The sequence below is a fragment of the Roseateles sp. AC306 genome (assembly GCF_979253795.1).
This window is the reverse complement of sequence record NZ_CEEDEB010000005.1, coordinates 230,687-341,431: the sequence shown is the minus strand read 5'-3', so window position 1 is coordinate 341,431 and position 110,745 is coordinate 230,687. Positions and strand designations below refer to the sequence as shown.

At 70.7% G+C, this 110,745-nt stretch carries 99 protein-coding genes (2 of these 99 only partly in view); 56 read left to right on the top strand and 43 right to left on the bottom strand.

All coding sequences use genetic code 11. The features are described from left to right. Nucleotides 1–913, top strand: partial view of a primosomal protein N' gene (locus tag AC0IZJ_RS13650; protein ID WP_471850558.1) — the 3' end only. 1,172 nt of this gene lie to the left of the window's left edge; only the last 913 of its 2,085 coding nucleotides appear in the window; the start codon falls outside the window, past its left edge; it ends in the stop codon at nt 911–913. Between the two features lie 55 nt (nt 914–968). On the opposite strand, the gene AC0IZJ_RS13645 is transcribed toward AC0IZJ_RS13650, so the two are convergent. From AC0IZJ_RS13645 to AC0IZJ_RS13625, 5 genes are all read right to left on the bottom strand, one after another. Beyond that, nucleotides 969–1,340: a hypothetical protein gene (locus AC0IZJ_RS13645; RefSeq protein WP_471850556.1), complete on the bottom strand. Its 372-nt coding sequence runs from the start codon at nt 1,338–1,340 to the stop codon at nt 969–971. Between the two features lie 110 nt (nt 1,341–1,450). Further along, a complete protein-coding gene (locus AC0IZJ_RS13640) occupies nt 1,451–3,523 on the bottom strand; it encodes an ATP-dependent helicase (protein WP_471850554.1) in 2,073 nt (690 codons plus the stop codon). A gap of 10 nt (nt 3,524–3,533) precedes the next feature. Beyond that, nucleotides 3,534–6,131: a hypothetical protein gene (locus AC0IZJ_RS13635; protein ID WP_471850552.1), complete on the bottom strand. Its 2,598-nt coding sequence runs from the start codon at nt 6,129–6,131 to the stop codon at nt 3,534–3,536. Then, entirely contained in the window at nt 6,131–6,757 is a 627-nt protein-coding gene (locus AC0IZJ_RS13630) for a PEP-CTERM sorting domain-containing protein (RefSeq protein ID WP_471850550.1), read from the bottom strand. Before AC0IZJ_RS13630 ends, AC0IZJ_RS13635 begins: the two co-directional genes overlap by 1 nt. A gap of 80 nt (nt 6,758–6,837) precedes the next feature. Then, nucleotides 6,838–7,785, bottom strand: a complete 948-nt coding sequence (locus AC0IZJ_RS13625; protein WP_471850548.1) for a protein kinase family protein — start codon at nt 7,783–7,785, stop codon at nt 6,838–6,840. A 124-nt stretch (nt 7,786–7,909) separates the two neighbouring features. Here AC0IZJ_RS13625 and AC0IZJ_RS13620 point away from each other — a divergent pair, with 124 nt between their 5' ends. Next, nucleotides 7,910–8,878 carry an AEC family transporter gene (locus AC0IZJ_RS13620; RefSeq protein ID WP_471850546.1) on the top strand — a complete coding sequence of 323 codons (969 nt, stop codon included), beginning with the start codon at nt 7,910–7,912 and terminating at the stop codon, nt 8,876–8,878. On the opposite strand, the gene AC0IZJ_RS13615 is transcribed toward AC0IZJ_RS13620, so the two are convergent. The 3 genes from AC0IZJ_RS13615 to AC0IZJ_RS13605 all read right to left on the bottom strand — a co-directional run bounded on the left by AC0IZJ_RS13615 (nt 8,841) and on the right by AC0IZJ_RS13605 (nt 12,209). Further along, on the bottom strand, nt 8,841–10,184 hold the full coding sequence (locus tag AC0IZJ_RS13615) for a sensor histidine kinase (protein WP_471850544.1): 1,344 nt from the start codon (nt 10,182–10,184) through the stop codon (nt 8,841–8,843). The genes AC0IZJ_RS13620 and AC0IZJ_RS13615 overlap by 38 nt on opposite strands. Nucleotides 10,185–10,257: 73 nt before the next feature. Beyond that, nucleotides 10,258–11,598 carry a sigma-54-dependent transcriptional regulator gene (locus AC0IZJ_RS13610; protein ID WP_471850542.1) on the bottom strand — a complete coding sequence of 447 codons (1,341 nt, stop codon included), beginning with the start codon at nt 11,596–11,598 and terminating at the stop codon, nt 10,258–10,260. Nucleotides 11,599–11,765: 167 nt separating this feature from the next. Further along, complete coding sequence (locus tag AC0IZJ_RS13605) at nt 11,766–12,209, bottom strand: DUF3072 domain-containing protein (RefSeq protein ID WP_471850540.1); 444 nt, start codon at nt 12,207–12,209, stop codon at nt 11,766–11,768. 48 nt (nt 12,210–12,257) lie between these two features. Here AC0IZJ_RS13605 and AC0IZJ_RS13600 point away from each other — a divergent pair, with 48 nt between their 5' ends. The 4 genes from AC0IZJ_RS13600 to AC0IZJ_RS13585 all read left to right on the top strand — a co-directional run bounded on the left by AC0IZJ_RS13600 (nt 12,258) and on the right by AC0IZJ_RS13585 (nt 16,594). Beyond that, nucleotides 12,258–14,540 (top strand): FdhF/YdeP family oxidoreductase, encoded by a 2,283-nt coding sequence (locus AC0IZJ_RS13600; protein ID WP_471850538.1) that lies wholly within the window; start codon nt 12,258–12,260, stop codon nt 14,538–14,540. Then, a complete protein-coding gene (locus AC0IZJ_RS13595; RefSeq protein WP_471850536.1) occupies nt 14,524–14,772 on the top strand; it encodes a hypothetical protein in 249 nt (82 codons plus the stop codon). Before AC0IZJ_RS13600 ends, AC0IZJ_RS13595 begins: the two co-directional genes overlap by 17 nt. 10 nt (nt 14,773–14,782) lie before the next feature. Next, nucleotides 14,783–15,763 carry a Cj0069 family protein gene (locus AC0IZJ_RS13590; RefSeq protein ID WP_471850534.1) on the top strand — a complete coding sequence of 327 codons (981 nt, stop codon included), beginning with the start codon at nt 14,783–14,785 and terminating at the stop codon, nt 15,761–15,763. A gap of 216 nt (nt 15,764–15,979) precedes the next feature. Then, nucleotides 15,980–16,594 carry a glutathione S-transferase family protein gene (locus AC0IZJ_RS13585; RefSeq protein WP_471850533.1) on the top strand — a complete coding sequence of 205 codons (615 nt, stop codon included), beginning with the start codon at nt 15,980–15,982 and terminating at the stop codon, nt 16,592–16,594. Nucleotides 16,595–16,601: 7 nt separating this feature from the next. Here the strand turns inward: AC0IZJ_RS13585 and AC0IZJ_RS13580 are convergent, their stop codons facing one another. The 4 genes from AC0IZJ_RS13580 to AC0IZJ_RS13565 form a co-directional block, all read right to left on the bottom strand. After that, nucleotides 16,602–17,471: a hypothetical protein gene (locus tag AC0IZJ_RS13580; protein ID WP_471850531.1), complete on the bottom strand. Its 870-nt coding sequence runs from the start codon at nt 17,469–17,471 to the stop codon at nt 16,602–16,604. A gap of 92 nt (nt 17,472–17,563) precedes the next feature. Further along, entirely contained in the window at nt 17,564–18,655 is a 1,092-nt protein-coding gene (locus AC0IZJ_RS13575; RefSeq protein ID WP_471850529.1) for a helix-turn-helix domain-containing protein, read from the bottom strand. Next, the gene (locus tag AC0IZJ_RS13570) at nt 18,652–19,476 is read right to left on the bottom strand and encodes a hypothetical protein (RefSeq protein ID WP_471850527.1); all 825 of its coding nucleotides are present in this window, start codon (nt 19,474–19,476) and stop codon (nt 18,652–18,654) included. The genes AC0IZJ_RS13575 and AC0IZJ_RS13570 overlap by 4 nt, the downstream gene beginning before the upstream one ends. Nucleotides 19,477–19,671: 195 nt before the next feature. Then, nucleotides 19,672–21,222, bottom strand: coding sequence for a Do family serine endopeptidase (locus tag AC0IZJ_RS13565; RefSeq protein WP_471850525.1), 1,551 nt, complete (start codon nt 21,220–21,222; stop codon nt 19,672–19,674). Between the two features lie 193 nt (nt 21,223–21,415). On the opposite strand from AC0IZJ_RS13565, the gene AC0IZJ_RS13560 reads away from it, so the two are divergent. The 5 genes from AC0IZJ_RS13560 (at nt 21,416) to AC0IZJ_RS13540 (ending at nt 25,750) form a co-directional block, all read left to right on the top strand. Further along, nucleotides 21,416–22,180, top strand: a complete 765-nt coding sequence (locus AC0IZJ_RS13560) for an endonuclease/exonuclease/phosphatase family protein (protein ID WP_471850613.1) — start codon at nt 21,416–21,418, stop codon at nt 22,178–22,180. Then, nucleotides 22,177–23,583, top strand: a complete 1,407-nt coding sequence (gene clsB, locus AC0IZJ_RS13555; protein ID WP_471850523.1) for a cardiolipin synthase ClsB — start codon at nt 22,177–22,179, stop codon at nt 23,581–23,583. The genes AC0IZJ_RS13560 and clsB overlap by 4 nt, the downstream gene beginning before the upstream one ends. Then, nucleotides 23,580–24,626: a lysylphosphatidylglycerol synthase domain-containing protein gene (locus AC0IZJ_RS13550; RefSeq protein ID WP_471850521.1), complete on the top strand. Its 1,047-nt coding sequence runs from the start codon at nt 23,580–23,582 to the stop codon at nt 24,624–24,626. The genes clsB and AC0IZJ_RS13550 overlap by 4 nt, the downstream gene beginning before the upstream one ends. Before the next feature lie 116 nt (nt 24,627–24,742). After that, the gene (locus AC0IZJ_RS13545; protein WP_471850519.1) at nt 24,743–25,252 is read left to right on the top strand and encodes an MOSC domain-containing protein; all 510 of its coding nucleotides are present in this window, start codon (nt 24,743–24,745) and stop codon (nt 25,250–25,252) included. A 111-nt stretch (nt 25,253–25,363) separates the two neighbouring features. Next, on the top strand, nt 25,364–25,750 hold the full coding sequence (locus AC0IZJ_RS13540; protein ID WP_471850517.1) for a hypothetical protein: 387 nt from the start codon (nt 25,364–25,366) through the stop codon (nt 25,748–25,750). On the opposite strand, the gene AC0IZJ_RS13535 is transcribed toward AC0IZJ_RS13540, so the two are convergent. The 5 genes from AC0IZJ_RS13535 to AC0IZJ_RS13515 all read right to left on the bottom strand — a co-directional run bounded on the left by AC0IZJ_RS13535 (nt 25,698) and on the right by AC0IZJ_RS13515 (nt 30,297). Continuing rightward, on the bottom strand, nt 25,698–27,209 hold the full coding sequence (locus AC0IZJ_RS13535) for an aminotransferase-like domain-containing protein (RefSeq protein ID WP_471850515.1): 1,512 nt from the start codon (nt 27,207–27,209) through the stop codon (nt 25,698–25,700). The two genes, AC0IZJ_RS13540 and AC0IZJ_RS13535, sit on opposite strands and share 53 nt — an antisense overlap. Then, nucleotides 27,209–27,793, bottom strand: a complete 585-nt coding sequence (locus AC0IZJ_RS13530; RefSeq protein ID WP_471850513.1) for a LysE family translocator — start codon at nt 27,791–27,793, stop codon at nt 27,209–27,211. Before AC0IZJ_RS13530 ends, AC0IZJ_RS13535 begins: the two co-directional genes overlap by 1 nt. A 106-nt stretch (nt 27,794–27,899) precedes the next feature. Then, nucleotides 27,900–28,268: a TraR/DksA family transcriptional regulator gene (locus AC0IZJ_RS13525; RefSeq protein WP_471850511.1), complete on the bottom strand. Its 369-nt coding sequence runs from the start codon at nt 28,266–28,268 to the stop codon at nt 27,900–27,902. 47 nt (nt 28,269–28,315) lie between these two features. Continuing rightward, on the bottom strand, nt 28,316–29,623 hold the full coding sequence (locus AC0IZJ_RS13520; protein ID WP_471850509.1) for an ATP-binding protein: 1,308 nt from the start codon (nt 29,621–29,623) through the stop codon (nt 28,316–28,318). Further along, nucleotides 29,620–30,297, bottom strand: coding sequence for a response regulator (locus tag AC0IZJ_RS13515; RefSeq protein ID WP_471850507.1), 678 nt, complete (start codon nt 30,295–30,297; stop codon nt 29,620–29,622). The genes AC0IZJ_RS13520 and AC0IZJ_RS13515 overlap by 4 nt, the downstream gene beginning before the upstream one ends. A 147-nt stretch (nt 30,298–30,444) precedes the next feature. Here AC0IZJ_RS13515 and AC0IZJ_RS13510 point away from each other — a divergent pair, with 147 nt between their 5' ends. Further along, nucleotides 30,445–31,065: a type 1 glutamine amidotransferase family protein gene (locus tag AC0IZJ_RS13510; RefSeq protein ID WP_471850505.1), complete on the top strand. Its 621-nt coding sequence runs from the start codon at nt 30,445–30,447 to the stop codon at nt 31,063–31,065. A 49-nt stretch (nt 31,066–31,114) separates the two neighbouring features. Then, entirely contained in the window at nt 31,115–31,594 is a 480-nt protein-coding gene (locus tag AC0IZJ_RS13505; RefSeq protein WP_471850503.1) for a VOC family protein, read from the top strand. Here AC0IZJ_RS13505 and AC0IZJ_RS13500 read toward each other — a convergent pair. From AC0IZJ_RS13500 to AC0IZJ_RS13490, 3 genes are all read right to left on the bottom strand, one after another. Next, nucleotides 31,591–32,484: an NAD(P)/FAD-dependent oxidoreductase gene (locus tag AC0IZJ_RS13500; protein ID WP_471850501.1), complete on the bottom strand. Its 894-nt coding sequence runs from the start codon at nt 32,482–32,484 to the stop codon at nt 31,591–31,593. The two genes, AC0IZJ_RS13505 and AC0IZJ_RS13500, sit on opposite strands and share 4 nt — an antisense overlap. Beyond that, complete coding sequence (locus tag AC0IZJ_RS13495; protein ID WP_471850499.1) at nt 32,474–32,947, bottom strand: Rrf2 family transcriptional regulator; 474 nt, start codon at nt 32,945–32,947, stop codon at nt 32,474–32,476. The genes AC0IZJ_RS13500 and AC0IZJ_RS13495 overlap by 11 nt, the downstream gene beginning before the upstream one ends. Before the next feature lie 61 nt (nt 32,948–33,008). Next, on the bottom strand, nt 33,009–33,590 hold the full coding sequence (locus AC0IZJ_RS13490) for an HD domain-containing protein (protein ID WP_471850497.1): 582 nt from the start codon (nt 33,588–33,590) through the stop codon (nt 33,009–33,011). Between the two features lie 162 nt (nt 33,591–33,752). Between AC0IZJ_RS13490 and AC0IZJ_RS13485 the strand changes: the two genes are divergently transcribed. The 6 genes from AC0IZJ_RS13485 to AC0IZJ_RS13460 all read left to right on the top strand — a co-directional run bounded on the left by AC0IZJ_RS13485 (nt 33,753) and on the right by AC0IZJ_RS13460 (nt 37,662). Next, nucleotides 33,753–34,550, top strand: coding sequence for a transporter substrate-binding domain-containing protein (locus tag AC0IZJ_RS13485; RefSeq protein ID WP_471850495.1), 798 nt, complete (start codon nt 33,753–33,755; stop codon nt 34,548–34,550). A gap of 6 nt (nt 34,551–34,556) precedes the next feature. Next, entirely contained in the window at nt 34,557–35,225 is a 669-nt protein-coding gene (locus AC0IZJ_RS13480) for an amino acid ABC transporter permease (RefSeq protein ID WP_471850493.1), read from the top strand. Then, on the top strand, nt 35,222–35,869 hold the full coding sequence (locus tag AC0IZJ_RS13475; RefSeq protein ID WP_471850491.1) for an amino acid ABC transporter permease: 648 nt from the start codon (nt 35,222–35,224) through the stop codon (nt 35,867–35,869). The genes AC0IZJ_RS13480 and AC0IZJ_RS13475 overlap by 4 nt, the downstream gene beginning before the upstream one ends. Next, nucleotides 35,859–36,614 carry an amino acid ABC transporter ATP-binding protein gene (locus AC0IZJ_RS13470; protein ID WP_471850489.1) on the top strand — a complete coding sequence of 252 codons (756 nt, stop codon included), beginning with the start codon at nt 35,859–35,861 and terminating at the stop codon, nt 36,612–36,614. Before AC0IZJ_RS13475 ends, AC0IZJ_RS13470 begins: the two co-directional genes overlap by 11 nt. Before the next feature lie 212 nt (nt 36,615–36,826). Beyond that, nucleotides 36,827–37,282, top strand: coding sequence for a host attachment protein (locus tag AC0IZJ_RS13465; RefSeq protein WP_471850487.1), 456 nt, complete (start codon nt 36,827–36,829; stop codon nt 37,280–37,282). After that, nucleotides 37,279–37,662 (top strand): DUF427 domain-containing protein, encoded by a 384-nt coding sequence (locus tag AC0IZJ_RS13460; protein WP_471850485.1) that lies wholly within the window; start codon nt 37,279–37,281, stop codon nt 37,660–37,662. Before AC0IZJ_RS13465 ends, AC0IZJ_RS13460 begins: the two co-directional genes overlap by 4 nt. Before the next feature lie 22 nt (nt 37,663–37,684). Here the strand turns inward: AC0IZJ_RS13460 and AC0IZJ_RS13455 are convergent, their stop codons facing one another. Continuing rightward, the gene (locus AC0IZJ_RS13455; RefSeq protein WP_471850483.1) at nt 37,685–38,476 is read right to left on the bottom strand and encodes an SDR family NAD(P)-dependent oxidoreductase; all 792 of its coding nucleotides are present in this window, start codon (nt 38,474–38,476) and stop codon (nt 37,685–37,687) included. 80 nt (nt 38,477–38,556) lie between these two features. Here AC0IZJ_RS13455 and AC0IZJ_RS13450 point away from each other — a divergent pair, with 80 nt between their 5' ends. From AC0IZJ_RS13450 to AC0IZJ_RS13440, 3 genes are all read left to right on the top strand, one after another. Next, nucleotides 38,557–39,069, top strand: a complete 513-nt coding sequence (locus tag AC0IZJ_RS13450) for a helix-turn-helix domain-containing protein (RefSeq protein WP_471850481.1) — start codon at nt 38,557–38,559, stop codon at nt 39,067–39,069. Further along, on the top strand, nt 39,066–39,473 hold the full coding sequence (locus AC0IZJ_RS13445; protein ID WP_471850479.1) for a VOC family protein: 408 nt from the start codon (nt 39,066–39,068) through the stop codon (nt 39,471–39,473). The genes AC0IZJ_RS13450 and AC0IZJ_RS13445 overlap by 4 nt, the downstream gene beginning before the upstream one ends. A 167-nt stretch (nt 39,474–39,640) precedes the next feature. Beyond that, the gene (locus tag AC0IZJ_RS13440) at nt 39,641–40,342 is read left to right on the top strand and encodes an ATP-binding cassette domain-containing protein (RefSeq protein ID WP_471850477.1); all 702 of its coding nucleotides are present in this window, start codon (nt 39,641–39,643) and stop codon (nt 40,340–40,342) included. 33 nt (nt 40,343–40,375) lie between these two features. Here AC0IZJ_RS13440 and AC0IZJ_RS13435 read toward each other — a convergent pair whose 3' ends face one another. The 4 genes from AC0IZJ_RS13435 to AC0IZJ_RS13420 form a co-directional block, all read right to left on the bottom strand. Further along, nucleotides 40,376–43,654, bottom strand: coding sequence for a hypothetical protein (locus AC0IZJ_RS13435; RefSeq protein WP_471850475.1), 3,279 nt, complete (start codon nt 43,652–43,654; stop codon nt 40,376–40,378). Between the two features lie 80 nt (nt 43,655–43,734). Then, on the bottom strand, nt 43,735–46,251 hold the full coding sequence (locus AC0IZJ_RS13430) for an ATP-binding protein (RefSeq protein WP_471850473.1): 2,517 nt from the start codon (nt 46,249–46,251) through the stop codon (nt 43,735–43,737). Between the two features lie 162 nt (nt 46,252–46,413). Beyond that, the gene (locus tag AC0IZJ_RS13425) at nt 46,414–47,205 is read right to left on the bottom strand and encodes an ABC transporter substrate-binding protein (protein ID WP_471850471.1); all 792 of its coding nucleotides are present in this window, start codon (nt 47,203–47,205) and stop codon (nt 46,414–46,416) included. Next, complete coding sequence (locus AC0IZJ_RS13420; protein ID WP_471850469.1) at nt 47,202–47,879, bottom strand: HD-GYP domain-containing protein; 678 nt, start codon at nt 47,877–47,879, stop codon at nt 47,202–47,204. Before AC0IZJ_RS13420 ends, AC0IZJ_RS13425 begins: the two co-directional genes overlap by 4 nt. 109 nt (nt 47,880–47,988) lie before the next feature. Between AC0IZJ_RS13420 and AC0IZJ_RS13415 the strand changes: the two genes are divergently transcribed. The 5 genes from AC0IZJ_RS13415 to AC0IZJ_RS13395 all read left to right on the top strand — a co-directional run bounded on the left by AC0IZJ_RS13415 (nt 47,989) and on the right by AC0IZJ_RS13395 (nt 52,926). Next, complete coding sequence (locus tag AC0IZJ_RS13415; RefSeq protein WP_471850467.1) at nt 47,989–48,597, top strand: helix-turn-helix domain-containing protein; 609 nt, start codon at nt 47,989–47,991, stop codon at nt 48,595–48,597. A 7-nt stretch (nt 48,598–48,604) separates the two neighbouring features. Next, on the top strand, nt 48,605–49,336 hold the full coding sequence (locus AC0IZJ_RS13410) for a response regulator (protein WP_471850465.1): 732 nt from the start codon (nt 48,605–48,607) through the stop codon (nt 49,334–49,336). Nucleotides 49,337–49,518: 182 nt separating this feature from the next. Continuing rightward, nucleotides 49,519–49,905, top strand: a complete 387-nt coding sequence (locus AC0IZJ_RS13405) for a response regulator (protein WP_471850463.1) — start codon at nt 49,519–49,521, stop codon at nt 49,903–49,905. 235 nt (nt 49,906–50,140) lie between these two features. Then, complete coding sequence (locus AC0IZJ_RS13400; RefSeq protein WP_471850461.1) at nt 50,141–51,667, top strand: DUF1800 domain-containing protein; 1,527 nt, start codon at nt 50,141–50,143, stop codon at nt 51,665–51,667. Nucleotides 51,668–51,672: 5 nt separating this feature from the next. Next, complete coding sequence (locus AC0IZJ_RS13395) at nt 51,673–52,926, top strand: DUF1501 domain-containing protein (protein ID WP_471850459.1); 1,254 nt, start codon at nt 51,673–51,675, stop codon at nt 52,924–52,926. A gap of 128 nt (nt 52,927–53,054) precedes the next feature. On the opposite strand, the gene selD is transcribed toward AC0IZJ_RS13395, so the two are convergent. Further along, a complete protein-coding gene (gene selD, locus AC0IZJ_RS13390; RefSeq protein ID WP_471850457.1) occupies nt 53,055–54,110 on the bottom strand; it encodes a selenide, water dikinase SelD in 1,056 nt (351 codons plus the stop codon). 122 nt (nt 54,111–54,232) lie between these two features. On the opposite strand from selD, the gene AC0IZJ_RS13385 reads away from it, so the two are divergent. From AC0IZJ_RS13385 to phnE, 4 genes are read left to right on the top strand one after another with little or no spacing between them, the layout of a single operon-like run. Then, entirely contained in the window at nt 54,233–55,042 is an 810-nt protein-coding gene (locus AC0IZJ_RS13385) for a putative selenate ABC transporter substrate-binding protein (RefSeq protein WP_471850611.1), read from the top strand. Between the two features lie 11 nt (nt 55,043–55,053). Continuing rightward, nucleotides 55,054–55,887 (top strand): phosphonate ABC transporter ATP-binding protein, encoded by an 834-nt coding sequence (locus tag AC0IZJ_RS13380; RefSeq protein ID WP_471850455.1) that lies wholly within the window; start codon nt 55,054–55,056, stop codon nt 55,885–55,887. A gap of 5 nt (nt 55,888–55,892) precedes the next feature. Next, entirely contained in the window at nt 55,893–56,714 is an 822-nt protein-coding gene (locus AC0IZJ_RS13375; protein ID WP_471850609.1) for a PhnE/PtxC family ABC transporter permease, read from the top strand. Next, nucleotides 56,711–57,538 (top strand): phosphonate ABC transporter, permease protein PhnE, encoded by an 828-nt coding sequence (gene phnE, locus AC0IZJ_RS13370; protein ID WP_471850453.1) that lies wholly within the window; start codon nt 56,711–56,713, stop codon nt 57,536–57,538. The genes AC0IZJ_RS13375 and phnE overlap by 4 nt, the downstream gene beginning before the upstream one ends. A gap of 265 nt (nt 57,539–57,803) precedes the next feature. Here phnE and mnmH read toward each other — a convergent pair whose 3' ends face one another. Both mnmH and AC0IZJ_RS13360 read right to left on the bottom strand, forming a co-directional pair. Further along, entirely contained in the window at nt 57,804–58,847 is a 1,044-nt protein-coding gene (mnmH, locus tag AC0IZJ_RS13365) for a tRNA 2-selenouridine(34) synthase MnmH (protein ID WP_471850451.1), read from the bottom strand. A gap of 7 nt (nt 58,848–58,854) precedes the next feature. Then, nucleotides 58,855–59,529, bottom strand: a complete 675-nt coding sequence (locus AC0IZJ_RS13360; RefSeq protein ID WP_471850449.1) for an ion channel — start codon at nt 59,527–59,529, stop codon at nt 58,855–58,857. Between the two features lie 143 nt (nt 59,530–59,672). Here AC0IZJ_RS13360 and AC0IZJ_RS13355 point away from each other — a divergent pair, with 143 nt between their 5' ends. The 6 genes from AC0IZJ_RS13355 to AC0IZJ_RS13330 all read left to right on the top strand — a co-directional run bounded on the left by AC0IZJ_RS13355 (nt 59,673) and on the right by AC0IZJ_RS13330 (nt 67,142). Next, nucleotides 59,673–60,950 carry an efflux RND transporter periplasmic adaptor subunit gene (locus AC0IZJ_RS13355; protein WP_471850447.1) on the top strand — a complete coding sequence of 426 codons (1,278 nt, stop codon included), beginning with the start codon at nt 59,673–59,675 and terminating at the stop codon, nt 60,948–60,950. 703 nt (nt 60,951–61,653) lie between these two features. After that, on the top strand, nt 61,654–62,337 hold the full coding sequence (locus AC0IZJ_RS13350; RefSeq protein ID WP_471850445.1) for an ABC transporter ATP-binding protein: 684 nt from the start codon (nt 61,654–61,656) through the stop codon (nt 62,335–62,337). Further along, nucleotides 62,334–63,611 carry a TolC family outer membrane protein gene (locus tag AC0IZJ_RS13345; RefSeq protein WP_471850443.1) on the top strand — a complete coding sequence of 426 codons (1,278 nt, stop codon included), beginning with the start codon at nt 62,334–62,336 and terminating at the stop codon, nt 63,609–63,611. Before AC0IZJ_RS13350 ends, AC0IZJ_RS13345 begins: the two co-directional genes overlap by 4 nt. Then, nucleotides 63,611–64,918 (top strand): ABC transporter permease, encoded by a 1,308-nt coding sequence (locus AC0IZJ_RS13340; protein ID WP_471850441.1) that lies wholly within the window; start codon nt 63,611–63,613, stop codon nt 64,916–64,918. Before AC0IZJ_RS13345 ends, AC0IZJ_RS13340 begins: the two co-directional genes overlap by 1 nt. Further along, nucleotides 64,918–66,219 carry an ABC transporter permease gene (locus tag AC0IZJ_RS13335; protein ID WP_471850439.1) on the top strand — a complete coding sequence of 434 codons (1,302 nt, stop codon included), beginning with the start codon at nt 64,918–64,920 and terminating at the stop codon, nt 66,217–66,219. Before AC0IZJ_RS13340 ends, AC0IZJ_RS13335 begins: the two co-directional genes overlap by 1 nt. A gap of 44 nt (nt 66,220–66,263) precedes the next feature. Beyond that, on the top strand, nt 66,264–67,142 hold the full coding sequence (locus AC0IZJ_RS13330; RefSeq protein ID WP_471850437.1) for an alpha/beta hydrolase: 879 nt from the start codon (nt 66,264–66,266) through the stop codon (nt 67,140–67,142). A 6-nt stretch (nt 67,143–67,148) separates the two neighbouring features. Here AC0IZJ_RS13330 and AC0IZJ_RS13325 read toward each other — a convergent pair whose 3' ends face one another. Next, a complete protein-coding gene (locus tag AC0IZJ_RS13325) occupies nt 67,149–68,129 on the bottom strand; it encodes a LysR family transcriptional regulator (RefSeq protein WP_471850436.1) in 981 nt (326 codons plus the stop codon). A gap of 105 nt (nt 68,130–68,234) precedes the next feature. Here AC0IZJ_RS13325 and AC0IZJ_RS13320 point away from each other — a divergent pair, with 105 nt between their 5' ends. Further along, nucleotides 68,235–69,257, top strand: a complete 1,023-nt coding sequence (locus tag AC0IZJ_RS13320; protein WP_471850434.1) for an alpha/beta hydrolase family protein — start codon at nt 68,235–68,237, stop codon at nt 69,255–69,257. 50 nt (nt 69,258–69,307) lie between these two features. After that, entirely contained in the window at nt 69,308–70,156 is an 849-nt protein-coding gene (locus AC0IZJ_RS13315; protein ID WP_471850433.1) for a UDP-2,3-diacylglucosamine diphosphatase, read from the top strand. Here the strand turns inward: AC0IZJ_RS13315 and asd are convergent. The 3 genes from asd to AC0IZJ_RS13300 are packed head-to-tail and all read right to left on the bottom strand — an operon-like array spanning nt 70,149 to nt 73,335. After that, nucleotides 70,149–71,066 (bottom strand): archaetidylserine decarboxylase, encoded by a 918-nt coding sequence (asd, locus tag AC0IZJ_RS13310; protein ID WP_471850431.1) that lies wholly within the window; start codon nt 71,064–71,066, stop codon nt 70,149–70,151. The genes AC0IZJ_RS13315 and asd overlap by 8 nt on opposite strands. A 3-nt stretch (nt 71,067–71,069) precedes the next feature. Beyond that, entirely contained in the window at nt 71,070–72,716 is a 1,647-nt protein-coding gene (locus AC0IZJ_RS13305; RefSeq protein WP_471850429.1) for an aminotransferase class III-fold pyridoxal phosphate-dependent enzyme, read from the bottom strand. A gap of 4 nt (nt 72,717–72,720) precedes the next feature. Then, on the bottom strand, nt 72,721–73,335 hold the full coding sequence (locus AC0IZJ_RS13300) for an Mpo1-like protein (protein WP_471850427.1): 615 nt from the start codon (nt 73,333–73,335) through the stop codon (nt 72,721–72,723). 117 nt (nt 73,336–73,452) lie between these two features. Between AC0IZJ_RS13300 and AC0IZJ_RS13295 the strand changes: the two genes are divergently transcribed. Continuing rightward, the gene (locus AC0IZJ_RS13295) at nt 73,453–74,691 is read left to right on the top strand and encodes a glycosyltransferase family 4 protein (protein ID WP_471850425.1); all 1,239 of its coding nucleotides are present in this window, start codon (nt 73,453–73,455) and stop codon (nt 74,689–74,691) included. Nucleotides 74,692–74,704: 13 nt separating this feature from the next. Here AC0IZJ_RS13295 and AC0IZJ_RS13290 read toward each other — a convergent pair whose 3' ends face one another. Both AC0IZJ_RS13290 and AC0IZJ_RS13285 read right to left on the bottom strand, forming a co-directional pair. After that, entirely contained in the window at nt 74,705–75,529 is an 825-nt protein-coding gene (locus AC0IZJ_RS13290) for a DUF6279 family lipoprotein (protein ID WP_471850423.1), read from the bottom strand. A 64-nt stretch (nt 75,530–75,593) separates the two neighbouring features. Then, the gene (locus AC0IZJ_RS13285; protein WP_471850421.1) at nt 75,594–76,073 is read right to left on the bottom strand and encodes a DUF6265 family protein; all 480 of its coding nucleotides are present in this window, start codon (nt 76,071–76,073) and stop codon (nt 75,594–75,596) included. Between the two features lie 57 nt (nt 76,074–76,130). Between AC0IZJ_RS13285 and AC0IZJ_RS13280 the strand changes: the two genes are divergently transcribed. From AC0IZJ_RS13280 to glcF, 7 genes are read left to right on the top strand one after another with little or no spacing between them, the layout of a single operon-like run. Next, complete coding sequence (locus AC0IZJ_RS13280; RefSeq protein WP_471850419.1) at nt 76,131–76,616, top strand: retropepsin-like aspartic protease family protein; 486 nt, start codon at nt 76,131–76,133, stop codon at nt 76,614–76,616. After that, nucleotides 76,613–77,533 (top strand): TraB/GumN family protein, encoded by a 921-nt coding sequence (locus AC0IZJ_RS13275; RefSeq protein WP_471850418.1) that lies wholly within the window; start codon nt 76,613–76,615, stop codon nt 77,531–77,533. The genes AC0IZJ_RS13280 and AC0IZJ_RS13275 overlap by 4 nt, the downstream gene beginning before the upstream one ends. 42 nt (nt 77,534–77,575) lie before the next feature. Then, a complete protein-coding gene (locus tag AC0IZJ_RS13270) occupies nt 77,576–78,301 on the top strand; it encodes a PhaM family polyhydroxyalkanoate granule multifunctional regulatory protein (protein WP_471850416.1) in 726 nt (241 codons plus the stop codon). Further along, nucleotides 78,298–79,776, top strand: coding sequence for an FAD-linked oxidase C-terminal domain-containing protein (locus AC0IZJ_RS13265; protein WP_471850414.1), 1,479 nt, complete (start codon nt 78,298–78,300; stop codon nt 79,774–79,776). The genes AC0IZJ_RS13270 and AC0IZJ_RS13265 overlap by 4 nt, the downstream gene beginning before the upstream one ends. Next, nucleotides 79,773–80,843, top strand: a complete 1,071-nt coding sequence (glcE, locus tag AC0IZJ_RS13260) for a glycolate oxidase subunit GlcE (RefSeq protein WP_471850412.1) — start codon at nt 79,773–79,775, stop codon at nt 80,841–80,843. The genes AC0IZJ_RS13265 and glcE overlap by 4 nt, the downstream gene beginning before the upstream one ends. A gap of 15 nt (nt 80,844–80,858) precedes the next feature. Beyond that, nucleotides 80,859–82,511 (top strand): phosphoglucomutase (alpha-D-glucose-1,6-bisphosphate-dependent), encoded by a 1,653-nt coding sequence (pgm, locus tag AC0IZJ_RS13255; RefSeq protein WP_471850410.1) that lies wholly within the window; start codon nt 80,859–80,861, stop codon nt 82,509–82,511. Beyond that, nucleotides 82,511–83,752 (top strand): glycolate oxidase subunit GlcF, encoded by a 1,242-nt coding sequence (glcF, locus tag AC0IZJ_RS13250; RefSeq protein ID WP_471850408.1) that lies wholly within the window; start codon nt 82,511–82,513, stop codon nt 83,750–83,752. Before pgm ends, glcF begins: the two co-directional genes overlap by 1 nt. Before the next feature lie 209 nt (nt 83,753–83,961). Here the strand turns inward: glcF and AC0IZJ_RS13245 are convergent, their stop codons facing one another. Continuing rightward, entirely contained in the window at nt 83,962–85,503 is a 1,542-nt protein-coding gene (locus AC0IZJ_RS13245; protein WP_471850406.1) for a methyl-accepting chemotaxis protein, read from the bottom strand. A 143-nt stretch (nt 85,504–85,646) separates the two neighbouring features. Beyond that, complete coding sequence (gene metK / locus AC0IZJ_RS13240) at nt 85,647–86,828, bottom strand: methionine adenosyltransferase (protein ID WP_471850404.1); 1,182 nt, start codon at nt 86,826–86,828, stop codon at nt 85,647–85,649. A 129-nt stretch (nt 86,829–86,957) separates the two neighbouring features. Between metK and AC0IZJ_RS13235 the strand changes: the two genes are divergently transcribed. Further along, on the top strand, nt 86,958–87,833 hold the full coding sequence (locus AC0IZJ_RS13235) for a lysophospholipid acyltransferase family protein (RefSeq protein ID WP_471850402.1): 876 nt from the start codon (nt 86,958–86,960) through the stop codon (nt 87,831–87,833). Here the strand turns inward: AC0IZJ_RS13235 and AC0IZJ_RS13230 are convergent. Beyond that, nucleotides 87,817–89,070, bottom strand: a complete 1,254-nt coding sequence (locus tag AC0IZJ_RS13230) for an ATP-binding protein (RefSeq protein ID WP_471850400.1) — start codon at nt 89,068–89,070, stop codon at nt 87,817–87,819. The two genes, AC0IZJ_RS13235 and AC0IZJ_RS13230, sit on opposite strands and share 17 nt — an antisense overlap. A gap of 14 nt (nt 89,071–89,084) precedes the next feature. Then, nucleotides 89,085–89,819: a response regulator gene (locus AC0IZJ_RS13225; protein ID WP_471850398.1), complete on the bottom strand. Its 735-nt coding sequence runs from the start codon at nt 89,817–89,819 to the stop codon at nt 89,085–89,087. Nucleotides 89,820–89,964: 145 nt separating this feature from the next. On the opposite strand from AC0IZJ_RS13225, the gene AC0IZJ_RS13220 reads away from it, so the two are divergent. The 7 genes from AC0IZJ_RS13220 to AC0IZJ_RS13190 are packed head-to-tail and all read left to right on the top strand — an operon-like array spanning nt 89,965 to nt 96,719. Next, entirely contained in the window at nt 89,965–90,405 is a 441-nt protein-coding gene (locus AC0IZJ_RS13220; protein ID WP_471850396.1) for a DUF2147 domain-containing protein, read from the top strand. Continuing rightward, complete coding sequence (locus AC0IZJ_RS13215) at nt 90,402–91,538, top strand: cytochrome c biogenesis protein/redoxin (protein WP_471850394.1); 1,137 nt, start codon at nt 90,402–90,404, stop codon at nt 91,536–91,538. The genes AC0IZJ_RS13220 and AC0IZJ_RS13215 overlap by 4 nt, the downstream gene beginning before the upstream one ends. A 7-nt stretch (nt 91,539–91,545) precedes the next feature. After that, nucleotides 91,546–92,397 carry a diaminopimelate epimerase gene (gene dapF, locus AC0IZJ_RS13210; RefSeq protein ID WP_471850392.1) on the top strand — a complete coding sequence of 284 codons (852 nt, stop codon included), beginning with the start codon at nt 91,546–91,548 and terminating at the stop codon, nt 92,395–92,397. Beyond that, the gene (locus AC0IZJ_RS13205) at nt 92,394–93,104 is read left to right on the top strand and encodes a DUF484 family protein (RefSeq protein WP_471850390.1); all 711 of its coding nucleotides are present in this window, start codon (nt 92,394–92,396) and stop codon (nt 93,102–93,104) included. The genes dapF and AC0IZJ_RS13205 overlap by 4 nt, the downstream gene beginning before the upstream one ends. After that, nucleotides 93,104–94,024 carry a tyrosine recombinase XerC gene (locus AC0IZJ_RS13200; RefSeq protein WP_471850388.1) on the top strand — a complete coding sequence of 307 codons (921 nt, stop codon included), beginning with the start codon at nt 93,104–93,106 and terminating at the stop codon, nt 94,022–94,024. The genes AC0IZJ_RS13205 and AC0IZJ_RS13200 overlap by 1 nt, the downstream gene beginning before the upstream one ends. Beyond that, nucleotides 94,021–95,541, top strand: coding sequence for a hypothetical protein (locus AC0IZJ_RS13195; RefSeq protein WP_471850386.1), 1,521 nt, complete (start codon nt 94,021–94,023; stop codon nt 95,539–95,541). The genes AC0IZJ_RS13200 and AC0IZJ_RS13195 overlap by 4 nt, the downstream gene beginning before the upstream one ends. Then, a complete protein-coding gene (locus AC0IZJ_RS13190; protein ID WP_471850384.1) occupies nt 95,538–96,719 on the top strand; it encodes a class I SAM-dependent rRNA methyltransferase in 1,182 nt (393 codons plus the stop codon). Before AC0IZJ_RS13195 ends, AC0IZJ_RS13190 begins: the two co-directional genes overlap by 4 nt. Before the next feature lie 12 nt (nt 96,720–96,731). Here the strand turns inward: AC0IZJ_RS13190 and AC0IZJ_RS13185 are convergent, their stop codons facing one another. Continuing rightward, complete coding sequence (locus AC0IZJ_RS13185) at nt 96,732–97,802, bottom strand: NF038122 family metalloprotease (RefSeq protein ID WP_471850382.1); 1,071 nt, start codon at nt 97,800–97,802, stop codon at nt 96,732–96,734. A gap of 88 nt (nt 97,803–97,890) precedes the next feature. Then, complete coding sequence (locus AC0IZJ_RS13180) at nt 97,891–98,361, bottom strand: Lrp/AsnC family transcriptional regulator (protein WP_471850380.1); 471 nt, start codon at nt 98,359–98,361, stop codon at nt 97,891–97,893. A 137-nt stretch (nt 98,362–98,498) separates the two neighbouring features. Between AC0IZJ_RS13180 and glmS the strand changes: the two genes are divergently transcribed. Further along, entirely contained in the window at nt 98,499–100,358 is a 1,860-nt protein-coding gene (gene glmS, locus AC0IZJ_RS13175) for a glutamine--fructose-6-phosphate transaminase (isomerizing) (protein WP_471850378.1), read from the top strand. A 3-nt stretch (nt 100,359–100,361) separates the two neighbouring features. Here glmS and AC0IZJ_RS13170 read toward each other — a convergent pair whose 3' ends face one another. The 3 genes in view from AC0IZJ_RS13170 to AC0IZJ_RS13160 are tightly spaced (at most 15 nt apart) and all read right to left on the bottom strand, a layout consistent with a single transcriptional unit that may run on beyond the window. Continuing rightward, entirely contained in the window at nt 100,362–108,803 is an 8,442-nt protein-coding gene (locus AC0IZJ_RS13170; RefSeq protein WP_471850376.1) for a WD40/YVTN/BNR-like repeat-containing protein, read from the bottom strand. Nucleotides 108,804–108,818: 15 nt separating this feature from the next. Next, on the bottom strand, nt 108,819–109,058 hold the full coding sequence (locus AC0IZJ_RS13165) for a hypothetical protein (RefSeq protein ID WP_471850374.1): 240 nt from the start codon (nt 109,056–109,058) through the stop codon (nt 108,819–108,821). 11 nt (nt 109,059–109,069) lie between these two features. After that, a protein-coding gene (locus AC0IZJ_RS13160; RefSeq protein ID WP_471850372.1) for a collagen-like domain-containing protein crosses the window boundary here: on the bottom strand, nt 109,070–110,745 show its 3' portion. The gene runs 211 nt beyond the window's last position; 1,676 of the gene's 1,887 nt are visible here — the last part of the coding sequence; its start codon lies beyond the right edge, outside the window; the stop codon is at nt 109,070–109,072.

The following is a 110,745-nucleotide window of genomic DNA, read 5'->3' as shown; positions in this document are numbered from 1 at the left end:
CTATGCGCCGGTGCTGCATTGCGGCGAATGCCAGTGGAAGAGCGACTGCCCGCACTGCAGCGCCTGGCGCGTCTTCCACAAGCGCGACCGCACGCTGCGCTGCCACCACTGCGGCTTCACCGAGCGCGTGCCCAGCGCCTGCCCCAACTGCGGCAACCACGACATTGCGCCCCTGGGCCGCGGCACCGAGCGGCTGGAGGAGCAACTGGCCGAGGCCTTGCCCGGCGCCCGCGTGCTGCGCATCGACGCCGACTCCACCCGCCGCAAGGGCGAGCTGGAGGCACAGCTCAAGGCCGTGCACGACGGCGACGTGGACATCCTCGTCGGCACGCAGATGATCACCAAGGGCCACGACTTCCGTCGCATCCGCTTCGTCGCGGCAGTGAACCCGGACGGGGCCCTGTTCAGCAGCGACTTTCGCGCGCCCGAGCGCCTGTTCGCGCTGCTGATGCAGGCGGGTGGCCGCGCGGGTCGGGATGCGTCGGGCGAATCACCTGCGGAGATGTGGGTGCAGACCTGGCACCGCGATCACGCCCTCTACCAGGCGCTGGCGCGGCACGACTATGTGCGCTTCGCCAGGACGCAGCTCGACGAACGCCGCTCGGCCAGCCTGCCGCCGTTCTCCCACCTGGCCCTGCTGCGGGCCGAGGCGCGCACGGTGGACGCGGCCAAGGCTTTCCTCGCGGCGGCGGCGGAGCTGATGCAGGACGAGGGCGTGCTGGTCTACCCGCCGGTGCCGCACGCGGTGGCGCGGGTGGCCGACGTGGAGCGCATGCAGATGCTGGTGGAAGCCGGCCAGCGTGCGCGCCTGCAGGCCGCCCTGCGTGCCTGGGTGCCGGCGCTCATCGCACTGAAGCGCGAGCACAAGGCCGTGCTGCGCTGGGCGGTGGACGTGGACCCGCTGGCGATCTGAGCCCAGAAACGCCGAACGGCCCCGAAGGGCCGTTCGAAAGGAAGCAGCGGGAGCCTCAGCCGCGCGGTGCGTGGTCCAGCGTGCTGGCCAGCGCGGCGGCGCGCCGTTGCTGTTCCTGGCGGCGCAGCGCACGGCCCAGCGGGCGGTAAAGCGCAATGATCAGGCCGCCCAGAGCGCCGAGCAGCATGCCGGTGTCGACCTGGGGCACTGCGGCGCCGAATTCGCTGTCGGTCTGCGCCTGGGCTGGTGCCCAATGGCTGCCGCCGTTCAGTGCGGTGAGGCTGGCCGAGCCGATGCGGCCGGCGTCGGCAATGACGGTGGTCGCGGCCTGGCCCGACGTGCTTTGCAGACGTGGGTCATGCGGAGCGCCGGCAGGAGAAGCGGAGCTCAGGGCAACGAGGACAGCAGCAATGATCAGGACTTTCATGATGCGGGGCTCACCGTGAGAGGAAGTGCTGGAGCGCATTGTTCGCAGCCTAGCGTGGCGAGGGTGTGAACACTTCACGAGCTTGAGGGGACCCCCCGCGAATGGACGATTCAGTCCGTTGCCGTGTCGAGACGCGCTGCCGCCTTGGCGGCTAATTCGGCGCGCATCCGTTTTAGCTTCTCGCGCGGGTCCTCGCGCGTGCTGCCCTCGTGCAGCTTCATCTCGGCCAGGAAGCGGCTCGGAATGCCCACAACGGTATCGCGGCCTTTCTTGCGGCGGCGCAGCGTGGAGACGGCCAGCGTCGTCCGCGCGCGGGTGATGCCCACGTACATCAGCCGCCGTTCCTCCTGCAGCGCCTCCGCCGTCAGCTCCGCCTCCTCGCGCTTGAACGGCAGCAGCCCCTCGTTGACGCCGGCCAGCACGACATGCGGCCACTCCAGCCCCTTGGAGGCATGCAGCGTCGTCAGCGTGACCTGGTCCTGTTCGTCGCCACGCTCGGCCAGGGACAGGATGACGGAGATGGTCTGGGCCACGTCCAGCACGCTCTGCTTGGGCTCGGTGAAGCTGACGCCGCCTTCCTCGCTCTGCTGGCCGCCGCAGCGCTTGGCGACCCAGTCGACGAAGTCCAGCACATTGCCCCAGCGCGCCTGGGCGACCTTCTCGTTCTCCTCGTTGTCGAGCAGGTGGGCCTCGTAGCCGATGTCCTTCAGCCATTCGGTCAGCATGGCGTGCGCGGCGGTGTGGCCTTCGGTGTGCCTGGCCTTGTACTGCAGCTCGTTCACGCTGCGGCCGAACTCGTGCAGGCCGTCCAACGCGCGCTTGGTCAGCGCGGTGGCCAGGCTTTCGGAAAAGAGCGCCTCGAACATGCTGCACTTCCACTGCGCCGAGAAGGTGCTCAGGGCACCCAGTGTCTGGTGGCCGATGCCGCGCTTGGGCGTCGTCACGGCGCGCAGGAAGGCCGGGTCGTCGTCCTGGTTCACCAGCAGCCGCAGCCAGGCGCACAGGTCCTTGATCTCGGCCTTGTCGAAGAAGCTCTGGCCGCCCGAGACCTTGTAGGGGATCTGCGCGCGGCGCAGCGCCTGCTCGAAGATGCGTGCCTGGTGATTGGCGCGGTACAGGATCGCGAAGTCGCGGAACTGCGGGCCCTTGCCGTCCGCCCGCAGCTGCTGGATGCGAGCCACCGCACGCTCGGCCTCGTGCTCCTCGCCATCGGCCTCCAGCAGCACCACCGGCTCGCCGTCGCCGAACTCGCTCCACAGCTTCTTTTCGAAGATCTTGGGGTTGCCGGCAATGACGTTGTTGGCCGCGCGCAGGATGGAACCTGTCGAGCGGTAGTTCTGCTCCAGCGGAATGACCTTGAGGTTGGGGTAGTCGAGCGGCAGGCGCTTGAGGTTCTCGATGGTGGCGCCGCGCCAGCCGTAGATGGACTGGTCGTCGTCGCCCACGGCGGTGAACATGCCGCGCTCGCCCACCAGCGCCTTCAGCAGCTCGTACTGCACGGCATTGGTGTCCTGGTACTCGTCCACCAGCACGTAGCGCAACTTGTCCTGCCACTTTGCGCGCGCCTCGGCGTGGGTCGTCAGCAGCTTCAGGGGCAGGGTGATGAGGTCGTCGAAGTCCACGGCCTGGTAGGCCGACAGGCGCTCCTGGTAGCGCACCATGACGGCGGCGGCAGCGCGCTCGTCGTCGTCCTTGGCGACCTGGGCGGCTTCGGCCGGGCCGAGCCCCTGGTTCTTCCACAGCGAGATCGTCCACTGCCAGCGCCGCGCCTGGTTGATGTCGGTGGTGCCGCCGGCGTCCTTCAGCACGTTCAGCACGTCGTCGCTGTCGAGGATGGAAAACTGCTCTTTCAGGCCGACGCGCGAGCCTTCCTCACGCAGCAGGCGCACGCCCAGGCTGTGGAAGGTCGAGATTGCCAGGTCCTTGGCCGCCTTGTTCCCCACCAGTGCCTTGGCGCGCTCGCGCATTTCCTGCGCGGCCTTGTTCGTGAAGGTGATGGCCGCGATCTGGCTGGCCCGGTAGCCCGACACCAGCAGCTGCGCGATCTTGGTGGTGATGACGCGCGTCTTGCCCGAGCCCGCGCCGGCAATGACGAGGCAAGGGCCGCTCAGGTGATAGACGGCCTCGAGCTGCGCCGGGTTGAGGCCGGCCGATGCTTGGCCTGGGGGCGGGGCGGCGGACATGGGGCGCGCATCATGCCACTCGCGCGACACCCTCTCCTGGCAGGGCGCGCAAGCCCAGCCCGAGCAACAGCAGCGTGAAGAAGATGAAGCCGATGCGCGGCGCGTCCAACAGGCTGTCGAAGGCACCCACGGCGCCGAAGCCGATCAGCGCGGCGACGATGGCCGGCGCCAGCGGATGGTCGCGGCCGCGGCCGAAGCTGAGGCGCACAAGCGCCAGCACATAGGCCGAGCCCACCAGCGCCAGGCCCAGCAGGCCCTGCTCGAACAGCACATGCAGGGCCGCGTTCTTGATGTGCCACGGCAGGTGGTAGCGGTCGCTGGAGGAGAACCAGTGCGCCATCTCGCGGTTGAAGTCGCCGTTGACGAGGAGCTGCCGGCCTTGCGAGTCCTGCATGGCGATGCGCCCGATGTCGACGCGCGCGCCCTGCGTGTTGAGCGCCATCGAGAAGGTCACGAAGCGCGGCGCCCACCAGTCGCCGCCGAGCGCCGGCAGGCCGCCGAGCTTGACCTGGCTGGTCTGCCAGGCGAGGGTGCCTTCCGGCGCCCCCTCGGCCTGCACCGGCATGAGCGCCGGCTCGACGCTGGTGCAGTTGTCCGGGTAGATGAGGTTCTTCTCGCAGATCTGCAGCACGAGATGGGCTTCGCCGACGGTGCGGCTGACCAGCGTGATGGCCACCGGCCCGGGTGCTGGCGTGACGATGCGCTGGCTGAGGCGGAACTGCTCGCCGCGCCCCAGCAAGTGCTTGCCGCCGGTCAGCGCAAGGAAGGCCTCGGCCTCGTCGGTGCGCAGCCGGTAGTCACCGATCTGGGACTCGGGCGGCCCTTCGTAGAGATTGCTGCTGACGAAGCGGCCGGCGCCCTTGCCCAGCAGCCATTGCTGGCCACCGTGCAGCAGGCGCAGACCGTCGCGCCAGTGGCTCAGGCGCGTGTGGCCGTCTTCCTTCCAGGTGGCAACGCGGTCGCGCAGGTAGGCGCCCCCGCCCAGGGCCGCGACGATGGACATGACCAGCAGCAGCCCGGCCACCAGCAGCGCGCGCTTGCGCCAGCCGGCCGCGCCCGTGTTGCGCGCGCCCTGCAGCGGCCACAGGCGCGGCTCCAGCAGCATGGCGGCCCAGACACCGCCCAGCGCCAGACCGGCGGCCAGCGCCGTCCAGCGGCCGTCGGTGCCGCCCCAGTAGTCGGCGACGATGACCATGGTGGACAGCAGCCAGAACCAGCTGGTGGTCACCAGCAGCACATAGATCGGCCGTGTCTGGCCGGGCACGTCGCGCCAGCGCAGCGCCGCGCAGCACAGCAGTGCGACAACGTTCAGAACATAGGCCGCCTTGGGCACGGCCATGGACAACGCCCAGCTCGCGCCGCCCAGCAGCAGCGCCAGCAATCCGCCCATGATGACGGCCGTCAGCCGCTGGCCCAGGCCGGGCCGCCACAGGCTGGCCGGCATGGTCAGCAGGATGAGCATGACGAAGAACAGCGCCAGCAGGCCGCGATAGCCGCCGCCGCCGAAGACCAGCGCCGCCGCCAGCGCGAAGGCGCCCGCCATGGCGAGCGCGCCCAGCTTGGCCAGGCGCGGCAGAGGCTCGTCGACGGGGCCCAGCGTGCTGTCGATGTGGCTGCTCTCCGGGCCGGAGGAGGCCGCACGGCGGCGCTGGGCATCGGCCAGCAGCACCATCGGGATGAGGGCCAGCGGCAGCGCCAGGTAGACGCCGCGCGAGAAGGTCGTGAGGCAGGCATAGGCTGCCAGCAGCGCGATGACCAGGCCGACGCCGAACTGCCACGGCGAGCGCGTGCGCAGCAGGGCCAGCAGCGCGAATGGCAGGGTCAGCACGAGAAAGCCGTCCAGCGTGGCGCCGCCCACATGCATTTCCCAGAACAGGGCCGTGGTGCGGTAGTCGGTGGAGAAGTCGAGCAGGCCCGTGTAGGCCAGGCGCTCCCACAGCGCGGCGGCGCTGCCCGCAGCCAGCGCCAGCACCAGGCCCAGCAGCAGGCCGCGTGAGAAGCCCCGCGGGCGCGCGGCGGCGGCGGCCGTCCACAGCGGCAGCAGGGCCAGCACGAGGAAGATGGCCTTGGCGTTGCGCACCGAGTTCATGGCCTCGTGGTAGCCGTGGAACCAGCCGAAAGTGAAGCCGCCGGCATCGGCAAAGCCTCGTTTCACGCTCCACAGCGCCGACAGCGCCAGCGCCACGATCAGCACCCGCACGGCCGGCGAGTAGACGAGGGCGTGGCGCCAGGCCGGCGCGCGGTCGCGGGCGTTGAGCTGCAGCGCGTAGGCCAGATAACCGCCGCAGCCGCAGGCGGTGACGAGCAGGTCCATCTCCTCGAAGGTGATCCAGCCGCTCCATGGCGCCAGGCCGATCAGCGGCAGCGGAGCGAACAGCAGCACCGGCGTCTTGACCCAGAACACCGCTGCCAGCAGCACCGCAGCGCCCCAGGCCGCCAGGGCCAGCGGGCCGGACAGCGGGTAGTGCCAGGCCAGTTCGGCGCCGAGAAAGCCCAGGGCCAGGCCGGCCACCAGGGCCAGCCATTGCGTCTTGGTGGCCGGCAGCCGGAGCTGCATCTCACCCAGCCCCATCAGGCCGGCAGCAGGCACGGCGCCGACGGCAGCCATCAGCGCTTGCGACGCAGACAGGCCAGCAGGCCGGCGCCGGCCAGCAGTAGGGCCGCGCTGGCCGGCTCCGGCACGGCGGTGACCTGGATGTTGTCGAAGCCGACCACTTCGCCCGGCCCGGCATGGAATTCACCGTTGATGGTCAGGCTGGTCACGTTGGCGAGCACGCTGGCCAGGGACGGGCTCCAGCCGGCGGCGGGCGTGAGCGCCACGCTGTAGCGCTGCCACTCGCCGTTGGTGGGCGGCAGGCCGGCGGCGACGATGTCGAACTGCACGCTGCCCCCCGGACCACTGATGACGATGTCGCCGAAGCCACCCCAGTCACTGGAGATGCCGTTGACGTTCTTCGCATCAAAGGACAGCGTGCCGCCCAGGTAGGCCGACCAGTTGCCCAGCCAGGCCGAAGGGGCGCTGATCAGGATGTCAGTGTTGCCGTCGATGTCCGATACCTGCAACCAGCCGCCGGTATTGCCGCCGCTGGCCACCCAGGTCTGGGTGCCGCCCAGCGGCGCCACCGGCGTCGTCCAGCCTTCGTCGCCCGCATCGAAGCCGGCGGCCGTCGCGGCCAGGGGCAGGGCGATCAGCGATGAGATGAGGGACGCAATCAGCAGCGAACGACGGGCCATGGAACCTCCGCAGGTGGGGCGCGCATTGTTGCGCAGCGCCGCTGCCGGCGCATCCCAAGAAGCCCGTGCCCAGGGGCGCTCTAAGCGCGGGGCTGCGCCGGCCGCAGCCAGCGCTTCCACCAGGCCGGCGGCTTGGCGGCATCCCCGTCGGCCGGGGCGGCAGCGCTGCGCTGCGGGCTCAGGCCCAGCCATTCGCGCAGTTCGTCAGCCAACTGCTCCGCGCCGCGCGTGCGCAGATCGGGCGACTCGGCCATCGCCGAGCGCAACAGCGCGTCGAGCTTGATCTGCTGCTCCTCGCGCATGTTAGGCCACTGGTCGGCCGCGCTGCCGCGCAGCGGGGCCGGGCCCCGGGGGGTGTCTTCCCAGCCGCAGATCAGCACGCGGGCCAGGGCACCCAGGCCGTAGACCTCGCTGGCCAGGCTGGGCGGCTCCCCGCTGCGGCGCTCGGGCGCGATGAAGGCCGGCGAGGCGCCCAGACTCAGGCCGCGGTCGAAGGGGTCGGTGGGGTCGGGGATGCGGGCCAGGCCCAGGCCCATCAGGCGAATATCGCCGTCGTTGCCGAGCCAGACCATCGCCGGGTCCAGTTCCGACAGCAGCCAGCCCTGCTGGTGAGCCGAGCGCAGCGCCTCGCAGAGCTGCACCAGCAGTTCGATGCGCTGGCGCAGGCTCAAGCCGTGCAACTGTGGCAGCAGCGGCTCGCCGTGTTCGCCTTCGAGGATGAGATAGGGGTGGGCGTCGGGCGTCACGCCGCTGTCGCTGGGCACGGCGATGTGGGGGTGCTGCAGCCGGGCCAGATCACCGGCCTGGTCGGCATAGCGCAGCATGACGCCGGCGCCCAGGTCGCTGCGGTCCAGCACGAGAACGGCCGCCTTCTGCGTGGTGGCCATCGCGTGGTGGGCACCGTACCACTGGCCGGCATGGGCCTGCTCGCCGTCGGGCAGCGGCTTCTCCAGCCGCCACACGCCCAGCGCCTGGCCTTCGTCCAGCGGGGCGGCGGCGGCTGGCGGTGGCAGGGAGAGGTTGGGCATGCGCATGGCGCCGCATATTAGGGGGGACCCGTAGGGCGTTGCCATCCCACGCGGTCACAAACTGGTGCGTGGCGCGCATTCGCTCACGGCGCGGATACTGCCGGCCGCTTCAACACCCAGCGCCATGCTCGCCGTCCTCGCCACGACCTTCCCCTTCTTCGCCCTGGTGCTGTGCGGCTGGCTGGCCGCCGAGCGCGGGCCGCTGCCCGACAGCGCCATTCCCGGCCTGAACGGCTTTGTGCTGTTCTTTGCGCTGCCCTGCCTGCTGTTCCGCTTCGGGCGCGACACGCCGGTGCTGGAGCTGCTGAACCCGGCGCTGCTGGGGGTCTACCTGGCGGCGGCCTTGCTGATCGTCTTCTTCACCGTCGCCGTGACGCTGTCGCCGCGCGTGGCGATGAAGGACGCCGCCCTGGGCGCGCTGGTGGCGGCCTTCCCCAACACCGGCTTCATGGGTGTGCCGCTCATCGTCGCGCTGCTGGGCAGTGCATCCGCCGGCGTGGTCATCAGCACCATCCTGGCGGACCTGTTCGTGACCAGCTCGGTCTGCATCGCGCTGGCCCAGGCCGGCACCAACCTGCGCGCCGAGCGGGCCGCCTTTGTGCAGGCGCTGAAGGCGGCGGCGTCCAACCCGCTGCCCTGGGCCATCGCCATCGGCGCTACCGTCGGCGCGCTGGGCTGGCAACTGCCGGGGCCGTTGAACAAGACGGTCGCGATGCTGGCCGATGCCGCCTCGCCGGTGGCGCTGTTCACCATCGGCGCCGTGCTGAGCCGCTCGGGCCGCGCGAACCGGGCGGCCGGGCGGGTCACGCCGCCGTCGCTGTACCTGCCGGTCGCGGCGATCAAGCTGCTGCTGCATCCGGCGCTGGTGTTCGCGCTCGCCGCGGCCGCGCGTTGGCTGGGTGCACCGCTGTCGCAAGGCCAGCTCGTCGCGCTGACGCTGGCCGCCGCGCTGCCCAGCGCCAGCAACGTCTCGCTGCTGGCCGAGCGCTACGGTGCAGACAACGGCCGCATCGCCCGCATCATCCTGGCGTCGACGGCGCTGGCCTTCCTGACCTTCAGCGGCCTGGCGGCGGTATTGATCTCGGCAAGCTGATCACCACGCGCAGCCCGCCGCCGTCGCGGTTGCTCAGCGCCACGCGGCCGTCGTGCGCCTCGGCAATCTCGCGGGCCAGCGCCAGGCCCAGGCCGGTGCCGCCCTGCGAGCCCGGCTCCGAGCGCTTGGTCGAATAGAAGGGCAGCAGCGCCTGCGCCAGTACCGCCTCGCTCATGCCGGGGCCGCGGTCCAGCACCTCGATGCGCAGTTCGGCGCCTACCAGCGCCAGCCGCAGCGCGATCTCGTCGGGGGCGCTGCCGGACTCGTGCGCGTTCTTGATCAGGTTCAGCAGCGCCTGCTCCACCTGCGCCGCGTCGAACCAGCCCGGCTCGGCCGGCACCTCGCCATCGAGGTTGAACTCGCCCAGCGTGGCCAGGCGGTTCAGGAACGGCGCCCACTCCACCGCCTCGCGCCTGGGCGTGGGCAGCTTGGCAAAGCTGGCGTAGCCCGACAGGAAGCCATGCAGATGCGCCGCCCGTTCGCCAATGCTCGCCAGCACCTGCGGCAGCCGCTCGGTGTTGCCGCGCCGTGCCAGCTCGGCGCCGCTGTGGGCCAGCGACGAGATCGGCGCCAGCGAGTTGTTCAGCTCGTGGCTCAGCACGCGGATGACGCGCTTCCATGTCGCCACCTCGGCGCGCGAGAGTTCGCGCGTCATGCGCCGCAGCAGGCGCAGGCGGTGGGGCTGGCCCTGCAGGCGGAAGGCGCGGGTGCTGTGGTGGAAAGTCTCTTCAACACCATCGGCAAGCGTCACGGCAAAGAGCTGGTCGGCGTCGCTGGCCAGCGCCTCGCGCAAGGCTTCGGGCAGGGTCTCGATGACGGCGCCAAAGTCCAGCCCGACCAGGCTGCGGCCATCGCTCAACAGCTGCCGTGCGGCCAGGTTGGCGATGGCGATGCGGCCGCCCGGTCCGGTCAGCACCAGCGCGACCGGCGTGTTCTGCACGACCGTGTCCAGCAGCAGCTCGCGCTGGGCCAGGTGCTGGCGCTGCTCGCGCAGGGCCAGGCCCATGTCAGCATGCAGGCGGGTCAGCGCCCGCAGCTCGCGCGGGCCGTCGGGTGCCAGGTTGAGGCTGAAGTCGCCGTCTCGGTAGCTCAGCACGGCGCCTTCCAGGGCGCGCGTCAGCCGCAGCAGCGGGGCCAGCCACAGCGCGGCCAGCCAAGTGATCAAGGGCAGCATCACCAGCACGGCCACAGCCAGCGCAATGCCTGACTCCAGCCCGAGGCGACGCACGCCCAGGATGACCAGCGGCGGCACGACCGCAGCCACCGCCAGCGCGAGCAAGGCGCGGGCACGCAGCGACAAGGTCATTGGTGCACCCTTCGGCCTGCGGCCTGTCCCGCCAGGCGGGAGCGAGCTTGCTTGGGGCGGCCCGGCGCAGCGCTCACGGCGCGATCCCGTAACGCTCCAACCGCCGGTACAGCGCCTGGCGCGACAGGCCGAGCTGCGTCGCCGCGCGGCTGACGATGCCGCCCGCTGCGTCCAGCGCCGCCACGACGGCCTCGCGGCTCGGCTCGTCGAGGTTGCGGTACGCGCCACCGTTCGCCTGCGCCTCTTCCAGCCCGAGCAATGCCGGCGTGATCTCGCCGCCGCCGCACAGCAACGCCGCACGCTCGACGGCGTTCTTCAGCTCGCGCACATTGCCCGGCCAGCGGTGAGCCAGCAGCGCCTCGCGCGCAGCCTCGCCCAGCCGCGCGCGGCCGGCCAGGAAATGCTCGGCCAGCGGCAGGACGTCGTCGCGCCGCTCGGCCAGCGGCGGCAGCTTGAGCTCGATGAGGTTGAGGCGGTAGAACAGGTCCTCGCGAAAGGCACCTGACTTCACCATCGAGCGCAAGTCAGCGTTGGTGGCCGACAACACGCGCACGCGGGTCTGGCGCGTCTTGCTGGAACCCAGCCGCTCGAACTGCCCCGTCTCCAGCACGCGCAGCAGCTTCACCTGGCCGGCCAGCGGCAGGTTGGCGATCTCGTCCAGGAACAGCGTGCCGCCGTCCGCGGCCTCGAAGCGGCCCACGCGCGCCTTGGCAGCACCCGTGTAGGCGCCGCTGTCGCTGCCGAACAGCTCGGCCTCGATGAGATCGGCCGGCAGCGCGCCGCAGTTCAGCGCGACGAAGGCGCCTTCCCTGGCCGCCGAGTTGGCGTGCACGAAGGCGGCGATGCGCTCCTTGCCCGCACCGTTGGGCCCGGTGATCAGCACGGGCACGGGCGCGGCGGCGATCTGGCCGGCCAACTCCAGCAGATTGGCCGTCGCGTCCGAGCCGAACACGACGCCGGCCAGGTCATAGCGACGCGCCAGTGCGGCTCGCCGCTCGCGCCGCGCCTCACGCAGCTGCGCGATCTCTCGGTTGGCTTCGCCCAGTTCGAGCAGGTTCTCGACGGTGGCAACGAGCTTGGCGTCGTCCCAGGGCTTGGCCAGATAGTCCGCCGCGCCGGCCTTCACGAGCGCCACGGCCGCGTCCAGCCGCGTCCAGGCGGTGAGCAGGATGATGGGCAGGTCGGGCCGCTTCGCGCGGATGGCGCGGAACAGCGCCTCGCCTTCCTCACCCGAGGTCGTGTCGGCCGTGAAGTTCATGTCCTGGATGACGAGGCCGAAGGGCCGCGTCTCCAGCATCGCCAGGCCCGCCTCCGGGCTCGCCGCGACGCTGGCCGCGATGTCGTGAAGGGACAGCAGCAGCTCCAGCGCCTGGCCCACGCCAGGGTGGTCGTCGATGATCAGGACTCGTCGCATGGTCACTTGCCGTGGCCGTTGGCGACTTCACTGCCGGCGATGAGGGCGGGACACAGGGCGAGGGCGGCGCAGAGACGATGCATGAAGCAAGGATAGCGGCGGGGGCTGAACGACAGCCGCCGCCGAGCCGGTGCCGTCGTGTGCCGACCGGCGCCTGCGCGCTGACCTCAGGCGGGCCGCTTGCCGTCGCGGTCGTCTTGGGGATCTGGCTCCGAGCCAAGAACGGTTTCGCCGATCGCCCGGCCAAGCGACTCCAGCGGTCCTTCGTCCGCTTCAGCATTTGCGTCCCGGGCGGGCACATCGCCCGCGCCGGACTTGTCAGCCCGGCCGGCTGCTTGCCCGCGTCCCGTGAGCGCCTGCAACTCCTCGATCCGCTGGGACGCCTGCGCTTTCGTCAGACCGTCATCGAAGGGCTGGTGAGCTTCCTCGCTCAGCGTCTTCAGGTAGGAGCGTTGAGCACCGGTCATCGGCTCGTCGCCGGTCACCCACTCGTCGGGGTCCTTCTGCATATTGCCTTCGTTGGCATGTTGTTGGGTGCGCTTGTCTGTCATGGGTAGCCTCGCTGGAAATTCGTTGCTGCTTTCGGCAATCAGCGTTCCTGCGGCGTGCATGGCCGGAGCAGCCGGTGCCGGCGGCATGCAGTGCTAGGCTGACCCGCCATGAGCGAACGAAAGATCGAGCGATACGACGGCCCGGCCGGTGGCTGGGGCGCGTTGAAGAGCGTGGCCAAGCACCTCAACGAGCAGGGCGTGGCCGTGAAGGGCGCCAAGACGCTGTTGCACGCCAACCAGACCGACGGATTCGACTGCCCCGGCTGCGCCTGGCCGGACCGTGACCATCGCTCCACCTTCGAGTTCTGCGAGAACGGCGCCAAGGCCGTGGCGGCGGAGGCGACGGCGCGGCGGGCCACGCCGGAGGTGATTGGTGCGAAGACCTTGCGCGAATGGGCCACGGTGTCGGACTACGAGCTGGAGGCCACCGGCCGCCTCACCGAGCCGATGGTCTATGACGCGCAGACCGACCGTTATCAGCGCACCACCTGGGAGGCCGCCTTTGCGCTGATCGCTGCCGAGCTTCAGGCTCTGCCCGACCCCAACCAGGCCATCTTCTACACCTCAGGTCGCACCAGCAACGAGGCCGCCTTCCTGTACCAGCTGTTCGTGCGCGAGTACGGCACCAACAACTTCCCGGACTGCTCCAACATGTGCCACGAGCCCAGCGGAGCGGCGATGAAGCCGACGGTCGGCGTCGGCAAGGGCACGGTGACGTTGCACGACTTCGAGCAGGCGGATTGCATCTTCGTCTTCGGGCAGAACCCCGGCACCAACCACCCGCGCATGCTGGGCGAGCTGCGCGCGGCGCGCAAACGCGGCGCGCGCATCGTCAGTTTCAATCCGCTGCGCGAGCGCGGCCTGGAGCGCTTTGCCGACCCGCAAAACGCCATGGAGATGGCCACGCTCGGAGACTCGCCGATCAGCAGCCACTACTTCCAGTTGAAGGTCGGCGGCGACTTCGCGCTGCTCAAGGGCATGTGCAAGCGCGTCGTGGAACTGGATGTGCTGGACACGGCCTTCATCGCCGAGCACACGACCGGCTTCGAGGCCTTTGTGGCCGAGCTGCGCGAACAGCCGTGGGAGCCGCTCGTCGACGCGTCGGGCCTGACCCGTACGCAGATCGAGCAGGCCGCCGAGATCTACGCGACCAGCGAGCGCGTCATCGCCTGCTGGGGCATGGGCATCACGCAGCACCGGCACTCGGTGGCGACCATCCAGATGATCGTCAACCTGTTGCTGCTGCGCGGCAACCTGGGCCGGCCCGGCGCGGGCGCCTGCCCGGTGCGTGGCCACAGCAATGTGCAGGGCGACCGCACCATGGGCATCTACGAGAAGCCGGCGGCGGCCTTCCTGGACAAGCTCGGCGAGGTTTTCGGCTTCGAGCCGCCGCGCGAGCCGGGCTTCGACACGGTCGGCGCCATCGAAGCGATGCTCGACGGCCGCGGCAAGGTCTTCATCGCCATGGGCGGCAACTTTGCCGCCGCCACGCCCGACACGGCCGCCACCTGGCGCGCGCTGCGCCAGTGCGAACTGACCGTGCACATCACGACCAAGTTCAACCGCAGCCATGTCGTGCATGGCCGCAAGGCGCTCGTGCTGCCGGTGCTGGGCCGCACCGAGATCGACGTGCAGGCCACCGGGCCGCAGGGCGTCACGGTGGAGGACTCGATGAGCATGGTGCACCTGTCCGCCGGCATGAACGCACCGGCCAGCGAGCATCTGCTGTCCGAGCCCATGCTGGTCGCGCGCATGGCGAGCGCGACGCTGAAAAACAGCCGCACGCCGTGGCTGCGGCTTGCGGGCGACTACGCTGCCATCCGTGACCGCATCGAGGCCGTGCTGCCCGACTTCGCCGGCTTCAACGAAAAGCTCAAGGCGCCGGGCGGCTTCCGCCTGCGCAACACGGCGAGCGAGCGTGTCTGGGCCACGGCCAGCGGCCGTGCGGCGTTCAGCACCCATGCGTTGCCCACCGACCTGGCGATGGAACGCGCCGCCGATCGGCACCGTGACGTTCGCGTCTTCACGCTGACGACGCTGCGCTCGCACGACCAGTACAACACCACCATCTACGGGCTGGACGACCGCTACCGCGGCGTCCACGGCCACCGCCGCGTCGTCTTCATCCACGCCGACGACATCAAGGACCTTGGCATGAAAGCCGGCGACTGGGTCGACATCACCAGCCTCTACGTCGGTGATGGCAGCGACGACGTGCAGCAGCGCCGGGCCGAGCGCTTCCTGCTCGTCGCCTACGACATCCCGCGCGGCTGCCTGGCCAGCTACTACCCCGAGACCAACCCGCTGGTGCCGCTGCAGAGCTTTTCCATCGGCGCGCGCACGCCGACGTCCAAGTCCATCCCGGTCGTCCTGAGTGCGCACGCCGGCTGACCTGCTGCGCGAGTTGGGCGAGGGCGCGGAGGCCGTGCCGCTGACGCGCCTGGCCAAGCGGCTGGACGCGCGTGTCAGCGAACTGCTGCGCGAGTTCACGCCTCTCGGCGATGCCCGCATCGGCGGCGTGGCGGGCCCCGGCTGGGTCAGCCTGCACTGCGACGACGGCGGCCGCTGGACGGTGCGGCTGACCGAGGCGGGCCGGGCTCAGCTGTCATTTCCGCAGGGCTAGAGTTGGCGGCATGCCGACACGCCTTGCCATCGTCTACCCCGGTGACGCCGCCGCCCGCCGCGCCGCCACGCCGCAGAACAACCGCTTCGCGGCGCTGTTCGCCGCCTTCGCGGAAGCGGGCGTCCGGGCTGAGCCAGTCGTCTATGCCGATGACTGGGCCGATGACGTGCGCGATCAGTTGCTGGCCATGGACGGCGCCCTCGTCTGGGTCAACCCCATCGAGGCCGGCCGCTCGCGCGACATGCTCGATGCAACGCTGCGCGCCGCAGCGGCGGCAGGCGTCTTCGTCAGCACGCATCCCGACACCATCCTCAAGCTCGGCACCAAGGACGTCCTCGTCGAGACCCGCCATCTCGGCTGGGGCAGCGACTGCTGGCGCGTCGACAGCCTCGCTCAGCTGCACGCCGATCTGCCCACGCGCCTGGCTGCTGGCGCTCGCGTGCTCAAGCAGTGGCGGGGGCACAGCGGCATCGGCGTCTGGCGCTTCGAGCTGGCGGCCGACGGCCGGGTGAGGCTGCGCCACGCCCAGCGCGGCAGCGCCGAGGAGTTGCTGACGCTGGATGCAGCCATCGCGCGCATGGCGCCTTACTTCGAGTCGGGTGGCCACATGGTCGACCAGGCCTGGCAGCCGCGCCTGCCCGAGGGCATGACGCGCTGCTACCTCGTGCAGGACCGCGTCGTCGGCTTCGGCGTGCAGGCCCTCGTCGCGCTGCACCCCGAGGCCGAGCCGGGCCCGCGCCTCTACCACCCGGCCGATCTCGCGCACGGCCAGGGCTTGAGGCGCCGGCTCGAAGACGAGTGGCTGCCGGCGCTGTTGAGCCACTTCGGCCTCGCGCGCGATGCGCTGCCCATGCTGTGGGACTGCGACTTCCTGCGTGGCGTGGCCGATGACGACTGGGTGCTGTGCGAGATCAACGTCAGCAGCGTCGCGCCCTTCCCGGACTCGGCCATCGCGCCGCTGGTGCAGGCCGTGCAGGCGCGCCTGGCATGACCGGCCTGGCGCGACCGCTGCTATGGCCCGCAGCCGCTGCCGGCGCTCTGCACGACACGCTGCCTCGGAACGACCCACGGCCACGACACCTGCAGCCACTGCGCTCACATGACCCCATGCCGGCAGGCGCGCATGGCCACCGGCATCATCACGCGTCCTCCCCGCACAGCCACCCGCATGTGCCTGACAGCCACCAACCGCACGAGCATTGACACGATGAAACTTCTCGGCCGCCTCCCCTCCATCAACGTGCGCAAGGTCATGTGGACCGCTGCGCTGCTCGACCTTGACCTGGAGCGCGAGGACTGGGGCCCGGGCTTTCGGTCGCCCAAGGAGCCGGAGTACCTGGCGCTCAACCCCAACGGCCTGATCCCCGTGCTCATCGACGGCGACTTCGTGCTCTGGGAGAGCAACACCATTTGCCGCTACCTCGCCAACAAGGCCGGCGCGGCGACGCTGCTGCCCACCGGGGCGCAGGCGCGCGCCAAAGTCGAGCAGTGGATGGACTGGCAGGCCGGCGAGTTGAACAACTCCTGGCGCGTGGCCTTCATGGCGCTCGTGCGCGGCCAGCCGGCGGCGCCCGAGGCCATCGAGGCCGGCGTGGCGAACTGGAACCGCCACATGGGCATCCTGGACGCCCAGCTCGCCAAGACCGGCGCCTACGTCACCGGCGACGACTTCACGCTGGCCGACGTGGTGCTCGGCCTCTCGGCGCAGCGCTGGAAGAACGCGCCGATCGCGCGGGCCGAGCTGCCGGCGGTGGAGGCGTATCTGCACCGGTTGGGCGACCGGCCGGGGTTTGCGGAATACGTGGGCAACGGCATGCCCTGAGCGGGGTTCAGGGCTGCTTGCGCGCGCGCGCCCGCTCGACGATCTGCTCACCGGCGGTCTGCGCGGCGGCCAACTGTTGTGGCGTCGGTTCAGAGTCGAGCTGGATGGCGCGGTTCGTGATCCAGCGCCGGACGAGGGCCTGGCCGCCGTTGTCGTGCATTTCACTGAAGGCGACGAGATAGCCGAGCCGCTCCTCGGCACTCAGGCCCCAGGCGGCGCTGGTCATCAGGGCGCCGAGCAGCCCGCCGAGTTGGCCGGTGTCCGCGTCGCGGCGCATCGCGTCGGCCACTTCCTTCCGTAGCGCCGGTGCGATGTCGCTGGGGTTGACCCATTCGGCAAAACTGGACGCCGCGTTCGGGACCGCCTCCCGGATCGCCCGCAAAGCCAGTTCCTGCCGCATCGCGTGGTGCCGGGCGGTGACGGTCTGGCAGAGGCGCCCTTCGGCGTCGGCCTCCAGCATCAGCTCGATCAGCATTTCTTGCGGTACGCGCTCGCCGCGCATGCGTTCGTAGCTCTGGCGCCTTTCCTCGTTGGAGGCGCATTGCCGCAACCAACGAGCCGCCTCCCAGGCGGCGGTGGCATCGTTGCCGGCCTGGGCGCGCTCGATGTGCGGGCCATAGCCTTCGGAGCCGATGCGGGGTTTCGTCGATGCCGGTGGGGTGACGGGCGGCGCTGCCGGCCGGGGCACGGCGCCGGCGGCACCGGTTGTGATCGGACCTGCTGGTGCGCTTGCGGACAGGGTCGCCGGCAACTCGGTCGCCGGCTGGGCAGGAGTCAACACGGGCAGGCGTTCGGCCGGCTCGCGCAGTGAATGGATCGCGCCGGCCACAGCCGCCAGTGCGGCGATGAGAAGCAGGGTCCAGCGGGTGGCGGTCATGCGAGCGGGCGTGGTACGACGGCGCGCAGCCTAGCTCAGAGCAGCCGTCACGACGCCGGGACTTTTTACTTTGCGCTGCTGCGCCCGTCGCGTCACGCCCGCCGCTGCTGTTGGCGCCGGTAGTCCGTCGGCGTCAGCCCCGTCTTCTCCTTGAACACCTTGTAGAAGCTGTTGCGGTTGTTGAAGCCGGCGCGGTAGGCGATGTCGGCGACGGTGAGGTCGGCGCCGGCCTGCTCCAGCAGACGCAGCGCGTCCACGTGCCGGCAGTGGTTCAGGTAGTCGTAAAAGCTGCTGCCCAGGTGCAGGTTGAGCAATTCGGACAATTGATGCGGCGTGATGTCCATCAGCGCGGCCAGGCGAGGCAGGGAGATGTCGGGGTCGCGGTGCGGGGCCTCGGCCTGCACCAGGCGTTCGAGCCTGGCCGTCAGCTCGCGGGCGGCTTCGGGGCTGAGCTCGACGGCACGGGGCGCGGGCTTGGCCGCCACGGGCTCATCGGCGGGTTGTGGTTGTTCGGCCGTGCGGTCCGGCCAGGCGGGCGGGTACAGCGCCAGCAGCGCGATGCCGTCCACATACAGCGCCAGGCCGAGTGCGAAGCTGGCGAGCATTCCGCTGGCGGGCAGGTGGCCGCTGGCGAACAGCGCGAACACACTGAGATCCCAGGCAGAGGCGGCGACGAGGCCGGCGGCGACGAACAGCATCCAGTGCGCTCGGCTGTTGCGGTGGCCGGTGGCGAGCCGGCGCAGCCGCGCCCGTTCACGCCAGCAGGCGCGCAGCGTGTAGCCCGCGTAGCCCAGCGTCTGCAGGGCCAGCAGCAGGACGAGGGCGCGCGACTGCGCCCAGTCCGCGCCGCCCACGGCGGCCGACCCCACCAGCAGCACCGGCAGCAGGTGCGCCGGGTGGCGCCAGGGGCCGGGTGGCCACAGCAGCGCCAGGCCGACCGCGCGCAGCAGCAACGGGCCGTAGGCCCAGGTCAATGAATGGGTCCAGATGCTCAGCGGGCCCCACGGCTCGCCGCGCGCCAGCTCGAGGTACAGGTGCAGCGGCGGCAGCAGCAGCAGCGCGACGAAGGCCGCGAGCGTCCAGCGCAGCGCCGGCTCGGCGCGGCGCGACAGCAACAGGCCGAGCAGCGTCCAGGCGCCAAGGCTGGCAGAGCACAGGCTGACAGCCTTGACGATTTCGGTCATCGGGATTGCGGCGGCGCGGCGGGAAAGGTGTCGAAGGTACCGGAGAAGCGGATCAGGCCGTCACCGAAGTTCTGGTACCAGACGCCCGAATCGGGCGTCTTGAAGGTGTAGACCATCGTGTACGGATAGGTGAAGAAGTCGCTGGTCTGCACCGCTTCCTCGACCGCCGTGTTGGCCGAGACGCGCTGGTAGCGATAGGTGCCGCGCGAGTTGAGCGTGCCCGGCCCGAAGCCCTGGAAGAGCAGGGTGCCGTCGGCCGCATAGGTCTGCAGCACGAGGCCGGCGCGTGGGTACTGGTTCGCCGGCACGAGCTGCGAGGCCGCCCATTTGATGACCAGCGGCACATGCAGGCCGGCATGTTCGGCGGAGGCGAGCTGCTGCTGCGGCGTGGGCGTGCTGGGCGCGGTGGTGAAGCTGCCGCTCAGCGTCGCCCGGCCTGGCCCGGCATCCCAGGTCCACTGGCCGCCTTGCGGCGTGTCGAAGCGATAGCTGAGGCTGGAGCCGTCGCCCGCCGTTTCGACAAGCGTCTGGGGGCCGTGGCGGCGCCACTGCGAATTGCCGCGGGCGTCGCGGTGATTGGGGCCGCCGGCGCCCGAGGACGTCCACTGCCCATGGGGCAGGATGCGGCGGACGATCACCCCCTGGTTCGGCTGACTGGCGGCTGCGGGCCCTTCGACCTTCTCGATCTGCAGGTTGATGTCCAGGCCGACGAGGTCGTGCGGCGTGGGATGGGCGGGTTCGGCGCGGGCGGCGGGGGCAGCGACGGCAAGAACCGCAGAAGCGGCCAGGGTAGTCAGCAGGCGGGAGAAGAGCGGGCGCATGGCAGGTCCGTCAGAGTTGCGGGAATCGCCATGCTCCCGGCCAGCGGGCTGAAAACTGTCCTTCTCGTTCGAAACGGACGCCAGGACACGGCAGAAGCCCGCGAGCCGGGCTGCCTGAACCCGGTAACTCACCACGCATGAAAAATGGCGGGCCGCGAACGGCCCGCCACTGGGGTGAGTTGGCGGCCGTCGAGGTCAGCCCAGCCGCACCGGCACGAAGATCTGCTGCCCGTCCCGCGCCACCAGCAGGGCCACCTGCTTCGGCGCGCTCTTCAGCGCCGCGCGCACCTGCTCGATGTCCTGCACCGGCTTGCCGTTCAGCGCCAGCAACACGTCGCCGGGCTGCACGCCGGCCAGCTGCGCCGGGCCGGTCACGCGCTCGATGAGCAGGCCATGGTCCAGCCCCGAGCCGCGCAATTCCTGGCGCTCCAGCGGCCGCAGCGCCAGGCCCAGCGAGCCGCCCTCGGGCGCCGCGCTGGCCTGCTGCTCGTCCTTGTCGGCACGGCCCAGCGCCACCGTCTCGTTGACGCGGCTCTTGTCGCGCCACAGGTCAAGCTTCAGCTTGTCGCCCGGTCGTGCCAGGCCCACGCGGCTGGACACGTCGCCCGCCACGCGCACCGGCTCGCCGTCGATGGCCGTGATCACGTCGCCCGCCTTCAGCCCCGCCTTGGCGGCCGCGCTGCCCGGCTGCACGCTCGACACCAGGGCGCCGTCCGGCGCGTCCAGCCCGAAGGACGCGGCCAGCGGCGCCGACAGGTCCTGCAGCGTCACGCCCAGCCGCGCATGCTCCACCTTGCCGTGGGCGACGATCTGGTCCTTCACCTTCAGCGCCACGTCCACGGGGATGGAGAAGGCCAGGCCCTGAAAGCCGCCGCTCTGCGAATAGATCTGGGCGTTGACGCCCACCACGCGGCCCGAGGCGTCGAACAGCGGGCCGCCCGAGTTGCCCGGGTTCACGGCCGCGTCGGTCTGGATGAAGGGCACCACGCTGTCGCCCGGCAGTGAGCGGCCCTTGGCGCTGACGATGCCCTGCGTGGCCGTCTGCTCGAAGCCATAGGGCGCGCCGATGGCCAGCACGTAGTCGCCCACCTGCACTTGCTTCGCATCGCCCAGCTGCACGGTGGGCAGGTTCTTGGCGTCCAGCTTGAGCACGGCGATGTCGGTGGCCGGGTCACTGCCCAGCACCTGGGCCGCGAACTCGCGCCGGTCGCTGAGCTTGACGGTGACCTGCTTGGCGTCGCGCACGACGTGGGCGTTGGTCAGCACGAGGCCGTCGCTGCTGATGATGAAGCCCGAGCCCTGGCCGCGGAACGGTTGCGCCCCTTGTTGCGGCATGCGCATGCCCGGCACGCCGCGGAAGAAACGGAAGAAGGGGTCGTCTTCCATGCCCCGGCCATCGGCGACCGACGGGGCGTCCACCTTGTGCAGGCCGGCCACGGTGATGCCGACGACTGCGGGGCCCTGGGTCTGCACGATGGCGCGGTAGTTGGGGGTCTGGGCGGGTGGCAGCGCGGTGGCCGGTGCCGGTGTGGCGGCAGCGGCAAGCGCCACGGCGGCGGGTGCGGCGCTGCCCGGCGTGGCGTCGCCCGCTGCGGGCGCAGCGACCGAGGCGGAGGCCGAGGCGGGTGTCTTGTCCTTGAACAGCGCGGGCAAGGTCCAGCCCGAAGCCGTGGTGGTCAGCGTCACGCCGGCAGCCAGCAGCGCAGCGGCCGTGGCAGTCAGCGTCATCTTGGCGGTCTGGGTCATGGGAACTCTCCTCTAGGGGGCGGGCTGCGGCGCAGCCGATGCCGTGGACTCTAGGGAGGGCGGGTGAGGGCTTGGTGAGGGGAAAGTGAGGCGGAGGTTAGGGTCGGAGGCGGTGGCTGCCGCGTCTTGCACCGCCCGGGAACAACGCTTGCCCCTGGAGCGGACCTGCCCCGCTGCATCCGTGGCCGACCCCATGACCAAGAACCCCACCACCCTGTCGTTCCGCATCCTGACGGTGAACACCCACAAGGGCTTCAACTGGTTCAACCGTCGATTCATCCTGCACGAGCTGCGCGATGCCGTGCAGTCGGTGTCGGCCGACATCGTGTTCCTGCAGGAGGTGCTGGGCAGCCACGAATTGCACGCCGCCCGCATCCCCAACTGGCCCGCCGGCTCGCACTACGAGTTTCTGGCCGACACGATGTGGACCAGCTTCGCGTACGGGCGCAACGCGGTGTATCCGGACGGCCACCACGGCAACGCCGTGCTGTCGAAGTTCCCGATCGTGCGCTACGAGAACCGCGACGTGTCGATCGGCGCGCACGAGCAGCGCGGCCTGCTGCACTGCGTGTGCCAGGTGCCCGGCCGCGACGTCGAGCTGCACGTGATCTGCGTGCACCTGGGCCTGCACGAGGCTCACCGCCAGCAGCAGATCGAGCTGCTGTGCCGGATGATTCACGAGGAGCTGCCGCCGGAGGCGCCGCTCGTGATCGCCGGCGACTTCAACGACTGGCGCCTCAAGGGCCACAAAAAGATCGAGTCCTGCGCGGGCCTGCGCGAGGTGTTCGTGCAGGCGAACGGCCGACCCGCGCGGACCTTCCCGGCGCGCTGGCCCTTCCTGCAGCTCGACCGCATCTATGTGCGCAATGCCGGCGTGCACCGTCCCATCGTGCTCCCGAACCACCCTTGGTCGCACCTCTCCGACCACGCTCCCCTCGCCGCCGAGATCGTCATATGAAACCAGAAACCCTCAACGCCGGAGTACCGCCGGCTATCCCAAGGGGGGATTCCGCCCGGCTTGGGGCGGCCCGGCGCACGGGTGGAGCCCGCTGGAAGGACGGCAACAAGTTCCGCCTGCTCGAGAACGGCGAGGAGTTCTTCCCCGCCGTCTTCGACGCCATCGAGAACGCGCAGCACGAGGTCATCCTCGAGACCTTCATCCTGTTTCGCGACAAGGTCGGCCTCGCGCTGCACGCCTCGCTGATGGCCGCCGCGAGGCGCGGCGTGCAGATCGACGTGACCGTCGACGGTTACGGTTCGCCCGACTTGACCAAGGACTTCGTCGAGTCGCTCACCGCTTTGGGCGTGCGCTTGCACGTGTTCGACCCGCGCCCGCCGCTGTTCGGCCGGTGGCGTACGAACCTCTTTCGTCGCATGCACCGCAAGATCGTCGTGATCGACGGCGTCAAGGCCTTCGTCGGCGGCATCAACTACTCGGCCGACCACCTGCTCGACTTCGGCCCCGAGGCCAAGCAGGACTACGCGGTCGAGGTGCAGGGGCCGGTCGTCGCCGACATCCACCGCTTCGCCCGCGAGGCGATCGTGCCGGCCATCGGCACGCGCCGCTGGTGGCGCCGCCGCGAGGCGCCGCCGCCCGAGGCTATCCCGCCGCGGGCGGGCAACGCGCAGGCGATGTTCATCACGCGCGACAACCAGGATCACCGCGACGCCATCGAGCGGCATTACCGCATCGCGCTGCGCGCTGCGCGCAAGGAAGTGATCATCGCGAACGCCTATTTCTTCCCCGGCTACCGGCTGCTCAAGGAAATCCGGCGCGCGGCGCGCCGGGGCGTGCAGGTGTCGCTGATCCTGCAAGGCCAGCCCGACATGCCGATCGTCAAGGTGGCCGCGCGCATGCTCTACGACCACCTGCTGCGCGCCGGCGTGCGCATCTTCGAGTACTGCGAGCGGCCGCTGCACGGCAAGGTGGCGGTGGCCGACGACGAATGGGCGACGGTGGGTTCGAGCAACCTCGACCCGCTCAGCCTGGCGCTGAACCTCGAGGCGAACATCGCCATCCACGACCCGGAGTTCGCTGTCGAGCTCGCGGGCAAGCTGCGCCACTTGATGGACCGCGCCTGCAAGGAGATCGACCCGAAGCGCGACATGTCCCGCTCCTACTGGCGGCTGGCCCTCAGCTACCTCGTGTTCCACGTCGTGCGCCACTTCCCCGCCTGGGCCGGCTGGTTGCCGGCGCACCAGCCGCGGCTGGCGCCGGCGCATGCCTTCGTCGCACCGGACGGCACGCTGCCCACCACCGTGCTCGCGGTGTCCGGGCAAGACATCTCGCCGCCCGAACCGTGGGAGTGGCGCGGCGCCGACCGCGTCACCGAACGGGCCCCCGACTACTCGCTGTCATGACGACCGCCCGCCTCAAGTCCGACGACCGCGCCGACGACCAGCCCGACGACCGCGCCGAGGCGTCGCCGCCGCCGAACGCAAAGAAGAAGCGGCCCCTGTGGCTGCGCGTGCTCACCGTGCTGTTCTTCGGCGCGGTCACGGTGCTGCTGGTCTCGCAGGCCCGCACGATCAACTGGGGCGAGGTGTTCCAGGTCATCGCGGACTACCCCGTGACCACGCTGCTTGCCGCCGGTGGCGCAGCGGCGGCGAGCCACCTGATCTACAGCACCTACGACCTGCTCGGCCGCCACTGGACCGGCCACGCTGTTCCCGCGCGCCGCGTCATGGCGATCACCTTCGTGAGCTACGCCTTCAACCTCAACCTGGGCTCGCTGGTCGGCGGTTTCGCCTTCCGCTACCGCCTCTATTCGCGATTCGGCCTGGACAACCCGACCATCACCCAGGTGCTGGGCTTCAGCCTGACGACGAACTGGCTCGGCTACCTGGTGCTGGCCGGCGCCGTGTTCGCCGCGCAGGCCGTGACCCCGCCCGAAGGCTGGGATATCGGCCGCGCCGCGCTGCAGGGCCTGGGCCTCGCGCTGCTCGCCGCGGCGGCCGCCTACCTGCTGCTGTGCGCCGCGTCGCGCCGGCGCGAGTGGACGGTGCGCGGCCACACCATCACGCTGCCGCCGGGCCGCCTCGCGCTGCTGCAGATGGGGCTGTCGGTGCTGAACTGGATGACCATCGGGGGCGTGCTGTACTTGCTGCTCGGCATGCGCATCGACTACCCGCTGGTGCTGGGCGCGCTGCTGATGGCCGCGGTGGCCGGCGTGATCACGCACATCCCCGCCGGGCTGGGTGTGCTCGAGGCGGTGTTCCTCGCGCTGCTCGGCTCGCAGGTGGCGCAAGGCCCGCTGCTCGGGGCGCTGATCGCGTACCGCGCGCTCTACTACCTGCTGCCGCTGGCGGTCGCCGGCGTGATGTTCTTCCTGCTCGAGTCGCGCGCGAAGGCGGAGCAGCGACAGGAAACGGCGCTTGCCGACCCGAAGGCATCCTCCTTCTGAGCACACCCCGTGCAACGCCTCTCCGACCCGTCCACCGGGCGCCGGCATGCAAAGCCAAGGGCGGCAAGCCGCAGCTCCATTCGCCCCGTCGCCAACAACCGGGATATGGTCCCGGCATGAAAACCATCCGCGACCTCATGATCCCGCCCGCGCACATCCAGGGCCGCGTCGAGGCCATCGTCGTGCGGGGCAATCCGCGCGACGCGGCGCGCTGCGTCGAGCAGACCACCGCCCTGGCCCACATCGGCCTGACCGACGACCGCCTGGGCCAGCGTGGCGAGGCCGAGCTGTCGACCCGCCAGGTCACGTTGATCCAGCAGGAGCACCTGCCCCTCATCGCCGCGTTCGCGCGCAGCGGGCCGCTCGACCCGGTCGACCTTCGGCGCAACCTCGTCGTCTCGGGCATCAACCTGTTGTCACTGAAGAATGCGACGCTGCGCGTGGGCGAGGCGCTGATCCAGATCGTCGGGCCCTGCGCGCCCTGTTCGCGCATGGAAGAAGTCATCGGACCGGGCGGTTATGCGGCTATGCGCGGCCACGGCGGCATGACGGCGCGCATCCTCGAAGGCGGGGCCATCCGCGTGGGTGACGCCGTCAGCGTCGCCCCGCCGCTGCCGAAATCCTGACGGCGAAACAGAGCGCAACTTTTGCCGCTGCGGGAAAACGCCGCAGCTTTCCGACGCATCGCGATACAACCCGCCGGCGGATCGTCACGGCGCGTAGTGCAGACTCGCGCGATGACCCTGGAAATTGTTGATGAAGCCGCGACGACCCTGACGGCGGAGCAGACCCTGACCGGATGGCGCCGCGAACTGTGCGTCGAGTTGCTTGGCGAAGGCCGGGCGCGTGTTTTCCTGCGGGCGGTGGAGGCGCCGTCGCTGAAGGCCACGGAACTGCATCGCGGCGTGCTGTTCCACCGCGTCGGCTCCACGTTCACCGACCTGGCCGGCTGCGCGACGGCGGCGCGTGGGCCGCTGGAACAGCTTGCAAGCACCGCCGTGCGGCAGCAGCCGAGCAAGGACAACCTCTTCGCCGCCGTCACCTATGACCGGCGAGCCTGGGAGAGCGTTGTCAGCGCCGTCGAGGACTGGCAGCGCCGACGGCATCCGGCGACGGCCCGCTGACGGCGCCACCCACCGGATTGCGTGCCCGCTCCACCGCCATGCGCGCGCTGGTCGCGGCGCTGAGCTGCTCTTTCAGGAAGTCCGCCAGCCTTGGCTGCTGGCTGAAGGCGACGTTGAAGCGGATGTGCGGGTCGGCCGCGCCATCGGCCGAAAAGGTGGCGCCGCGCACGAGCAGGATGTTGCTGCGGAAGGCTTCCTTGACGACGCCGTCCACGTCCACGCCCGCCGGCAGCGCGCCCCACAAGAAGAGCCCGCCTTCGCCGGCGTGCTCCAGCAGCATGCCGGCCTCACGCAGCTGGCGCGCGGCGCTGACGCGCGCCGTGCCCAGGCGCTGCTGCAGGCGCTCCAGGTGCTTGCGCCAGCGGCCGGCGGCCAGCACCTCCAGCAGCACGAACTCGTTGAGCGCCGCCGTCGTCAGCACCGACAGGATCTTCTCGCGCAGCAGCGCCTTCACGAGCGCCGGCTCGGCGGCCATGTAGCCCAGGCGCAGCGCGGGGCTCATGGCCTTGGCAAAGCTGGAGTAGTAGATGACGCCGTCCAGCCCGGACAGCTGCGCCAGCCTTGTGGGCGTGTTGGGTGTGCCAGGGTGGAAGTGACCCTGCACATCGTCCTCGGCGATGAGCATGCCGTGCCGCTGCGCCAGCACCAGCACGCGATGCAGGTTGGCGGCAGTGCTGCCCCAGCCGGTCGGGTTGTGCAGCACGCTCTGGATGAAGAGCAGGCGCGGCCGGTGCTGGGTGCAGGCGGCGTCCAGCGCCTCCAGGTCGATGCCGTCGTGCCGGCGCGGCACGGGCACGATGTTGGCGCCGGCCTGGCGCAGGCGGTCGAAGAGCAGGAAGTAGCCGGGCGTCTCCACCGCCACCGAGTCGCCCGGGCGCAGGAAGGCGCGGCAGATCAGGTCGATGGCCTGGGTGCCGCCATAGGTGGTCAGCACGCGGCCGGCGTCGACGGCCATGCCTTGGCCTCGCAGCAGCGTGGCGATGCGTTCGCGCAACTCGGGGAGGCCCTGCGGCGGGCAGCGCGAAGCCATGCCCGCAGTGGCGCGCGCCAGGCCGCGCTGCACGGCGGCGGCGGGGATGGCGTCTTCCAGCCAGGTGGCGGGTAATGCGCCGCTGCTGGCCAGCAGCACGCCGGCCTTCTGATCGTTGGCCTGCTGGGCCAGCCAGACGGCCTCCTGCTCCTCGCCGGCTTCCACGCGTACCGCGTCGGGCATCGCGTTGGCAGGGCCCTCGGCGACGAAGAAGCCGGCCGTGCCGCGCGAGTCGATCAAGCCGGCGGCCACGAGGCGGTCGTAGGCGGTGACGACGGTGTTCGGACTGACGCCTAACTGCGCAGCGAGCTGGCGTATGGAGGTCAGCCGCGCGCCGGGCGGCAACTGGGCGCTGACCATCAGCGCGTGCAGGCGCTGCTCGATCTGGTCGGCCAGCGGGGTGGGCGAATGGCGGTCGAGGGAAAACATCAACGAAGGAGCATCAGCGCCAGCACGGCCAGGGAGGCGGCCATGATGGCATTGAACACGCGCAGCCTCGCGGGGCTGGACAGGAAGCGGCCTATCCAGGCGCCGAACAGTGCCCATGTCGACGTGCAGGGAAAGCCGATGACCGCGCCGATGACGCTGACGAGCACGGCGCCGGAGATCGGGTCGTAGCCCGCCGGCATGAAGACCGACGCGAGCGTCACGGCCTTGACCCAGCTCTTGGGGTTCACCAGTTGAAAAAGCACGGTCTGCGTGAACCGCAGTTGTTCCGGCGCACGGGCGTGGACCGTCTGGCTGCCCGCCAGGCGCCAGGCCAGCACCAGCATGTAGAGCGTGCCCGCCAGCTTGAGCGCGGCGTGCAGCGGCGGCCAGGCGGTGAACAGGGCGCCCAGGCCCAGGCAGGCCGCTAAGGTCAGCAGCGCGACGCCGGTGTTGATACCCACCACGGCCGGCAGCGTGCGCCGATAGCCGTGGTGGGCGCCGCTGGCCACCATCAGCATGTTGTTGGGGCCGGGAGTGCCGCTCATCAGCAGGCAGTAGGTCATCAGGGGCAGCAGCTCAGTCATGCCGCCATTGCAGCGGCTGAGCGGGCGGGCGTGAAGCTACAGCAGGTCGGCGTGAGCGGGGCGCTGTATCAGTGTCACGGCCCATACAGGCGAGGCGACGCGCCGGTCAGCCCCGCTCGGCGCGCTCCTGGCAGGCCGTGCAGCGCGCGGCGGCGGGCTGGGCCTGTAGACGTGCCAGCGGAATGTCGCAGCCGCAGTCGATGCATTCGCCGTAGTGGCCGTCGTCCATGCGGTCGAGCGCGGCGCCGATGTCGTTCAGCTCCTGGGTGTCGCGGCCTTGTTCGGCGTGGCGCACCGTGTGCCGCGTCTCCTCCTCACCGCGTTCGCCGTCGTCCTCGACCGGCCCGCCGGGCGTGCGCGTCATGTCGCTGGCTTCCTCGCTGCGCAGGGCGGCGACTTCTTCGCGCAGCTCTGCTGCACGTGCTTCAAGCCGCTCGCGCAGCGTGTCCAGATCGGTGCGGTCTTGCAGTGCCATGTCGGTCTCCTCGTAGGGGCCTACAGGGTGGCAAGCGGCGTGCCGGTTCAGGGCCAGGCGATCTCCGCGCGCAGCCCGCCCAGCGGTGAATCCAGCAGCGCCACGCTGGCCCCCTGCTGTCTAGCCGCCGCGCGCACGATGGCCAGCCCCAGGCCGCTGCCGGCCGCTTCCACACCCTCGCCGCGCTGGAAGCGGTCGAAGACGCGCTCGCGCTGGTCGGCCGGGATGCCGGGGCCGTCGTCGTCCACGCGCAGCAGCGGCGCGCCGCGCGGGCCATGCAATGCGCTCACCTGCACCGTTCGTGCGCCGTACTTCACCGCGTTGTCGATGAGGTTGCGCAACGCGCCCCGCAGGGCCTGTGGGTCGCCGGTGAGGGGCAGGGGGTTGGGGGCCGTGAGCGTGAGCGTCACGCCGGCCTTGTCGGCCAGCGGCTGCACGTCAGCCACCGCCTGGCGGGCCAGGTCGGCGAGGTCCAGCGGCTGCATGGCGGCCTGCGCGCCCGGCTCGGCGCGGGCCAGCGCGAGCAGCTGCTCGACGAGGTGCACGGCGCGGTCGATGCCGCCGCGCAGCCGCGCGATGGATTCGTCCTGCTGCTCGCCAGGCGCCGAGTCGCGCAGCAGGCCGAGCTGCAGCTTGAGCGCCGTCAGCGGCGTGCGCAACTCGTGGGCGGCGTCGGCAACAAAACTGCGTTGCGCGTCGAAGGCTTCGGCCAACCGGCCCAGCAGGCCGTTGAAGGCGTCCACCAGCGGCGCCACCTCCCCGGGCAGGCCGGCGGTGGGCAGCGCCTGCAAGGCATTCGCGCCGCCGGCTTGCGCGGCCCGGGTGACGCGCGCCAGCGGCGCCAGCGAGATGCCGATCAGCCACCACACCGCCCAAGCCACCAGCGGCAGCGCAACGGCGACCGGCACCACGCTGCGCAGGGCGGCCAGCGCGGCAAGCTTCTGCCGCACGGCCAGCGGCTGCGCCACCTGCACCACGCGCAGCGGCGTGGCGGCGCTGAAGACGCGCCAGTCCTGCCCGCCCAGACGCAGGTGGGAGTAGCCCAGCACCGCGCGTGCCGGCAGCGGCTCGGTCATGCCCTGCGGCCGGCTGGAATACAGCTCCAGCCCCTGCAGCGACCAGATCTGCACGACGTAGTCGAAGCTCGGGTCGGCCAGCGCGGCCGCCTCGTCGCTTTCGACGCGGCCCTGGTCGCGCAGCGACAGCGCGGTCTGCCGGAGCTGGTAGTCGAACAGCTGGTCGGCCTCGGCGCGCACGCTCACATACGTCGCGCCGGCCACGGCCAGCGCCGTCACGGCGCCGAGCACGGCGAGCAGCGCGAAGAGGCGGCCACGCAAGGTGGAGAGCCACTTCACGCGGCGCCGCCTTTCTCGGGGCCGGCGTAGTAACCGAGGCCGCGCACGGTGTGCAGCAGGTCGGCGCCCAGCTTCTTGCGCAGCTGGTGCATGTAGACGCTGATGGCGTTGCTCTCCAGCTCCTCGCCCCAGCCGTAGAGGCGGTCCTCCAGCTGGGCGCGCGAGACGATGGCGCCGGGTCGCTCCAGCAGCGCCTGCAGCAGCGCGAACTCACGGGCCGACAGCAGCACGGGGCGCCCGCTGCGCGTGACCTCGCGCGTGGCCGGGTCCAGGCGCAGGTCGGCCACGGTGAGGGCCGTGTCGGCGCGACCGCTCTTGCGGCGGGCGAGGGCGCGCAGCCGGGCCAGCAACTCGTCCAGCTCGAAGGGCTTGACGAGATAGTCGTCCGCGCCCGCATCCAGGCCCGTGACCTTGTCGCTGAGCGCATCGCGCGCCGTCAGCACGATGACGGGTGTGGCGTCGCCGCGTGCGCGCATCGCCCGCAGCACGGCCACGCCGTCGCGCTTGGGCAGACCCAGGTCCAGCAGCACGGCGTCGAAGCGTTCGCTGCTGGCCAGCACCGCGTCGGCGGCCTGCCCGTCGCGCACCCAGTCGGCCGCAAAGCCCTGGCGGCGCAGCGCCTCCCGCAGGCTCTCGCCGATCATGGGGTCGTCTTCTACAAGCAGCAGGCGCATGAAGGGGGTGGGGCGGATGTGGACGCGACAGCGGATTGTGGCGACTGGATCGAAGCAGGGCACGCCGGCGCGGTGCGTCATCTGGGAAACGCCTCGTTGCTGAAAAGCCCATGCCACCGGCAGGAGAGGTCCACAGAATGCGTCCCCATGAAGAAGCAGACGGTTCACCTCTTCGTTTTCGACACGATGTCGGACTGGGAATACGGTTACCTCGCTGCCGGCATCAACAGCCCGGTAGGGCAGAAGGATCCCGGCAGCTTCAGGGTCATGACCGTGGGCGAGTCCGAGGAGCCGGTCAAGACGGCGGGCGGCCTGCGCGTGCTGCCCGACCTGACGCTGGACGACCTAGAGCCGGCCAAGAGCGCGATGCTGGTGCTGCCCGGCGGCGCGGCCTGGGACAGGAAGAAGAACAGGAAGGCCGCCGAGCTGGCGGGCGAATTCCTGAGCGCAGGCACGCCGGTAGCCGCCATCTGCGGCGCCACGGCCGGCCTGGCGCGCGCCGGCCTGCTGGACGACGTGCCGCACACCAGCAACTCCAGGGGCTACCTCGTCGCCACCGGCTATGCGGGCGAAGCCTGCTACCGCGAGAAACCGGTGGTGAGGTCGGGAAATCTCATCACCGCGCCGGCCATGCGCCCGCTGGAGTTCGCCCGCGAGGTATTCACCGCGCTCGACGTCTATGCCGAAGACGTGCTGGCCGCCTGGTATGGCCTGTACAAGACCGGTGACGCGAAGTATTTCGAGGCGTTCATGCGGGCGAGCGCCTGAGCGTCCATTGCAGCCAGCCCACGTCGCCATTCAGCTTGAAGGAGCCTTCATGACCGCGAAGAACACCATCTGCCTCTGGTACGACGGCGACGCCGAAGCTGCGGCCAACTTCTACGCCGAGACCTTTCCCGATAGCCAGGTCGGCGACATCACCCGCGCGCCGGGCGACTTTCCCGACGGCAAGGAGGGCGATGTGCTGACGGTGGAGTTCACCGTCTACGGCATCCCCTGCGTCGGCCTGAACGGCGGGCCGCTGTTCAAGCACAGCGAGGCCTTCTCGTTCCAGATCGAGACCGAGGACCAGGCCGAGACCGACCGCCTGTGGAACGCGATCGTCGGCAACGGTGGGCAGGAGAGCCAGTGCGGCTGGTGCAAGGACCGCTGGGGCCTGTCGTGGCAGATCTCGCCGCGCGTCCTCAACGACGCCTTCAAGGGCCCCGACCGCGTGGCGGCCAAGCGCGTGTTCGAGGCCATGATGACGATGCAGAAGATCGACGTCGCCGCCATCGAGGCGGCACGCAGGGGCTAGAACATCGTCGACCGGTGGGCGCCGAAGCCCGCCATGACGCCGTCGCCCACCGACAGCGCCACGCTGCCCGCCGCACGCGCCGCGTCGCCGCAGGCGAAGACGTGGGTCACGCTGGTTTCCTGCGTCGGGCCGACCTGGATGAACGGGCCCATCGGCCCGTCCGTCATCACACAGCCGAGCTGCTCGGCCACCGGGCTGGCCATGACGGTGCGCGGCTGCGTGAAGAGGCCGTTCATGCGCAGCACGCGGCCGTCGGCCAGCACCACGTCGGCCTCGCCGTCGATGCGCTCGACGGGTGTGGCCTCGACGCGCGTGCCGCGACGGGCGAGATCGGCGCGCTCCTCGTCATTGGGCGTGTAGACGCCGTTCAGGAACAGCGTCGTGCGGCCCCAGTCGGGCAGCATGAGGGCATGGTGCTGCGCCATCGGCGTGGCGGCGATGACGCCGATCTCGCCGGCGTCCAGCTCGTAGCCGTGGCAGTAGGGGCAGTGGAAGACGCTGCGGCCCCAGCGCTCGGCAAGGCCTGGCACCGGTGGCAGCAGGTCGCGCACGCCGGTGGCGAGGATGAGGCGGCCGGCGCTCACGGTTGTGTCGCCGGCGCGGAACTCGAGCCGCCCGTCAGCGGCCATGCGGGCGTCTTCGGCAACGCCGTCCAGCCACTGCACGCTCGGATAGCGCAGCAACTGTTCCCGGCCCTGGGCGGCTATTGCCGCAGGCGCGCGGCCGTCCTGGCTCATGAAGCCGTGCGAGGTCAGGCCGGCCTCGTCGACGAAGCGGTTGCGGCGCTGCCCTGCGTCGACGACGAGCACGTTGCGGCGCGCCCGCGCCAGTTGCAGCGCCGCAGAGAGGCCGGCGAAGCTGCCGCCGATGACGGCGAAATCAATCTGCATGGAGATGCTCCTCGAGTCGATGCGGCGCTGTCTTGCGGTGCTCGGCCAGCCGCTGGTGGAAGTCCTGCGACAGACCGGCCAGCGTCACCGCGCCGAGCCGCTTCAGCAGCAGCGCCTCGGCGTCCCGCACGGCGGCGCCCAGCGACTCGTTGACGGCCTGGGCGACCAGGCACTCCGGCCGGTCCTCACGGAAGCCGAGCGACACGAAGGCCGGCGCGCCGAGCGCCTCGTGCACGTCGCGCAGCGTGATGCGGTCGAGCGGGCAGCTCAGCACCCAGCCGCCGCCGTGGCCCTTGGATGACGCGACGAAGCCGGCCTCCCGAAGCCCGGTCATCAGGCGGCGCAGCACGACCGGGTTGGTGTGCATCGCCGCGGCGAGCGCCTCGGAGGTGGCGGGGCCCTCGCCCTCGGCCATGTGCAGGAGGACGTGCAGGACGTCGGACAGCTGGCTGCTTGATTTCATGCAACATTATTGGTTGCATGATCAAGGCCTTGCGGCCGATGGGGGCTCTTTGGGTGCTGTCTCAGGCCTTGGCCATCGCCGCCTTGTAGACGGATTGCCGCGGCTGGGCCATCAGCCGGCGCAGCATGGGCTCGAAGAAGCTCAGCGGCGGCGCCTCGGCACTGGGGTCGAAGGCCGGGTTGTCGTAGCGCTCGACGAACTCGGCCGTGTGCGCAAAGTGCGGGTGGCTGCGGAACTGCTCGCGCATGTCGCGGTCCAGGCCGATGTGGTGGAAGAAGTTGTAGCCCTGGAAGATGCCGTGCTGCTGCACCATCCACAGGTTGGCCTCGGTCACGAAGGGCTTGAGGATGGCGGCGGCGATGTCCGGGTGGTTGAAGCTGCCCAGGGTGTCGCCGATGTCGTGCAGCAGCGCGCAGCAGACGTACTCCTCGTCGCGGCCGTCGCGGTGGGCGAGCGTGGCGGTCTGCAGGCAGTGCGTGAGGCGGTCGACGGGGAAGCCGCCGAAGTCGCCGTCCAGCAGGCGCAGGTGATCGAGCACGCGGTCGGGCAGGCTGCGCGCCATCTTCATGGCCTCGGGCACGATCAGCTGCCAGTCCTCGCGGGTGCTGGCGTCCATGCGGGTGAAGCTGGCGCGGTCGTTCATGGCGGCTCCGATAAAAGTGAAGTCATTCTGTGCTGCGTGGCGGTGCGTGGCTGTCACGTCGGGCACCGTGCTGGTGCCGCGTGGTGGGCGCCACGGGTGACAGCGCTGGCACGGAAGCTGCGGACGGCGATGCGGGATACCGCTGCCCACAGGAGACCTGCCATGACCCCGACTTCCCCCCGCCGCCTGCTGCTGGCCGCCGGCCTGGCGCTGCTGACCCTGCTGCCCGTTGCCGCCCAGGCCCAGACCGCGCTCGACACCATCACCAAAAGCAAGACGATCAAGATCGCCGTGCCGACGGACTACCCGCCCTACGGCTTCGTCGGCCCCGACATGGCGCCGCAGGGCCTGGACGTGGCCGTGGCGCAGCTGATCGCCACGAAGCTGGGCGTGAAGGCCGAACTGGTGCCGGTGACGAGCGCCAACCGCATCGCCTACCTGCAGACCAGGAAGGCCGACCTCGTCATCTCCACGCTCGGCAAGAACCCCGACCGCGAGAAGGTCATCAATTTCAGCGCGGCCTATGCGCCCTTCTTCCAGGCCGTGTTCGCGGCCAAGGCGTTGCCCATCAAGACCTGGGCCGACCTGGGCGGCAAGAGCGTGGCCGTCACGCGCGGCGCGATGGAAGACCAGGAGCTGGCCAAGGTCGCGCCGGCCACGCTGGAATACAAGCGCTTCGAGGACAACAACGCCACGATCGCGGCCTTCGCCGCCGGGCAGACCCAGCTGCTGGCCACCAGCGCGGCGGTGGCCGGCAACCTGATGCAGCGCAACCCGGGGCTGAACACCGAATACAAGCTGCTGTTGAAGGACAGCCCTTGCTACGTCGGCGTGGCCAAGGGCGAGGACGCGCTGCTGGCCAAGGTCAACGCCATCATCGCGGCGGCCAAGGCGGCGGGCGAGCTGGAGGCGCTGTCGAAAAAGTGGCTGGGCCGCAGCACCGGCGAACTTCCTCTTTGAGCTGACATGATCAGCTTTGACTTCGCCGCCGTGCTGGCCGAATGGCCGCTGCTGCTCAAGGGCCTGGCGTGGACGCTCGGCCTCACGCTCATCGCCACGCCGCTCGGCCTCGTCATCGCCACGCTGGGCGCCTGGTCGCGCGCCAGCGGCCCGGTGTGGCTGCGGCGGGTGCTGGGCGCCTATGTGGAGCTGCTGCGCAACACGCCCTTCATCGTGCAGCTGTTCTTCATCTTCTTCGGCCTGCCGGCGGCGGGCGTGAAGCTGTCGCCCGAGGCGGCGTCGCTGATCGCGATGACGCTCAACCTGGGCGCCTACGGCACCGAGATCCTGCGCTCCGGCATCCAGGCCACGCCGCGCGGCCAGTGGGAGGCGGCGCAGAGCCTGGCGCTCAGCCCCGTGCAGGTGTTCATGCGCGTCGTGCTGCCACCGGCATTCCAGCGCGTGTGGCCGGCGCTGACGAGCCAGATCATCATCGTCATGCTCGGCTCGGCGGTCTGCGGACAGATCTCCACCGAGGAGCTGAGCTACGCCGCCAACCTCATCCAGAGCCGCAACTTCCGCGCCTTCGAGGCTTTCATCATCGCGACGCTGTGCTACCTGGCGCTGTCCATTGCCGCCCGCCACCTGCTGATGTGGGCCGGGCCGCGCTTCATCTTCGGTAGGCGGGCGTCATGATCGAGTTCACCCTCTGGGACATCGTCCGCAACCTGCTGCTGGCGCTGCGCTGGACTGTGGCGTTATCGGCCATTGCCTTCGTTGGCGGCGGCCTGGTGGGCGGCCTGCTGCTGACGCTGCGCCTCGGGCTCGGGTCGCGCACGCGGCGGCTGATCTCGCTGTACGTGCAGCTCTTCCAGGGCACGCCGCTGCTGATGCAGCTCTTCCTGGCCTACTTCGGCCTGGCGCTGCTGGGGCTGGAGGTGTCGGCCTGGACTGCGGCGGCGCTGGCGCTGACGCTCTACACCAGCGCCTATCTCGTCGAGATCTGGCGCGGCTGCGTGGAGGCCGTGCCGCGCGGCCAGTGGGAGGCCGCGCGCAGCCTGGCGCTGAGCTTCGGCGAGCAGTTGCGACACGTCGTGCTGCCGCAGGCCGGGCGCCTGGCCATCGCGCCCACGGTGGGCTTTCTCGTGCAGGTCATCAAGGGCACCGCGCTCGCGTCGGTCATCGGCTTCATCGAGCTGACCAAGGCCGGCAGCATGATCGCCAACGCCAGCTTCAAGCCCTTCCTCGTCTTCGGCTGCGTGGCGCTGCTGTACTTCGCGTTGTGCTTCCCCGTCAGCCTCTTTGCTCAACACCTGGAGCGCCGAATCCATGCTCGCTGAAGTCCACGCCGACCCCATCGTGCGTATCACCGCGCTGCGCAAGTCCTACGGAGCTAACGAGGTGCTCAAGGGCATCGATCTGGACGTGAAGCGCGGCGAGGTCATCGCCATCATCGGCAAGAGCGGCTCGGGCAAGAGCACGCTGCTGCGCTGCGTGAACGGGCTGGAGCAGTTCCAGGACGGCGCGCTGACCGTCAACGGCAAGCCGCTGCTGTACGACAGCGCCATGGCCATGCGCGAGCTGCGCCAGCAGGTCGGCATGATCTTCCAGGGCTTCAACCTGTTCCCTCACCTCAGCGTCGGCCGCAACGTGATGCTGGCGCCGACGCTGGTGAAGAAACGTGCCCACAACGACGCCGCTCAGCAGGCCGCCAAGCTGCTGGCCCGCGTGGGCCTGGCCGAGAAGTTCAACGCCATGCCCGACCAGCTCTCCGGCGGCCAGCAGCAGCGCGTGGCCATCGCCCGCGCGCTGGCGATGGAGCCGGCCGTGCTGCTGTGCGACGAGATCACGTCGGCGCTGGACCCCGAGCTGGTGGGCGAGGTGCTGCGCGTCGTCGAGACGCTGGCCGAGGAGGGCATGACGCTGCTGATGGTCACGCACGAGATGAGCTTCGCCCGCAAGGTGGCCGACCGCGTCATCTTCATGCACCAGGGCCGCGTGCACGAGATCGGCCCGCCGGCCGAGCTGTTCAGCGCGCCGCGCACGCCGGAGTTGAAACAGTTCCTGTCGTCGTTGCACGATTAGGAGGCTGTCGGGCTTGGGGCCGGGTGCGCGTTGGGCCTGCAAGGGTGCTGAGACAAGGCGCAAAGCGGAGCGGTACCGGGCGTACCGCGAGCATTTGCAACGCAGGATCGGCGCCCTTGCAGGCCCAACCCGAAGGGCCAGGGCCCAAGCCCTACAGCCTCCCGGGCGCGTCGCTTGCCCCGTTGGCTCTCCTTCCATGAACGGAGTAGCCGATGAAGACCGTATGGTTGCTGGCCGCCGACGAGGCCATTGCGCGCATCCTTGAACTTCCTGAAGACGCCGGCGACCTGGTGCCCGTCGAGGAGCTGACCGACCCCGACGCGCATGCCCGCGAATCCGATTTCCACGATGCCCCGCACGGTCGCCGCGCTGCAGGCGGCACGGGCTTGCAGGGCCAGGCCACCGTCTCGGCCAGTGATTCCGAGCGGCATCTGCACGCCCAGCGTTTTGCCGCACGCATTGCCGAGCGGCTGGCACAGGCGCTTCAGGAAGGCCGTTACGGCGTGCTGCATGTCATCGCCGCACCGCGCATGCTGGGCTATCTGCGCAAGGCCTTCAGCGCGAACGTGGCGGCTACCGTCGCCAGCGAGCAGGACAAGGACGTCGTGCAGGAAAGCCTGGCCGACCTGACGCGGCGCATTCCGGGCGCGGCCCGAGGGCTGTCATGAGCAAGTCGCCCGGCCACCGCGACCACCCCGAGCACACGGTGGCGGAGACGCGGCTGGCGCACAAGGTTCGCGCCAGCATCGACGGGAAGGTCGTGGCCGAGTCCGACGACGTCATCCGCGTCGATGAGACCGGCGCGCCGCCGCGCCTGTATTTCCCGCGCGAAGCGGTCAAGGTCGACCAGCTGACGCCCAGCGACACCCGGACGCATTGCCCATTCAAGGGTGATGCCAGCTACTACAGCGTGACGCAGGGTGGCCGGCAGCTCAAGGACGCCATCTGGTCCTACGAGTCACCCTACGACGAGCACACCGCGCTGGCTGGCCGCCTGGCCTTCTACGACGAGAAGCACCCCGGCATCACGTTCAGCGAAGCGGCCTGATCGGGCTGCGGGCCACAGGCCGTCAGAACGCGCTCTTCGTCGTGCCGCCATCCACGCGCAGCGCCGCGCCGGTGGTGGCCGACGCGAGCGGGCTGGCGACGTAGGTCACCAGCGAGGCCACCTCCTCGGGCGTGCCGAAGCGCTTGATCAGCGAGGTGGGCCGTACCTTCTCGAAGAACTCGGTCTCGAACTCGGCAAAGCTCTTGCCCTCGGCGCCGGCCAGTTGCTCGACGAAATCGTTCACGCCGCGCGAGCGTGTCGGGCCGGGCAGCACGCTGTTGACCGTGATGCCCGTGCCGGCCAGCGATTCGGCCAGCCCGCGCGACACGGCGAGCTGTGCCGTCTTCGTCATGCCGTAGTGAATCATCTCGGCAGGGATCTGCACCGCGCTTTCGCTCGAGATGAAGATGATGCGGCCCCAGTTGACGCGTTTCATCGCCGGCAGCACCAGCCGCGCCAGGCGCACGCCGCTCAGCACGTTGACGTCGAAAAAGCGCAGCCAGTCGGTGTCGGGAATGTCTTCGAACGGCTTGGGCTCGAAGATGCCGAGGTTGTTGACCAGGATCTCGATACCCGGATGCTGCTGCACCAGGGCCTCGGCCACGTCGGCCTGGCTCAGGTCGCCGGCAAAGCCGAGGGCTTGCCCGCCCGTGGCAGCGTTGATGGACGCCACGGCGGCATCCACCGCCGCCTGCGTGCGGCCATTGACGATGACGCGCGCGCCTTCAGCGGCGAGAGACTGGGCGATGGCATGGCCGATGCCGGCCGTGCTGCCGGACACGAGCGCGAGGCGGCCTTTGAGTTGCAGGTCCATGGGGAGCCTTTCATGACGAGAGAGCCGTTGGTGTAGCCGATGCCGAACGCCCCGGCACGCGCAGGGAGAATCCGGCCGCCATGACTCAGCCGCCCGCCGCTCCACCTCCCAGCCAGGACCCACGCCTGCTGCGCCGCCTGCTGCGCGCCAAGGACCGCATGGATGCCGCGTCCGATGAGGCCTGGCCCGTCGAGCGGCTGGCCAGCGTCAGCGGCGTGTCGCAGGCCCACTTCGCGCGTTCGTTCAAGGACGCCTTCGGTCTGCCGCCGCACCGCTACCTGCTCACCCGCCGCATCGAGCGCGCCACCGCCCTGCTGCGCGACACCGACCTGCCCATCACCGAGGTTGCGTTCACGACCGGCTGGGGCAGCCTGGGCACCTTCGGCCGCACCTTTCGCGACGTGACCGGCGAAAGCCCCGGCGCCCACCGCGAGCGCTGGCGCGCCACGCAGCACAGCCTGGCCCTCGTGCCCGCCTGCCATGTGCAGGCCGCGCACCGGCCCGGCCTCACCACCGCAGTTTCGGAGAAGCGTCGCAAGGAGGCCGACGGTACAAAACGCACCTCAACGCAGGCAACGAAGGAGGTTCCATGAATCAAGGCATTGAAGTGGTGGGCGTCTACGTCGACAACCAGGACGAGGCGCTCGCGTTCTACGTCGGCAAGCTCGGCTTTCGCGTTCACACCGATGTGCGCAACGGCGACTACCGCTGGCTGACCGTGCAGCACCCCGAGCAGCCGTCCTTTCAGCTCGGCCTGTTCGTGCCCGGCGCGCCGATGCAGGACGCCGCGACGGCGCAGCAGCTGCGTGCGCTGGTCGCCAAGGGCGCCATGCCGCCGCTGGTGTTGGCGGTGAGCGACTGCCGCGCCACGCACGCTCGGTGGGCGGCGAAGGGCGTGGAGTTCACGCAGGAGCCGGTCGAGCGCTATGGCTCGGTGGACGCGGGCTTTCGCGACCCGGCCGGCAACGGCTGGAAGCTGATCCAGTCGCGCGGCTGAGGGCGCACCGCGGGCGGCACTGCGCTGGTGCCACGTGAACCAGCACTGGCCGCTTTGCGCGCCAGGTTGACCACGTGGCTCAGGGGAGACGCGCTGGCACGAAAGCTGCGGCAGGGCTCGGCATGGGCCTAGCAGTTTCATCCCATGGCTTTCCCGTCGCTCCCCTCGTGCGCATCACCTCGTTGCACAAGCGCCATGGCGCCCGCGAGGTGCTGTGCGGCGTCGACCTGGACCTGATGCCCGGCGAGGTCGTTGCCGTCGTAGGTGGCAGTGGCGCGGGCAAGAGCACGCTGCTGCGCTGCGTTAGCGGGTTGGCCGGTTTTCAGGCCGGTTCGCTGACGCTGCACGGTCGGCCCATTCCGCTGGGCGGGCATCGGCGGGTTGCGTGGCTCTTCCAGGGCCGCAACCTGACGCCGCAACTGAGCGTCGGCGCCAACGTGATGCTGGCCGCCTGCGCTGCAGGCCAGGCGCGCGAGGTGCTGGCCCGCGTCGGCCTGGCCGAGCAGTTCGGCGCGATGCCCGCGCAGTTGTCCGCCGCCCAGCAACAGCGCGTGGCCCTGGCCCGTGCGGTGGCGACCGAGCCGGCCCTGCTGCTGTGCGACGACATCGCGTCGTCGGCCGACGTGGAAGTGGCCGGCGAGGTGGCCATGGCGCTGCGTGCGCTGGCGTTTGACGGCCTGGCGGTGCTGCTGGCCACGAACGACCTGGCCTTCGCCCGCAGCGTGGCGGATCGGGTCGTCTTCCTGCGTGACGGGCGGGTGCTGGCGGCGGCGCCGGCTGAGGTCACCGAGCCCGGACCAGCGAGCAAATCTTCTTCGGCGTGGCAGGCGTCGTGTCGAAGTGCATGGTCTGCAGGAGCGGCGAGATGACGTCGCCGCCGTAGCCGCCCGTCAGATGGGGTCTCAGGGGGCCCAGCGAACCCGGCCGCGGAGCGCCGCCGTGCCGCCTTCGCAATGCTGCTCGAAGCGCAGGTCCACCGAGGCCAGCTCGAAGTTCACGTAGGTGATGCTGTCGATGACGAACCAGCCCGACAGCGTGTTGCAGCCGCGTCCTTCGCCGCTCCAGCTCATGCCCCCCGTCGTCGGGTTGTTGAACGGGTAGCGCTGCAGATTGGCGTAGTAGCCGGTCTGCAGGCGGTCGATGCCGTTCATGGCCTGGAAGTCGCCGCTCCAGGATTGGACGCCGTTCACCGTCACGCTGAGCCGGCGGCCGTTGCTGGTCACGCGGACCGCCGTGTTGCCCGTGTAGGTGTAGCTGCCGCCCTGGCCGATGTAGTCGCCCTGGTCGCTGGTCAGGTAGACGAAGCTGCCGCTGGCCGGCATGGCTGCGGCGCTCGGCGCCCACAGGCCCACCGGTGGCGGGCTGACCGGCCCGGGCGGGGCCGTGCGGTCGCTCGCATCCCAGTGGATCTTGCCGCGCAGCGCCGGGCCGCCGCCCTCGCAGTGCTGCTCGAAACGCAGGTCCAGCGTGGCCAGCTGGCCGTTGGCGTAGGTGATGCTGTCGACGGCGAACCAGCCCGTCAGCTTGTTGCAGCCGCGGCCATCGCCGCTCCAGTCCAGCGCGCCTGAGGTCGGGTTGTGGAAGGGATAGCGTTGCAGGTTGGCGTAGTAGCCGGGCTTCAGCTCGGAGATGCTGTTCATGCCCTGGAAATTGCCGCTCCAGGACTTGTTGCCGGTCACCGACACGCTGACCCGGTTGCCGTTGAGGTTCAGCCCCAGCACGGCGTTGACGCCGGTGTAGGTGTAAGTGCCGCCCGCGCCGATGTAGTCGCCCGAGTCGCTGGTCAGGTAGACATAGCTGCCGCTGGCCGGCGTGGCGCCGGCGGCCGGCGCCCACAGGCCTGCGGGCACCGGCGTGACCGGCCCGGGTGGCGCCGTGCGGTCGCTGGCATCCCAGTGGATCTTGCCGCGCAGGGCCGGGCCGCCGCCCTCGCAATGCTGCTCGAAGCGCAGGTCCAGCGTGGCCAGCTGGCCGCTGACGTAGGTGACGCCGTCGACCGCGAACCAGCCGGTCAGCGTGTTGCAGCCGCGGCCTTCGCCGCTCCAGCTCAGCCCGCCCGCGGTCGGGTTGTGGAAGGGGTAGCGCTGCAGGTTGGCGTAGTAGCCGGGCTTCAGCTCCGAGACGCTGTTCATGCCCTGGAAGTTGCCGCTCCAGGATTGGTTGCCGTTCACCGATGCGGTCAGCCTGCGGCCGTCGAGGTTCAGGCCCAGCACGGCGTTGGCGCCGGTGTAGGTGTAGCTGCGGCCGGCACCGATGTAGTCGCCCGAGTCGCTGGTCAGGTAGACATAGCTGCCGCTGGCCGGCGTGGCGCCGTCGGCCGGCGCCCACAGGCCCGCAGGCACCGGTGTGACCGGACCGGGCGGGGCCGTGCGGTCGCTGGCATCCCAGTGGATCTTGCCGCGCTGCGCTGCGGTGCCACCCTCGCAGTGTTGCTCGAAGCGCAGGTCCAGCGCCGTCAGCGCGCCGTCGACATAGGTCGCCTTGTCGACGACGAACCAGCCGGTCAGCGTGTTGCAGCCGCGGCCCTCGCCGCTCCAGCTGAGGCCGCCGCGCACCGGGTTGTGGAAGGGGTAGCGCTGCAGGTTGCCGTAGTAGCCCGGCTGCAGCGTCGCGACGCTTTGCATGGCCTGGAAGTCACCGCTCCAGTACTGGTTGCCGGAAAGGCTGACCGTCGCGCGGCCACCAATGGCGGTGACGTTGAGGACGGCATCTGCCTGCGTGAAGGTGGCGGTGCGGCCGGCGCCGATGTAATCGCCGCTGTCGCTTTGCAGGTAGACGTAATTGCCCGTCGCCGGCGTTGCGCCGGCGGCGGGTGCCCACAGCGTGGCGGGTGGCGGGTTGACCGGCGCCGGCAGTGCCGTGGTGTCGTTGGCATACCAGCGCACCTGGCCGCGCAGTGCCGCGCTGACGCCTTCGCAATGCTGCTCGAAGCTCAGGTCGACAGCGCTCAGCTGGCCCGCCACGTAGGTGGCGCTCGTGACGGTGAAGCTGCCGGTCAACTCGTTGCAGCCGCGCCCGTCGCCGCCCCAGTTCAGGCCGCCTGCGGTCGAGTTGTGGAAGGGGTAGCGTTTCAGGCCGCCGTAGCTGCCGGGCTGGATCTGGCCGGTGCTGTCGGGCTGCTGGAAATCGGCCTGCCAGTTCTGGTCGCCCGACACCGCCACCGTCAGCCGGCCGCCATTGGCGCTGACCGTCAGGTTGGCGTTGCTGCGGGTGTAGCTGTAGCTGCGCCCGCCACCGATGAAGTCGCCGCCATCGCTTTGCAAAGTGATGATGCTCTGGCCCGGCGGCGCGGTGGCCGCGGGCGCCGGCACATAGGCCGACAGTTGCACGCCGGCGGCGTTGTTGGTGGCCACCGGGTCGCCGGCGGAGGTGACCAGCATCACGTTGGCGATGCTGCCACTGACACCGGCCGCCACCGTGGCTGGCACCGTGAACACCAGGCTGCCGTTCTTGGGCAGCAGCGGCACGCGCATCGTCGCGCCCATGACGGTGGGGCAGGTGGCGCCACCACTGGCGCTGCAGCCCAGCGTGCCCAGCGTCTGGAAACTGCCGAGCGTGTTGGCGATCAGCACGTCGCGGGCCTCGTCGGGCCCGGCGTTGCTGACGGTCATCGTGTAGGACGCCGTTGTGCCCGCCGCGACCGGTGTGGCTGGGGCACTGCCGTTGATGCTGACGTCGGCCGTGTAGGCCTTGACCACGGCTGCGGCCGTGTTGTCGGTCAGCACGGCATCGTTGCTGGCCACCACGGCGGGCATGCTGCTCAGCGAGCCGCTGGCGCCGGCGGCCACGTTGACGCTGAGCGCCAGTGTCAGGCTGGCGTTGGCCGGCAGGTCGGGCAGCGCGATGCTGGACGCTGTTGTTGTGGCGGGGCAGACGCCGCCGCCTGCGCCGGTGCAGGTGAAGCTCGCCAGCGTCAGCCCGGTCGCCAGGTTGGGCGTGAACACCGCGCCCGTCGCAGTGGCGTTGCCGGTGTTGCCGATGGTGACGGTGATCTGCGTGGCGCCGTTTGCCGCCACCGGGTCCGACGACGTGGTGGCGAGCAGGCCTACGCTGCTGGTGGCCGGCGTGACAGGTGGCGGCGTGGGTGTTGCCGCGCCGCCGTCCGAACCGCCGCCACCGCAGGCCGTCATCAGCAGACTGGCCGCGAACGCTGCGGCCCGGGCCTTGAACCCTGGATTCATCGCCATTCCTCCCTTGCACGCTCCTTGTGGCGGAGCTTGGTTGCCTTGATGACGGCCAGAGAGGCCGACGCGGCGAAATTCTAGGGTGGCGCCGCGCCGCCGAAGTGCGTGGCGGGCAGCACCAGCGAGATGACGGCGCCGCTGCTGCTATCAGTCCCATCCGCCCGGTTGGCCGCCCAGATGCGGCCGCCATGCGCCTCCGCAATGCGCCGGCAGATGGCCAACCCCAGCCCGGTACCACCGGCCGCGTTCTTGGTGGTGCTGGACTGCACGAAGGCCTCGAAGATGCTTTCCAGCTCGCCAGGCGGGATGCCGGGGCCGTGGTCGGCAACGTCCAAGCGCACGTCGCCGGCCTCGTCATGGCCGGCCGTCAGCTCGATGCGCCCGCCCTGGGGCGAGAAGCGGATGGCGTTGGCCAGCAGGTTGCGCAACACCTGCTGCAGGCGCAGCGGGTCGCCCAGCATGTGGAGGGCCTCGTCGCCCAGCTCGGTGTCCAGCGTCAGGCCGCGCGCGGTCAGCAGCGGCCCGAGTTCGCGCGCGACCTCGGCGGCGAGCGGCGCCAGGTCCAGGCGCTGCAGCTGCAGCGGCTCGGCGCCGTGCTCGATCTTGCTGAGGTCCAGCAGGTCGTTGACGAGGCTGAGCATGCGCTGTCCGGCGCGGTGCACGTCGGCAAACAGCTCGGCCAGGCTCAGCTCCTGGCGGGCGCGCAACGCGCCGATTTCGGCAAAGCCGAGGATGGACTGCAGCGGCGTGCGCAGTTCGTGGCTGACGTTGGCGATGAAGTCGGACTTGGCGCGCGAGGCCTGCAGCGCCGCGTCGCGCGCCGCGCGGGTGGCGCGCTCAGCCTCGCGGAACTCGCTGATGTCCATGAAGCAGACGACGATGCCCATGGGCCGGCCCTGGGCGTCGGGGAAGGTGGCCTTGCTGACGAAGAGGTCGCGGCGGCGACCGTCCGCGCTGGTCCAGACGGTCTCGTAGTTCAACTCGCCGCCGCGCACCAGCAGCTCGGCGTCGCGGGCGTCGTGCAGCGAGGCCTCGTCGGGGCGCTCGTCGGCGCCGGCGCGGCGGCCCAGCACGCGGCCGCGACGGCGGCCGGTGAACTGCTCCCAGGCGCGGTTGACGTCGAGGTAGCGGTTGGCGTCGTCCATGACGGCCGTGGGCAGCGGGCTGCTGGCCAGCAGCGAGCGCGCCAGGCCGAGCTGGGCGCGCAGTTCGGCCTGGGCGCGCATCAGGCCGCTCACGTCGGCGGCGCTGCCCACCCATTCCAGCGCGCCGGCGCCGCCGCGGCGCAGCGGCACGAGGTGGATCTCGAAGCTGCGCGCCAGGTCGTCGGCACCTGTCCAGTCGGCGCGTACCTTCTGCGGGCTGGCCTGGTCGCCGTGGTCAGCCTCGCGGGCGTCGAACAGCGCCGCCACGGCGGGCGAGCCGCCGAAGAGTTCGTGCAGCGGCCGACCCAGCACATGCGCTGCGGCATGGCCGGCCCGGCGCGCATAGCCTTCATTGATGAAGGTCACGCAGCCGGCAGCGTCGGTGCGAAAGAGCATCTCCTGAACGCTGCCGAAGATGGCGCTGAGTTCGCGCTCCCGCTCGATGACCTCGCGTTGCGCCCGGTCCAGCGCCAGCGCCGCGCGCTCGCGTGCCCGCAGCGCTGCGGCGCCCACGCCCGACAGCGCCAGCAGCGCTGCCGCTATGCCCACGGCCGGCAGGCCCAGGTCGCGCACCGTGGCCAGCCACAGGCGGCGCAGTTCGGCCTGCGGCAGCTCCACCAGCACGACGAAGGGCCGCGCCCGCAGCGCACGGTAGGCGCCGATCTGGGGCGCCGCGCGCAGGCCCGGGCCCTCCCAGTGGCCGTGTTCGCCGCCGGCGCGCACGGCCGCCAGCGGCGCACCGGCATCCAGCAGCCGCGGCACTTGCACGCCGGGCAGGTGATCGGCGCCGCTGGTGACGGCCAGCAGCCGGCCGTCCAGGTCGACCAGGGCCGCAGCGGCCTGCGGGTCGTTCAGCGTCAGCTGCTGGAAGTTGGCCAGCGCATCGGGGTTGAGCAGGGCGACGAGCAGGGCGGGGCGGCCGTCGGCGAGACGGGCGCTGCGCAGCACCGGGATGAAGCCCACGCCGGGCGGCACGACACTGGCGTCCTGCCCCAGGCTGGCGAGGCTGCGCGCTGCGACAAAGCCGCCCACCACGTCACGCCCGGCGGCCGGCCAGGGGCCGAGGGTGTCGAGCTCGATGCGCGCGCCGCGGTCGGCCGGGTCGGCGGCAGCGACGACCCTGCCGCTCTCGTCCACCAGTGCCACACCGCGCAGGAAGCCCAGGCTGGCCTGGGTCTGCTCCAGCAGGGCCTGCAGCACCTCGGGCGGCGCGTTGCGGCCGGCCACGTCGGCCAGGCCGGCCAGCGCAATCTGGGTGGCGTCCAGGCTGCGGCGGGCGTGGTCCTCCAGCACGCGCGCCATCAGGGCCTGGCGGGCGGCGGTGTCGGCGGCCAGCTCCCGCTGTTCGCGCCACAGGCCGTAGCCGCTGCCGGCCAGCAGCGTGGCGGCAAGCAGCACGCCGGCACCGGCCGTGATGATGCTCGGGCGCCAGCGGCTGCGGTGGGGCATGTCAGCGATCCATGGCGCGGCATTCGGGCCGAGCGCCGGGCCGCTCCCAAGCCGGCCCGTGTGGCGATGTGCGAGCGGGGGCTTCCCCGCGAGCATCGCCGTCCCCTAGGGGGACCGACCGGGATCGCCCGCGTTCAGCCGGGCGAGACTGGGCGAGGGGCTTCATTTATTCCTGACGATGGCGCCCAAGCCGTGGCGTTCGGCGGCGGCGCGCAGCCGGCCGTCGCGCTGGATGCGGCCCACGAACTCGTCCACCTGGCCCAGCCAGGCGGTATCGCCCGGCTTCACGGCGTAGGCGTAGGGAAGCACGTAGAAAGCCGAGGGCGGCGCGACGAGGCGGGCCCAGTCGGCGCTGTCGAGCAGGCGGCGGCTGTAGGGGTAGTCGGTCATGAAGGCGTCCACGCGGCCGGCCTCGAGTTCACGCTCTCGCGTGTCTGGCGGCCGCACCACGACGAGGGTAGCGCGCTTCAGCGCTCCGGCCATGACCGGCTCCATGAAGGTGCCCGCCTGCACGGCGATGCGCACGCCCGGCTTGTCCAGGTCGCCCCACTGCTGCACGACGCGGCTGCTGCGCGTCGTGACGGCGTAGATGTCGCTTTCCAGGTAGGCGCGGCTGAAGCGCAGCTGGCGCTCGCGCTGGGCCGTGCGGCCGACGGCGAACATGGCCACGTCGCAGCGGTCCTGAAGCAGGTCGTCGGTGAAGGTGGCGAAGGACGAGTCGACGTAGCGCACCGCCGTGTGCAGGTCGGCGGCAAAGGCGGCGGAGAGGTCGATGTCTATGCCCGAGAGCTGGCCGGTGCGCGGGTTGCGCAGCGAGACGCCGTAGTAGTCGGGCCAGATGCACACGCGCAGTTCGCCGCTGGCCTGCACGCGCTGGGTGACGCCGGTGGGCGGCGCGGCTGCGGCCGCTGCGCAGAGGAAGACGGCAAGCGCGGCGGCAGCCAGCCGTTTCACTCGGCCGCCCGGGGTGGCATGGCCCCGCCCGGCCCGCTGGGGTCGATGCGGTCGCGCAACGCGATCAACTCGGGCGCATGGGCGACGAAGGCCGCGACGATCTCCGGATCGAAGGCGCTGCCCGCCTGCTCGGCCAGCATGGCCAGGCCGCGGTCGTCGGCGCGCGCCGGGCGAAAGCGGCGGCGCATCGTCAGGGCGTCGAAGTAGTCCACGACCGCGACGATACGCGCCGACAGCGGAATCGCCTTGCCCTTCAGCCCCTGCGGGTAGCCGTTGCCGTCCCAGCGCTCGCGGTGGTGCAGCGCGATCTCGGCCGCCAGCGCAAACAGCGGCAGGCGCGAGCCGCTCAGCAGCGCCGCGCCGCGCTGCGGCTGGGCCTGGCGGCGGCGGCGCTCTTCGGCGGCCGTCAACGGCCAGGGCGGTTCAAAGGCGGCGGCAGTCGGGTCGGTCTCGCCGACGTCGTGCAACGGTGCGGCCAGGCGCAGCAACTGGGCCGTGTCGGCATCCAGCCCCAGGCGCCGGGCCAGCGCCTCCGCCAGATGACCCAGTCGCACCCGGTGGGCGCTGACATCCCCGTCCAGGGCCTGCCGCGGTGCGTCGGCGGCGGTTGGCCTGGGCAATGCTGGAGCAGCGCCGGCGGCCTGGGGATGGTTGTGGGTGGCAGGGGAAGGCATGGCAAAGCTCCGGATTCGGCCTTATTGTCGAATGAGCTCGTTTTTATCAAATAAGACCAACTCGGCGCCAGCCCCCGGATTCGGCAAAATGTCTCGAGTGAATCGTCCGATGACTGCAGCCGATACCTGCTCCACCACCGAGGCCGCCCAGCGGCTGGGCATGGCCGTGCGCTCGGTGCAGCTGATGGTGGACCGCGGCGAACTGCAGGCCTGGAAGACGCCGGGCGGCCACCGCCGCATCCTGCGCAGCTCGCTGGACGCCTGGCTGGCGGAACGCGGCGGCCAGGTGCGCACCGCGGCAGCTTCGCCGGTGCCGGCCGAAGCCGGTCCTGGGCGCCCGCTGACGCTGCTGCTGATCGAGGACTCGGTGCACTTCCAGAACCTCATCAGCTTGGTCGTCAGGCGCGAGCTGCCGGGGGCCGACCTGCATGTCGCCGCCGACGGCATCGCCGGCCTGGCGCTGGCCGGGCGCCTGGAGCCCGATGTGCTGCTCATCGACATCCTGCTGCCCGGCATCGACGGCGCGGCCCTCATCACCAGCCTGCGCTCGCACCCGCAGTTCGCGCGCAGCCGGCTGATCGTCGTCACCGCCCTGGACGAAGCCCAGCGCGCGCCTTACCGCTTCGCGCTGGACGGTGTGCCGGTGGTGCACAAGACCGCACTCGTCACCGAGCTGCCACCCTTGCTGGCTCAGGCGGTGGCTGCTCGCGCGGCCTGACAGTGCCATGGCGGCCCGCCTGCTGCTCATCGAGGACGATGCCTCGATCGCGCGCTTTGTCGAGCTGGCGCTGGAGGAACTGCCCGCCTATGACGCTGCCGCGCCGGCCGTGGCGCTCAGCATCGTGGGCACGCTGGCCGACGCGCGGATCGCGCTGGCGGCCGGCGGCTGGCAGCTTGTCATCAGCGACCTGATGCTGCCCGACGGCTCGGCCGAGGCCCTGCTGGCCGAGGGCCTGGCATTGGCTGGCGGCGCGCCGCCCTGGGTCGTCTTCAGCGCCGGCGTGCACGAGGAGCGCCACCTCGCGTTGGCCGCCTCCGGCGTCGCCCGCACCCTGCGCAAGCCCGTGCCACTGGCCGAGTTGCTGGGCACCATTGCGGAGCTGCTGCGCGGCGGCACGGCGAGCTGGCCGACGACAATGGCGGACGACGCGGTGCAGCGACATTTCGGCGGCGACCGCGTGATGTTCGAGAGCTTTCGCGCCGGCTGCATCCTGCGCTTTGCCGACGACCTCGCCCAGGGCGATGCCGCCGTTGCGGCCGCCGACGCTGCGGCGCTGCGCCGCGTGGCCCATGGCCTCAAGGCGGTGCTCGAACTGATCGGCCAGCCCGGCTTGGCGGCACGGGCGCGGGCTCTCGAAGACGCTGCGGCGGCTGGGGTCCTGCCGGCGTTGCAGGCGGCGGGCTGGGCTGCCCTCGCGCAGGGCCTGCTCGACCTGGGCGCTCGGCGCGGCGCCTGAGCGAACTAATTGGCAAAAGCCAGCGCCGACACCCCGAATGAGGGCAGACATTGTTTGTTGTTATCAATAAATTTGATAATCACGACAAGCAAATTCGGCCCTCAATGATTTCATTCCCTTGCACCTCCCTGCCGCAGTACGCCCGTCTGTGCCTGCGGCACGGTGGCTGAGCGGACGGCGACATGGCGATACGCGTGGTGCTTTACGTCGAGGACGACCCGGTCAATGCACTGCTGATGGAGGGCATCCTGGAACTGCGGCCCGGTTGCCACATGCGGGTGGCTCGCAGCGGCGCCGAGGCGCGACGCCTGGTGGCCGAGCACCGCGTCGATCTGCTGCTGTGCGACCTGCACCTGCCCGACGTGGACGGCGACACACTGCTGACCGAGTTGCGCGAGGCCGGCCTGGCTGCCACCGTGCCGGCCCTGCTGGTCACGGCCGAGGCTGAGGACGTTGCTGCCAACCTGGCCCGGCGTGGCGGTTTCGACGGGGTCTGGTCCAAGCCGCTCGATGTGGCGGCGACGTTGCGCAGCGTCGACAGGTGGCTGGGGGAGCGCGCCCCGAGCTGACACAAATCTTTGCGCGTGTGCCACATGGACGTGCGCGTTCGGCGGGATGCTCCGGGGGCCTGCTGACCCGACGGCAATCGACCTTCCCGAAGGGTTGTGGCCATAAAGGCCGTGCCGCGTTGCAAATCCTCGCCGGGTTCCCGCCCGGCTGCGGTTTACGCCTTGCTCGCGACCTTCTGGTCGCAACGCGACCCGTTGCCGTTGGGTCAGCAGGCCCCAACGACGGAGATCGCCGATGAACAAGAACCGCCGCCTCATGCTGGGCAGCGCCGCCGCGCTGATGGGCATGGCCATGCTGACCCGCCGCAGCCAGGCCGCCACCGGTCCCACCGGCCCGGCTCTGAGCGCCGAGGAGCGTGCGCTGCATGCGCTCAACCGCCTGGGCTACGGCCCGCGTCCGGCCGATGCGGCGGCCATTGCTGAGCAGGGCGCAGACAAGTGGCTGGAGCGCTTTCTCACCGAGCAACTGGAGCCACGTCGCCTGCCGCAGCCGGCGGCCTTGAGCGAGCGCCTGGCCGGCCTGGACGTGCTCAGGCTCAGCCAGGGCGAACTGCTGGACCGCTACCGCGAGGCGGTGAAGGCGGCGCGCGAGGCGCGGCGCGATCAAGCCAAGGGTGAGGCACCCAATGCCGACGCGCTGAACGCCGTGCGCGAGAAGGTGCGCCCCCTCGTGCAGCAGGCCGCCACGGCGCGGCTGGCGCGCGGCTTGCAAAGCCCGGCCCAACTGGAAGAGGTGCTGACCGAGTTCTGGTTCAACCACTTCAATGTCTTCGCCGGCAAGGGGCCGGTGGGGGTCCTGGTCGCAGACTATGAACAGCGCGCCATCCGCCCCCATGTGCTGGGCCGCTTTCGCGACATGCTGGGCGCCACCGCCCGCCACCCGGCGATGCTGCTCTACCTGGACAACGCGCAGAGCGTGGCGCCCGGCTTCACGCCGCGCCGCGCCGCGCCCAACCCGCAGCGTGCCAGCGGGCTGAACGAAAACTACGCCCGCGAGCTGATGGAGCTGCACACGCTGGGCGTGGACGGCGGCTACACGCAGCACGACGTGACCGAGCTGGCGCGCATGCTGACCGGCTGGGGCGTCGATCAGCGCAGCACTTCGGGCGACGTGTTCGAGTTCAATCCGCGCCGCCACGACAGCGGCGGCAAGACCTGGCTCGGCCAGGCGGTGCCCGGCAGCGGCCAGGGCGAAGGGACGCGGGCGCTGGACGTGCTGGCCGCTCATCCGGCCACCGCTCGCCACCTGGCACACAAGTTCGCCCAGGCCTTCGTTGCCGACAACCCGCCGGAGAGCCTCGTGCAGAAGCTGGCCGACAACTTCCGCGCCACGGGCGGCGACCTGCGCGAGTTCACGCGCACGCTGATCCGCGCCGACGAGTTCTGGAGCCGCGAGGCCTACCAGGCCAAGTTCAAGACGCCCTACCAGTACCTGCTGTCCGGCATGCGGGCCGTTGACCTGCCCCTGGTCAACCCGCAATTGCTGACCGCCTCGCTCGCCCAGGCCGGCCAGCCGCTGTTTGGCGCGCAGACGCCCGACGGCTACAAGAACACGGCCGCCGCCTGGCGCAACCCCGAGGCGCTGACCCAGCGTGTGCAGCTGGCCACGACGCTGGGCCAGCGCAGCGGGGTCAGCGCCGAAAGGCTGAGCAGCACGCTCGGCGCCGGCCTCAGCGAGCCGACGCGCCGCACGCTGGCCGCCGAGCCCGCCGGCCAGCAGGTCGCCCTGCTGCTCGCCAGTCCCGATTTCATGAAGAGGTAGCCGTCATGTTGCGTCGTCAACTCCTGCACTTTGGCGCCGTCACGCTCGGCGGCCTGCCCGTGTCGCTGGTGCGCGCTCAAGGTGGCGCCCAGAAGAAGCTCGTCGTCGTCATGCTGCGCGGCGCCGTGGACGGCCTGTCCGTCGTCGCGCCCTATGGTGAGCGTGAGTACGCGGCCAGCCGACCTCAGATCGCGATTCCTGCGCCGGGCGCGGAAGACGGCCTCATCAAGCTGGACTCGCTGTTCGGCCTGCACCCGGCGCTCAGCCCGCTGAAGCGCCATTGGGACGGTGGCCAGCTCGCCTTCGTGCATGCCAGTGGCTCGCCCGACCCGACGCGCTCTCACTTCGACGCGCAGGACTACCTCGAATCCGGCACGCCCGGCCGCAAGTCCACACCCGACGGCTGGCTGAACCGGCTGCTGACGGCGCTACCCGGCGAACCCGCGCCGACGCGGGCGATCAGCATGGGGCAATCGCCACCGCGCATCTTTGCCGGCACCGCCAGCGTGGCCAGCCTGGGCCTCGGGCCCAACGCCATGCAGCGCCGCGCCATCGACAACCCCGAGATGCAGGCGGGCCTGGCCAAGCTCTACGCCGGTGACGCCCAGCTCAGCAGCACGCTGCGCGACACGACGGAGGGCCGGGGCGAGATGGCCAGAAGCATGGCGTCCGGCATGGCATCCGGCATGGCGCCGGGCGAGCGCTCCATGGACCCGAGCGCCGACGCCGGTGCGCCGTCTGCCCGCAGCTTTGCCGCCGATGCGCGGCGGCTGGGCACGCTGATCCGCAAGGACGCCCACACCCAGCTCGCCTTCACCGCCGTGGGCGGCTGGGACACCCACGTCAACCAGGGCGCCTCGCGCGGCCAGCTCGCCAACCGCCTGGCCAGCCTGGGCGAGGGCCTGGACGCCCTCAGCGTGGGGCTGGGCGACTCGTTGAAGGACACCGTCATCGTCGTCGTCAGCGAGTTCGGCCGCACGCTGCGCCAGAACGGCAACGGTGGCACCGACCACGGCCGTGGCAACGTCATCTGGCTGCTGGGCGGCCCGGTGGCGGGTGGCCAGGTGCTGGGCGACTGGCCGGGGCTGGACAAGCCCGCGCTCGCCGATGGCCGCGACCTCGCCGTGGCCAACGACTTCCGTCAGGTGCTCGGCCCGCTGCTGCAACGCCACCTCGGCCTGTCGGAAACCGCACTGGCAACAGTGTTTCCGCAAGCCCCGCAAACTTGGCGTTATGCGGACAAGCTGATGTGCGTCTGAAGTGTGTTTTGAAGCCGCACCGCCAACCGCTGGGAGATGACCATGATCCGCATCCCGCTCTCGACCTTTGGCCTGTGCGTGGTGGGCGCCGTGCTGGCGTACTGCTTCCTGGTGGCGACGGGCAGCGCCTAACGCACCGTCAACCGTGACTCGGTGCCCTGGTCGGCCATGACCTCGCCGATCTCGGCCGCCGCCTCAAAGCCGTGTGCGCGGAACACGGCCAGCACGTCCCCCACAGCACCGGCATCGCACGACACGAGCAGGCCGCCGCTTGTCTGCGGGTCGGTCAGCAAGGCCAGGTCAGTCGCCGCAAAGCCGTCCGGCAGCTTCACCTCGCTGCCGTAGCCGCCCCAGTTGCGCGCCGAGGCGCCCGTCACCAGGCCCTGCTCCGCCAGCTCGCGCACACCGGCCAGCAGCGGCACGCGCGCCCAGTCGATCCCAACGGTCGCCTTCGCGCCGCGCGCCAGTTCCAGCGCATGGCCGGCCAGGCCGAAGCCCGTCACGTCGGTCAGCGCATGCACGCCGTCCAGCGCCGCCAGGTCGGGCCCGGGCGTGTTCAGCTGGGTGGTCGTCGCGATCATCTGCGCGTACCCTTCGGCGGACAGGCGCTCCTTTTTCAAAGCAGCGGACATGACGCCCACACCGAGCGGCTTGCCCAGTACGAGGCGGTCGCCGACGCGCGCATCGGCGTTGCGCTTGACGCGCTTGGGGTGCACCACACCCATTGCCACCAGGCCGTAGATCGGTTCGACCGAGTCGATGGTGTGGCCGCCCGCGATCGGGATGCCGGCCGCGCGGCAGACGGCTTCGCCGCCCGCCAGGATCTGGGCGATGACCTCGGTCGGCAGCACGTTGATGGGCATGCCGACCAGCGCCAGCGCCATGATGGGCTTGCCGCCCATGGCATACACGTCGCTGATGGCGTTGGTGGCGGCGATGCGGCCGAAGTCGAACGGGTCGTCGACGATGGGCATGAAGAAGTCGGTCGTCGCGATCAGCGCAATGTCGTCGGTGAGCTGGTAGACGGCGGCGTCGTCGGCGGTCTCGATGCCCACGAGCAGCTGCGGCGGCATGGGCATCTTGGCGGTGTGCTTCAGGATCTCGCTGAGCACGCCCGGCGCGATCTTGCAACCGCAGCCGCCGCCGTGCGACAGGGAGGTGAGGCGGGGGGTGTTGTCATTCATCTCGAAGTCTCTCCGGCAAGCCGATCAGTATGACGTGCGGTCTAATCCCGCTCCCCCGACCACTCACGCGCTACATCATGCTGAATCTGTTCCGCCGCCACGCCTTGATCGTCGGCCTGTTCATGACGCTGGGCGCCGCCGCCCAGGCGCAGCAGGTGCTGCGCGTCACCGCCATCCCGGACGAGTCTCCGACGGAGCTGGCGCGAAAGGCCGAGCCGCTGGTCAGGTACCTGGAAGCCAAGCTCGGCATGAAGGTCGAGTTCACGCCGGTGACCGACTACGCCGCGGCGGTCGAGACGCTGATCAGCCGCAAGGTCGATCTCGCCTGGTTCGGCGGCTTCACCTTCGTGCAGGCGTCGGCGCGCTCGGGCGGCAAGGTCATCCCGCTGGTGCAACGCGAGGAGGACGAGCGCTTCAAGTCGGTCTTCATCACGACCGACCCGGCCATCAAGACGCTGGCCGACCTGAAGGGCAAGGACGTCAGCTTCGGCTCGCAAAGCTCCACCAGCGGCCACCTGATGCCGCGCAGCGTGCTGCTCGGCGCCGGCCTGGACCCGGACAAGGACTTCAAGCGCGTGGCCTACAGCGGCGCGCACGACGCGACGGTTGCCGCGGTGGCGGCCGGCAAGGTGCAGGCGGGCGCGCTGAACATCTCGGTGTGGGAGAAGCTGGTGGCCGACAAGAAGGTCGACACCGACAAGGTGCGCGTGTTCTTCACCACGCCGCCCTATTACGACTACAACTGGTCGGTCAGCGCCGCCATGCCCGAGGCCTTGCGCAACAAGATCGCCCAGGCCTTCCTGGCGCTGGACAAGAGCACGCCCGAAGGCAAGCAGATCCTGGAGCTGCAACGCGCGACGCGCTTCGTGCCCACGAAGCCGGAGAACTACAAGAACATCGAGGCCGCGGCCAAGAGCGCTGGTCTGCTCTGAGCTGAACCTTCGTGAACCTTGACCTGCAGGCCGTGCACGCGCGGCACCCGGCGGCGCCCAAGGGCAGCAGTGCGCTGCGGGGCGTGAGCCTGGCGCTGCGCGCCGGCGAGCAGGTGGCGGTCATCGGCCCGTCGGGCGCCGGAAAGACGACGCTGCTGCAGGTCGCCGCCGCTGCGCTGAAGCCTTTGCGGGGCGAGCTGCAGCTGGACGGTGTCGACCCGTGGTCGCTGCGCACGGCCGCGCTTCAGCGTCAGCGGGGCCGCCTCTTCATGGCGCCGCAAGTGCCGCCGCTGCCGCCGCGCCAGCGCGTCGTCACGGCCGTGCTGGCGGGGCGCTTGCCGGCGTGGAGCCTGGCCACCAGCCTGCGCTCGCTGTTCTATCCCGTCGACATCACCGGCGCCCACGCGGCGCTGGAGCGCTTCGACCTCGCCGAGAAGCTGTTTGCCCGCGTCGACCGGCTCTCGGGCGGCGAGCGCCAGCGCGTCGGCCTGGCGCGCGCGCTCTTGTCGCCGGCCACGCTGTGGTTGATCGACGAGCCGCTGTCGGCGCTGGACCCGACGCGCTCCGAGCAGGCCATCCAGGCGCTGATCGCGGTGGCGCGCGAACGCGGCATCGCGCTGATGGCGACCATGCACCAGGTCGACACCGCGCTCACCCACTTCGAGCGCATCGTCGGCCTGCGCGACGGCACGGTCGCCTTCGACCTGCCCACAGCGCAGGTCAGCCGCGAGCATCTGCTCAAGCTCTACGCGCAGCACGAGGATGAGCTGGCCGCGCCGGCCTCATTGCCACCCCGGCCGCTGCCGCCGGCCGCATCGCCGCCCGCGACGATGCACTGCCGGTGACTGCATTGACGCCACCACCGCGCCGCGACCCGGCCTGGTTGGGCCGCGTGTTCTGGTTCGGCGCCGGGCTGGTGCTGCTGTGGCCGCTGCTGGTGGCCACGGAGTTCCGGCCCTGGCTGCTGTTCAGCGCGGAGAGCCGCGAGCCGACGCTGCGCTTCCTCGCCGCCTTCCTGCCACCGGCCACGGGCAGCGACTTCCTGTGGCTGGTGGCGCGCGAAACCTGGCGCACCGTGGCCATCGCGACGGCCGGCATCACGCTGGCCCTGGTCATCGCGCTGCCGGCCACGCTGATGTCGACGCGCGTGCTGTCCATTTCGGCGCTGTCCGGCCACATGGCGCCGCTGCCGGCCGCGCTGCGCCAGGGCCTGCGCTGGGTGCTGGTGCTGTTGCGCAGCATCCCCGAACTGGTCTGGGCACTGATCTTCGTGCGCGTCGTGGGCTTAGGGCCCACGGCCGGCGTGCTGGCGATTGCGCTGACCTACGGCGGCATGCTCGGCAAGGTCTACGGCGACATCCTGGAGAGCGGCGAGACCGCCGCGACGCGCAACCTGCTCGCCAATGGCGGTGGCCGATTGCAGGCCTTTGCCTACGGCCTGCTGCCTCAGAACGCGGCGGAGCTGACGTCCTACACCGTCTACCGCTGGGAGTGCGCCATCCGCTCGTCGGTGGTGCTGGGTTTCGTCGGCGCGGGCGGCTTGGGGCAGCAGCTCGACAACTCCACCAAGATGTTTGCCGGCGGCGAGGTGGCGACGATGTTGCTGGTCTTCGTCGCGCTGGTGGCGCTGGCCGACAAGACCAGCGCGTGGCTGAGGCGGGCTTTGGCATGAAGCGCTCGCCTGCTGCCAACACGCCTTATCGCCTGCCGCCGCCGCTCTTCCATGCGCGCAGCACGGCGCTGTGGTTCGGCGTCGGCCTGCTGGCGCTGGTGATTGCGAGCTTCTGGAGCCTGGACCTGCAATGGGCGGCCTTTCTGTCGTTGGAGGCGGCGCAGAGCATGGGCCGTTTCATCGGCGAGTTCTTCCCGCCCGACCTGTCGGCGGCTTTCGTCCGCAAGGTGGTGTGGGCGTCGTTCGAGACGCTCGCGATGTCGGCGCTAGGAACACTGCTGGCGGCGGTGGGCGGCTTGCTGCTGGCGCTGCCCGCGAGCCGCAGCCATGACGGCGACCCGGCGCATGCCCGCGCGCCGACCCGGCTGCTGCTCAATGCCTTGCGCGCGGTGCCCGAACTCGTCTGGGCCACGCTGCTGCTGATCTCGGCCGGCCTGGGGCCTTTTGCCGGCACGCTGGCGCTGGCGCTGCACACGACGGGCGTGCTCGGCCGCCTGTTTGCCGAGGTCATTGAGAACGCCCCACAGGCGCCGGCCGCCGCGCTGCGCAGCCAAGGCGTCGGCCCGCTGCGCGTGTTCCTGTACGCGACCTTGCCGCAGGCGCTGCCGCAGCTCATCTCCTACACGCTCTACCGCTGGGAGAACAACATCCGCGCCGCCGCCATCCTCGGTGTCGTCGGTGCCGGCGGGCTCGGCCAGCTGCTGGCCTTCCACATGGGCCTGTTCCAGATGGGCAAGACGGCGACGGTGCTGATCGCGATGTTGTTGCTGGTGGCGCTGGTCGATGCGCTGAGCTACCTGACGCGGCGCGCGCTGGCTCGTTAGGAGCCTGTCAGGCTTTGGGTCGGGTGCGCGTTGGGCCTGCAAGGGGGCTCAGCCTAGGCGCAAAGCGGAGCTGGGCGCGCTGCCCAGCGAGCATTTGCAACGACGGATCAGCCCCCTTGCAGGCCCAACCCGAAGGGCCGGGGCGATTTGCGGGGCGATTCGGCGTTGCCGACTCGTTGTGGGGATCCATCCCACGCCTCGTCGGCGCCTTGCCTCCCCCTGCAACTCTCCCCGGCGCGCACCCGACCCAAAGCCCGACAGGCTCCTAAAGCGCCGCAATGCGGCGGGCGAGGGCCTCGATGCCGGCGTCCGACAGGTCATCGCAGGCGACGCTCTGCGCGCCGTCCAGCCGTTCCAGGTGATGGCCCTGGGAGCGAGCATAGAGCGGGTCGTAATGCCGTTCCATCAGCGCCTCGAACAGCGGCGGCAGCTCGCCGGCCAGCGCCCAGGTCTGCCACTGCGCCAGCACCTCTTTGGGCAGCAGCTCGCGCAGCGAGCCCAACTTGTCCGCCAGGCCCTGCGGGTCGTCGCCCAGCCAGGCGTAGTCGCGCAGCAGATAGGCCAGCCGCGCCTCGGGCGTGGCAGCGATCTCGACGATGGGGCTGGCGCGCAGGCGCTGCAGCAACGGCTCGGGCACGGTGATGCGGCCGATGCGCCGGCTCTCGGCCTCTATCCACACGCGGCGGCCCAGGTCGAAGCCGGCCAGGGCCTGCATCAGTTGCGTCTCGAAGCCCTTCTGCGACGGCTGTGGCCGCCCCGGCATGCCGCCCAGCACCGAGCCGCGGTGGGCGGCCAGGTCTTCCAGGTCCAGCACCTGCTCGCCCAGGTCGGCCAGCGCCTGCAGCACGCGCGTCTTGGCGCTGCCGGTGGGCCCGCACAGCACGCGCAGGTCCAGTTGCGGCGCGCGCTCGGCGATCTGCTCGATGACGTGCGCGCGCCAGGCCTTGTAGCCACCTTTGAGCTGCTGCGCGTCCCAGCCCACCAGGCGCAGCCAGTTGACGAAGCTGCCGCTGCGCATGCCGCCGCGCCAGCAGTAGACGAGGGGGCGCCAGTCCTTGGGTTTGTCGCGGAACAGTTCGTTCAGATGCCGGGCGATGTTGCGCGCCACCATCGCGCCGCCGATCTTGCGCGCCTCGAAGGCCGAGACCTGCACATAGGTCGTGCCGACGATCTGGCGCTCTTCATCAGTCAGCACGGGGCAGTTGATGGCGCCGGGCAGATGGTCCAGCGCGAACTCAGCCGGCGAGCGGGCGTCGATGAGCACCGTGAAATCGGCCAGGTCGGCGATGGTGGTGGGGTTGTGGCTCATGGGGTGATCAATCAGCGCGGCGCAGCAGGGTGAGGCCGATCAGGCGCGACACGACGGCGGCCAGGTACATGACGCCGACCAGCATCTCCAGGCTGGACACGGCGCGGGCCAGCGGCCGCACCGGGATGACATCGCCGATGCCCGTGCTGGACAGCAGCGCGAAGCTCAGGAACATCAGTTCCGTCCAGCTGCGCGGCTGCTCAGGGTTGGTGGCCGCCAGGAAGCTGCCCGGCTGCAGTTCCTGCAGCACGACGAAGCTGTAGGCAAAGCCCCAGGCCAGCAGCGTGAAGGTGGCGCCGGCCGCGAACAGCTCGTCGGTGGTCGCGTGCATGTCGCCCATCATGTAGGCGACGAGGCTGGCGGCAGCGTAGAAATAGAACACCGCCTCCAGCGCGGCCGACCAGGGTTGCAGCCATTGCATCTCCGGCTGCGTCTGCAACAGCAGCATGACGATGGCGGGCAGGGCGAGGCAGACGCTCAGCCAGGTCAGGCCCGGCGTGCGGCGCACCATGCCGGTCGTGAACACCAGCACCGTGATGCCAAAGGCACTCAGCGCGACCGGGCCGGCGCGGGTCGACTCCAGCAGCGGGTAGAGCAGCAGGCCGGCCAGCTGCACGATCAGCAGGATGGCCGACGGGTGGCGCCGCGTGACGGCGAGGAATTCCATGTGGCGCAGGGGCATGGCGGCATTCTCGGGCCCACCGCTGCATGCAGCGTCACTGTCGCGCGGACTGTCCGGCCACTGTCCGCGGACAGTGTTCGTCGCGCCAAGTGATTGATTCATAACGCGCCGGCCCTTGGCACAGGGCTTGCGAAATACCGGGCATGAACACCGGCTTTCGTGACACCTCCGAGCAGGACCGCCCCCTTGCCTCCCGCCGCCGCCGCTGGCCCCTGCTGCTGGCGGGCGGCGTGGTTGCCATCGCGCTGCTGGCCTGGCTGGCCGGCGGGCGCATTCGCCAGGCCTTGTCGGCCGACGCTGCCGTCAGCGCCGCCCGCCTGAGCATCGCCACCGTCGACATCGCACCGCTGACGCGCGACGTGTCCGGCGAGGGCCGCGTCGTTGCCGCGCAGAGCCCGACGCTCTACGCCCAGGGCGCCGGCACCGTGTCGCTGGTGGTGCGGGCGGGCGACCCGGTCAAGCTGGGCCAGGTGCTGGCCCGCGTGGACTCGCCGGAGCTGACCAACCGCCTCGCTCAGGAGCGCAGCAATGTCGACGCCCTGCGTGCCGACCTGGCCCGTGCCGAGGTCGATGCGCGCCAGCAGGCGGCGGCGTTGCAGAGCGCCTTCGAGAACGCCCGCATCGACCAGCAGACCGCGCAGAACGACCTCGCCCGCCAGACCCAGGCCTTCGAGGCCGGCGCGACGGCGCGCATGCAGGTCGAGCGTGCTCAGGATGCGCTGGCCAAGGCGAAGCTCGCCCTCGATCAGGCCCAGGGCCTGCGCGGCCTGAAGACCGACAGCCTGGCGCTGGACGTGCAGGCCAAGAAGAGTGCTTTGTCTCGCCAGCAATTGATGGTGGCCGACCTGGAGCGCCAAGTGGGCGAGTTGGCCGTGCGTTCGCCGGTGGATGGCCAGGTGGGCCAGCTCTTCATCGCCGACCGCACGAATGTGGCCCGTGACGCCAAGCTGCTGTCGGTCATCGACCTGTCGGCGCTGGAGGTGCAGATGCAGGTCGCCGAGAGCTTTGCGCGGGAGTTGCAGCCGGGGATGCCGGGGGAGATTTCTGGCAATGGGCAGCGCTGGGCGGGTCTGGTCAGCCAGGTGTCGCCTGAGGTTGTGAATGGCGAGGTGGCGGCGCGGCTGCGGTTTGATGGCAAGCAGCCGGAGCAGTTGCGGCAGAACCAGCGGTTGTCGGTGCGGGTGCTGCTGGATAGGCGGGACAAGGTGCTGGGGGTGGCGCGCGGCAGTTTCGTGGACGAGGGCGGTGGCAGCTACGCCTATGTCGTGCGTGGGGGGCATGCCGAGAAGGTCCCCGTGAAGCTTGGAGCTCGCTCGTTGGAACGTGTGGAGGTGCTTTCTGGGTTGGTTGCGGGGGATCGGGTGGTGATCTCCGGGGCGGACAGCTTCAAGAACGCGGATCGCGTTTTGATTGCGGATTGAGGGCATGGGCGTGATGGTTGATCAGGTTGCTTTTGCGAGGAGTGCTGTGGATCGCTGCATTGCCGGGAGTCCGTCCCGGCGGCCGGGTAACTTTCTTCTGCGGGGCCAGAAGAAAGTCACCAAAGAAGAGGCCCTGAACCGCACACCAGCACCACATGCACGAGCTGCGCCGTGCAACAGCCGGTGGGTGAGTGGGAAGACGCGAACCGCTGCGCTCTCGCTGCTGTCCTTGTCACCAGCGGCACTCATCGCCACTTCACCCCCCCTAACGCGCGGCTGCACGCCGAGCTCACGAGAAAAGCAAATGCAGCGTCGCTCTGGCGACGCGGTCGCGCAGCATCCACCGGGGCGTCGCCCCAGCGACGCGGTATCCCCTGGTGAGCCCGGCGTGCAGCCGGCGTTAAGCGGCGTGAAGAAGCGCGTCATGGCACTCGTGACAAGGACAGCAGCGAGAGCGAAGCGGTTCGCGTCTGCCCGCAACGCCGCTAGTTGTTTTCGCGCGCCGCTGCTGGCGGCGTCGCGGTCGTGTGCGGTTCAGGGCCTCTTCTTTGGTGACTTTCTTCTGGCCCCGCAGAAGAAAGTTACCCCGCCGCCGGGCGGGACTCCCGGCACCTTGCCACCAGGCAAACGCCACTTAAACACACAAGCCGCCGGCAAAGTCGACCCGACGAACTAACCCAATTTCTGAACGCAGGAACCCCCAATGCTCCAGATGGAAAAACTCCAAAAGGTCTACCGCACCGAAATGGTCGAGACCTACGCCCTCCGCGACTTCAACCTCACGGTGAACGAGGGCGAATTCGTGGCGGTCACCGGACCTTCCGGCTCCGGCAAGACCACCTTCCTCACCATCGCCGGCCTGCTCGAAGCCTTCAGCGGTGGCAGCTACAAGCTCGACGGCATCGACGTCAGCCGCATGGGCGACGGCGAGCGCTCGCGCATACGCAACCAGAAGATCGGCTTCATCTTTCAGGCCTTCAACCTGATACCGGACCTCAACGTCCTCGACAACATCGAAGTGCCGCTGCGCTACCGCGGCTTCAACGCCGCCGAGCGCAAGAAGCGCGCGGCCGATGCGCTGTCCCGCGTCGGCCTGTCCGCCCGTGGCCGTCACTACCCGGCGGAGCTGTCCGGCGGCCAGCAGCAACGCGTGGCCATCGCCCGTGCGCTGGCCGGCGAGCCGCGCCTGCTGCTGGCGGACGAGCCCACCGGCAACCTCGACAGCGCGATGGCGCGCAGCGTCATGGAGCTGCTGGAGGAACTGCACCGCGACGGCGCCACCATCGTCATGGTCACGCACGACCCGCAGCTCGCCGCGCGTGCCCAGCGCAACGTGCATGTGATTGACGGTCAAGTGGTCGACCTGACTGCGGAGTTGGCCGCTTGAACTCAGCCAAGCTCCTGCTGCTTGTGGTGCTGTGCGCCACGACGGCGGCCCGCGCCGACGACCTGCTGCAGGTCTGGGCCCAGGCCCGCGCGGCCGACCCGTTGCTGCGCCAGGCCGCCGCGCTGAGCGGCGCGCAGGAGGCCTCGGCCCGCGAAGCCCGCGCCGCACTGCTGCCGCAGTGGCAGCTGCAAAGCAGCGAGCAGCGCGAGACCGGCGGCAACCGCTGGAACACCACCAGCAGCAGCCTCAGCCAGACCCTCGTCGACCTCGCCGCCCTGCGCGAATGGGACGCCGGCCGCACCCAGGCCTCGGCCCAGGCCGCGCGCCTGGCCGCCGCCGAGCAGACCGCGCGCCAACGTGTGGCCGAGGCCTATTTCGGCCTGCTGTCGGCCCAGGCCCAGCTCGCCACGGCGCGCGCCAACGAGGACGCCTTTGCACGCCAGGTCAGCGAGGCCGACACGCGCTTCAAGGCCGGGCTGTCGGCCCAGGTCGAGGCCGACCAGTCGCGCGCCTATCGCGAGCTGGCCCGCACCGGCACGCTGGCGGCCGAGGCCGCCGTGGCCGATGCCCGCGAGGCGCTGGCCCAGCTGACTGGCACCATGGCACCCGCGCTGCAACCGCTGCGCAAGACGCTCGCCGCCCAGCCCCTGCCCGACGACGCCGAGGCCTGGGCGCGCCGCGCCGAGGCCGCCAACCCCACGCTGCGCGCCCTGCAGCTCGACGTGCAGGCCAGCGAGCAGCGCATCTCCGCCGCCCGCGCCGGCCACCTGCCGACGCTGAGCGTGGGCGTGGACACCCTGCGCCAGCGCGGCGACGGCGTGCCGCCGCTGGACGCCGGGCGCACGCCCACGCAAGTGGCGCTGCGCCTGACCGTGCCGCTGTTCGCCGGCGGCGCCGTGGCTGCGGCGACCGACCGTGCCGGCTTCCAGCGCGACGCCGCGCGCGAGCAGCTCGAAGCTGGCCGCCGCGCGGTGCTGCGCGAGGTGCGCTACGAGCACCTCGCCGTCAGCCAGGGTGCGGCGCAGCTGCAGTCCACCCAGGTCGCCGTGGCAGCCGCGGAGCGCGCGCTGGAAGCCACGCGCACCGGCCTGACGCTGGGCACGCGCAGCACCACCGACCTGCTGCTCGCCATCCAGACCCTGGCCGGCGCACAGAACGCCCAGACCCAGGCCCGCCACCGCCATGTGCTGGCTCTGCTGGCCCTGCACCAGGCCGCCGGCTCGCTGGGCGACGCCGAACTGGCCGCCGTCAACGCTCTCCTGGAGAACAACTGATGTTTCTTCACTACCTCGAACTCGCCGCCCGCAGCGCCCGTGCCTCCAAGGGCCTCAGCGCGCTGATGGTGCTGGCCCTGGCCCTGGGCATCGGCGCCTGCATGACGACGCTGACCGTCTATCACGTGCTGTCCGGCGACCCGATTCCGGCCAAGAGCACGCGCCTCTTCAACGTGCAGATCGACGCGGCCGACATGGTGGACTGGCGGGCCGGCGACGAGCCGACGCTGGACCTGACGCGCTTCGATGCCACAGCATTGATGCGCGACAAGAAGGCCATGCGCCAGACGATGTCCAGCGGCGTCAACACCGCCGTGTCGTTGCCGGACGGCCAGACCAAGCCGATCTTCTCCAGCACCCGCTACTCAACGGCCGACTTCTTCGCGATGTTCGACGCGCCCTGGCAGCACGGCGGCGGCTGGAACGCGGCGGACGACGAAGCGGAGGCCCGCGTCGCGGTCATCTCCGCCTCGCTCAACGACAAGCTCTTCGGCGGCGCCAACAGCGTGGGCAAAGAGATCATCGTGCGCGGCCAGCCGCTGCGCATCCTCGGCGTGCTCAAGCCCTGGCAGGTCAAGCCGCATTTCTGGGACCTGACGCTGGGCAGCTACATCGAGACCGAGGACCTCTTCCTGCCGTTCTCGACGGCCATGACGCTGCGGATCGGCCATTGGGGCAACACCGACTGCTGGGCGCGCGGCGCGACCGGCGGCAGCTCGTATGACCTGAATGCCGCTTGTGCCTGGGTGCAGTACTGGGTGGAGTTCGAGAAGCCCGAGGATGCCGCTGCCTACCGGGACTACCTCGTCGCCTATTCCGACGCGCAGCGCAAGGCTGGCCGCTTCGAACGCCCGACCAATGTGAAGCTGCGCAACGTGATGGAGTGGCTGGGCGCGCAGAAGGTGCTGCCCGCCGACGTGCGCCTGCAGACCTGGCTGGCCTTCGGCTTCCTGCTCGTCTGCATCGTCAACATGGTGGGCCTGCTGCTGGCCAAGACGCTGCGCCGCGCCGGCGAGATTGGCGTGCGGCGGGCGCTGGGTGCCACGCGCGGTGCCATCTTTGCGCAGTTCGTCGTCGAGGCCGGGCTGCTGGGCCTGGTGGGCGCGGTGCTGGGCCTGCTCTTCGCCAACGCCGGCCTCTGGCTGGTGCGCCGCAGCCCCAACGACTACGCCCGCCTGGCCGAGCTGGACGCGTCCATGCTGGCTTTGACCCTGGGCCTGGCCCTCATCGCCAGCCTCTGCGCCGGCCTGCTGCCGGCGTGGCGCGCAGCGCTCGTCACACCCGCAGTCCAACTCAAGGTGCAGTGATGTCCTCATCCTCGACGCGTCTGACGCTTGCTTCCTCCGTCCCCCGCCCGCGCGGCGCATTCGCCGCCACGCTGCATGCCCTGCTGCTGGACTTGCGCCCCATCCTGACGACGCTGCGCCGCCACAAGATCGCGGCCGGCCTCATCGTGCTGGAGGTGGCGTTGACCTGCGCCATCGTCACCAATGCGCTGCACCTCATCCAGACCCGCATCGAGGCGCTCAATGCCGACAGCGGCATGGCGGAGTCCGAACTCGTCGTGCTCAACCTGCGCGGCAGCAAGCCGACGCCACCCGAGCGCAGCGCCGGTGTCGTGGCAGAAGACATGGCACGGCTGCGCGCCGTCCCGGGCGTTAAGTTCGCGACTGCGTCCAACCAGATCGTCTACGGCAACAACAGCAACAACAGCGGTGTCAGCCTGGAGCCCGACAACAAGGGCGCGCGCATCGTTGCCTCGCAATACGCGGGCGACGACCAGTTGATCGCCACCTATGGCCTCAAGCTGCTGGAGGGCCGCAACTTCACGCCCGACGAGGTGCTGGACAGTTTTCAGGTCTTCAGCGCAGCGCGGCCGAACGTCCCGCAGGTCATCGTCAACCAGGTGCTGGCGAGCAAACTCTTCCCCGGCCGCTCGGCGCTGGGCCAGTCCGTCTACATCTTCGGCAGCCCGTCGACCATCATCGGCGTCGTCCAGACGCTGACGCACCCGCAGATGCACCGCGCCCGCGGCGACAGTGGCGGCGCGGCGATGCTGTTCCCGCTGCGGGGTGGGGGCAACTACGTGCTGCGGGTTGACGCTGACCAGCGCGACGCGCTGATCAAGGCCACGACGGCCGTGCTGGAAGCGAACGACAAGACCCGCATCGTCACGCAAGCCAAACCGCTGACCGAGATGCGCGCCGCCTTCTACGCCCAGGACCGCGCCATGGCCTGGCTGATGGGCGGCGTCTGCCTGGCCCTGCTGCTCGTCACGGCCATGGGCATCGTCGGCTTGGCCAGCTTCTGGGTGCAGCAACGCACCCGCATGATCGGCACGCGGCGCGCTTTAGGCGCCACCGAGGGTCAGATCCGCCGCTACTTCCAGGTCGAGAACCTGCTGCTGACGACCACCGGCATCGTCATCGGCATGGCCGGCGCGGTGGCGCTGGGCCAGTTGCTGATGCAGAGCTATGAGGTGCCGCGCCTGCCGTGGGTCTACCTGCCCGCCGGGGCGGTGTCGCTGTGGCTGCTGGGCCAGGTGGCGGTGTGGGTGCCGGCGCGTCGTGCGGCGCGGCTGTCCCCGGTGGCGGCACTCAGAAGTTAGTCCCGGCTCGTGCCGGGTTATGCGCGAGCTGGCAGCATGCGCGCATGACGCTTCTCCGCTCCTGGCGCCGGCTCGCCGGCCTCGCGCTCATCACCGCCACGGTACTGGGCCTGCAGGTCGGCTGCGCGGCGCTGGACGAGCGCCAGCGCGGCTGGATCTTCCAGCCCGGCGACCGCACCTGGGCCGGTGGCGTGGCGGCTGCCCAGGGGATGGAAGACGTCTGGATTCCCTTCGACAGCCGCATCGCCGAATCCCGCGGCGCGGCGGTGCGCCTGCATGGCCTGTGGCTGCCGCAGGCCGACGCCAATGCCCCCGTGCTGCTCTATCTGCATGGCGCCCGCTATGACGTGCGCGGCAGCGCGCCGCGCATGCGCCGCATGCACGAACTCGGCTTCTCGGTGCTGGGTGTCGACTACCGCGGCTTCGGCCGCAGCTCGGCGGGCCTGCCGTCGGAGGCCATGGCCGCCGAGGACGCCCAGGCCGCCTGGGACTGGCTGGCCCGCCACTACCCCGACAGGCGCCGCTTCATCTTCGGCCACTCGCTGGGCGGCGCCATCGCGGTGCAGCTGGCCAGCGACGTGGCCGACGAGGCCGGCCTGATCGTCGAGGCCAGCTTCACGTCCATCCCCGATGTCGTCAGCACCTTCCGCTGGGGCTGGCTGCCGGTGTCGCCGCTGATCACGCAACGTTTCGACGCCGCCTCCCGCATCGCCGAGGTCGGCTCGCCGCTGCTGGTGGTGCATGGCAGTCAGGACAGCCTCATCCCCTACCGCCTGGGCCAGGACCTCTACCAGCGCGCCCGGGCGCCCAAGCGCTTCGTGCTGGTGGAGGGCGGCTCCCACCACAACACCAATGCCGTCGGCCAGGCGCAGTACCGCGCGGCACTGGCCGAACTCTTCGGGCTGGGACCGGCGGGCCTGTAGCGTCGTCTAGCGAGTCAGCAGCGTGTCGCGCACGAAGCGCACAAGGGCCCGCGCTGCTTCCGACCCGGCGGGCACGGGCAGGGTCAGCGCCTGCACGGTGTCCAGGCCGACCAGCAGCTTCCAACCGGGCAGCAAATTGCGCAGCGGCGTGGGGTTCGGGTCGCCCAGCGCTCCGATTGCTTGCAGGGCCGAAATGGGCTCGACGCAGAAGTCGGGCGCGATGACCAGGCCGGCGCCATGGCGGGCCAGCGCGATCAGCCCGTCCAGGTCGCTGCCCCAGGCCGTGGCCTGCAGCGGCACGTCCACGCGCCGGCCGTCGTCGTGCTGCCATTGGCTTGCAAACGGCTCTTCGCCCTGGCCCAGCAGCAGCATGGGCGCCGTGAGCAGGTCCTGCGGGCTTTGCGCGGCGGCATGCTGGCCGTTGCCGTAGGCGCGCACCTCGAACTTCATCACGGGCTGAGCCACCCAGGCCTCGGGCGGCTTGCTGGTCACGCGGAAGGCGATGTCCAGGCCTTCGCGCAGCAGGTCGACGCGGCGGTCGGTGAAGAACAACTCATAGCGCACGGCCGGGTGCAGGGCCTGGAAGCGCGCCAGCAGCGGCGCCAGCACATGCCGGCCGAAGCCCGCCGTGGCGCTGATGCGGAGGGTGCCGTCGAGTTGGTCACGCGTCTGGCGCAGGGCCAGGCGGGCGCTCTCGGCGGCCTCGCGGACGGCGCGGGCGCGGGAGTGCAGGCGCCGGCCGGCTTCGGTCAGGCCCAGGCTGCGCGTGCTGCGGGCAAACAGCGTCAGGCCGACGGCGCCTTCGATGGCGGCGATGCGGCGGCTGATGGCGGCGCGCGTGAGGCCGAGGTCGCGGGCGGCCTGGGCAAAGCTGCCGGCCTGGGCGACACGGGCGAAGAGTTCCAGCGCATTGGCGTCCAGGGCTTCCTCGGCGACCGTCTGGCGGCGGCGGCCGATGGCCGGGAGCTTGGGGTCCTTTGTTGACATTTTGTTGACGATCTGAGGCTTGTTGTGGATCTAGCGGCTGGAAAGTCGCCAATCTAGACTGGCTTGGCCGGTGCCGCAAGCGCGCCGAACCACCGAGGTCTCTTGATGTCCAGCCTGCCTTTGACACCGTTCGACGCCCTGCCGCGGCCCATCCCGGCGACCAGTGCTCTCGACGACGAATCGGAGCTTGGCAAGCGCCAGGTTCGGCATGTGCCAACGCCCCTGCGCTGCAGCGACGGGCGGCTGCTGGCGGCGCAGTGGTTCGAGCCCCCGCCGGCCGTCGGTGTGAAGGCCGTGGCCGTCATAGCCGCGGCCACGGCGGTGCCGGCCAGCTACTACCGCCATTTCGCCGAATGGCTGGCGCAGCGGGGCTACGCGGTGTTGAGCTTTGACTACCGCGGCATTGCCGCGTCGCGCGAGGCCTTGCGCCCGGGTGAGGACGTGCGCTTGCGCGACTGGGCGCGCGTCGACATGGGCGCCGCCCTGCATGCGGCGGACAAGCGCCGCTGCGAGGAGGCGGCACGCCAGGGGCGTGAACTCGGCTTGCTGTGGGCTGGCCATTCGTTGGGCGGCAACTCCGTCGGCCTGGTGCCGGGGTTTGCCGACAAGGTGGACGCGGTGCTGGGCGTCGCCGCGCAGGTCGCCTACCTCGGCCACTGGTCGGGCTTTGCGCGCGTGCAGGCCTGGCTGTTCTTCCACTGGATGCTGCCGCTGCTGGTGCGCGTGCTGGGCCGCGCACCCGGGCGTGTGCTCGGCCCGCGCGCGCAGGACCTGCCGGCCGGTGCCGCGCTGGAGTGGGCCGCCTGGGGGCGCACCCCGGGCTTCCTGTTCGGCGACGACAGCCTGGCGCGCGAGCGGACGTATCACCGCTTCGAGGGCGCCGTGCACCTGTGGAGCATCACGGATGACCATCTCTTCGGCCCCGCCGCGGCGGTGGACGCGCTGGCCGGGCAGTTCAGCGCCGCCCGGGTGCAGCGCCACGTCGTCGCGCCGGCCGACCTGGGCGTGAAGAAGATCGAGCACTTCGGCCCCTTCCGCCGCGACCTGGGCGCCCGGCTCTGGCCCCGGCTGCTGGCGCCCATCGAGGCAGCCACGCCAAGGTTGGCGGCACGCCTGCCAGGGGTCTGAAGGGACGTCAGCGCCACACATTCACGGCCGCGTCATGACGGGCCGGCAGCATGCGGGCCATGCCGACGCCGCAAGACTCCGCTGCCGCCGACACGCCCACGCTGTCGGTGCGCACCGTCTGGATCTCGGACCTGCACCTGGGCACGCCCGGCTGCCAGGCCAGGGCCCTGCTCGATTTCCTGCGCGACGTCGAGTGCGAAACCCTCTATCTCGTCGGCGACATCATCGACGGCTGGCAGCTGCGCCGCAGCTGGTACTGGCCGCAATCGCACAACGACGTCGTGCAGAAGCTGCTGCGCAAGGCACGCAAGGGCACGCGGGTCATCTTCATTCCGGGCAACCACGACGAGTTCGCGCGCAAATACCTGACGCACAACTTCGGCGGTGTCGACGTGATGGAAGAGGCCATGCATGTGACGGCCGATGGCAAGCGGCTGTGGGTCACGCATGGCGACCTCTACGACGGCGTCATCCAGTGCGCGCGCTGGCTGGCCATCATGGGCGACCTGGCCTACGAGTTCACGCTCAAGGTCAACCGCTGGTTCAACCGCGTGCGCGCCAAGTGCGGCCTGCCGTACTGGAGCCTGTCGCGCTACCTCAAGCACAAGGTCAAGCGCGCGGTCAGCTACATCAACGAGTTCGAGAACGCCGTTGCGCGCGAGGCCCGCAAGCGCGGCGCGCATGGCGTGGTCTGCGGCCACATCCACCATGCCGAGATCCGCGAGATCGACGGCATCCTGTATTGCAACGACGGCGACTGGGTGGAGAGCCTGACGGCGCTGGTCGAGCACTTCGACGGCCGTCTGGAGATCATCGACCGGGGCGACCAGGCGGCGCTGCCGGGCATGCTGCCGGCGGTGAAGCCGGTAGCGCTGCCCGAGCCCGAACTGGTCAGCTGAGCTTTAGGAGTGCCTGGCCGGCGCGGATCTGCACGCCGGTGGCAATGCCCTCGGCCAGCTCGAAGCCGGGCGGCACGAAGACGATGATGGTCGAGCCATGCTCGAACCAGCCCATCTCCTGGCCTTTCACGAGCGGTGCGTCGCAGGGCATCTCATTGGCGCCCTTGCGACCAAGATGCAGCAGCACGTCGAGGAAGTGCAGGCGGATGCTGGCGACGAGGATGGCCGCGACCGGCACCAGCGCGATGGCATGGCCGCTGGCGAGCGTCATGCGTACCACGGCGCGCTCGTTGCGGCAGAACAGCCGCTCCACGCGTTTGAGCGCCACCGGGTTCACGTTCCAGGTGTCGCCGCTCAGGTAGGTCACATGCTGCACCGTGCCATCGGCCGGCGCGTGGAAGCGGTGGTACATCGCCGACGTCAGCCGCAGCGTGACAAAGCGGCCGCCCTCGAAGGCGCTGGCGTCCTGTGTCGGGCCGAACAGTTCCGCCGTCGAATACGGGAAGCCCTTCGCCTGGTAGACCTGGCCCTGCCGCACCACGCCGGTCGCGCCGACGATGGCGTCGCTCGGGCTGGCGAACACCTCTGGCCGCGCGTCGAACACGCGCGAGCCGGGCTTCAACTCACGCGTGAAGCAGTCTTTCAGCGAGCGGAACTGCTCGTGCTTCGCTTCGCTCAAGTCCAGCGGGATGAACCACTGCCACACGGCAATCGTCAGCTTCGTCAGCAGCGGGCTCTCGATGCGTGAGAAGCGGCCCATCAGCTTCGTGAGGGCAATGCGGGGCACGCGGTTGGTGAGCAGGAAGTTCAGATCTTCCTGCGCCACCAGGCGCTTGAACCAGCCGGGGTGGGGCAGGGCGCTCTCGTTCGTCCCGCCGGCCAGTGCGGGCGATGCGTCTTGATTCTTCATCGTTCAGAACTTCTGGCTGAGCATTTCCCGGAACACGCTGCGGCGAATCGCCTTCGTGGTGAGCTCCGGCGCCGTCCACCACCAGCCATCGGCTCGCATCTCGTCGCAGGCGGCGATGAAGCGGTCCATGACCTCGGCGAACTCCGCGTCGCCGTAGTTCAGGCTGAAGATCAGCCGCCCCGTGCCCACCCAGCTCAGCGCCAGGCCGTGCTTGCGCAGATAGAACTGCAGCATCCAGTGATGGCGGCCGGGCTGGTCGTACATCACCGTCCAGATCGTCGACAGGTTGGCCATGCGCACCGGCGCGCCCGCCGCTGCCAAGCGGGCGTTGAACTGGGCGCAGCGGGCGTTCCAGCGCTCGTCCAGGCCGTCGTACAGCGCTTTCACCTCGGGCCGCTCGATGCGCTTCAGGAAGGCCGCCATCGCCGCCACCACATAGGGGTGGGCATTGAAGGTGCCGCGCGCAAAGCAGATGTCGGCCGGCCGGTCCTCGCGGTAGCGCTGCATCAGCGCGCGGCTGCCGCACACCACGCCCACCGGCAGGCCGCCGCCGAGCGTCTTGCCGTAGGTGACGAGGTCGGCCTTGACGCCGAAGTACTGCTGCGCGCCGCCCGGCGCGAGGCGAAAACCGACAAACACCTCGTCGAATATCAACACGATGCCGCGCGCGGTGCAGACCTCACGCAGCTTCCTCAGCCAGGCCGTGTAGGCCTCGCGGTCATAGCGGGCGCGGCGGCTGCCGTCGATGAGGCTGGAGTCGCCCGGCGCGCTGACGTTGGGGTGCAGGGCCTGCAGCGGATTGACCAGCACGCAGGCGATGTCGCGCCGCGTCGCCAGCACCTTCAGCGAGCGTTCGGCCATGTCCTGCAGCGTGAAGGTCTCGCGCGGCGGCAGCGGGTTGCCGGGGCCGGGCTGCACGTCCTCCCACCAGCCGTGATAGGCGCCGGCAAAGCGCACCAGGCGCTTCTTCTTCGTGTGATAACGCGCCAGTCGCACGGCCTGCATGACGGCCTCGGTACCGCTCATGTGGAAGCTCACCTCCTCGTGGCCTGACACGGCCTTCAAGCGCGTGAGCACGTCCAGCACGCAGGGGTGATAGGCGCCCAGCACCGGGCCCAGCTCGCTGGCCGTGGCGACGGCTTCAGCGATGCAGTCCCGGTAGGCGTCAACGCCCAGCACATTGACGCCGTAGGAGCCGGTCAGGTCGTGGAAGCGGTTGCCGTCCAGGTCCTCCACCTGCACGCCGTCGCTCTGGCGCAGGAAGGCGCCCACCTTCAAATATTGGCGCAGCACCGGGCTGAACTGGAAGGGCACGCGGTAGCGGCCGGTGAACCGCAGGTCGGAGATGGTCTCGCGCGCCTCTTCGGTGGCGGCCAGCGTCTTTGCAAAGCGCCTGTCGAACTCGGCGCCCAGGCGTTGCAGCGCGGCGCGCCGTTGCGCGGCGACGTCGGCGGGCGCGCCATCTGCATTGAAGAACTGCGCCTCGTCATAGGCATAGCCCGGCACCCAGCGCGCCAGCCGCTTGGCCATGCGCGAATGGCCAGCCAGCGAGCGGTGCTTGGCCCGTGACAGCTCGATGCGCCGCTTGGCCGCCGGCAGCAGCGCCAGCAGGCCCAGCGCGAGCGCCGACAGAGTGAGGGTCTCGTCCATCGGCTCAGTGCGCCTGCTGGCCGACGTGGTCCATCGGGTCGATCAGCTGGCCGCGCAACAGATACAGCGGTGCCTTCCAATACAGCATCACGTCGTGGAAGGGGTCTGTGATGATCTTGAAGCCCCAGGCCAGGCCTTGCATCAGGTTCTGCGTCACCCACAGCTGCACGACGCGGAAGACCAGGCCCGTCACGCCCAGGCAGAACCACGCCATGCCCACGTTCTCGACATAACCTTGCAAGCCAACGGCGGGTTCGATCAGGCCGCCCAGCGACGGCGCCAGCCACAGCACGGCCGGCAGCGCCACCCAGACGGCCATCAGCACGATCTTGCGGCGGATGTTGTAGCCGATCTTGATCTCTTCCTTGTAGGCGTCGGTGGCGTGGTTGACGTGGTCGTAGCCGCGCGGCTCGAAGAAGAAGTGGCCCGCCTGCCGCGTCGTCATCGACACGCACCAGGCGAGCAGCGCCGACCACGCCGGGTTCACGAACAGCAGCGCGTACGACACCAGGAAGGTCAGCGCGCTGATCAGGTGCAGGCTCTGGTTGATGCGGCTGTGGTGGTAGTAGCGGTGGTCGTCCCAGCGCTGGGTCTTCAGGGTCTGGAAGAACTCGTTCACGTTGTCCCGTCCTCGCATGTGGTTGGCAGCGGGGCGGATGGTGGGGGCCTTGCGTGAAATCAGCGTGACGGTCCGTTGGTCATCGTTCTGTCGCAAGACCTCGTGACCATTCGCAGCATGAAAACCGCACACGATGCCGACGACATCCTGGTCGACGACCTCCCCGCGCCGCGCCACTCGCGCCGGCTCGCGGTGGTGACCGAGACCTACCCGCCCGAGGTCAACGGCGTCGCCATGTCGATGGCGCGTGTCGTCGACGGCCTGAACCGCCGCAACCACGACGTGCAGCTCATTCGCCCACGCCAGCCGGCCCGGCTGATGTCGGCACCGACCGGCAGGCCCGCCGTGGATGAGGTCCTCACCAAGGGCTTGCCCGTGCCGCTCTACCCCAACCTGCGCATGGGCGTGCCGGCCAAGCGGACTCTGGTGAAGCTGTGGTCGCTGCAGCGGCCGGACGTCGTGCACATCGCCACCGAAGGGCCGCTGGGCTGGTCAGCCCTGCAGGCAGCGCAACATCTTGCGCTGCCGGTCACGTCGGACTACCGCACCAACTTCCATGCCTACGGCAGGCACTATCGCCTCGGCCTGCTGTCCAAGCCCATCATGGGCTATCTGCGCAAGTTCCATAACCGCTGCGACGCGACCATGGTGCCCACCGAGGCGATTCGCGTGCAGCTCGCGGAGCGCGGCTTCGAGCGATTGAGCGTGGTGGGGCGCGGCGTGGATGCGCAGCGCTTCGACCCCGCGCGCCGCAGCGCCGCGATGCGCGAGAGCTGGGGTGCGGGGCCGGATGACCTGGTCATGGGTTATGTCGGCCGCCTGGCGCCGGAGAAGAACCTCGGCGTCGTGCTGGCCGCCTACGAGGCCGTCAGGATTGCGCAGCCGCGAGCGAGGCTGGTGTTCGTCGGCGACGGCCCGATGCGCGCCGAACTGGCGGCACGCGTGCCCGATGCGGTGTTTGCCGGCCAGCGCAGCGGCGACGACTTGGCGGCGCATTACGCCGGGCTCGATCTCTTTCTGTTCGCCAGCCTCACGGAGACCTTCGGCAACGTCACGACCGAAGCCATGGCCAGCGGTTGTGCGGTCGTTGCGTTCGACAGTGCGGCGGCGGGGGAGTTGATTCGCAGCGGCGTGAACGGCTGGCTGGCGGGGCCGGGGCGCGAGGCCGACTTCGTTGCCGCCGTGCGCATGGCGGCCGCCGACGGAGCTGCACGTCGCGCGGTGGCGGATGGAGCCAGGGCGACGGCGCGGCGACTGGATTGGGGCGACATCACGGCGCGCTTCGAGTCGGTGCTGGAAGGCGCGATTGCGCGCGTCGAGCCGAGCTTGGTGCTGGCGCGGCTGCAGCCAGCCTGAGCTGACCAGCCAGTCAGCCGGCCTGCAGTGAGCGCAGCTCGGCCGCCCAGTCGGCCCAGTGCTTGCGCACGGCTTCGCGCTGCTCGGCGCTCAGGCCGTTCAGCAGCTTCAGCAGGCTGGCGATGATTTGCTCGCGGTAGGCCTGCTCGGCCGGCAGCGGCAACAGGTTCTGCATCCACAAGGTCGTGCCACCGGCCAGGTCCTGGCGCGACCACGCGCGCAGCGCCTCCAGCGTGCGCGCCTGGCGGTTGGCGCGGCCCTGGGCCATGGTGGGCAGGTCAAAGCGCCAGCTCTCGGCATCGGCGCGCGCCTGCTTGCGCGTACTGCGGTCCAGGTCGCCCAGCCAGCGCTCCAGGTTGGTTGCGTAGCGCTTGCCACGCTCGGCCGGGCCGCCCTTGCCGGCCTGCTTCTCGCGCCACTCGGCGGTCTTCTCGTCCATCTTCTTCTGCAGGCGCTGCCACTGCTCGGGCCTGAGCCCCGCCAGCAGCGGCGCGGCGAGGGGCGCGGCGTGCTGCAGGCTGCGCTCGGCGCTGCTCCGCGCGCCGCGCTCAAGGGCCAGCAGCTCGTCCTGCGTCACGCCGTCGTCCAGCGCGGCATGGGCCTGGCGCAGAAGGGCCAGCCATTGCGGCAGTTCCTCGCGCCGGTGCCAGGCCTGCCAAGCCTGCAGCTGCGCCTTGAGTTGCGTGCGCTGGCTGCTGTCCAGGTCCAGGTAGTTGTCGGCCCAGAGGCCGGCCAGCAGCGGCAGTTGCTGATAGGCCAGCGTCACGCTGGAGCAGCCGGCGACCACCAGCGCGGCGAGCAGCGAAAGCAGGGTGGCGAGGCGCTTGAGCAGTTGCATGGACGGAGGAAAGTTGGCGGTTGCCAGCCTCGTGGCAAACCGCGTGCCCACGGCGCTCAGCGTCTCAGGGGCAGGTGCCGCGCTGCAAAGTGAAGTCCACGCCCAGTTCCTTGCCGTTCAGCGTGCCTTCGATGCGCGCGGCCAGGCGGTCGGGCGCCGCCAGCCGGTAGATGACCCGCTGCGGGAAGCCATGGGTCGGGTTCTCGAACACCGCCTCGGGCTGCTTGGGGTCCACTTGGCGCAGCAGCTTGAACTCCGTCGGCGGCCGGCCCTGGGGCTGGGCGAGGTAGGCGGGCTTGCCGTCGGCACCGACGCGGATCTGCATGAACTCGAAGTCGACGACGCGACCGGCCTTCAGCGTGCGTGCCATGCCCAGCATCAAGCCGCCGGCCGGTGTCGTCCACTGCTCGCCCGAGCCGGCGTCGCGGCCCTGTTCGGCCCAGCAACCTGCCAGCCAGGCAACGGAGGCAAGGGGATCGGTCTGAGCCTGGGCCGTGGCGAAGGGCGCAGAGACAGCGAACAACAGGGTGGGCAGCAGCTTCATGCCGGTCATTCTGGCCCGCGAGGTTATCGTTGACGCCCGCGCAAACCCTAGCCAGACATGTCCCATAAGGATCTGCCCCACGCCGCCAAGATGTTGACGATCTGGCTGGTGATCGGCCTCGTCATCTTTCTTGGCATCAAGGCCTGGGAGCGCGAGCGCGAGGCCAGCCGCTTCAAGCTGGCTGGCCAGACGGTCGTGCTGACACGCGCGCCCGACGGCCACTTCCATTGGCCCGGCCGGGTGGGCGATATCGAGGTGGACTTTCTGGTCGACACCGGCGCCACGTCTACTGCCATACCGCAGGCGCTGGCCGAGCGCGCCGGGCTGAAGCCGCTGGGCACCATCAGCACGCAGACGGCCGGCGGCGCGGCCAGCGGCTTCGCGGCGCGCGCCGACGTGTCGCTGGAGGGCGGTGTACGCGCGGACCGCCTGATGGTGGCCGTGCTGCCCAATCTGGGCGCGCCGCTGCTGGGCATGGACGTGCTGGGGCGCCTGCACTTCAGCCAAAAACCCGGCGAACTCCGCATTGAGTCCAAAGAATGATTCGTAACTTCCTGCTGAACGTCTCCCTCGCGCTGGCCGCCGGCAGCGCCCACGCCAGCTGCCCGCCGGCCCCCGTCCTGCCCGGCGCGACCCAGGCCGCCGCCTGGGCGGCCAAGGCGCCCAACCGCGGCCCGCTGTGGCGCATCAGCCGCGGCGGCCACAGCAGCTATCTGTTCGGCAGCCTGCACATCGGCAAGCCGGACTGGGCCTACCCCGGCCCGGCGCTGCGCCAGGCCTGGGCTGAGACCGAGGTGCTGGCCGTGGAGCTCGACCCGGCCGACATCGGCCCGGCGCTGGCCGCACTGCCGCCGTCTGCGCCGCTGGCGCCCGCGCTGGCCCAGCGCGTGGAGGCCCAGTCGCGCCTGGCCTGCCTGCCGCCGGGCGTGCTGGCCGCCTTCCCCGCCATGCTGCAGCTCAGCACGCTGACGCTGCTGGAGGCCCGCCGCGACGGCTTCGACGCCGGCTTCGGCCAGGACATGATGCTGATGGCGCTGGCCAAGGGCGAGGGCCGGCCGGTGCAGTCGCTGGAAAGCGTGGCGGAGCAGCTGGCCGCGCTGGAGCCCACGGCGGCCGAGCTGCCCACGGTGGTCGACGGCGCGCTGCGCCAGCTGCAGGCCGGCCAGATTCGTGCACCGCTGCGCCGGCTGGCCGACGTCTGGGCCCGTGGCGACATGAAGGCGCTGGGCGACTACGCGCGCTGGTGCGGCTGCGCCGACAGCCCGGCCGAGCGCGCCTGGCTCAAACGCGTCAACGATGACCGCAATGTGCAGCTCGCCGCCCGCATCGACGCGCTTCACGGCGCCGGCCAGCGCCTGCTGGTGGCGGTGGGTGCCCTGCACATGAGCGGGCCCGAGGCGCTGCCCCTGCTGCTCGCGCAGCGTGGATTTAGCGTCGAGGCGGTGCACCCCGCGAAGTAGCATCGCGGGGGCCAACAGGCCTCAGGCCACCAGGAGACAACCATGAGCGACAACAGCTTCACCAAGTTCGTGCCCGGATTCGACTTCCTGCAAGGCCTCGTCAAGGGCGCCGGTTCGGCGCTTCCGGGCATCGGTCAGTGGGTGGCGCCCACGCTCAACCCGGAGGAACTGGGCAAGCGCATCGAGGAGCTGCGCACCGTGCAGTTCTGGTTGGAGCAGAACGCCCGCATGCTGGCCGCCACCATCCAGGCGCTGGAAGTGCAGCGCATGACGCTGTCGACGCTGCAGACCATGAACGTGCCGCTGGCGCAGCTGCGCGACAGCCTCAAGCTGCCGGAGTCACCGGTGTGGCCAGGCATCCCGCCGGAGATCATGGCCGCCGCAGCGCCCGTGGCCGAGGCTGCCGCCAAAAAGCCTGTGGAGGCGGCGGCCAAGGCCACCAAGCCCGCGAAGACCGTCGCCGAGCCTGCCAGCCCCGCCGCCGTCGTCGACCCCACGCAGTGGTGGACGGCGCTGAGCCAGCAGTTCACGCAGCTGGCCACGTCCGCCATGAAGGACACCGCGACCGACGCCGCCAAGAACCTCGCCGGCAGTCTGGTCAAGCAGAGCTTCGACGCCGCGAGCGACACGCTCAAGCGCGCCGCCAGCATGCCGGGCGCCGTGGTGGGTGGTGTGGCCAAGGGCCTGGCGCCCAAGCCCGCCGCGAGGACCGCCATGAACGCCAAGACCACCAAGACGCGAGCGTCACGGGCGCCGCGCAAGGCTTGAACTCGCCCGCCGACCCCGCCGTCCGCCGCGCCGCCGTCATCGCGGCGCTGGCGCCACTGCTGCCGGCCCATGCGCTGCTGCACCACGCCGAGCAGACGACGCCCTATGAATGCGACGGCCTGACCGCCTACCGCCAGCGCCCGCTGGCCGTGGCCCTGCCCGAGACGGAGGCGCAGGTGGCCGCCGTGCTCAAGGCCTGCCACCGCCTGGGTGTGCCGGTCGTCGCGCGCGGCGCGGGCACGGGGCTGTCGGGCGGCGCCATGCCGCATGAACTCGGCATCACGCTGGCGCTGGCCAAGTTCAACCAGATCCTGTCCGTCGACCCGCTGGCCCGCACCGCTCGCGTGCAGTGCGGCGTGCGTAATCTCGCCATCAGCGAGGCCGCCGCGCCGCTGGGCCTCTACTACGCGCCCGACCCGAGCAGCCAGATCGCCTGCACCATCGGCGGCAACGTCGCCGAGAACAGCGGCGGCGTGCACTGCCTGAAGTACGGCCTGACGCTGCACAACGTGCTGCGCGTGCGGGGCTTCACGGCCGAGGGCGAGGCCGTCGAGTTCGGTTCGGAAGCGCTCGACTGCCCCGGCCTGGACCTGCTGGCCGTGGTCATCGGCAGCGAGGGCATGCTCGCCGTCGTCACCGAGGTCACCGTCAGGCTCGTGCCCAAGCCGCGCCTGGCGCGCTGCCTGATGGCCAGCTTCGACGACGTGCGCAAGGCCGGCGACGCGGTCGCGGCCATCATCGCGGCCGGCATCATCCCGGCGGGCCTGGAGATGATGGACAAGCCGATGACGGCCGCCGTCGAGGACTTCGTGCACGCCGGCTACGACCTGAGCGCCGAGGCCATCCTGCTGTGCGAAAGCGACGGCACGCCCGAGGAAGTGGTCGAGGAGATCGCCCGCATGGAGGCGGTGCTGCTCGGCAGCGGCGCGACCGCCGTGCAGGTCAGCGAGGACGAGGCGCAGCGCCTGAAGTTCTGGAGCGGCCGCAAGAACGCCTTCCCGGCGAGCGGCCGCATCAGCCCCGACTACATGTGCATGGACTCCACCATCCCGCGCAAGCACCTCGCCACCATCCTGCTCGACATCCAGCAGATGGAGCAGAAGTACGGCCTGCGCTGCGCCAATGTCTTCCATGCCGGCGACGGCAACCTGCATCCGCTGATCCTGTTCGACGCCAACGACCCCGACCAGTTGCACCGCTGCGAGCAGTTCGGCGCCGAGATCCTTGAGCGCAGCGTCGCCCTGGGCGGCACGGTGACGGGCGAGCACGGCGTGGGTGTCGAGAAGCTGAACTCGATGTGCGTGCAGTTCAGCGCCGAGGAGCGTGAGCAGATGCTGGCGCTCAAGGCCGCCTTCGACCCGGCCGGCACGCTGAACCCGGGCAAGCAGATTCCCTCCCTGAGCCGTTGCGCCGAGTACGGCCGCATGCACGTGAAGCGGGGGTTGCTGGCATTTCCTGAACTGGAGCGGTTTTGAGCTTCGCAGACCTCCAGGCCCGGCTGCGCGACGCGCGTGGGCCGCTCAGAATCACCGGCCACGGCAGCAAGGATTTCTACGGCGAGGCGCCGCAGGGCGAGGCGCTGTCCACGCTGGCCATGAACGGCGTGACGGCCTACGAGCCCAGCGAGTTGTTCATCAGCGCGCTGGCCGGCACGCCCATCGCCGACATGGAAGCGCTGCTGGCGCAGCAACGCCAGCGCCTGGCCTTCGAGCCGCCCCGCTTCGGTGGCAAGGGCACGGTCGGCGGCATGGTCGCGGCCGGCCTCTCGGGCCCGACGCGGGCCGCGCTCGGCTCGGTGCGTGACCATCTGCTCGGCGCCGTGCTCATCAACGGCAAGGGCGAGTTGCTGAGCTTTGGCGGCACGGTCATGAAGAACGTCGCCGGCTTCGACGTCAGCCGCGTGCTGGCCGGCTCGCTGGGCCAGTTGGGCCTCATCACCGAGGTCACGCTCAAGGTGCTGCCGCTGCCGGCCGCCACGCAGACCTTGCGCTTCGAGTTCAACCAGAGCGCCGCGCTGATGGCGCTGAACCGCTGGGGTGGCGAGCCGCTACCCATCGAGGCCAGCGCCTGGTGGGACGGCGCGCTGCTCGTGCGCCTGGCCGGTGCCAACGCCGCCGTTGAAGCCGCCACGCGCAAGCTGGGCGGCGATGGCCTCCCGGCCGATCTGGTCGCGCCCTTCTGGGCCGGCCTGCGCGACCACGCCGACGAGTTTTTCATCGGCGCCGAGCGCGCCGTGGCCGGTGGCGCCAGGCTGTGGCGCCTGAGCCTGCCCAGCATCGCGCCGGAGCTGAAGCTGCCGGGTGAACAGCTCATTGAATGGGGCGGCGCCCAGCGCTGGGTCGTCACGCCGCTGCCGCCGGCCGGCATGCGCGAAGCCGCTGCTGCCGTAGGCGGGCACGCCACATGCTTCCGGGCTCTGGACAAGACCTGCGGCGTTTTCACGCCCCTGTCCTCGCCGCTGGCCGCCATCCACAAACGGCTGAAGGCGTCATTCGACCCCCACGGCGTCTTCAACCCAGGCCGCCTCTATCCGAATCTTTGAACTGGACTCACCGCCATGTCATCTCGACTCCACGCCCTCGCCGGCCAGCCGGCCCCTCCCGACACGCTGATCGACCTCGATGCACTGCACGAGGCTTATTTTTCGCGTCAGCCTGACCCGAGCAGCCCGGAGCAGCAGGTGTCCTTCGGCACTTCCGGCCATCGCGGCTCGTCGCTGGACGGCTCGTTCAACGAGTGGCACGTGCTGGCCATCACCCAGGCCATCGTCGACCACCGCAAACAGCAGGGCATCGCCGGACCGCTGTTCCTCGGCGCGGACACCCATGCGCTGTCTGCCCCTGCCGTGACCAGCGCACTGGAGGTGCTGGCGGCCAATGGCGTGGACGTGATGCTGGCGCCCGCCGGCCAGTTCACGCCGACACCAGCGGTGTCGCTGGCCATCCTGGAATACAACCAGGGCAAGAGCGGCACGGCGCGCGCGGACGGCATCGTCGTCACGCCCTCGCACAACCCGCCGCGCGATGGCGGCTTCAAGTACAACCCTCCGCATGGTGGCCCCGCGGACAGCGACATCACGTCCGGCATCCAGAAGGACGCCAATGCCTACCTGGCGCAGTTGCTGCAAGGCGTGAGGCGCCTGGATGCCGACAGCGCGCTGGCGGCGAGCACGACGCATGAGCACGACTACCTGGCCCAGTACGTCGAGCTGCTCGGCAACGTGATCGACTTCGACGTCATCCGCAGCTCGGGCATCCGCCTGGGCGTGGACCCGCTGGGCGGCGCGGGCGTGGCCTATTGGCCGGCCATCGCGGAGCGCTACCAACTGCCGCTGACGGTCGTCAGCGGCGTGGTGGACGGGCGCTTCCCCTTCATGTCGCTGGACTGGGACGGCAAGATCCGCATGGACCCGTCTTCACCCTATGCGATGCAGCGCCTGACGCAGCTGCGCGACAAGTTCGACGTGGCTTTTGCCTGCGACACCGACCATGACCGCCACGGCATCGTCACGCCCAGCGGCGGGCTGATGCAGCCGAACAACTACCTCAGCGTCGCGGTGGATTACCTGTTCCGCCACCGGCCGGGCTGGGGGCAGGGCGCCGGCATCGGCAAGACGGTCGTGACGACCGCGCTGATCGACCGCATCGCGCGGGGCCTGGGCCGGCCGCTGTTCGACGCGCCAGTCGGCTTCAAGTGGTTCTCGCCGGGGCTGCTGGACGGCAGCCTGGGCCTGGGTTGCGAGGAAAGCGCGGGCGCGTCCTTCCTGCGCCGCGACGGCCGCGTGTGGACGTCCGACAAGGACGGCATCGCCGCAGCGCTGCTGTCCGCCGAGATCACCGCGCGCACGGGCAAGGACCCGAGCCAGTATTTCGATTCGTTGACCGCCACCTACGGCCGGCCGCACGCCGATCGCGTCGATGGCGCAGCGACGCGCGAGCAGAAGGCGCGGCTGTCCAAGCTGACGGCGGCCGACGTGCAGGCCACGTCGCTGGCCGGCGAAGCGGTCGAGTCCGTCATCAGCGCCGCACCCGCCAACGGGGCGGCCATCGGCGGCATCAAGGTGTCCACGGCGAACGGCTGGTTCGCCGCCCGGCCTTCAGGCACCGAGGACATCTACAAGGTCTACGCCGAGAGCTTCCGCGACGAGGCTCACCTGCAGGTGCTGCTGCAGGAGGCGCAGGACATCGTCAACAAATCTCTCTCCAGCTGATGCAGACGACCCTCGCCCCCGAATTCGCCGGCACCCGCGACGGCACCGAGGCCGAGGCCATCCTGCGGCGCTGCGTGCACTGCGGCTTCTGCACCGCCACCTGCCCGACCTACCAACTGCTGGGCGACGAGCTGGATGGGCCGCGCGGGCGTATCTACCTGATCAAGCAGGTGCTGGAAGGCGCCGAGCCGACGCGCGAGACGCAGCGGCACCTGGACCGCTGCCTCACCTGCCGCAACTGCGAGACGACCTGCCCGTCGGGCGTGGAGTACGGCCACCTCGTCGACATCGGCCGGCGCATCGTCGACGCGAAGGTGGAGCGCCCGGCGAGCGAGCGCCGCGTGCGCTGGCTGCTGAAGGAGGGGCTGACCTCGCCCCTGTTCAAGCCGGCGATGAAGCTCGGCCAGGCCTTGCGGCCGCTGGTGCCCGCGTCGTTGAAGGACAAGGTGCCGGCCAGGCCGCCAGCCACCGCGCACGACTGGCCGACGCGCCAGCTCAACCGCAAGGTGCTGCTGCTGCTCGGCTGCGTGCAGCCGGCGATGGCGCCCAACATCAACAGTGCGACGGCGCGCGTGCTGGACGCGGCGGGTATCCAGACCGTCGTGGCCGATGGTGCCGGCTGCTGCGGCGCCATCCGCGAGCACCTTGCCGACCACGACGGCGCGCTGGCCGACATGCGCCGCAACATCGACGCCTGGTGGCCGCTGGTGGCCGGCCCGGGCGAGCGCGTCGAGGCGCTGGTGATGAACGCTTCTGGCTGCGGCGTGACGGTGAAGGAGTACGCACACGCGCTCAGCGCAGACCCGGCCTATGCCGACAAGGCCGGGCGCATCAGCGAAGTCACCAAGGACTTGAGCGAGCTTCTGCCCGATCTCGTTCCCGCATTGAAAGCGCGGCTCAAGGCCAAGGGCGGCTCGCTGGCCTACCACCCGCCCTGCACGCTGCAGCATGGCCAGCAACTGAAGGGCGGCGTCGAGGCCGTGCTGCGCGAACTGGGTTTTCGCATCGACTGCGCGCCGACCGACAGCCACCTCTGCTGCGGCTCGGCCGGCACCTACTCGGTGTTGCAGCCTGAGTTGTCCAAGCAATTGCGCGACCGCAAGCTGTCCGCACTGGCACCGCTGAAGGCCGAGCAGATCGTGTCAGCCAACGTCGGCTGCATCCAGCACCTGCAAAGCGGCACGACCCAGCCGGTGCGGCATTGGGTTGAAGTGCTGGACGATGCGCTGAGGGGCGTCTGAAGACAGCAGTGCGGCGTGGCGTGCTGATGGTTCTGGCCAGCCTCGTGGGGCCGGCGTCTCGCGTGATGAAACGTACGGCCTGGGGACCGAAAAGCGTCAGCGAGTAGACGCCGTCGCTGCTGGGCACACCGGCGCGGTCACACAGTGCGGCAAGCGCGCGGCCAGGATCGCTGCGGCCACCAGCTTGAACGTGATGAGGGCCAAGCTCGTCAGGTCTTGAACGCCGATACCAGCTTCACCAGCTCGCTCGCCTGATGCTTCAGGCTCTCCGCCGCCGCGGCGCTTTCCTCCACCAGCGCGGCGTTCTGCTGAGTGGCTTCGTCCATCTGCGCGATGGCCAGGCCGACCTGGCTCACGCCAGTGCTCTGCTCGCGGCTGGCCGAGCTGATCTCGCGCACGATCTGGGCCACGCGGCCGATGGCCGTGACCACTTCCTGCATCGTGTCGCCGGCGCGATTGACCAGCACGGCGCCTTGGCCGACGCGCTCGACGCTGTCGCCGATCAGCACCTTGATTTCCTTGGCAGCGTCGGCGCTGCGTTGGGCCAGCATGCGCACCTCGCTGGCCACGACGGCGAAGCCGCGCCCTTGTTCACCGGCGCGTGCCGCCTCGACGGCAGCGTTCAGCGCCAGGATGTTGGTCTGGAAGGCGATGGCATCGATGGTGCCGATGATGTCGCCGATCTTGCGCGAGCTCTCCTCGATGCCGCGCATGCGCTGCACCGCCTCGCCCACGACCTCGCCGCCCTTGCGTGCCACCTCGCTGGCGTCATGCGCGAGCTGGTCGGCCTCGCCAGCGTTGTCGGCGGTCAGCTTCACGGTGGCCGACACCTCTTCCATCGCCGCCGCCGTCTGTTGAATGGCGCTGGCCTGCTGCTCGGTCCGTGCGGACAGGTCGTTGCTGCCCATCGAAATTTCAGAACTCGCTGTGGCCACGCCGTCAGCGTTCTCGCGCACCGACCCCACCAGGTGCCGCAACGACACCTGCATATTGGCCAGCGCCTGGGTGAGCTGGGCCGTCTCGTCGCTGCCGACGCTGACGATCTCGCGCGACAGGTCGCCCTGGCCGACTTCCTCGGCCTCCTGGATGGCGAGGTTCAGCGGCTTGACAACGGAGCGCGTGATGAGCCAGGCCGCTGCGATGCCCAGGGTCAGGCAGACGGCGGCGAGCGCCAGCATCAGCGTCTGCGTGCGGCGCGCCGCCTGCAGCACCAGCCGGGTTTCCTCGCGCACGCGCTCGCCCTGGTAGTCCGCCATGCGGCTGATGGATTTCACGTAGACCTCCGAGGCGGGCCGCATCTGGCCTTCCAGCACCGTCAGCGCGGCCTCTGTCTCGCCGGCCTTGAGCTGTGCGTTCACGCCGTTGCGGATGTCCACGTACGCCTTGCGCGTCGCCGCAATATCGTTCAGCAGTTCCTTGCCCTTGTCGGTGTCCTCGGCCTTGGTCAAGGCTTCCTGGAGCTTGTTGATGTTGGCGCTGGTCGCCGTGATGACGGGCGTGAAGAACACCGCCACCGGCCCCGAGCCACCAGCGCGGGCGACCGCGTCGGTGCGCGTGACGTTGAGCTGCGTCTGCGTGCGCCAGTCCTGGGCAGTGTCCTGGCGTTGCTGCAACTCCACCAGCATGTCGATATGCGGCCCGACCGTGGCCATCTGCCGGTAGCTCAAGCCCACGGCAAGCGCGAGCAGCACCAGCACCAACCCGAAGCCCAGGAACAATCGCGTCCCGATTCGCAAGGACTGCATTTTCATCACTGCCTCCAGTAGTTGTGCGGCAGCAGGGCGACAAGCGACGCACTCTGCCGGTGCGTTGACTCTACCCGTGGCAGCCATGAGGGGGCACAAAGAAAAACACCGCCTCGGGAGGCGGTGTTTCTCGGTTCAAGCTTTGGTTTTTACAACCCGGCAGCAGCGCGCAGCGCAGCAGCCTTGTCCGTCCGTTCCCAAGTGAACTCCGGCTCTTCACGCCCGAAGTGGCCATACGCCGCCGTCTTGGAATAGATCGGGCGCAGCAGGTCCAGCATCTGGATGATGCCCTTGGGGCGCAGGTCGAAATGCTCGTTCACCAGCGCAGCCAGCTTGTCGTCCGAGATGACGCCCGTGCCTTCGGTGTACACGGTGACATTCATCGGCCGGGCCACGCCAATGGCGTAGGCGACCTGGATCTGGCACTGGCGCGCCAGGCCGGCGGCAACGATGTTCTTGGCGACATAACGCGCGGCATAGGCGGCGCTGCGGTCGACCTTGGACGGGTCCTTGCCGCTGAAGGCGCCACCGCCGTGCGGGCAGGCGCCGCCGTAGGTGTCGACGATGATCTTGCGGCCGGTCAGGCCGCAGTCGCCCTGCGGGCCGCCAACGACGAAACGACCCGTCGGGTTGATCAAATACTTGGTGTCGGCCGTCAGCCAGTTCTTTGGCAGCACCGGCTTGATCAGCTCTTCACGGATCGCTTCGTAGAACTCGTCCGTCATGCGGTCGCCCAGCGAGTACTCGGGCGCATGCTGGGTGGAGAGCACGACCGTGTCGATGCTGTGCGGCTTGCCGTCCACATAGCGCATCGTCACCTGGCTCTTCGCATCGGGCCGCAGGAAGGGCAGGCGGCCGTCCTTGCGCAGCTGGGCCTGGCGCTCCACCAAGCGGTGGGCGTAGTAGATGGGCGCAGGCATCAGCTCGGGCGTCTCGTCACAGGCATAGCCGAACATCAGGCCCTGGTCGCCGGCACCGATGTTGAGGTGGTCGTCACTGGCGTGATCGACGCCCTGGGCGATGTCGTTGGACTGCTTGTCGTAGGCGACGAGGACGGCGCAGCCCTTGTAGTCGATGCCGTACTCGGTGTTGTCGTAGCCGATGCGCTTGATGGTGTCGCGCGCGACCTGGATGTAGTCGACGTGGGCGTTGGTCGTGATCTCGCCGGCGAGCACGACGAGGCCGGTGTTGCACAGCGTCTCGGCGGCCACGCGGCTGCGCGGGTCCTGCTCGAAGATGGCGTCGAGGATGGCGTCCGAGATCTGGTCGGCCACCTTGTCGGGGTGTCCTTCAGAGACGGACTCAGACGTGAAGAGGAAATCGTTGGCCACTTTTAAACTCCGGTTGCTTTAGGTCGGCGTTGCCGTCGCTCCTGGAGGTGCGGCGAACGCTTTAGCAGGATTTGTGAATCGCCCCGCAAGTAGTTCAGTTAACTCGGCGATCCGGCAAGTATAAGAAATATGGGCGTGGTCTTTCGGTTGTTGTCTTTGCTGCCTCTGGCGCTTTTGCACGCTTTGGGGTCGGTGCTGGGCTGGCTCGTCTACGTCGCCTCGGGCGTTTACCGGCGCCGCTTCAAGGCCAATGTGGCCCAGGCTGGCATTCGCTGGACCGAAGCCCGGCCGGCGATTGCAGCGGCCGGGCGCATGGCGGCCGAGTTGCCGTGGCTGTGGGTGGCCAGCCGCGGCAAGCCGCTCGGCAGCAAGCTGCAATGGGACGGCGGCGAGCTGATCGCGCAAGCGCTGGCCGAGAAGCGCGGTCTCGTCATGCTGACGCCGCACATGGGCTGCTTCGAGATCTGCGCCCAGGCCATTGCCGAGCGCTTCACCACGCCGGAGTCGCCCATCACCGTGCTCTACCGGCCGGCGCGCCAGGCCAGCATGCGCGAGGTGATGGCCGGCTCGCGTGAGCGCCCCGGCCTGGCCACCGCGCCGGCCTCGCTGTCGGGTGTGCGCCAGATGATCCGTGCGCTGCGCAAGGGCGAAGTCATCGGCCTGCTGCCCGACCAGGTGCCGCCCGAGGGCCTGGGCGTCTGGGCGCCGTTCTTCGGCAAGCCGGCCTACACGATGACGCTGGCGGCCCGCCTCGTGCAGCAGACCGGCGCGGCGCTGCTGCTGATCTGGGGCGAGCGCCTGCCGGGCGGCAAGGGCTTTGTCGTGCATGTGATGCCCGCGCCCGAGATCGCCAAGGCCGCGTCGAACGAGGAGGCCGCAGCGACCGTCAACGCGGCCATGGAAAGCGTCATTCGCCGGGCGCCGGGCCAATACCTCTGGGGCTACCACCGCTACAAGGAACCGCGCGGCCTGGACATCGGCGCGGCGCCTACGTCGGAAGGCTGAGCCGCGCCTCCAGGCCGCCGCCGTCGCGCGGCAGCAGCTCCAGCGTCGCGCCCAGCGCCTGCGCGAGGCGTTGGGCGATGGCCAGGCCCAGGCCGGTGCCGCCATTGGCACGGTTGCGTGAGGCCTCCAGGCGCACGAAGGGCTGCAACGCGGCCTGGCGTTGCCCGGCCGGGATGCCGGGGCCGCGGTCCAGCACGGCGATCTGCAGGGCGCCGTCGCGCGGCGTGATGACGACCTCGGCCGCGCCGGCGAACTTGACGGCGTTGTCGACGAGGTTGCCCACGACGCGGCGCAGCGCTCGCGGTCGCGTCGTGACGGGAGCGAGGGACGAGGGCGCATCCAGCGTGACCTGCTGGCCCGCGTCCTGCGCATCGCACACCAGCCCATCCAGCAGCGCGACAAGGTCCACCGCCTGCGGCGCTTCCTCCGCCGCATGGGCGCTGGCCGCGTAGTGCAGGCCCTCGGCGACGAGGCCGCGCATCTCGTCGATGTCGGCCAGCAGCTTGTCGCGCGCGCCGGCGTCGGCGAGCAGCTCGCTGCGCAGGCGCATGCGCGTCAGCGGCGTCTGCAGGTCGTGGGTGACGGCGGCCAGGATCTCGGAGCGCTCACGCAGGTGCTCTGCAATTCGCGCCTGCATGGCATTGAAGGCGCGCGCTGCCGACGCCACTTCGCGCGGCCCCTCCTCGGCCAGTGGCTTGGCGGCCAGGTCGGCGCCCAGGCTGTCGGCTGCGTCGGCCAGGCGGCGCAGCGGCCGCGTCGCCAGCCTGACCGCCGCCGCGCCGCACAGGGCCAGCACGGCGATTTGCGCGGCCAGCAGCGCCAGCGTCGTGACGGACGGCTTGAGTTGAGGGGGCTGCGCGCGCAGCGTCAGTGGCGCGCCGTCGGCCAGCTTGAGTGCGAACACCAGCTCGCCATCGGGTCGCGTGCCGGCAGCGGTGACACGTGTGATGCCGACTTCCGCGCGCAGCGTCTTCGCCAGCGCGTCTGCCGTTTCAGAGGGCGTGAAGTCGGCCGGCGCGGCGCTCAGTTCGTAGCGATAGCTGGGCCGCGCCAGCTTTGCCAGCCATTCGCCACGCTCCGTCTCGGGCAGGCGGTCCAGCACGGCCACCGCCGTGGCCACGTCGCGGCCCAGGTAGGCGTTCAGCATGCGGCCCATCGCCTCGCGGCGCTCGGCCAGCCAGGCCAGGCTGGCCAGGCCGTAGGCCAGCAGCAGGCCGACGAGGAGCAGGCCGGCCATGCGTCCCGCCAAGCTCATTCGACGGCCTCGACATCGGCGCAGAAGATGTAGCCCTCGTTGCGCACCGTCTTCACCAGCCGCGCCTCCTTGGCGTCGTCGCGCAGGCGGCGGCGAAGGCGACTGACGAGCAGGTCGATGGAGCGGTCGAAAGGGTCCGCCTCGCGGCCCTGCGTCAGGTTGAGCAACTGGTCGCGGCTGAGGATGCGTTGCGGGTGGTCGAGCAGCGTGCGCAGCAGGCGGTATTCGCCACCGGTCAGCGGCACCAGCGTGCCGGCCGCATCGAGCAGGTGGCGGGCCGTCGTGTCCAGCACCCAGTCGTTGAAGGCCAGCCGCCTGGCCTGGCGCTGCGGCGTGAGGCGCGGCGGCAGCTGGCGCGTGCGGCGCAGCACGGCGCGGATACGGGCCAGCAGCTCGCGGGTGGCGAAGGGCTTGGCGAGGTAGTCGTCGGCGCCCATCTCGAGGCCGAGCACGCGGTCGGCCTCGTCGCCGCGCGCGGTCAGCATGAGGATGGGCAGCGGCTCCACCTCGCGGGCGCGCAGGTCGCGGCACAGGGCCAGGCCGTCCTCGCCCGGCAGCATCAGGTCCAGCACGACGAGGTCAATCTGTTCCGCCGCCAGCACGGCCCGCATCTCGCGGCCCTGTGTGGCCGTGCTGATGCGGTAGCCGGCGGCGCGCAGGTAGTCGGCCAGCAGCGCCAGCAGCTGGCGGTCGTCGTCGACGAGCAGCAGGTGGTCGGGGCGAGGGGTCATGCGGCCACGATAGCCGAGGCGGCTGGGAGATTTGTATCGCTCTTTGTCTGCGCGGCCGGCGTGTGTCGGGCGGCGACACAGCGACATCGCGGTGATACCGCCGCCCGCTGCAATGGCACCTCTTCCACTTGAACGAGGTGCCCTCATGCGAACTGCCCTTTTCATCGCGCTGCTCATGGCCGGCGCTGCCCATGCTGACCCACGTGGCTTGTGGCTGACGGCCAGTGGCAACCTGGAGGTGCGCGTCGAGCCCTGCGGCGCGGCGTTGTGCGGCACCGTGGCGCGCGTCATGGCCAACCAGTCCATGAGCCGGCCCGGCGAGGCAATGGCGACCGATGCCAAGCCGGCCCAGGAAGGCATGGTCATCCTCAGCGACTTCGCACCCTCGGCCAGCGAGACGGGGCCGGATGGCAAGCCGGTCACCACCGAATGGCGGGGCCGCATCTTCAACCGCGAGAACGGCAAGACCTATGACTGCCTGATGTCCATCGGCCCCGCAGGTGAACTCAAGTTGCACGGCTACGTAGGCCTGCCGCTGTTCGGCAAGACGCAGGCCTGGCAGCGCGTTGCGGAGGTGAAGCAATGAGCATCCTGCTTCCCCTGACCGCTGCTTTCGGCGCTGGCCTGGCCACCGTCGCCAGCCCCTGTGTCCTGCCGCTGCTGCCGGCCTTGCTGGGCAGCAGCTGGGGCCGGCCCGATCCGTGGCGGCCGCCGCTCATCGTGCTCGGCTTTGTCGGCGCCTTCAGCGTGCTGGCCCTGGCCTTTGGCGCATCGGCCACGGCGCTCGGTTTGTCCGCCGGTGCGGTGCGCGACGTGGCAGCCGTGCTGCTGTTGGCAATGGGCGTGCTGCTGCTCTGGCCCGCCTTGTGGGAGAGGCTGTCGCTGCCGCTCGGCCGCGTGGCCGATGTGGCGCAGCGCTTCGGCCAGGGCGGCGGCCGCCTGGGTGCGCTCGCGCTCGGCGCCAGCCTGGGCGCCCTGTGGACGCCCTGCGCCGGGCCGGCGTTGGCCAGCATCCTGGCCCTGGTGGCGGGCGCCACCGAACCCGGCCAGGCGGCGGCGCTGCTCGTCGCCTACGCCGCGGGTGCCGGCGGGCCGATGCTGGCCGTGGCCTATGGCGGCCAGCGGCTCGCGCTGCGCTTGCGCGCTTGGGGCCGCGCGGCGACCCGGCTGCGCCAGGGGCTGGGCGTGCTCATTCTCGTGATGGCCGGCGCCAGCCTGGCGGACGTCAGCTCGAGCTGGGTCGCCGCGCTGAGCGGGCCGGCCGAGTCGGTCCAGACCAAGCCCGTCGGCAAACCGGCGCCCGAGTTGACGGGCACGGGTGGCTGGATCAACAGCCCGCCGTTGCAGCTGCAAGCCCTGCGCGGCAAGGTCGTGCTGATCGACTTCTGGACCTGGGACTGCGTCAACTGCCTGCGCAGCGTGCCGGTCATCGAGCGCCTGCACCAGCGCTACGCCGCACGCGGCCTCGTCGTTATCGGCGTGCACACGCCGGAGTTCGCGCACGAGCGGCCGCTGGACGGCGTGCAGGCCGCCGTGAAGCGCCTGGGCCTGCACTACCCGGTCGTGCAGGACAACGGCTACCGCGTCTGGCAGGCCTTCGGCAACCGCTACTGGCCAGCGGCGTGGCTCATCGACAAGGAGGGTCGCATCGTCTACCGCCACGAGGGCGAAGGGGGCGAGGCGGACCTTGCCGCAGCCATAGAGAGTGCCTTGCGATAATCCCCCAATGAGATTGCGCTTCACCAAGATGCACGGCGCGGGTAACGACTTCGTCGTCATCGATGCCACCCGCGAGCCGTTTGCGCTGACGCGGCAGCAGATGCGCCTGCTGGGCGACCGGCGCTTCGGTGTCGGCTGCGACCAGATCCTGGTCATCGAGCCCAGCCAGGATGCTGGCGCGGACTTCCGCTACCGCATCTTCAACAACACCGGCGACGAGGTGGAGCACTGCGGCAACGGCTCGCGCTGCTTCGTGCGCTTCGTCGTCGATGCCGGCCTGACGGACAAGCGCGAGATCCGCGTCGACACGATGAACCGCCGCCTGGTGCTGACCTTGCAGGACGACGGCCGGGTGACGGTGGACATGGGCGCGCCGGTGTTCGACCACGCGGCGCTGCCCTTCGATGCGAAGGGGCTGAAAGCCCGCGTCGTCAACGGCTTCGAGCTGTGGCCTGTGCAAGGCGTCGAGCTGGCCGTCGTCTCGATGGGCAACCCGCACGCGGTGCAGCGCGTCGACGACGTCGAGACCGCGCCGGTGGCCACACTTGGCCCGCTGATCGAGCATGACCCGCGCTTCGCCAAGCGCGTCAACGCCGGCTTCATGCAGGTGCTGAGCCGCGACCGCATTGCGCTACGCGTCTACGAGCGCGACGCCGGCGAGACGCTGGCCTGCGGCACGGGCGCCTGCGCGGCCGTCGTCGCCGGCATCCGCGCCGGCTGGCTGGACTCGGCTGTGGAAGTGCAGACCCGTGGCGGCCTGCTGCGCATCGAATGGGCCGGTGGCCAAGATGGCAAATTCGGTCCGGTCTTGATGACCGGCCCCGCCGTAAAAGTTTTTGATGGAGAGATCACGCTGTGAGTTCCAACCCGGCCGCTGACGCGGTGCAAGGCATCACCGAAACCGACATCGCCAACTACCTGGCGTCCACCCCCGGTTTCTTCGAGCGGCACTCCGCGCTGCTCGCCAGCGTGCAGTTGCAGCACCCGCATGGCGCACGCGCCGTGTCGTTGCAGGAGCGGCAGGCCGAGATGCTGCGCGACAAGATCAAGGCCCTGGAGCTGCGGGTCATCGACATGATCCGCAACGGCCAGGACAACGTCGCCATCTCCGACCGCCTGCACCGCTGGACGCTGTCCGTCATGCGCGCCGTGGGCACGCCCGAGCTGCCGGAAGTGCTGTTGGCCGAGCTGCGCCACCAGTTCATGATCCCGCAGGCGAGCCTCCGCCTTTGGGGCGTGGCGCCGGCCTACGAGGCGGCCGAGTTCGCGGCCTCGGTCAGCCCGGACGTGCGCAGCTTTGCCTCCAGCCTGAGCCAGCCCTATTGCGGCGTGAACTCCGGCTTTGAAGCTGCGCGCTGGCTGGGCCTGAGCGAAAGCGGCGGCATCGCCACGTCGCTGGCGCTGATCCCGTTGAGCCTGCCCAAGGCCAACGAGGGCAAGCCCTTCGGCCTGCTGGTGCTGGGCTCGCCCGACCCGACGCGCTACACGGCCGAGATGGGCACCGACTTCCTGAACCGCGTCGGCGAGATCGCCAGTGCGGGGTTGGCGGGGCTGCTGGCCGCGTGATGGGGTTGTGCGCTGACTTCGGCGAATATTTGCAGCACGCCCGCGTGCAGCAACGCCTGAGTCCGCGCACGCTGCGCATCTACACGGACGGCCTGGAGCGCTTGCAGGCCATGCTGGCCGAGGCATCCGTCGACGTGCGCGCGTTGACCATCACCCAGGCCCGCCGCCTCGCCGCGCTGCTGCACCGCGAGGGCCTCGGCCCGAAGTCGATCGCGCTGCTGTTGTCCGTCTGGCGCAGCGCCTACCGCTGGCTGGGCCTGCAGGGCCGCGTGGCGCTGAACCCGTTCGACGGCCTCCGCGCGCCCAAGGCACCCAAGCCCCTGCCCAAGGCCCTGGGCGTGGACGACGCCGTGCAGTTGGCCATCCATGTGCCGGATGAAGTGGCCGATTCGCGGCTGGAAGCCCGGGACCGTGCGGTCGTGGAGCTGCTCTACGGCGCCGGCCTGCGCGCGGCCGAGCTGATGGGTCTGGACGTGCAGGCCAGCGGCCAGGCGGACGGCTGGGTCGATCTGGAGTCGGCCGAGATCCATGTGCTCGGCAAGGGCGGCAAGCGTCGCAGCACGCCGCTGGGCAAGGCGGCGGCCGAGGCGCTGGGGGACTGGCTGGCCGTGCGCAGCCAGCTTGCGGCGGCCGGCGAAGCGGCCCTCTTCGTCGGCGCGCGGGGCCATCGAATTTCCGGCTCCACGCTGCGCACCATGCTGTCGGCCCGCGCCACCAGCGCCGGCATGCCCGCCCATGTCCACCCGCACATGCTGCGCCACAGCTTTGCCTCCCACCTGCTGCAGTCCAGCGGCGACCTGCGCGCAGTGCAGGAGCTCCTGGGCCACGCCCACATCACGACGACCCAGGTGTACACACAACTCGACCTCCAGCACCTGGCTCGCATCTACGACGCGGCCCACCCCCGCGCCAAGAAATGAACGCTCGAATCGCCGCACTGCTGGCACTGCTGCCGGCCTGTGCGCTGGCCACTCCCGATGAAGCCCCGTTTGCGAATGTTGCGCGCCTGAACAGCGTGCGCCCCGCCACCATCGAGGCCAACTGGACGCGCATGAAGATGCCCGACGGCGGCCGCACGGCCTTTGCGTCGATGAGCTACATGATGGCCTTCGACGATGACTGGGGCTTCGGTCCCGGCTTCTACGGCACGGCCAAGGGCAACTACGGCGGCATCTTCACGGTCGGCTTCACCGGCCAGCGGCGCTGGCGGCTGTCGGGCAACACGCATCTGGCGGCCAGCCTGTACGTGGGCGCGGGCGGCGGCTTGTCGAGCGAGGCCATGCGCTTCGGCGGCGGCCTGATGCTGCGGCCCGAGCTGTCCATCCGTACCGAGAACGGCCCCTGGTACACGGGCGTGGGCATCTCGCAGATCCGCTTTCCGAGTGGCAACGTGAAGAGCGGCGTGGGCCTGGCCTTCACGGTCGGGCGGTCGATGGACTTCGCGAGCTTCTCGCCCGACGACGCCGGCAAGCCCGCGCGCTCCGGCCGGCGCACCGGCCTGGGCATGGACGAGATCACGCTGATCGCCGGCATCGAGAAGCCCCGCGCCTCCAGCCGCACGCGCGGCGGCACGCCCTACGCCGGCAAGGTGGGCAAGGCGGGCGCGGAGCTGCGCCAGTACATCGCCGAAGGCAGCTGGTGGGGCTTCGAGGCCGCCGGCGCGGCCAAGGGCGGCGTTGACGGCTACATGGAAGTGCTGGGCCAGATCGGTCAGGACTGGGCCCTGTTCGGCACGCCGCGGCTGCGCGTGGGCGGCCAACTGGCCGCCGGCCTGGGCGGTGGCGGCAATGTGGACACGGGCAACGGCTGGCTGCTGCGCGCCGGGCCGACGCTGCGCTGGATCACGCCCTGGGGCCCCAGCCTGCGCCTGGACGCCGGCCTCACGCATGCGCCGAGCGGCGCCTACAGCGCGACCTTCGTGCGCGCCGCGCTCAGCATGCCGCTGGACCGCACGCCCACGCTGATCGGCGACGACCCCGGCGGCACCGTGCGCGTGCAGCAGTTGGGCGCCAGCGTCATGCACCTGCCGCGCATGCGCTTCAAGGACGGGCGGCAGGAGGCGGTCAGCCACGTGGCCGTCAGCATGTCGCGCGAGTTCTCGCCGCGCGTCTACGGCACGGCCCAGGCGGGCAGCGCGGCGGCCGGCAGCGCGGGCGCCTACTCCTTCGGCCTGTTCGGCCTGGGCGTGCAGAGCGACCCGCTGTGGAGCGGCATGCGCGTCGGCGCCGAGTTGCTGGTCGGCGCGGCCGGCGGTGGCGGCGTGAAGGTGGGTGGCGGCGCGGTGACGCAGGCCGAGGTCTGGGCGCAATGGCAGATTGCCGAGCGGCTGCGGCTGCGTGCCGGCGTGGGCCAGTTCCGCACCGTGCGTGGCAGCGACCAGTCCACGCCGTTGACGCATCTGCAACTCAGCTACGCCTTCGGAGCCTTGCAACGATGAAGAAAGTGGTCATCCGCCCGGGCAAGGAGCGCTCGCTCGTCAAGCGCCACCCCTGGGTGTTCGAAAGCTCCATTGCGCGCGGCGGTGGCGACCCGGGCGAGACGGTGCGCGTGGAGTCGGCCGACGGCGCCTTCCTGTGCTGGGCGGCGTTCAGCCCGCAGTCGCAGATCCGGCTGCGCGCCTGGAGCTTCGACGAGGCCGAGCGCATCGACGCCGCCTTCTTCAAGCGGCGCATCGCGCAGGCGATTGCGATGCGCCAGCGGCTGGCGATTGCGTCCGACGCCTGGCGCCTGGTCCACGGCGAGGCCGACGGCCTGCCCGGGCTGATCGTCGACCGTTATGGCGACACGCTGGTGGCCCAGTTCGGCAGCGCCGGCGCCGAGCGCTGGAAGGCCCAGATCGCCGACGCGCTGCTCGCCGAGACCGGCCTCACGCGGCTGTACGAGCGCTCCGACGCCCAGGCCCGCGAGTGGGAAGGCCTGCCCCAGCAAACCGGCTGGCTCAGGGGTGACGGTCCAACTGCACTGACCATCCGCGAGCACGACTGGCAGCTGACGTTGGACGTCGCCGAAGGCCACAAGACCGGCTACTACCTCGACCAGCGCGACAGCCGCCGTCGCTTTGCCGATGCGGTGAAGCAGTACGGCGTGCAGAGCGTGCTGAATTGCTTCAGCTACACGGGCGGCTTCTCGATCGCGGCGCTGGCGGGTGGTGCGACGCAGGTCGTCAGCGTCGATTCATCCGGCCCGGCGCTGGAGCGCGCCAAGGCGCATGTGGCGCTGAACGGCTTCGACGCCAGCCGCCACGAGGCCTGGGATGCCGACGTGAACGCCACGCTGCGCCGCTGCCTCGCCGAAGGCCGGCGCTTCGACGCCATCGTGCTCGACCCGCCCAAGTTCGCGCCCACCGTCGCTCACGCCGAACGCGCGGCCCGCGCCTACAAGGACATCAACCGCCTGGCCTTCATGCTGCTGAACGAGGGCGGGCTGCTGTACACCTTCTCGTGCTCGGGCGGCATCGCGCCCGACCTGTTCCACAAGATCGTTGCCGGTGCCGGCCTGGACGCGGGCGTGGACGGCTACATCGTCGAGCGCCTGTCGGCCGCAGCGGACCATCCGCAGACCGTCTGCTTCCCCGAGGGCGACTACCTCAAGGGCCTGGGGCTGCTGAAGCGCTGAACGCCCCGGCGCTCAGGCGCGGCGCCGGCGCGCCCAGCCCAGCACGGCCAGGCCGCCAAGCAGCAGCGCGTAGCTTTGCGGCTCCGGCACGGCGGCAGTGGCAACATCCCAGCCAATGGCGTCCATAGCGCGCAGGTCGGTGGCGCTGGCGTCATAGGACTGGCCGTAGGGCACGAAGGGCCCCATCAGCAAGGCGTTGCCGTCGCTGAAATGGCTGGCCTGGTTGCCATCGCCGTTGAGCTTGCCGGTTGAGAAGGCCTGCTGCGAGCTGTCGCCGCCGTCGATGGAGAAATAGGGCTTGGGGTCGCCGCCCACGGTCAGGTCCAGCGCGCCGGCCGCCGAGTAGCGGAACAGGTCCAGCGTGGAATACCAGGCGCTGCCGTCGAAGCCCTGGCTGGTGCCGCATTGGGCGGCGTTGCTCAGGCAGAAATCAATGCCGTCCACGCCCGAGACGAAGCCCAGCGCATGGCCGATCTCGTGCTCGGCCAGGGTGGTGAAGTCGATCTTGTCGAACGGCAACGGGCCGCCGGCGCGGGTGTAGACGAAGTTGCCGGCGTAGCCGTTGGCGAAGCGGATGGTCGCGTCGGCGCTGTTGACGCCCGTGCCGGTGTCCGTGTAGCCGAGGGCCTTGGCATTGGCCGTCGTGAACTTCAGGGTGGTGTTGTTCACCGAGCCGTCGTTGTCCAGGCGCGTGGTCAGGTCAGGCTGGGTCGCCAGGAAGCTCAGCGACGAGGCGGCCTGCAGATGGCCGACGGCACTGGCGTCGGTGACTGACTTCGCGTCCGCCGCCAGGCGGCTGCGCAGGTCGCCGTAGTTGGCCTGGTAGTAAGTCCAGGTCGCCGAGCCCAGCGTGTTGCTGCCCAGTTCGTCGAAACCGATGTTGATGTAGACCGTGACCGGGTCGGTCAGCTTGCTCTCCCAGTAGCTGGCGGCGCTCTCGAAGGCCGCGAACTGCTGGCTGTTCATGGCTGTCGCACCGACGTCCTTGAAGACGATGTCGAGTGCCTGGGCGGCGGGTGCCAGGCCGGCGAGGCCGAGGGCCAGCGCGAGTGCGGCGGGGCGGCAGAAGGGGCGGGCGGGCATCGCGGACTCCGGGACGGACGGAACACGCGGAATTCTGGGCGGCTTCCATGGCGCTGGCGACGCAACTGGCGCCGCCGGGGCGTGCAAGCTAGGGGGACGGCAGCGAAATGCGGGGGTCGAACTTGGCCCGCTTCACGCTGAAGAAGGCCTTGATGTTGCGCACATTGGCGTCCTGAGTCAGCAGCCGCTGCGTCAGCGCGTGATAGGCCGGCATGTCGGGCATCTGCGCGATGAGCACGAAGTCCGGCCCCGGCGATACGCGCCAGCACTGCTGCACGGCGGCCTCCTGCACGGCGCGCGCCTCGAAGGCATCCAGATGCTCCGCGCCCTGGCGGTCCAGCGTGATCTCCAGGATGACCGAGAGCCCGGCGCCAAGCTTCTCCGGCGACAGCAAGGCCACCCGGCGCTCGACGATGCCGGCGTCCACCAGGCGCTTCACGCGGCGCAGACAGGTGGCGGGCGACACGGCCACGCGGGCGGCCAGGTCCTGGTTGCTCAGCGCGGCGTCGGTCTGCAAGGCGTCAAGCAGTCGGAGATCGATGGCGTCGAATTCGTTCATGAATTAATATTTTAAGAATGAAAATTTCGTCTCTAGTGGGTGAAGAAATATTCATTCAGAAGCAGTGAAATTTTGCATGCTTCTGCCGCGTTGGCCTGCCTAGCATGCGCCACCCCCTAATCGGAAGAGAGTCCTCCATGTGCGGCATCGTCGGCGCGGTCAGTCAGCGCAACATCGTTCCCATCCTCGTCGAAGGCCTGAAGCGCCTGGAGTACCGGGGCTATGACTCCTGCGGCGTGGCCGTGCACCAGGACGGCGGCCTGCGCCGCGCCCGCAGCACCTCGCGCGTGGCCGAGCTGCAGCACCAGGCCGACCAGGACGGCATCGCCGCCGGCACCGGCATCGCCCACACCCGCTGGGCCACCCACGGCGCGCCGGCCGTGCACAACGCCCACCCGCATTTCTCGGTGGGCCCGAACGCCGAGACTGGCGGCATCGGCCGGATCGCCCTCGTCCACAACGGCATCATCGAGAACCACGATGAACTGCGCGCCGAGCTCAAGGCCCGTGGCTACCAGTTCCACAGCCAGACCGACACCGAGGTCATCGCCCACCTCATCGACCACCTCTACAGCGGCGACCTGCTGGACGCCGTGCAGCAGGCCCTGCCGCGCCTGAAGGGCGCCTACGCGGTGGCCGTGTTCTGCCGTGACGAGCCGCACCGCGTCGTCGCCGCCCGCGAGGGCTCGCCGCTGGTGCTGGGCGTGGGCGAGGGCGAGAACTTCGTCGCCTCAGACGCCATGGCCCTGGCCGGTGTGACCAACCAGATCGTCTACCTGGAAGAGGGCGACGTCGTCGATCTGCAGCTCGGCCGCTACTGGCTCAGCCAGCTCGACACCAAGACCGGCCGCTACCAGGCCGTCGAGCGTGAGGTCAGGACCGTGCATGCCCACAGCGGCGCCGCCGAGCTGGGCCCCTACCGCCACTACATGCAGAAGGAAATCTTCGAGCAGCCCACGGCCATCGCCAACACGCTCGAAGCCATCACCGCCATCAGCCCCGAGCTCTTCGGCGACGGCGCCTACCGCGTGTTCAAGGACATCGACAAGGTCCTCATCCTGGCCTGCGGCACAAGCTACTACTCCGGATCGACCGCCAAATACTGGCTGGAAAGCATCGCCAAGATCCCGACCTCGGTCGAGATCGCCAGCGAATACCGCTACCGCGACAGCGTGCCCGACCCCCGGACGCTGGTCGTCACCATCAGCCAGAGCGGCGAGACGGCCGACACCATCGCCGCGCTCAAGCATGCCCGCTCACTGGGCATGAAGCACACGCTGACCATCTGCAACGTGGCCACCAGCGCCATGGTGCGCGAGTGCGAGCTGGCCTACATCACGCGCGCCGGCGTCGAGATCGGCGTCGCGTCCACCAAGGCGTTCACGACACAGCTGGTGGGCCTGTTCCTGCTGACGCTGGCCCTGGCCCAGACCCGTGGCCACCTCAGCGAGGCCGACGAGGCCGAGCACCTGAAGGACCTGCGCCATCTGCCCGTGGCGGTGCAAGCCGTCCTGGCGCTGGAGCCGCAAGTCATCGCCTGGAGCGAGGAATTCGCGCGCAAGGAGAACGCCCTGTTCCTGGCGCGCGGCCTGCACTACCCCATCGCCATGGAAGGCGCGCTCAAGCTCAAGGAGATCACCTACATCCACGCCGAGGCTTACGCCGCCGGTGAGCTGAAGCACGGCCCGCTGGCCCTGGTCACGTCGGAGATGCCGGTCGTGACGGTAGCGCCCAATGACGCGCTGCTGGAGAAGCTCAAGAGCAATATGCAGGAAGTGCGCGCCCGCGGCGGCCAGCTCTACGTGTTTGCCGACGGCGACACGGCCATCGAAAGCGAAGCCGGCCTGCACGTCATCCGCATGCCCGAGCACTACGGCGCGCTGTCGCCCATCCTGCACGTCGTGCCGCTGCAGCTGCTGGCGTATCACACGGCCTGCGCAAGGGGTACGGATGTGGACAAGCCTCGCAATCTGGCGAAGTCGGTCACCGTCGAATGACGCTCAGGGCAGCCTGAACATCGCCTTCAGCGCCGCCGCCAGTTCGACATGCGTGGCCTGGCGCGGCGCCTCGCCGCGTGGGCGCACCAGGGGCATGGCGGGGGAGCTGATGTCCTGCGACAGGTCGATACGGTCGTCGCGCAGCACGCGCCGCCAGGCGTCGAAGGCCGGCAGCAGGCCGGTGCGCGCAATGGCCGTGCCGTCCGACACCGCAGCGGCGCCCGGGGCCAGGCGGTCGGCCTCGATCGCCGTGGCGCCGTCCAGGCCCACCAGCAGCCGCCATTCGGCTTCGCGCCGTTCGTCCAGATTCCAGCGCCGCAACACCTCACGGCCGGCCGTCAGGTTGGCGGCATTGGCGCTCAGCGTGGGGTCGAACACCGGTGCCAGCGCCATCTGGAACACCGCGGCCAGGTTGCCGGCCAGGCCGAGCGCGGTGCCCTCGAGGTCGCTGCCCAGCGGGTCGACGGCGTCAAAGCCGGGCACCGGCTTCAGCGCTGCTTCGGCGGGCGACCAGGCGCCGCTGGGCGCGCCCACCTGCGCGCCGGTGCGGCTGCGCGGCGCGTGGCGCAGCCGGTAGGCGTCGTCTTCGTCGTCGGGGAGATCGCGCCAATCCTGCGCGCGCAGGTCGTGCAGGGCCCAGGTGGGCTGGTCGTCGCCGTGGTCGGCCAGGCGCACGGGCCAGGGCAGCTCGAAGCCGGCGGGCGTGACGACGCTGCCCTGCAGGCCGGCCACCGCGGCCTGCAGCTGCACCAGCAGCGCGGCGGCGTCCTGCACCTTGGGCAGCGTGACGGTGATGGGCGCTCCGGCGTTCTGCCGGAACTCCACCTGGCCCGCAGCCGGGCGGATCTGCCAGCCCGCGTCGCCATGCCAGAGCTTGAGCAGCGGGCGCATGCCGGCCGGGAAGCGCTGGCCCGCAAGGCCGACCGACTGCTGCCACAGTTGGTGGTCTGGGTAGACCAGCGCGCGTGCCGGCGGCAGCAGGCGCAGGTCGGCGCCGCTGAAGGCATCCAGCGTCAGCACCGGGTCGCGCCGGTCGCGCAGCATGGCAATGAGGCCGCCGCCCGCCGAGAGGCGCCAGGCCATCAGCGCCGCGCCGCCCATCAGCAGCCCGGTGAACAGCGCCCACAGGCCCCAGAAGGCACCGTTGCTGCGCAGGTTGGCTTTGCGGATCAGCAGGCAGAACAGCCAGCCGATCGACAGGCCCATCAGCGGCAGCGTCTGCATCAGGTACATGAACCCCGAGCCCGGCCGCCCCTTGGCGTAATGAACGATGCTGCGCACGAGGAAGTACAGGTCGGTGGCGACCCACGGCGCGAACAGCACGCCCCAGCGGATGCCGGCGTTGGCCGGCATCGTCACCGCAGCCACCACGGTGAGGGCGATGCGCAGCCCGCCAGCCACCGTGAACTGCACGAAATCGGCATCGCGCCGCGGCACCATGGCCCACAGCGCCAGACCGTAGGCAAAGGGCATGGGCGCGCCGGCGCCGAGCAGGAAGTTGGCGGCCTGGTACCAGCTCTTCTCGTCGCTGTCGTTCTCGGGCTCGTCGGGGCCCTTGCTGTCGTCACTGATCTTCAGCAGGCGGCCGCTGTGCTCGCCCAGCCGCGCGAACAGCACGCCGAGCGAGGGCGCCAGGAACACCGGCATCAGCACCAGGAACCAGATACCCATGCCCCAGTGCTGCTGGTGCAGCACCTTGGTCATGAGGCCGTAGCCTTCCTCGAACTCGTCGTCGGACAAGGTCGGCGCATGGTCGGGCGTGGTGTCCAGGCGCAGGGCCCGCATCGCGTCGGTGGCCACTTCGCGGATGGCCGCCACGAAGGCACGGCGCAGCGCGGCGGGCATCTCCTCGGGCAGCCATTCGAGGAAGGCGTCGGTTTCGGGCACGCGGTTCAGCAGCACGCGGCTGACCCAGGTCTCGGCAATCATGCGGTCGACCGACGGCGTGTCCGCCGGCCCGCGCGCCGCTGCGGCGCCGCGCAGCACCGGGCCGATGATCCAGTCGGTGGCCACGCCGCAGGCCAGGCCGGCGCAGAAGGCGCGCACCTCCTGCATGCGGTCGGCGTTGCCGGCGATCTCGGCATCGGCCAGCGCCAGCTGCGCAGTCCGCGTGATGACGGTCAGCGCGTCGGCCACCGTCACGGAGACGTCGGCATCGGCGCTGCCACGGCGCAGCGCGTCGCGCAGCCAGCCCGGGCCGGGCTCCAGGTAGTCCGCCCACTCCGGCAGGTCGAAGCCCATCGCGCCCAGCGCCGCCATGCGGCTGATGCTCGCGCCCGGGCCGGCGGCCAGCAGCGGCGCGCCGCCGCGCAGATGGCGTTGCGCGCCGCGCAGCAAAGCCTGCAGAGCGCGGTCGACATCCTGCAGCGCGTCGCCCGAGACGCCGCGGATGTCGGCGTCTCGCAGCAGGTCGGTCAGCCGGCGGTCGCAGGCCATGGCCACGGCCAGCGGCAGCGCCGTGGGAAGCGCACGCGGCGGCAGCTGGTCCACCGGCGGGTCGCCGAGCAGATTCACCACGGTGATGGCGCGCAGCGCGGCCTGTCGTTGCGCATCCGCAAGCGCCTGCACCGGCAGCGCGACATCGGCGAAGGGGTCGAGCTCGTGCGAGACCAGCGCCAGCAGGTACCAGCTCGCATTGCCGGCCAGCGCCGCCGGCGTGGGCAGCAGCGACGAATGCAGGTCGAAGGACGCGATGACCGGTTCGCGCGCTTCCAGCGGGCCCAGGCGCCGCAGGCCCACGGTGGCCCAGCCACCGCCGCTGACGGGCAGGCCGGCACGCAGCGCGCCGGCAAAGTCGGCCGGCAGCGGCGGCGGGCTGCCGGCGGCGGCCTGGGCCAGCAGCAGCAGCACGACGGCACCGGTGCAGGCATCGGCACCGATGTTCTGTACCTGCACATGCACGCGGTTGAGCACGCCCGAGGCGTGCGTGGCGACCTGCGCGCTGCGGTCCCTCAGCGCTGCGAAGCCGACATGGTCCAGGCCCAGGTTGGGCGACGACTGGTAGTCGCCGGCCACCGGCGCGTCGACGACGATGTCCGGGCTGGCCGCAGCTGCCACCGCGTTGCCGAGATGGTCGCGCCGGCCGGCATAGGTGGTGGCGGCCAGGCCGCGGTCCAGCAGGGTGTCGCGCACCAGCAGGCGCACGCGCGCCACCGGGCCGGGCGGCAGCTGGCGCTCGTAGGTGCCCCGGCCGTGGGTGGACACGCGCAGTGTGTTGCCGGGCAGCGCCTCCAGGTCCAGCAGTGGCGCATCGGGCAGGCCGTCGCTGGCCGGGTTCCAGGTGGCGCCCAGGTCGGTGCTGCGCCACAGGCCGATGTCGGCCGCCACATAGAGATCGCCGGCCACCGTGGCGATGGCGTTGTGGTTGACGTCCAGCAGGCTGTGCAGGGCGTCGCCGGCGCGCAGTGTCCAGGTGGTGGCGGTGACATTGCCGGCGCCGTCCAGCGTGAAGGTGCAGCGCCACACGCGCTGGCGCGCAGCCGTGCCGCCGACGCAGGCGTAGAAGGTGGTGGCGCTGCCGCCGGGGTCGCGGCACAGACCGGTGACGATGGGGGCAGGCAGCACGGGCGCGGGCGGCGGCGCGGGCACCGGCACGGGCAGCGGCCACGCGCCCTGCGCCAGCCGCTGCGGGGCGCGCCAGGCACCGCCGTTGCGTTCGTACAGGAAGCACTCGCCGCGGTCCGTGCCAGCGACGATGCGGTCGTGCGCCAGGAACAGCAGCGACGTGATGATCTGGCCGGCCGGCAGCGCATCGGCGGCGGCGTTGGCCGGCAGCGAGGCCCAGTCGCCCAGGTTGGGCGCCGGCGCGCCGCCGAAGGCATCGGTCAGCCACAGCCGCGTGCCGCCGATGGCGACGCGGTCGGCGCGCGCGGCCAGCGCGAGACTGGTCTCGGGCGGCGAGCCCACCATCGGCGAGTAGAAGCGGAAATTGGCCGATGCATCGTTCACGTCGATGCGCCGCACCGCGCCCGTGCCGCTGGCGGCGTAGCGGTAGAGCTCGCAGTTGGTGTAGCTGATGATCACGCGCGGCGCTAAGCCATTGAGCACATCGCCCCAGTGCCACACCGCCGCACCGCTGTCGCCCTGCAGCACCATGCGCCAGCCCGGCGTGCCCAGGCCCAGCGCGGCGCCGTTGTCCTGCGTGGACAGCAGCAGCAGCGCCGGTTCAGTGGGGTGGGAATCGACGCTGTTGCCCGACAGCGTGTTGAGCCCGCGGTTCAGCGCCACGAAGCGCGCGCCGGGCTGGTCCCAGCCGTCGCAGCGGAACAGGCCGCCGTCATTGCCGGTCCAGAGCTGGTTGCGGTCGCCCGGCGTGAAGACGAGGCGGTGCACGTCGGCATGGGCGCGCGCGCCGATGTAGGTGGCGGCCAGCGTCCAGTTGGTGCCGTTGGGTGCGACGGTGCAGGCCCAGATCGACGAGAACCAGTTGCCGCCGGCGGGCGCGAGTGCGTCGGCATCCGCCAGCACGGTGGCGCCGCCCAGCGCGATGGCGTTGACGTTGCCGGGGTCCACGGCGAGCGCCAGGTCGTACCAGCCCTGGGTACCTATCCAGGTGTTGCCCTGCAGGTCCACCGGCATCGGGCCTATCGTGCCCCAGCGCGCCGGGCCGGCGTCCCAGCGGAAGGCGTCGCCGTTGCGGCGGATCAGGTAGACGACGCTGGGGTCGTCTTCCTTGGTGGCGATGGTGCAGCGCTGGCCGGCCACCACGCCGCCCGGCAGCGCCGCCAGCGGCATGAACACCGGTTGGCCGGCCGTGAACGTCGCGTCGCCGCTGGTGAGGCTGTAGACCTGGCCGCCATCGGTCACTGCAAAGTAGGTCGTGACGCCGCCGGTGGCGGCCAGTGCCACGCCGGTGACGCGCAGGTTGTCGCTCGCGGCCGTCGCCACGCCACCGCCCACCGTGGTGGCGAACCACAGCCGCCGCCAGCGAAAACCGCCTTCGCCGTCAGCCTCGCGCAGGAAGGCGCCGGCCGACGTGGCCGCCATTGCGCGCTCGGGTGCATCGGGGTCCACCACCACGCCGTAGCAGCCGGCGCCCTGCAGCAGCGCGCCGGTCTGCAGCGCTGCGGCCGGCGGGATCACGGCCGGCAGCACCGCCGGGCCGGTGGAGACGGTGTCCTCGCGCAGCCAGTTGCGGCCACTGTCCAGCGACACCAGCAGGCCGACGCCGAAGTAGGCGCCCAGGTTGCCGAAGGGCTCGCCGGTGCCCACGAACACACGCTCGGGGTGGTCGGGGTGGATGGCCACCGCCGGGCAGGCCAGCGTGGTGCTGCTCAGCACCGCCGGGTCGAGGTCGAAGGCCTCCATGCAGGAGCGCCAGCTCGCACCGGCATCGGCGCTGCGCCAGACGCCGCCGTTGGCGGTGCCGATGTAGACGACGTCGCCGTGGCGCGACACGGCCACGCCCGGCGTGCGCCCGGCCACCGGCGGGCCGCCCTGGGCCAGGCCGTTGAGCATGGGCGCCGGGCCTATGGGCAGGAAGCGGCCGGGCGTGATGGTCGGGCCGCTGGCCGCCACCGGCACCAGCGCTTCGACGGTGATGTGGCGCAGCGCCACCTGCCGCAGCGCATCGGCCGCAGCACTGGCGTCGCTCTCGTCGCTGATGAGCGGGTCGTCGGCGTGGTGCACGGCGATGAAGAGGGTGTGCGCCGCATGGCCGGCGAGCGCACCGGGCGCCGGCAGCAGCGTCGATGGCAGCGCCACGGTGGCCACCTGCGGGTGGCCGGGGCGCAAGTCGGACACGGTGCTGAAACCCACTGTGCGCCAGCCGCCGGCGCCCACCGGCTGGCCGCGCCGCAGCTGCGCGGCCCAGCCCGCGGGCAGCGGCGGCAGCGCGCCATGTCGGCCCTCGGCGACCAGCACGGCCACCTGCACGTCGTGCGCCCAGCGGGCGCCGTTGTTGTGCACCAGCACCTGCACCCGCGTGACCAGCGGCTGGCTGGCCGTGGGCACATGCTCGCTGTCGTCTTGCGACAGCGCCAGGAAGTCGATCAGCGTGGGCCGGTGGTCGCCGGCGAAGCGGTAGGCGCCCTGCGCGTCGGGCGCGTCGCAGCGCACGTCGGGGCTGAGGCCCGGCGCCAGCATGACGGCACGCTGCGTCGGGTCGGGCAGCCCATGCACCGCCGGGCCCAGGCCCAGGTCGAGGGTGTGCTCGCGAACCAGCAGCTGCACCGGTGCCATCGTGACGGGCGGTACGGCGCCGGGCGCCCCCAGCAGGCGCATGAAGGAGCCGCGGCCATGCGTGGCGACGCGGATCAGCCGGCTCGGGCGGTGGATGACCAGGTCCACCGCAGCGGCCTCGGGCAGACCTTCGCCCCAGGGCTGCCACGTCGTGCCGCTGTCGGTGCTGCGCCAGACGCCCACGTCGGTGGCGACGTAGAGATGCGTCGTGTTGTCGGGGTCGCAGACGATGGCGCTGGCCTGCACGTCCAGCAGGCCGGTGGGGCCGGCCGGGCCGGAACGGTCGGTCCAGGTGGTGTTGTCGTAGTGCCAGACATGGCGGGTGTCGCCGCGCCCGCCCAGCGTCACGTAAATGCTGTTTCCCGTGGCGTCGGCGGGGTCGGGTTCGATGTCGGTGACCGGCGAGACGAGGGGCAGCATGGCCGCCCCTAGAGTGTCGATCTGCGTACGCACCCAGGGCCCCGGGTGCACCGCCTGCACATAGCGGTAGACGCCGCCGCCCACCGTGCCCGCATAGACGATGCCGAAGGCCGAGAAGGCGATGGCGCTGATCGCGTTGGGCAGCGCCGCGGCGGCGTTGTCCGCCGGCAGTGGCACCCAGTCGCCGGGATTGGTGACGGCGGGCGGCAGGTTGGGGCCGCCGAAGGTGTCGGACAGCCACAGCCGCCGCGCGCCGAAGGCCACCCGCGACGCATGCGCCGGCGTGCCCGACGGCGGCGCGATCGCCAGCGGCGCGTAGAACAGCGCTGCGTCGTTGGCATGGGCGGGCAAGCTGACGTAATGCCAGCTCGTCGGGCCGTTGCCGCCGTCGGTGCAGCGCAGGATGGTGCGCCGCGTGTAGGTCATCAGCACGCGATAGGGGTCGTTCCAGTCGACCACCGCGGCGCCGGCATCGCCCTCGGTCGTCAGCTGCCAGGCCTCGTCGCCGATGGCGCGCTGGCCGCCGTTGTCCTGCGTGGCGGCAAAGATCACCGCCGGCTCGGTGGGGTGCAGGGCCAGGTCGTTGATCAGCGCCGTGGCCAGCCCGCTGTTGAGCGAGCGGAACACGGGCGCGGCGGCCTGGGCGGTGTCGGTCTGGAAGACGCCGCCATCGCAGCCCACCCACAGCTGGCCGGGCAGCCCTCGCGGGAAGGCCAGCGCGTGCACGTCGGCATGGATGGTGGCGCCGATATAGACCGGCTGCGCATTCAGCGTGCCGCCGGTGCGGCGCACGCGAACGCGCCAGATGTGCGAGGACCAGACGTCGGTCGTCGCGCTGCCGGCGCCGCGCGGCAGGCCTGCGGCAGTGACCTTCAGCGTGCTGCCGCCGCAGAACACCGTGTCCACGTCGGAGGGGTCGACCGTCAGCGTCAGGTCGTACCAGCCCTGGGTGCCGACGAAGACACCGGCCTGGGCCGGCACCGGCGTCCAACCGACCGTGCGCCAGGGGCCGTTGCCGGCGGCGTCGGTGCGCAGGCGCATCAGGCTGCCGTTCTGCGTGATGGCGTAGACGGTGTCGGTGCGGTCCGGGTGCACGGCGAGCGTGACGCGCCCTGCGGCGGCCGGGAAGCCCGTGCCCACGACGCGCCAGGTGGCACCGTGGTCGCTGGAGCGCACCACCACGGACGGGCGGGCGGCGCCGTCGCTGCGCACGGCGGCGAAGAAGACGCCGCGCACGCAGACGACGCTGCTGACGCTGCGGTCCGGCGAACCGGCCACGCCAGTCAGCACCTGCTGCGCCCATTCGAAGCCGCCCAGCTTCGGCCGGCGCAGGTAGAGGCCGGCGCGCGTGGCGCCCGCCACCCGTTGCGGGTCCGACGGGTCAACCGCCAGTGCGAAGAAACCGCGGCCGGTCAGCACGGCACCCACCACGTCTTCACGGGTCCAGTGGCGGCCGCCGTCCTGCGACACCAGCGGGCCCACGCCCAGGAAGCTGTCGAGCGCGCCGAAGGCCTCGCCGGTACCGACGAAGACGCGCTCCGGGTGGTCGGGGTGGATGGCCACCGCGCCGCAGGCCAGGCTGTCGGCGCGACCGGTGACGTTCAAGGGGTCGTCGTCGCGCGGGTCCATCAGCGGGCGCCACGCCAGGCCCGCATCGTCGCTGCGCCAGACGCCGCCGTTGCTGGTGGCCGCATACACCACGTCGGCATAGCGCGACAGCGCCAGCGACGGCACGCGGCCTGACACCGCCGGGCGTGTGAAGGCCTGGCCATTGCGCATGACCGACGGGCCCACGGCCGTCCAGACAGACGGGACCGGGGTCGGGGCGGCGGGATCGGCGGCCATGGCGTGGGCTCAGCCTCAGCCGCCGTCGGCCGCGTTCTGCAGGCGCAGGCGGTACTCGCGCATCTGGTCGGCCAGCGACGGCGGCGTGCCGGGCAACTGCTCGGACGGGTCCACCGGGTCTGGCAGGGCGATCTCGTCTTCCACGTCCTTGGCCGGGTCCTTGGGCGTCATGGCGACGGCCCGCTGGCCCAGGAACCAGGCCTGGCGCTGCTGCGCGCCGCTGGTTTCGCTTTCGCCTTCTTCGGGATCGGGCATGGCAACTCTCCTCAGCCCTGCACGGGCCAACGCAGATGCAGCTGGCCGCCGGCCGGCACCAGCAGCGTGGGGAAGTTCAGCGCCACCAGCGTGCAGGCGACGGGGCGCTTGTCGACGTCCTGGAGGCGGTCGCCGTCGACGCGCAACCGCAGCGTGCCGCCGTTGGACAGCATGCTCTTCAGCGCGTCGGCACCAGCGCCGTCGGCGCGCCAGCGCAGCACGTTGGCGGACACATCGGCCACGCCGCTGACGAGCCGGCTGCTGCCGTTGCCGGAGATCGCCCAGGCCTCCACGAGCGTGGCGCCATGCAGCTTGACGTGGTTGGGGTCGAGGTTCACCGAGAACGTCAGCTGCAGGCCGCGCTCCTGGAAGATCGCAAAGAGGCTGGCGATGGTGACTGCCGACTCGGCAGGCACGAACTGGGTCAGGCGGCCGAGCTTGGGGTCCAGGCCCGGGCCGGCCGGGCCACGCGGGCCGGCGGCGCCTGGCGCGCCGGCCGTGCCAGTCGCACCGGCCGGGCCGGATGGTCCAGCCGGCCCAGGCGGACCCGCAGGGCCGGTTTCGCCCGCCGGCCCCCTGGTACCCGCTCTCCCGGCAGGGCCGGTCTCACCCGCCGGGCCGGCGGGACCGATTTCCCCCGCCGCGCCGGGTCGACCGGCCTCGCCTGCCGGGCCAGGCGGGCCTGCGTCTCCTGCGGGGCCCCGTGGACCGATCTCGCCTGCGGCGCCCGGCGCGCCGGCTTCACCCGTCGGGCCGGGCGGGCCTGCATCGCCAGCCGCACCCCGTGGGCCGGTCTCGCCCGCAGCACCGGGCGGGCCAGCTTCGCCGGCCGGGCCAGCCGGGCCAGTCTCACCCGCCGGGCCGGGCGGACCTGCGTCGCCGGTCGGACCCGGTGGGCCGTTCTCGCCCGTAGCGCCGGGCGGGCCAGCTTCGCCAGCCGGGCCAGCCGGGCCGGTCTCACCCGCCGGGCCGGGCGGACCTGCGTCGCCGGTCGGACCCGGTGGGCCGTTCTCGCCCGCAGCGCCAGGCGGGCCAGCTTCGCCGGCCGGGCCAGTCGGGCCGGCCTCACCCGCCGGGCCGGGCGGGCCCGCGTCGCCCGTCGGACCCGGTGGACCGTTCTCGCCTGCGGCGCCTGGTGGGCCTGCTTCACCAGCAGGGCCGGGAGGACCGGGTTCGCCCGCCGGCCCGGCCGGACCTGCCTCGCCTGTCGCGCCGGGCGGGCCGGCGTCACCAGTCGCGCCCCTTTCACCGCTGGCGCCGTCCGCGCCGGGCGCTCCAGGTGCTCCGGGTTCCCCTGGCGGGCCCGCGGCGCCGTCGGCACCCGCAGGCCCGGGTGGGCCGGCTGGGCCGGCCGTGCCCGTGCTGCCTTCGCCGTCATAGCGCCAGCGGCCGGCGTCGTCCTGGTAGAAATCGCCGCTGTGGCCATGGCCGGCGGGCACGAGCCAGAGGGCTGGCGCCTGGGTCGCGGCGGCACCGGCCTCGGCGCGCTCGATGCGACCGATGGCAATGGCGTCCGGCGGCACCGCCACCTCCAGGCCTTGCAGCGCCACCCGGGTCTGCGTACGGACCAGCGTGGGCTGCTCGTCCAGGCGCAGCGTGGGCTCGTCGGTGTTCTCCCCGGCCACCACCACCGACCATGGGCCGGGGCCTTCGGGCAGCGTCAGCGGCAGCTCGGTGGGCAGCTCCA

Coding starts and splice junctions, on each gene's coding strand:
- AC0IZJ_RS13645 (WP_471850556.1), bottom strand. CDS start 1,340: ATGAAAGTCCTGATCATTGCTGCTGTCCTCGTTGCCCTGAGCTCCGCT.
- AC0IZJ_RS13640 (WP_471850554.1), bottom strand. CDS start 3,523: ATGTCCGCCGCCCCGCCCCCAGGCCAAGCATCGGCCGGCCTCAACCCG.
- AC0IZJ_RS13635 (WP_471850552.1), bottom strand. CDS start 6,131: ATGGCTGCCGTCGGCGCCGTGCCTGCTGCCGGCCTGATGGGGCTGGGT.
- AC0IZJ_RS13630 (WP_471850550.1), bottom strand. CDS start 6,757: ATGGCCCGTCGTTCGCTGCTGATTGCGTCCCTCATCTCATCGCTGATC.
- AC0IZJ_RS13625 (WP_471850548.1), bottom strand. CDS start 7,785: ATGCCCAACCTCTCCCTGCCACCGCCAGCCGCCGCCGCCCCGCTGGAC.
- AC0IZJ_RS13620 (WP_471850546.1), top strand. CDS start 7,910: ATGCTCGCCGTCCTCGCCACGACCTTCCCCTTCTTCGCCCTGGTGCTG.
- AC0IZJ_RS13615 (WP_471850544.1), bottom strand. CDS start 10,184: ATGACCTTGTCGCTGCGTGCCCGCGCCTTGCTCGCGCTGGCGGTGGCT.
- AC0IZJ_RS13610 (WP_471850542.1), bottom strand. CDS start 11,598: ATGCGACGAGTCCTGATCATCGACGACCACCCTGGCGTGGGCCAGGCG.
- AC0IZJ_RS13605 (WP_471850540.1), bottom strand. CDS start 12,209: ATGCACGCCGCAGGAACGCTGATTGCCGAAAGCAGCAACGAATTTCCA.
- AC0IZJ_RS13600 (WP_471850538.1), top strand. CDS start 12,258: ATGAGCGAACGAAAGATCGAGCGATACGACGGCCCGGCCGGTGGCTGG.
- AC0IZJ_RS13590 (WP_471850534.1), top strand. CDS start 14,783: ATGCCGACACGCCTTGCCATCGTCTACCCCGGTGACGCCGCCGCCCGC.
- AC0IZJ_RS13585 (WP_471850533.1), top strand. CDS start 15,980: ATGAAACTTCTCGGCCGCCTCCCCTCCATCAACGTGCGCAAGGTCATG.
- AC0IZJ_RS13580 (WP_471850531.1), bottom strand. CDS start 17,471: ATGACCGCCACCCGCTGGACCCTGCTTCTCATCGCCGCACTGGCGGCT.
- AC0IZJ_RS13575 (WP_471850529.1), bottom strand. CDS start 18,655: ATGACCGAAATCGTCAAGGCTGTCAGCCTGTGCTCTGCCAGCCTTGGC.
- AC0IZJ_RS13570 (WP_471850527.1), bottom strand. CDS start 19,476: ATGCGCCCGCTCTTCTCCCGCCTGCTGACTACCCTGGCCGCTTCTGCG.
- AC0IZJ_RS13565 (WP_471850525.1), bottom strand. CDS start 21,222: ATGACCCAGACCGCCAAGATGACGCTGACTGCCACGGCCGCTGCGCTG.
- AC0IZJ_RS13560 (WP_471850613.1), top strand. CDS start 21,416: ATGACCAAGAACCCCACCACCCTGTCGTTCCGCATCCTGACGGTGAAC.
- clsB (WP_471850523.1), top strand. CDS start 22,177: ATGAAACCAGAAACCCTCAACGCCGGAGTACCGCCGGCTATCCCAAGG.
- AC0IZJ_RS13550 (WP_471850521.1), top strand. CDS start 23,580: ATGACGACCGCCCGCCTCAAGTCCGACGACCGCGCCGACGACCAGCCC.
- AC0IZJ_RS13545 (WP_471850519.1), top strand. CDS start 24,743: ATGAAAACCATCCGCGACCTCATGATCCCGCCCGCGCACATCCAGGGC.
- AC0IZJ_RS13540 (WP_471850517.1), top strand. CDS start 25,364: ATGACCCTGGAAATTGTTGATGAAGCCGCGACGACCCTGACGGCGGAG.
- AC0IZJ_RS13535 (WP_471850515.1), bottom strand. CDS start 27,209: ATGTTTTCCCTCGACCGCCATTCGCCCACCCCGCTGGCCGACCAGATC.
- AC0IZJ_RS13530 (WP_471850513.1), bottom strand. CDS start 27,793: ATGACTGAGCTGCTGCCCCTGATGACCTACTGCCTGCTGATGAGCGGC.
- AC0IZJ_RS13525 (WP_471850511.1), bottom strand. CDS start 28,268: ATGGCACTGCAAGACCGCACCGATCTGGACACGCTGCGCGAGCGGCTT.
- AC0IZJ_RS13515 (WP_471850507.1), bottom strand. CDS start 30,297: ATGCGCCTGCTGCTTGTAGAAGACGACCCCATGATCGGCGAGAGCCTG.
- AC0IZJ_RS13510 (WP_471850505.1), top strand. CDS start 30,445: ATGAAGAAGCAGACGGTTCACCTCTTCGTTTTCGACACGATGTCGGAC.
- AC0IZJ_RS13505 (WP_471850503.1), top strand. CDS start 31,115: ATGACCGCGAAGAACACCATCTGCCTCTGGTACGACGGCGACGCCGAA.
- AC0IZJ_RS13500 (WP_471850501.1), bottom strand. CDS start 32,484: ATGCAGATTGATTTCGCCGTCATCGGCGGCAGCTTCGCCGGCCTCTCT.
- AC0IZJ_RS13495 (WP_471850499.1), bottom strand. CDS start 32,947: ATGAAATCAAGCAGCCAGCTGTCCGACGTCCTGCACGTCCTCCTGCAC.
- AC0IZJ_RS13490 (WP_471850497.1), bottom strand. CDS start 33,590: ATGAACGACCGCGCCAGCTTCACCCGCATGGACGCCAGCACCCGCGAG.
- AC0IZJ_RS13485 (WP_471850495.1), top strand. CDS start 33,753: ATGACCCCGACTTCCCCCCGCCGCCTGCTGCTGGCCGCCGGCCTGGCG.
- AC0IZJ_RS13480 (WP_471850493.1), top strand. CDS start 34,557: ATGATCAGCTTTGACTTCGCCGCCGTGCTGGCCGAATGGCCGCTGCTG.
- AC0IZJ_RS13475 (WP_471850491.1), top strand. CDS start 35,222: ATGATCGAGTTCACCCTCTGGGACATCGTCCGCAACCTGCTGCTGGCG.
- AC0IZJ_RS13470 (WP_471850489.1), top strand. CDS start 35,859: ATGCTCGCTGAAGTCCACGCCGACCCCATCGTGCGTATCACCGCGCTG.
- AC0IZJ_RS13465 (WP_471850487.1), top strand. CDS start 36,827: ATGAAGACCGTATGGTTGCTGGCCGCCGACGAGGCCATTGCGCGCATC.
- AC0IZJ_RS13460 (WP_471850485.1), top strand. CDS start 37,279: ATGAGCAAGTCGCCCGGCCACCGCGACCACCCCGAGCACACGGTGGCG.
- AC0IZJ_RS13455 (WP_471850483.1), bottom strand. CDS start 38,476: ATGGACCTGCAACTCAAAGGCCGCCTCGCGCTCGTGTCCGGCAGCACG.
- AC0IZJ_RS13450 (WP_471850481.1), top strand. CDS start 38,557: ATGACTCAGCCGCCCGCCGCTCCACCTCCCAGCCAGGACCCACGCCTG.
- AC0IZJ_RS13445 (WP_471850479.1), top strand. CDS start 39,066: ATGAATCAAGGCATTGAAGTGGTGGGCGTCTACGTCGACAACCAGGAC.
- AC0IZJ_RS13435 (WP_471850475.1), bottom strand. CDS start 43,654: ATGAATCCAGGGTTCAAGGCCCGGGCCGCAGCGTTCGCGGCCAGTCTG.
- AC0IZJ_RS13430 (WP_471850473.1), bottom strand. CDS start 46,251: ATGCCCCACCGCAGCCGCTGGCGCCCGAGCATCATCACGGCCGGTGCC.
- AC0IZJ_RS13420 (WP_471850469.1), bottom strand. CDS start 47,879: ATGCCTTCCCCTGCCACCCACAACCATCCCCAGGCCGCCGGCGCTGCT.
- AC0IZJ_RS13415 (WP_471850467.1), top strand. CDS start 47,989: ATGACTGCAGCCGATACCTGCTCCACCACCGAGGCCGCCCAGCGGCTG.
- AC0IZJ_RS13410 (WP_471850465.1), top strand. CDS start 48,605: ATGGCGGCCCGCCTGCTGCTCATCGAGGACGATGCCTCGATCGCGCGC.
- AC0IZJ_RS13405 (WP_471850463.1), top strand. CDS start 49,519: ATGGCGATACGCGTGGTGCTTTACGTCGAGGACGACCCGGTCAATGCA.
- AC0IZJ_RS13400 (WP_471850461.1), top strand. CDS start 50,141: ATGAACAAGAACCGCCGCCTCATGCTGGGCAGCGCCGCCGCGCTGATG.
- AC0IZJ_RS13395 (WP_471850459.1), top strand. CDS start 51,673: ATGTTGCGTCGTCAACTCCTGCACTTTGGCGCCGTCACGCTCGGCGGC.
- selD (WP_471850457.1), bottom strand. CDS start 54,110: ATGAATGACAACACCCCCCGCCTCACCTCCCTGTCGCACGGCGGCGGC.
- AC0IZJ_RS13385 (WP_471850611.1), top strand. CDS start 54,233: ATGACGCTGGGCGCCGCCGCCCAGGCGCAGCAGGTGCTGCGCGTCACC.
- phnE (WP_471850453.1), top strand. CDS start 56,711: ATGAAGCGCTCGCCTGCTGCCAACACGCCTTATCGCCTGCCGCCGCCG.
- mnmH (WP_471850451.1), bottom strand. CDS start 58,847: ATGAGCCACAACCCCACCACCATCGCCGACCTGGCCGATTTCACGGTG.
- AC0IZJ_RS13360 (WP_471850449.1), bottom strand. CDS start 59,529: ATGCCCCTGCGCCACATGGAATTCCTCGCCGTCACGCGGCGCCACCCG.
- AC0IZJ_RS13355 (WP_471850447.1), top strand. CDS start 59,673: ATGAACACCGGCTTTCGTGACACCTCCGAGCAGGACCGCCCCCTTGCC.
- AC0IZJ_RS13350 (WP_471850445.1), top strand. CDS start 61,654: ATGCTCCAGATGGAAAAACTCCAAAAGGTCTACCGCACCGAAATGGTC.
- AC0IZJ_RS13340 (WP_471850441.1), top strand. CDS start 63,611: ATGTTTCTTCACTACCTCGAACTCGCCGCCCGCAGCGCCCGTGCCTCC.
- AC0IZJ_RS13335 (WP_471850439.1), top strand. CDS start 64,918: ATGTCCTCATCCTCGACGCGTCTGACGCTTGCTTCCTCCGTCCCCCGC.
- AC0IZJ_RS13330 (WP_471850437.1), top strand. CDS start 66,264: ATGACGCTTCTCCGCTCCTGGCGCCGGCTCGCCGGCCTCGCGCTCATC.
- AC0IZJ_RS13325 (WP_471850436.1), bottom strand. CDS start 68,129: ATGTCAACAAAGGACCCCAAGCTCCCGGCCATCGGCCGCCGCCGCCAG.
- AC0IZJ_RS13320 (WP_471850434.1), top strand. CDS start 68,235: ATGTCCAGCCTGCCTTTGACACCGTTCGACGCCCTGCCGCGGCCCATC.
- AC0IZJ_RS13315 (WP_471850433.1), top strand. CDS start 69,308: ATGCGGGCCATGCCGACGCCGCAAGACTCCGCTGCCGCCGACACGCCC.
- asd (WP_471850431.1), bottom strand. CDS start 71,066: ATGAAGAATCAAGACGCATCGCCCGCACTGGCCGGCGGGACGAACGAG.
- AC0IZJ_RS13305 (WP_471850429.1), bottom strand. CDS start 72,716: ATGGACGAGACCCTCACTCTGTCGGCGCTCGCGCTGGGCCTGCTGGCG.
- AC0IZJ_RS13295 (WP_471850425.1), top strand. CDS start 73,453: ATGAAAACCGCACACGATGCCGACGACATCCTGGTCGACGACCTCCCC.
- AC0IZJ_RS13290 (WP_471850423.1), bottom strand. CDS start 75,529: ATGCAACTGCTCAAGCGCCTCGCCACCCTGCTTTCGCTGCTCGCCGCG.
- AC0IZJ_RS13285 (WP_471850421.1), bottom strand. CDS start 76,073: ATGAAGCTGCTGCCCACCCTGTTGTTCGCTGTCTCTGCGCCCTTCGCC.
- AC0IZJ_RS13280 (WP_471850419.1), top strand. CDS start 76,131: ATGTCCCATAAGGATCTGCCCCACGCCGCCAAGATGTTGACGATCTGG.
- AC0IZJ_RS13275 (WP_471850418.1), top strand. CDS start 76,613: ATGATTCGTAACTTCCTGCTGAACGTCTCCCTCGCGCTGGCCGCCGGC.
- AC0IZJ_RS13270 (WP_471850416.1), top strand. CDS start 77,576: ATGAGCGACAACAGCTTCACCAAGTTCGTGCCCGGATTCGACTTCCTG.
- pgm (WP_471850410.1), top strand. CDS start 80,859: ATGTCATCTCGACTCCACGCCCTCGCCGGCCAGCCGGCCCCTCCCGAC.
- glcF (WP_471850408.1), top strand. CDS start 82,511: ATGCAGACGACCCTCGCCCCCGAATTCGCCGGCACCCGCGACGGCACC.
- AC0IZJ_RS13245 (WP_471850406.1), bottom strand. CDS start 85,503: ATGAAAATGCAGTCCTTGCGAATCGGGACGCGATTGTTCCTGGGCTTC.
- AC0IZJ_RS13235 (WP_471850402.1), top strand. CDS start 86,958: ATGGGCGTGGTCTTTCGGTTGTTGTCTTTGCTGCCTCTGGCGCTTTTG.
- AC0IZJ_RS13230 (WP_471850400.1), bottom strand. CDS start 89,070: ATGGCCGGCCTGCTCCTCGTCGGCCTGCTGCTGGCCTACGGCCTGGCC.
- AC0IZJ_RS13225 (WP_471850398.1), bottom strand. CDS start 89,819: ATGACCCCTCGCCCCGACCACCTGCTGCTCGTCGACGACGACCGCCAG.
- AC0IZJ_RS13220 (WP_471850396.1), top strand. CDS start 89,965: ATGCGAACTGCCCTTTTCATCGCGCTGCTCATGGCCGGCGCTGCCCAT.
- AC0IZJ_RS13215 (WP_471850394.1), top strand. CDS start 90,402: ATGAGCATCCTGCTTCCCCTGACCGCTGCTTTCGGCGCTGGCCTGGCC.
- dapF (WP_471850392.1), top strand. CDS start 91,546: ATGAGATTGCGCTTCACCAAGATGCACGGCGCGGGTAACGACTTCGTC.
- AC0IZJ_RS13200 (WP_471850388.1), top strand. CDS start 93,104: ATGGGGTTGTGCGCTGACTTCGGCGAATATTTGCAGCACGCCCGCGTG.
- AC0IZJ_RS13195 (WP_471850386.1), top strand. CDS start 94,021: ATGAACGCTCGAATCGCCGCACTGCTGGCACTGCTGCCGGCCTGTGCG.
- AC0IZJ_RS13190 (WP_471850384.1), top strand. CDS start 95,538: ATGAAGAAAGTGGTCATCCGCCCGGGCAAGGAGCGCTCGCTCGTCAAG.
- AC0IZJ_RS13185 (WP_471850382.1), bottom strand. CDS start 97,802: ATGCCCGCCCGCCCCTTCTGCCGCCCCGCCGCACTCGCGCTGGCCCTC.
- AC0IZJ_RS13180 (WP_471850380.1), bottom strand. CDS start 98,361: ATGAACGAATTCGACGCCATCGATCTCCGACTGCTTGACGCCTTGCAG.
- glmS (WP_471850378.1), top strand. CDS start 98,499: ATGTGCGGCATCGTCGGCGCGGTCAGTCAGCGCAACATCGTTCCCATC.
- AC0IZJ_RS13170 (WP_471850376.1), bottom strand. CDS start 108,803: ATGGCCGCCGATCCCGCCGCCCCGACCCCGGTCCCGTCTGTCTGGACG.
- AC0IZJ_RS13165 (WP_471850374.1), bottom strand. CDS start 109,058: ATGCCCGATCCCGAAGAAGGCGAAAGCGAAACCAGCGGCGCGCAGCAG.